Raw genomic sequence first — 115,343 nt, 5'->3', positions numbered from 1 at the left:
CACGGCCTGGCGCGGGTCGCGGCGGCCACGCCGCTGGTGGTGACCGCGGAACCGGCCCGCAACGCCGAGGCGACCGTCGCGCTGGCCCGCCGGGCGGACGCCGACGGCGTCGACGTCGTCGTCTACCCCGAACTCGGGCTGTCGTCGTACGCGCTCGACGACCTGCACCTGCAGGACGCGCTGCTCGACGCGGTCGAGCAGGCCGTCGACACGGTGTGCCGGGCCAGCGCCGAGCTCGGGCCGCTGCTGCTGGTCGGAGCGCCGCTGCGCCACCGCGGGCGGCTCTACAACACGGCGCTGGCGATCTCGCGGGGGCGGATCCTCGGCGTGGTGCCCAAGACGTTCCTGCCGAACTACCGCGAGTACTACGAGAAGCGCTGGTTCGCCTCGGGCGCCGGCGTCACCGGGGAGGAGATCACCGTCGCGGGGCGGACGGTCCCGTTCGGCACGGACCTGATCTTCGAGGCGACGGACCTGGCCGACCTCGTCGTCGGCATCGAGATCTGCGAGGACTACTGGGCGCCGATCCCGCCGTCGTCGTACGCGGCGATGGCCGGCGCAACGCTGCTGGCGAACCTGTCGGCGTCGAACATCGTCGTCGGCAAGGCCGCCGACCGCGCGCACCTGTCCGCCGCCCAGTCGGCGCGGGCGCTCGCCGCCTACGTCTACTCGGCGGCGGGGACCGGCGAGAGCACCACCGACCTGGCCTGGGACGGGCAGGGCACGATCCACGAGCTCGGGGATCTGCTCGCCGAGTCCGAACGCTTCGCCGACACCCCCCAGCTCCTCGTCGCCGACGTCGACCTCGCCCGGGTGCGCCAGGAGCGGATGCGCACCGGGACGTTCCACGACAGCGCCGCCGTCGCCGGCCGGCCCGAGCAGCGGTTCCGCACGGTCCGCTTCGACCACCGCCCGCACCGCCGCGACGTCGGGCTGCGCCGTCACCAGCGGCGCTTCCCGTTCGTCCCCGACACGGCCGAGCGGCTCGACCTCGACTGCTACGAGGCGTTCAACATCCAGGTCCACGGCCTGGCCCGGCGGTATCGGGCGACCGGCGGCGGACGGATGGTCATCGGCGTCTCCGGCGGCCTCGACTCGACGCACGCACTGATCGTCGCGGCGAAGGCCTGCGACCGGCTCGGGGTGCCGCGCACGACGATCCTCGGCTACACCCTGCCGGGCTTCGCGACCTCGGCGGAGACGAAGGCGAACGCGTGGGCGCTGATGCGCGCGCTCGGCGTCGAGGCGGCGGAGATCGACATCCGCCCCGCCGCCCGCCAGCTGCTCGCCGACCTGGGCCATCCCGCCGCCGAGGGCGCCGCCGACTACGACGTCACCTACGAGAACGTGCAGGCCGGGCTGCGCACCGACTACCTGTTCCGGCTGGCCAACCACCACGGCGGGTTCGTCGTCGGCACCGGGGACCTCAGCGAGCTGGCACTGGGCTGGTGCACGTACGGCGTCGGCGACCAGATGAGCCACTACGCCGTCAACGCCGGCGTGCCCAAGACCCTGATCCAGTACCTCATCCGGTGGGCGGTGAGCCACGACCAGTTCGACGCCGACACCGGCAAGCTGCTGACCGCGGTCCTCGACACCGAGATCTCCCCCGAGCTGGTCCCCGCCGACGCCGAGACCGGCGCGATGCAGAGCACCCAGGACCNCATCGGCCCCTACGAGCTGCACGACTTCTTCCTGTACCACCTGCTGCGCCACGGCCTGGCGCCGTCGAAGATCGCCTTCCTGGCCTGGCACGCCTGGCGCGACGCGCTGACCGACGGCTGGCCGGCCGGTTTCCCCGACGACGAGCGGCACGCCTACGAGCTGCCGACGATCGTGCGCTGGCTGCGGGAGTTCCTGGGCCGCTTCATGGCGTCGCAGTTCAAGCGCTCGGCGCTGCCCAACGGCCCGAAGGTCTCCTACGGCGGCACGCTGTCGCCCCGCGGTGACTGGCGGGCCCCGTCCGACGCCAGCCCCGCCGCCTGGCTCGCCGAACTCGACCGCAACGGCCCGCATCGCTGACGCCCGCGCCGCGCTCGCCAGCCCACGGCGGCGGCGGGCCGGCGGCGGGCGGCGGGCGGCGGGCGGCGGGCGGCGGGCGGCGGGCGGCGGGCGGCGGGCGGCGGGCGGTCCTGCTTATCCGGAGGCTCTCGTGTCCGATTTATCCCTCTGGATAGGCAGGGGCAGGGTGGGCGAGCGGCGGGCGAAGAGGATGGCGAGGCCGGCGGCGGCGGACAGGCCGGCGGCGGCCAGGTAGGCGACGGTGAACGGGGCGGCGCGCACCGCGTCGCCGACGATCGCCGACAGCAGGCTCATCCCGATCACCGCGCCGATCTGGTTGGCGGTCTGCTGCAGCGAGGTGGCCAGGCCGAAGCTGTCGGCGGCGGCGGCGTTGCCGGTGATCACCAGCAGCGGCGGCTGGGCGTGCCCGAACGCCAGGCCGCTGACGATCAGACCGGCGATGACCACGGGGAGCTGGTCGTACTGGGTGCCGAGGGCGAGCACGGCCAGGGCGATCGTGTAGACCCCGCCGGCCACGCCCGCGAGCACCCGCGGCGGGATCCAGGCCCCCAGCCGGCTCGCCGACGGCGCGGCCAGCGCGATCGACAGGGTGCGGGTCATCGTCACCAGGGAGGTGGCCGCGACCGACAGCCCGAACACCCCCTCCAGCAGCAGCGGTGTGACCAGGAAGTTGCCCATGTGGGCGGCGCCGAGCAGGAACGAACTCGCCCCCGCGGCCCGGATGTCGCGCTCGACGAGCAGCACCGTCGGGATGACCGGCATGGCGGTGCGCCGCTCGACCACGACCAGCAGCCACAGCAGCAACGGGACGGCCGCGAGCAGGCCGATCACGATCGGCCGCAGCCCCCAGCCGGCGGCCCGGTTGACCCCGAAGGTCAGCGCGAACGTGGCCGCGCCGAGCACCAGCGCGCCGGTCTTGTCCAGCGTCAGGCTGCGGTTGCCGACGTCGACCGGCAGCACCTTCACCGCGGCGATCAGCGGGACCAGGGCGATCCCGGCCTGCATGACGAACAGCGGCCGCCACCCGATCGAGTCGATGACCAGCCCGCCGATCGCCAGCCCGCTGACCGACGCCCCCGACAGCACCCCCGACGCCCAGGCCGACGGCCGCACCCGCTCGTGCGGCGGGAACGCGTGGAACAGCATCGCGAACGACGCGGGGATCGTCGCGGCGCCCGCCACCTGCGCCAATGCACGGAAGGCGATGAGCGACACCGGGTCCCAGGCCACCGCGGTCGCCAGCGAGAACACCACGGNGAGCACGGAGCCGACGAGGAAGGTGCGCCGGTGCCCGCGGATGTCGCCGACCCGGCCGAGGATCGGCATCGCGACCGCCTGCGCGAGCAGCGAGCCGGTCACCGCCCAGGAGATGACGTCGACGTTGCTGTGCAGGTCGCCGGCCACCGTGCGGATCGACACGGACAGCACGGTCGCCGTGAACGTCGTCGCGAACATCCCCGCCAGGCACGTCAGCAGGATGAGCTGCCGATCCCGGCGCTCACCGTCCGACTCCGACGCTGAACCGGCCCCCGACCCGGTGCGGGCGACGCGGTTGCCCCTGCCGCCGCTGCCGGCGGCGGGCGTCCCTCCGGCGGACACAGGCCCTAAGTGCGCGTCCTCGGGAGGGTCCCCGGTGAGGTCCGCGGCCGGTGTCGCCGGCACGAACGACGGGGGCGACGGTGTGGCCCGCCCCGGGCCCTGGTCCTGCGCAACCACGCTGCTCCCCTCCAGGCCCGCGGGCCAAACCCTCCGATCGTCAACCGCGGTTGTGCCCGGACGCAACCAGTTGCCCGGCGCCGTCGCCGGGGCGACCGGCTCAGAGGACCACCGCGGACGACCACCGCGGACGACCACCGCGAGCGACCACCGCGAGCGACCACCGTGGCGGACGGCGCCGGATCAGAGGACGGTGCAGTTGGNGACCGCGGCGGCGGGGCGGCGCGGGCTCTGCGCGATCGTGCCGGGCGCGATGGTCGTCACCGTGGNGTCTGTCGGGTCGAACCGGCGGATGAGCACCGGTGCGCTGGTCGAGTCGCCGTACCGGTCGAAGCTGATGTAGCCGTTCGCACCGGCGCNGGCGAGATCGCCGCAGGTGAGGTTCAGGACCGCCTTGATGTTCGCGCGGAGCTGGCCGGGCGGCGGGGTGTTGAGCTCGGCGGCGCCGATGGCCCATGCCAGCACCGACAGGGCGTCGAAGGCGACGATCGTGTGCCCGGAGATGAGCCGCTGCGGGGTGTCGCGCACCTGCGTCGCCCACTGCCGGGGCACGGTGCCGTCCGCGCCGGTCTGCTCCGAGTAGGACGGCGGGATGTCGCCGGGCTGGGCAAGGCCGAAGTCGGCGAAGTAGAAGGTGTGGCGACCCAGGGCGCCCGCCGCGATCTCCCCCGGGTCGGTCTCCAGCTCCATCGCGTCGTCTCCGGAGATGATCGGCAGACGCGGGTCCGCCCGGCCGCAGGCGGACCCGGTCAACGCCCCCAGCAGGGTGTTCACGCTGGTGGTCCGGCCGGTGTAGATGATCAAATTCGGCGGCTGCGGGCCGGTGCAGCGCTCGCTGAGGTCATGGCCGAGCACGCCCACCACGGTGGGGCCGCCGTCCGCGGCGCTGGCCGCCTCCGCCCGCGCAGTCTCGGGAAAGGACACGCGGACGGCCGGCGCGGCGCGCGGCACTCGACCCAGCTCCGTTCTGATGTCCTCGGCGAGGTTGTCGCTGTAGTGGTCGGGGTTGGCGTCCTTCGGGCCGTTACCCGCCCCGGCGGAGACGATCAACGGTCGGATGGGCTGGTCGCCGCGCTCCTCCCGCTTCATGATCTCGGGGATCGCCCTCGCGATGACCTCCGCCTCCCGGTGGTTGGTCGGCCCGACCCGGAAGTACCAGTCGAACGCGCGGCGGGTCTGCCCGGGTGGCCCGACGGGCCGGGTGAAGCCGTCGTCGGAGGCCGTGGACGACACGATGGGGATACCGGTGGTACCGCTGAGCAACGCCACCGCCTGACGGGCGGCGGAGGTGCTCTGGAACAGGCCCAGGAGCCCGGCGAGGCCGGGATCGGCGCGGGCCACCTCGTCGATGTGCCGGGCGACGGTGAGCGCGCCGTCGGAGTGCCAGCCGACGTTGGCGACGAGCAGCCGGATCCGGGACCGGGAACGGGCGCCCGGGGCATCCGCGGCGGCGTTGGTCGCCGCCTGCGCGAGCTGGGCCCCGAGCAGCTCGTTCAGTCCCCCCTGCCCGACGGTCGTCGGCGAGTCGGCCTGTCCGCCGCCCGGCGGGGGGTGCCTCCCGGTCAGCGGCGCCGCGACCACCACCGTGTACACGCCGCCCTTGCCGGCGAGCGCGGCGTTCTGCCGGCCGATCGTGGTCAGCAGCGCGGCGAGATCCGGCGAGGTCGAGTCGAAGGTGTACGCCCCGTCGCTGAACCCGATGCACTGCTCGTCGAAGGATCCCACCCAGGTGGCCGCGGCCGGCAGCGCCGTCAGCGGGTCGGGCGCCCGGCAGGCGTGCGACGATCTCGGGCGGCCCAGCCCCGCGCCGAGGACCGCCCCGGCGGCGACGGCGCCGGCGAGGACCGCCGCGCCAAGCACGTATGGCAACGTTCCCCGCCGGCGGAACCGGCGCCCCGCGTCATCAGCACCGGCAGCACCGGCCGCACCGGCCGTATCCCTGCCAGCCGCATCCGTGTCCGCCGCACCTGTGCCGGCCTGGTCGGTAGCGGCGGTCAGGCCGGTCAGGTCCGGGGGCTGCGGGGCGGTCCCGGACGTGACCGGCGACCTGTCTGCGATCCGCTTGGCGACAAGCGCGGCATCGACTGCGCCATTGTCGACCAGCTGGGACAGTGCGAGCGTGACCTGGGCTTCCAGGTGGTCCGCGGTGCGGAAGAAGCCGACAATCACGTCGGCGTTTCGCAGCCGCTCCCGGAATGCATCGACCGGCCCGAGATCCCTGTCGGTGAACTTGCGCGGAATGGGAGTGTCCTCGTCCAGCAGGAACAGCAGCCNGGGAATCTTCTTCTCGACCGCCGTGCGGAACTCCAGTTCCGTGTACGAGACGGCCGTCTGACCTGGCGGGACGACGGCGTCCGTCGAGTCCGTCGAGTCCGGTTTCGGCTGGCCGACGCCGGGGACGTTCGCCGGCGCGGCGGCGCCGCGCGGATCGCCGGCCACCAGCGAGCCGTACCGCAGGCCGATGACCCCGATGTACACGTCGCACTCGCGGACCTTCTCCTCGCAGAAGGACGCCGGCACCTTGCTGACGACGGGGAAGTCGTCCATCGAAATGGCGGTGTGCCCACTGCGACGCACGGCGTCCAACGCCGCCCGCACGAAGGCCNGGTCAGTCGGATACTTGTTCATGTCCGACGTGTGGCTGACGAACACCCGCAGTCTGGCGCGCAACCCTTTCCCCCGAACGTCGTGGGAAGTACCTGACCGGACAGTACCTAATGTGCGTCCGGAAACTACCTGGTACGGACCGGACGCCGGCCGCGCCGGGCAGGCCGGACGGGGGCCGGCGTTACCGTCACGAGATGAGCCGCAACGTAGCCCTTCGCCCGCGCTACCCGCTGCGAACCGCGCGGCTCCTGCTGCGCCCGTCCACCCCGGACGACGCCGACGCGATGCTGGCGTACAAGGCGCGGCCCGACGTGGTGCACTGGGTGCCCCACGGCGTGCTCGACCGCGCCGGCGTGCTGGACCGCATCGAACGGTCCCGCGGCGAGCTCGACGACGAGGGGCAGACCCTGGGTCTGGCCGTGATCGAGGCCGACTCCGGCACGCTCGTCGGCGACGTGCTGCTGACGTGGACGAGCCGCGAGCACGGCGGCGGCGAGGTCGGCTACATCTTCGACCCCGCGGTCGCCGGCCGCGGCTACGCCACCGAGGCCGCCCGCGAGCTGCTGCGGCTGGGTTTCGACGAGCTCGGCCTGCACCGCATCGTCGCGCGCATCTACGCGCGCAACGGCGCCTCCGCCCGCGTCCTGCAGCGACTCGGACTGNGCCGCGAGGCGTACTTCGTCCGCAACGAGCTCCTGCGCGGCGAGTGGACCGACGAGATCGTTTACGCCCTGCTCGCCGACGAGTGGGCCGCCCGTCGCTGTCGTTGACCGGCGGACTGCCGTCGGTCGGCGACGCCCCTGCGGCAGGACGGACTCACGCGGCAGGACAGACTCACGCGGCGGTGAAGGCCATGATGTAGGTGCCCGGATGGGTGGCGCCCGACTGGTCGAGGACCGGGCCGCCGTCCCAGCGCAGCTCGACCGCGGTGGTCGTGTCCGGCGGGGTGACGAGGACGCGCGCGGGGAGGAACGCGCCGCTGTCGCCGGGCTCGGTGGTCAGGTAGGTCAGATTCGCCCGGGCGTCGGCGCCGGGCGGCAGGTCGATCCGGCCGGGTCGGACGAGCGGCGATCGCACGACGTCGTAGGCCGATCCGTCGCGGGCGACGAACCGCACCCCGGGATAGCCGGTCACGGCGCAGCGCCGCGGCGACCGGTTCGTCACCACCAGCGGACGCTGATGCTGCCCGCCGGCCGCGGCGTCCGCCGCACCGAGCGCGACGGTCAGGTCCCCCGCCTCGCACCGCGGGACCGCCGACGTGCCGCTCCCGGCGGCCACCGCCGGCGATGAGGGTGTTGCCGAGGACAGCCGCACCTTCGCCGCCGACGCCGCCGGGACCGCCGACGCGGACGTCGGAGACGTCGCGGAGGTCGGGAGCGGGCTCGTGCCGGTGGCGACGGTGGAGCCACCACAGCCGGCGGCGGTCAGCAGGGCGGCCAGCGCGATGGCCACCAGGCCCGGACGCCCCCCGGGTTCGCCACGCATGTCGTACCTCCGCACTCGCCAGTCCGAACTTCGTCGACGACGGCCAGGTGATCAGCACCGTGGACGCCGGCCGGCCGGCTCGTGCCCGCCGCTACCTTGTCGATGGCGCGGCAGCCCGCCTACCGGACCGAACTATCCCACCGACACACGCCAGCCACCCGCCCGGTNACGGCTCGGGACGGGACGGGACGGGACGGGACGACTGGTCGTCGCGCAGGACCTCCAGGGTGAGGCGCACGGTTGCCCGCGGCTCCGCAGGTGAAGCCGGAGGATTCCGGTNCTCCTTGGCAGACCGGGGATCCGGCATCTCACACCGCGGATCAAGCGTGCGCCAAGGGTTCCTCCGCTCCAGAGGGAACTCACCATGCGGCCATGGACGATCGCGTCACTCCATCCGCACCTCATTCTGCCGGAAGACGAACGATCACCTTAAAGTCAAGCTTGCGGTCTTCCTGTCCGCCGCAGCAGGAAGGTCCACGCTCGGCCTGACCGCCGAACAAGTGAACATATAACGGCCGCACATCAGTTAGAGTGGCCACCGAAGCGACGACAGGACGGCGCATCGGCCGGGAGGNTCGCGGAAGGAGGGTCTGATGCCATCGGTGTTCGCGGGTAGCCGGAAGACACGGAGTATGACTGANCGGGTCACGCTGGTGATTGGGCTGACCCACCAGGAGGCGGTGGAGCTGGGAGTCGAGGAAGCCGACACCGAGCACGTGCTTCTCGGGCTTCTGCGTGAAGGTCACGGGGTCGCGGGGGTCNCCTTGCGGGCCCTGGGTCTCTCGTATGAATCGGTGCGTACGCGGTTCGACCGGAACCCGGGTAGCCCCCATTCACCGTCACGTGAGGTGACGCCCTTCACTCCCCGAGTCAAGGAGGCATTTCGGTTGGCAGCAGCGGAGTCGCAACGAGCTGGTAGCGACCGAATCGAAACCGAACATCTGCTGCTCGCGCTCGCAACCGTGCCACACGGAGTAGCCGCCGACATCCTCGCCGGAGCGGGAGTAGACGAGGGTGCGCTGCGTGCCGAGATCGACCGTATTCTCACGACAGATCCCCCCGGAAGACTGCCCGACCTCGACGATGTGAACCAGGAGATCTCTCGCCTGGAGGACGCAGCCGCGGTCGCGCTCCGAGCGGACGATCTGGATTTGTTTCGAGAACTGACAGAGACGAGGAACTCGGTGGTCGAGCAGATGTTCGACCGTGTCGAACGTTGGCGCGCGAACCTTGACGCATACGCTGTACTCGAACTGGTCGAAGAGCAGCAGCGGCTGCGCGCCGAGGTGCAGAATCTCCGCGTACTGCTTGCCGAAGAAGAATCGGAACCACCTGGCCACAGTTAACCCTGCCGAGTTCGAACCCGACGGGAAACGTATCTTCTCGAGGCCGCAGGACCTGACGGCCCGGTGGCCTCGCGGGTGCGTCGGCCCACTCGGGTCGGCGACGCTTCCAGACGGGCACTCGGGCTGTGTCTCGGCGCTGCGCCGGGTCTTTCGCGCCACCAGCACATTCTTGGCCCTCGAATACCTGAAGTCGGTCATCACGGTGACCATCTGCCGCCATGGGCGTTGAACCGACGGTGCCTCTGTCGATGCGGGATGTCCATCTTCCCGACGAGTGGAACGTGTCTTCGACGGCTTCCACTTCTTCCCCGGCCGGAAGCAGAGGCGGGCCATCGACGATTATCCGAGAGGTCTCCTCACCATGATGTCGAACCTGCGCATGCGGTGCTGGCCGATGCTCGCAGCGCTGATCATCATGGCTCNCCAGGTGCCCTGCGGTACTGGTGCCGACCGCCTGTGGAAGAAGACACGCGATGGGGGCGCGTGGCGTTTCATCAACGACCGCTCTGGCAAGCTGATGAGCGTACCCGGATCGTCCACCACACGCGGGCTNCAGCTCCACCAGTGGGCGGACGGGGGCCACGGCGATCAGCGTTGGACGATCCTTCCCCGGGTCTGACCGGTCATCCTGCCGAGGTCCGAACCGGCACCGCGGCGATGGTCCCCGGGCGAGCTCGCCTGCCAGGCCCGGCCTGGCGGCGGCGGGTCGGCTGGGTGCGCAGGGACTCGTCGAACAGGACGCGGCGGTGGCGGCCCTGGCGCTTGGCGGCGTACATGGCGATGTCGGCGGCGTGCAGGATCTCGCGGGGGTCGGTCAGCCCGGGGCCGGACACGGCGACGCCGACGCTGGAGGTGACCCGCGGACCGCCGCCGGGCGCACGCACGGCGGCGGTCTCGACGATGCGGTCGGCGATGCCGGTGACGGCCTCCACCGAGGTGATTCCCGCGCAGAGCACGGCGAACTCGTCGCCGGCGAGGCGGGCGACGGTGTCGCCGGGACGCACCGCCCGCCGCAACCGCGCCGCCACCTCGCGCAGCACCCAGTCGCCCGCCTGGTGGCCCGCAGAGTCGTTGACCGCCTTGAAGCCGTCGAGATCGACAAAGAGCAGGCCTACCCGATCCCGCCACCCGTCGGCCTCGGCGCGGGCGAGGGCCCGGCCGAGCTGGTCGAGGAACGACACCCGGTTCGGCAGGCCGGTGAGCCCGTCGCGCAGCGCGCGGCGCCGCGCCCGCGCCGCCCGCGCCCGCGCCGCCTCGTGGACGCGCGCCGAGACGACAGCCGTCGAGATCTGACCGGCGACCAGGGAGACGAAGTCACGGTAGCCGCCGTCGAGCGGGAGCCGGTCGCTCAGGCCGGACAGCAACAGGCCGATCGGGTGGCCGTCGCGGCCGTTGGCAAACGGCACCGCCAGCGCCGACCTCGACGGCGGCGAGCCCGATGACGGCGAGGCGGCCGCGAGCACCACCCGGCACCGCGACGCCACCTGGTCCACGATCCGCGCCTGCCCCGACGTCAGCGCCTGGGTCGCCTCGGGGACGGGTCCGCCCGGCGCGAGCGCGGCGCACAGGTCCGCGGCCGCGTCCTCGCCGGCCAGGCCCGACCAGCTCATCAGCCGCGGCGGCAGGCGGGGGCGCCGCTGGTCGCGCAGCAGGATGAGGCAGTACGGCAGGTCGTCGCGCCAACGCCCCGCCACCGCGGCGGCGCGGGTGCACACCGAGCGCTGGTCGCCGCGGAGCGAGGCGACGGCGGCGAGATCGCGCAGGCAGGCGAGGCGACGGGTGTCGATCATCTGCCGGGTCGTCTCCTGCGCGGTCGTCAACGCGCCGACGATCCGCCCGCCGCGTTCGGCGTCACGCACCGGGCCGAAGGAGAAGGTGAAGTAGGTCTCCTCCAGGTAGCCGTGCCGGAACATCAGCAGCCGCTGGTCCTGGGACCAGGTGGCGCCGCCGCCGGACATCACCTGGTCGAGCAGCGGCCGCATGAAGTCCCAGATCTCGGGCCAGACGTCGCGGAACGGCCGGCCGAGGGCATCGGGATGCTTGCGGCCCAGAATGGGAATGGTGGCGTCGTTGTAGAGGTAGGCCAGCTCCGGCCCCCAGGTGACCACCATCGAGAAGCGGGACTCCAGGCACAGNCCGACGCAGGTGCGCAGGCTGGTGCTCCACGTCCCGGGCGGGCCGAGGGACGTGGCCTCCCAGTCCTTGGCCGCCATCAGCCGGCCCATCTCCCCGCCGGACGCGAACGCCGCACCCAGCCCGCCGTCACGCCCCGAGACAGCGTCGACCGAATGNGGAACCCGGGCCGCACCCGCTCGCGTCCTCGACCTCGTTGCCGTCCGACCCCTCCCCTCACCGACCGGTCCCCTCGCCCCGATATAGCCCTCGCCCCCGGCGGCAAACCCAGCCCCGATCCGCCGAGGGCCGGCCCGCGCCGGGGAGGACGGCGCGGCCGCTCGGCGTCAGTTGCTGCCAGAGATTCCCGCTCCGCGGACGGGCGTGGCAGGTAGCGGACGGATCGTGAGCCTCCTGCCACGCATAGTCTGGCAGTTGGCCGCCTGGGTGGCTCCGTCCGGTCGGACGCTGCGCAGCCACCCGCTGGCACGGCGCAGATCTGGGCACGGGGGGATCGATGGGTGCTGTCACGATGCTGCCGAAAGGCGCGAACGCCGTTGTGCCCACCGTGGCGGTCCGGGCGGTGGTGCGTTCCGACTCGGCCCTGCCGCTCGACGTCTGCGCGGTGCTGCTGACCAGCACCGGATCGGTTCGTTCAGACGATGACTTCGTCTTCTTCAACCAGCCGCGGCATCGCAGCGGGGCCGTCGACGTCNCCGCCGACGTGGACGGTGGGACGCTGACCGTGGCGCTCCCGGCGGTCGAACCGGACATCGCCACGGTCGTGCTCGCCGGTTCGGTCGACGTCGGCACGTTCGCCGGCCTCGGCGGGCTGCTCATCCAGGTCGTCGACGACGCGGGCAGGCTCGTCGCGGGGTTCCGCCCGGACTCGACCGAGCCGGTCACCACGATGGTCTTCGGCGAGCTGTACCGGCGCGGATCCGGCTGGAAGTTCCGCACCGTCGGTCAGGGGTGGAGCAGCGGGCTCGCGGGGCTCGCCCGCAGCTACGGCATCTCCGTCGACGAGCCCGACGGACGCGACGAGTCCCCGCAACGGACGGCCCGGCCGGCCGGGCCACCGGTGCCCGCCCCGGCTCCCGACCCGGGACCGGCGCGGCCCGCGGACTGGTACCCCGACCCAGATGCGGCCGGACGGTTGCGCTGGTGGGACGGCGCGGCCTGGACGACGCACAGCCGGCCGCCGATGGTCGACACCGCGACGGCATGCGGCCGCTGCGGAGCCCAGAAGCGCCGCCGCCCGTTCGCCGGCCGCCCGGCGCCGTGCGCCGCCTGCGACGAGGAGATCCGCCGCCTGCTGTGGGACTGGCAGCACAAGGTCACCCAGGTGGTGAGCGCCACCCCCGGTGCCCCCGGTGCACCGGGCCCGGCGGCCCTGGAGGCGCTGTGGGCGGAGCTGCGGTTCCATGCCGTGCCGCGGGCTGCGGGCGAGGCGGTCTTCCGCTCGGCCGGGCTCGGCCATCTCCAGCGGATCGTGACGTTCGCCTTCGGCGACGGGATCATCGAGGACAGCGAGGTCGCGTTCTTCGAGAACGAGGCGCGCCGGCTGGGCCTGCACGACCCGGCCGTCGAGGAGATGCGCTGCTGGCTGCGCCGCGGGCTGGAGCTCTCCCGGATCCGCGGCGGCCAGCTCCCCCGGGTGCACTCCACCACGCTGCACCTCGAGCTCGACGAGTTCGTCCACCTGGACGTCGCCGCGGTCCAGGTCCGCCAGCTCGCCAGCGGTCCCCGCGAGACACCGGGACGGCTCGTCGCGAGCAGCCGCAAGCTGCGCTTCCTCGGCCGCACCGGCGCCGGCAACGAGATCGCCTGGCAGAAGATCGTCGAGGTGACGGCGGGCCACGGCTGCGTCGACATCGCCGCGACGACGAGCCGGGGCGGCGGCAGCTACCGGGTCGACGATCCGGAGTACGTCGCCGCGGTGCTGTCCGGCGCGCTACGGGTCGCCCGGCGCCTGGTGATCGCCCCCGGGGCGCGCGACAGCCGCGCGATCCCCCAGCCGGTCAAGGCCGAGGTCTGGCAGCGCGACGGTGGCGCCTGCGTCCAGTGCCAGGCCACCGAGTACCTGGAGTTCGACCACGTCATCCCGCACAGCCGCGGTGGCGCGACGAGCCTGAACAACCTGCAACTGCTGTGCCGCCGCTGCAATCAGGAAAAAGGCGCCCGCATCTGACCACCGGGCCGTGACCGGCAACGGCCGGCGCACCGTTACGAACCGGAAATCGCTCCTGGTGCCGCCGGCCGTGAGCTCTCTTCGTGGGTGGATCCGAACTACGGATGCCCGGTTCCCCGTCGTGCCCTTTCGACGACCTCCTCGGCGGTGAGCGGGCTGGCGGGATGGTAGCTCAGGCACTGAGGCGTCTGCGTGAGCACGAAGGACATCCCGTCACTGGTGACGAAGAACTGCCCACGTTCCAGCCGACCGATCCGGTCCACGTTANCCCCCTTCGCGCGAGCCATCTCCCGGGCAGCGCTGACATGGGCGGGGCTGTTCAGCTTGCCGAAGAACTGGGTGGTCGCGTTTCCGACGATGCGGCTGTGTACGCCCTTCGGCGCCTGGGTGGCGAAGACCAGGCCGAGTCCGTACTTGCGGGCCTGGGCGGCGAGGGTCAGCGTGCTCGTCAGAGCCGGCGGCCGGCCGCCGGGCGGCGCCAACGTCTGCGCCTCGTCGATCACGTACAGGCCGCCGAGGGGCTTGTCGGTGGCTGGGTGCCGTCTGATCCAGGTGAACAACGCGGTCTGGAGCTGGCTGACGAATCCGGCCCGCTGCAGGTCGTCGCCCAACCCGACCATGCTGATCACCGAGACTCGGGCCCGTTTGCCGGGCGCGGGGGTGAGCAGCACACCCGGATCGGCGGTCTCTCCGACCCCGGCGAACTGTCGGTCGTTGACCATCGCCGCGTCCAGTGCGTCGGCGATGTCGACGGCGGTCTGTTCCGCCTTGTTCTGCTTACTCACGTCCAGCGGAAGGTCGCGCAGGAGCGCGATAAGCGCCGGCAGGCCGCCACCCGGCTGCGCGCCGCCCTGCCGGCCAAAGTGGCGCAGGGCCGCCGTCAGCACGGCCCGGATCTTCCCGGCCCGTGTCGTGGACCCGTCCGCGCCGACACGAGGAGCCAGCTCGCCGACCGCGAGATCGATCGCGGCCTCGAAGGCATCCGGATCGTCCCGTACCGCGGCGAAGTCCGGCAACGGCTGGAAGGCGAGCGGCCGGCCGCGGGTCAGCCCGGGCGTCCACACCACCACGTCCGTGGTCTGCAGGTACTCGTCCGCCCGAGCCGCATCGCCCNCTTCCCAGCCGTCCGGCGGACTCGGCCACCGATCCCCGAGCCGGGCGAGATCGTTGTTGGGATCGAGGACGATGGACGAGACACCCCGTAGCGCACACTCCTCCACCAGTCTGCGTAGCAGTACCGTTTTCCCCGATCCGCTTCCGGCGAACACAACAGCGTGTTTGCGCAGCGTCGCCAGCTCGATCTCGACCGCCGTCTGCTCCCGCAGTGCGACGCCCACGCGCATCGCGGTGGATCGGGTGGAGTCGGTGGACCGGGACGGGACGGAGTCGACCAGGTCGTCAGGCTCGACCGGTCCGTCGTCGCCGTGCCGCGTCACGGGGTCGCTGGGGGGCTCGGCCGTCGTCGCCGCATCGCCCGGCGAGGGATCGCGGCCGGGCCCGCCGTCCGCGGCGGACGGCGTCCCCGGGACGCCGCGGAACACCTCGGCGACGAGCTCCGTCCCGGAAGCCGGACGGCGAGCCGTCAGCCAGTCGTCGAGGTCGGGGTGGCGTTCGGTCAGCATCGTCTGGAGTGCCGAGAAGACCCGCACGTCGTCGGCGGACAGCGGCACAGATCGGCCGCCGCTGTCGATCAGCATCTGGCGCTGGAGTTCGTTCTTCTGCCCGCCTGGCCAGCCATGGTTACGCAGCACGATCAGGGTCCGGTGCGACACCAGCGGACCGATACCGGNCGCGCTACAGGCGTGGCGCAACGCGGCGACGGTGGATCGGGGATCGGTGGCCGCGATGGCCCGGAACGCCCAGTGCTCCTGCTCCTCGGTGTTCCCGTCGAGCAGGCGGCGAAGCCGGGCATGCACATCGGCGCGACGGCCGGACGGGGGATCGACCGAGAGAGCCCGGCCCCCGTCCCCGAGCTCTCTGACCCAGGCGATCAGCCCGGCTGTCAGCAGCGGGGGGACGACGATGTTCTCCAGGCGGTGGTCGTAGACGGTCCGGACGTCGGCCCGCGCGCACAGCTCGGCGAACCTCGCGTCCAGCGACGCAAAGCTGGACAGGTCATCCTTCCCGGGCTGGACCTGCCGCGGCTCCGGCTGCTCGGTGGGGGACGCCCCGCCGTCCCCCACCGATGCGTCCTCGAAGGTGAGCAGTTCGTGGACGGCTTCGGCGCGCAGGCACGCGTCGAGATGGGCGCTGATCCGCTGCAGCAGCACCCGTGGGGTGTGACCGGGTGCCGTGTCGAACGCGTCCGGCGATATCGGCCACGTGGCGTGCGGCGGCGCGAAGCCGACGTCGGCGAAGCACGGAGCAAATCGACGTTCGACCAGGCGGTGGGCGGTGGCGGAGTCGGAGATGGTGTTGAGGACCGGCGCGGTGGTGAACCGGTCCTGGACCGTCTCCACCGCCTGCTCCCGGACACGACGCCAGGATGTGGGCAGACAGGCGATCAGGCACAGGGTGCGGCGGGTCACCTGACGCAACGCCATCAGACCACCGGCGGTCTGCTCGATGAGGGCCGCCGCGGCCGTCTGCGCCGTCGGCGACCCGGCCGGCTGCCCTTCGCCGCTCTGGTCAGGGCCGTTCGCCGACACGGCCTTCGCGGTGTGCTCGATGAACGAGTCGATCTGGTCGACGGCGATCACGCTCGGACCGGTGACCGCCAGGATCCGGCTCAGCTCCGTGACGATGTCCTGCGGGCCCTTGAGCCGTCTGCTCATCCCCCAGGAGTCCCGGTATCGGTATTCCGCCTCCGGTGTGGCCAGGAGGAAGTTGTTTCCTATCGTCACCGCTGCCGACTCCGGCGAGCCGTAGAGCACGAGCGCCCGAAGGGTGTCCGAGCAGACGGTCACGAGCTGCCGGTGCCGGCGCCGCAGACCGTCGAGCAGGGCGTCCAGGTGCACCCGGGTGCACGCGACGTCGCCGGCGATCGCCGCCGTCGTCGGCTCGTCCAGGACCGCTTCGGCGGCGAGCCGTCGCAACAGCTCGGAGAGCTGTGTGGGCGGACCGATCGCCGCCGCTCCCCCGGCCGGGACGACGTCCGACTGCTCGCGCCCCAGGTCCTCCACCATCGCCCTCGCCGTCAGCGGCCAGAATTCGCCGACGACGGAGAAATCGATCAGGAAGAAGTAGCCGCCGCGGCTGTGGACCTGTTGGCGGACCCAGCCGAGAAAATGCGTCTTCCCTGCCCCGCCCTCGCCTTCGACGACCACTCCGACAGGGCTGCCCACGGACTCCGCCGCCGCCGCTTCGAGCCCGTCCAGGACGCAGCGTTCCGCGTCGCGGTGCAGGCCTTCGACGTGGTAGCGGGGCGAGACCCAGACGTGCTCCGACATCGGCGCCCAGTTCAGTCCGGATCGCAGTGTCCGAAGAACCCGGCGCTGCCCGTCGTTCATCTGCCGGGCGGTCATCGCGCCGAGATCGACAACAGGTGCTTGTACTTCCCACCGATCCGGATGGCCGCGTCCCGGTCGGCCTCGGTCAACGATCGCTGGTCGGCCTCGGGCACGATGTGCACGTCCGGACTGCGTTCCATCGTCTGTAGGGTTGCGTCAACCGCTCCGCGAGACAGGCCGGACAGCCGCCCGCGTACGGCGGTGAGCTGCACCCAGTCCCCGGGGGTGGCGGCCAGCAGCCAGTACGCATCCCGGATCCGGGTCTCCAGGTCCGCGACTGCCGGTACCGACCCGCCCTCGATCGCAGCGGCCTCGCCGGTCGGCCCGAACTGNGGAATCGCCTCCAGGCTCACGAAGTCGGCAAGGCTGAGATCGGCCCGGTCGAGAAATCGACGGATCACCGGGAGGACCAGATAGAACGCCCGTCCCAGCGGCTGGGTCCGCGCGGGGGCAGCCGCGGAAAGCTCCTCGTCGCACCATCTCCACCCGGCCTCGGTCAGCTCGTGGTGGAGCAGGCGCCCCTTTTTCACACTGGTCACCAGGCCGAGCTCGTTGACCCGCCGGCGTGGTTCGCCCTCGAGCGGGAGAGCGCCGCGCTCCCGCAGCTCGGCGTTGGACGCCGCACCCCCCAACGCCATCAGGGCGAGGAGTCGTGATTTCTCCGGGGTACCAAGGTCAGGCACTGCCATCGCGTTCTCCTCGACTCTGTCTTCCGTGCCAGGACTTTGTCTNCCGTTCCAGCCGGTCGTTCGGTTGCGATCCCCGACTGTTCGCTTTCACGGCAGCACTGTGAGACCGCCGGGGCCGGCGACCAGTTCCAGGCGCCCCGCCACGGTCGCGAGTTCGCCCTCGGCGCGCACGCGGCTGCCGTCGCGGTGGGCCGCTATGGCCAGGTCGTACGCGGGGCCTTCGGCCAGCCGCACCCACAGCTGTCTCTTATACACATCCGCACGCGGCTGCCGTCGCGGTGGGCCGCTATGGCCAGGTCGTACGCGGGGCCTTCGGCCAGCCGCACCCACAGGGACCGCTGACTGTCGCTGCCTCGGCCCATCACCACCTCGCCCCGCACCTGCACGCGGAACCGGTCGTCCCGGCCGTCATCGAAGAGAGCTCCGATCACACCGGTGACCGCGGCCGAGCCGGTCAGACGCAGTCCCCGTAGATGATTCGCCGCCCGCTTCAGGACGCCCCTGAGATCAGGCGGAAACGCCACCGCCCGCGCCGCGTCCGGTGCCGCAACCCCACGCCCCCAGCGGAAACCGATCTCGAATGGTCGGCTCTCGGCGGCGTCGGCTACCTGGGCCAGGGCAACGCACAGGTTGGCCGACACTCCGGCGGTGACGGTCGCGTCGAAGACCGCCAGGTCGGCGGTGGACCGTGCCGTGCTCGCCGCGTCCCGAGCACTGAGCAGCGCGTCCTGGGCGAGCGTCAGCACCCGACGACCGAAGGGTTCCGCAAGCGGCACGACTCCCGGCGAATCTGCCTCCGCCGAGTTAGATGGACGTCCGAGCGGGACACGGACCGTCAATGCCTCCTCGGCCGCGGGAAAGGGGGCAAGCAGCACCTGAGTCAGCAGGGCACGCACCTCGCGCGGAAAGGGGCCCGCAAATGCGATGTGCGGGCCGGCGAGGGCTGCCCGGGCGGCCGCACCGAGCAGGTCCCGGGCCCCGCTCAGCAAGGTCAGCCCGGTGAGGAGGCCAAGGGCGGCGTCGCCATCCCGGGCCGGAAGGCGGTACCACTGAAGGTCGGTCATCGGGGTCGCGATGTCGGCGGCGACTGCGTCTCGGGGCCGACCCTCGACCGAGGCCAGGACCGCCAGCAACTCCCTGAACCGTGGCTCGGCGTCACCCATGCCGTCGCGGCCGGGTACGAGCACCTCGTGTTGACCATCGTGGGCCCAGATCGATGCGCCCCGCCACGCGCCCGGCTGCCGCGACCATCCGGCGGCGGCGAGATAGCTGAGGATGTCGCGGACCGTCGGCGTCGCGGTCACGACGCCTGAAGGCAGCGGGGGTTATCCGGGGCCGCACAGGCATGCACGAGTCTGCGCAGAGACGNCACGGTCAGCACGTTGCCCACGGGGACACGGATCCGGGGGCCACGCCGGCGGNCCGGCTCGCGCAGCGGGGTTGCGCCGTCGAAGCCATGAAAGTAGGCGAGCCGCCGCAGCAACAAACCGTCGGTGTCAATTCTTGTGTATGAGTCGGAATCCGGAGGCACGATGACGATGACCAGGAAACGGGGCACGACGAACGGGCCGTCGACCAACTTGTTGTACNNGGCCGCATCCAAACCGTCATACACGAGCTCGCCACCGGACACCTGTGGTTTCGACCAAGACTTCACCTGCACTTCGACCGTCGGCGAAGACACCAGGCCGGACCGCCCAGGATAACGAAAGNCCAGGTCGACCCCGTCGAGATCTGGTTCGGGCCGATAGATGAGGAGCCCGGCNGCGGCCGCGAGNGCACGAACGTAGTTCTCGGCGAACGTGCCCTGATGATTCCAGCGGTCCAGCACATCCGCCTCCCCCGAACCGATGGCTGCTGGCGGGAAGCAGCTTACATCGCTGTCCGATCAGACCACCGGCGAACGGAGGACCTTACGGATCCGTGCGACGACCGGTGACAGGTAAACGACTGATTCCATCGCGGCATCTTCGCGTCGGCCNGGTATCTGTGCTGGTCAGCCTGCTCGAAACGGGGAGAACCCAGGTCGTCAGCCGGCCAAGACAATCAGCGGCCGAACACAGAGCGTAACAGACCCGGGTCCGCCACCGACTCGTCGGGGAAGGGCGTCAGCGCATCATCAGGGTGCCGCCGTCGACGGGGAAGATCTGGCCGGTCATGAAGCGGGCGCCGTCGCTGGCGAGGAAGGCGAGGACGGGGACGAAGTCGCGCTGGACGTCGCCGAGCTTCCCGCCGATCGGGATGCTGCGCTGCAGGGTGGCGTCGTGCGCGGCGAGCTGCTCGGCGGTCATCGAGGCGCGGGTCCGCTCGTACATCGGCGTCACGATCGCGGGGGCGACCGCGTTCACGGTGATGCCGTGGCTGGCCCACTCGACGGCCACGGTGCGGGTCCAGGCGACGACGGCACCCTTGCTGGCGGCGTAGGCGGCCTTGTTCGGGTAGCCGAGCACGCCGGCGGCGGAGGCGAAGTTGATGATCTGGCCGCCGTGCTCGCGCAGGTGGGTGAACGCGGCCTGGTTGGTCAGCAGGGTACCGGTGGCGTTGACGGCGAGGATCTTGTTCCAGTGGTCGACGGTGAGCTCGGCGGCGGGCGCGGCGGGGGCGATGCCGGCGGCGTGGATGAGGACGTCCAGGCCGCCGAGGTGCGCGACCGCCTTCGCGAAGGCGGTGTCGACCGAGTCGGGGTCGGTGACGTCGCAGGGGACGAAGCGGGCGCCGGCCTGCGCGGCGATCCGCTCGCCGGGATCGACGGTGATGTCGAGGGAGACGACCTGNGCGCCGAGACCGGGCAGCGACTGCACGAGCCCCGCACCCATGCCGCTGGCCCCGCCCGTGATCACGATGCGCCGCGCGTCAAGCCTGACCGCTGCCATGAAGCCGCCTCCCGCGTCCGTCCACACCGGTAGTCCGGTCACGCGGCCGCCTGGTCCGACGCACGGCCAGCCAGCGACGCATCCCGGACGTTTCCCCTGGACGCTACTCCGCGCACCGTTACGCCCGCACGCGTCGGACACTCCCGCAACACGGGAGGAACGCCTTCCGGACGGCCGATCAGCGGGTCAGCAGTTCAGGTGGATCAGCGGCCCTCGCGCCCGCCGGCGGCCAGGTGGGCGAAGTAGTGGGCGAACATCTTCGTGCCGCCGGCGGCCTGGATCCAGTCGTAGTGCTCGTTCGGCGCGTGGTAGCCGTGGCTGGGCAGGCTGAGGCCGAGCAGGACCACGGGGGCCTTCAGGTACTGGTCCATGGTGAGCACGGCTCCGATCGAGCCGCCCTCGCGGACGAACGCCGGGGTCACGCCGAAGGCGTACTCGACGGCGGCGCGGGCGGCGTCGGCGTGCGGGCCGGTGCGGGGTCCGAGGTAGGCGGGCATCGCCGCCTCGAGCTCGATGCGGGCGTCCGGGTGGCGGCGCTGGATGAAGTCGCGGACCAGGTCGAACACGGCGCGGGGGTCCTGGTGGGGGACGATGCGGCAGCTCAGCTTGACGCCGGCGCGCGGCGGGATGACGGTCTTCACCCCCGGGCCGGTGTAGCCGCCGGTGAAGCCGTGCACCTCGAACGTCGGCTCGCCCATGATCTTCGCGAGCACGGAGCGGACGTCGGTGGTGCGCATCGAGGTCAGGCCGTGCATCGCCATGAAGGTGGCGACGTCGAAGCCGGACGCGACGAAGCTGTCGATCTCGGCGTCGGTCACCGGCGCGGCGGCGTCGGCGAAGCCGGGGATCAGCACCCGCCCGGTCGCCGGGTCGAGGCACTCCGCCACGATCTGGGCGAGTTCGGCCAGCGGGTTGCGGGCCGGGCCGCCGGTGAGGCCGGAGTGGGTGTCGTTGGTACCGGTCTCGATGCTCACCTCGAAGGTGACCAGGCCGCGCAGGCCGTAGTCGATGGCCGGCCGGCCGGCGGCGATCCAGACCGTGTCCGAGACGAGGNCGGAGTCGGTGGCCAGCCGCGGCAGCTCCTGGCGGACGAAGGTCTCGAAGTGGGGGCTGCCGATCTCCTCCTCCAGCTCCCAGACGAAGGCGATGTTGACCGNNAGGTCCTGGACGATGGCGTACTGAGCGGCCTGCAGCGCGGTGAGCGCGGGGCCCTTGTCGTCGGTGCTGCCGCGCCCGGCGTAGCGATCCCCGGAGATGGTGAGGCGGAACGGCTCGGTGTCCCACTGCGCCGGGTCGGCGGGCTGGACGTCGAGGTGGTTGTAGATCGTGACGGTGGGGCAGTCGGAACCGGCGCGGTACTCGCCGTGGACGACGGGATTGCCGGGTGTGGGCACGATCCGCGCGTCGAGGCCGGCGTCGCTCAGCAGCGTGGCGGCGAGGTCGGCCGTGCGCCCGATGTCGGGCTGGTGGGCGGGATCGGCGCTGACGCCGGCAATCCCGACGAGGCGGGTGAGCCGGTCCTCGAACTCGGGGCGGCGGGCGGCGAGGTAGTCGTCGAGCTGAGCGAGAGCGTCGGCCACGACGTGCATCGTACGGACAGGTCCTGGCACGGGTTGATGGGCGCGGGCGGGGCACGGGAACAGGATGCGAGTCGCCATCGTCGGAGCATCCGGCAACATCGGTTATCACCTGGTCCGCGAGCTGGCCACCGACCCGCGGGTCGACGAGGTCGTCGCGATCGCCCGCCGCCCGCCGCCCGGCCCCCCGTCCGCCGAACCCTCTTCCGCCGGTAGGCCGCGGNCCAAGGTGCGCTGGCTGGCGCTCGACGTGGCGCGCCCCGGGGCCTTCGGCGAGCTGGAGAAGGCGTTCCGCGGCTGTGCGTCGGTCGTGCACCTGGCCTGGCTGATCCAGCCCGAGCGGGCGACGGTCGTCACGGAGGCCACGAACGTCGCGGGGAGCGAACGGGTGTTCGCGGCGGCGCTGGCCACNGGGGTGCCGGCGCTGGTGTACGCGTCGTCCGTCGGTNCCTACCGCCCCCGGGAGTCCCCCCGGCCGGTCGACGAGAACTGGCCGACCACGGGGATCGAGACGTCGCCGTACAGCGTCCAGAAGGTCGCCGTGGAACGGCTGCTGGACAGCCTCGAGGCCGATCATCCGGGGATCCGGGTGTCCCGGCTGCGCCCGGCGATCGTGCTGTCCGCCGCCGCCGCGCAGTCGCAGGCCCGGTACTTCCTCGGCCCGCTGGCGCCGCCGGGCCTGCTGCGCCGTCTCGGCGCCGGCGAGGGGCGGCTGCCGGTCGTGCCGGCCGTGCGCGGACTGATGTTCCAGGTGGTCCACTCCCGCGACGCCGCCGTCGCCTTCGCGTCCGCCGCCCTCAGCCCGACGGCCCGCGGCGCCTACAACGTCGCCGCGGACCCGCCGGTCACGCCGCGGACGCTGCCCGACATGCTCGGCGCGCGCGGGATCCCGCTGCCGCCCGCGCTGCTGCGCGCCGCGGTCGGTGCCGCCTACCGGGCCCGGCTGGCGCCGGTGAGCCCCGGCTGGATCGACCTCGCCCGCGGCGCTCCGATCATGGACACCGGGCGGGCCCGCCGGGAGCTGGGCTGGGCCCCCGTCCTGTCCACGAGCACGGTCCTGCGCGACTGGCTCGTCGGCGCCGGCTCGGGCCGGGGTGAGCAGACCCCGGTCCTGCGCGGCGCGGCCGGCTGGCTCGACCATGCCCGCGGCGCGCGGCGCGCCCTGTCCGGCCGCAGCGGTGGGCGGATCTGAGCCCCGCGTCGCCTGGGCGCCCTACCTGCGGCGCAGGGCGTCGCGGGCCCGGTCGACCAGCGACGCGAACGGGCCGACCGCCCACTGCGCGAGGGGGGAGCCCACCGTGCTCGGGTGGGGGTGGGTCGGCGCCAGGCTCTGGACCGCGCGCAGCTGCCGGCCGAGCTTGCGCCGTTCGTCCCGGCTGGTGGCCCCCCGCACGGCCGGGAACTCCTCGAGCTCCTCGCGCTCGGCGTGCTCGGACACCGCCTGCTCGAGTGCCGCGAGCTGCCGGGCGAAGTCCGGGCCGGTGATGTCCAGCTTCTCGAGGGCGGCCAGCACCTTCGCCGCCTGCTTCTCCTCGTGGTTACGGGCCCGCACCACGTCGGGGCCGGCCGACCTGCGCGACACCGGCCGCAGGACCATCTCCTCGCCCGTCTCGTGCGTGGCGAGCAGCGCCCGCAGCTCGTCGAACGCCTTCCTGCGGGGCTCGCCACGCTGCACCCCGACCGCCGCGAACAGGTCGCGGATCCGCGCGTGCTGCGCAAGTAGGAGTCCCACGACGTCGTCCTCGGGCAGCGTCGCCGCCTGCGCGCGTTCCCGCTCCGCCAGATTGCTCGCCATGCCAGGTCTCCTTCTCGCTTCGGGATGAGCCGATCGTTGCCGTCCGATGCGGACGCCGGTCGCTGTGCACGCCGTCCGGGATGAACCGGGGACATCCGGCTGGCCGCCGGCCCGCGACCAGGCCGGCCCGCGACCATGCCGGCCCGCGACCATGCCGGCCCGCGACCATGCCGGCCCGCGACCATGCCGGCCCGCGACCATGGTGGCCCCCGCAGCCGGCCCGGCCTGGGCCGACGGGTCAGCGCTACCCGATCCCGCGGGCACAACACGCCTGGGGTGAGCTGGGTGTGGGCAGCGCGTCGCCGCCGTCGCCGGTCCGCTCCCGCGTCGCGCCTCGGTCACACTGCGACGCGGCCGTCAGATTCCCTCGCGCCAACGGTTGGCGGCCGCCCCTTGCGCGGCTCCTAGAAATGTGACGTACTTGTCAGAAGATCGGGACTTCTCCACGGAGCGGATCGGCCGTTGTCCCCTAGGAGGATCACATGCTGCCCGCCAACGCCCAGATCGTCTCGGTAGACGATCACGTGATCGAGCACCCGCGCGTCTGGCTCGATCGCATGCCCGCGAAGTACCAGGACGTCTGCCCGCGCATCGAACGCGCCGAGGACGGCAACGACTGGTGGATCTACGAGGGCCGCCGGGCCGGCAACTTCGCCCTCAACGCGGTGGCCGGCAAGAGCCCGAAGGACTTCGGGCTCGACCCCCGCAGCTATGACGACATGTTACCGGGCTGCTACCGCATCGCCGACCGCATCCGGGACATGGACGAGGAAGGCATTCACGCCCAGCTCTGCTTCCCGAACTTCGCCGGTTTCGCCGGNAGCGTGCTCGCCGCCTCGCAGGACCTGGCGCTGGCCACCGAGACCGTCCGGGCCTACAACGACTTCATCCTCGACGAGTGGTGCGCCGCCGCGCCCGACCGGCAGATCCCGCTGATGATGGTGCCCTACTGGGACGTCGAGGCCGCCGCCGCCGAGATCCGGCGGACCGCCGCGCTGGGCGCGCGCAGCATCACCTTCCCCGAACTGCCCGACCGCCTCGGCCTGCCGTCCTGGCACACCACCCACTGGGACCCGGTGCTCGCCGCCGCCAGCGAGACCGGCCTGCCGATCTGCCTGCACTTCGGCTCCGGCGGGTCGCCGCAGTGCTCCCCCGAGGCGGCCACGACCAACTTCACCGTCGCGATCTCGCTGTTCGCCCTGAACTCCATGTCGGCGACGTCCGAGCTGCTGCTCTCCCCCGTCTTCCACCGGTTCCCGCAAATCAAGATCGCGCTGTCCGAGGGCGGCATCGGCTGGATGCCCTACATGCTCGAGCGGATCGACTACGTGTGGGAGCGTCACCGCTGGTACAACGACGTCAACACCGAGGTGCGGCCCAGCGAGCTGTTCCGCGACCACATCTACGGGTGCTTCATCGTCGACGAGGCCGGCATCGAGNCACGCCACCGCATCGGCGTCGACAACATCATGTTCGAGAGCGACTACCCGCACTCCGACAGCAACTGGCCGAACACCCGCAAGCTGCTCGCCGAGGCGCTGATCAACGTCCCCGACGACGAGGCCCTGCGGATGGTCGAGACGAACGCGCGGACGCTCTACAACTTCCCCCGCACGTCCTGAGGTCCCCGCACGACGCCGCCTGACGGTTCGCTCGTACCACTCCGAGGCGTGGGACCGGCCACAGCCCACCGGTTCGCCTACCGGTCCCACGTCCGGACGCCCTGGCCACGGCCCTGCCGTCGGCGGCGTGAAGGACGTCCCATCGCGACGGTCCGAGGGCCGGACGTATCCCGGATGTCTGTCCGCGCGGCGAGCGCCATCGGCTTGCGACTCCGCCCGTCGGTGACGGCAACGCGCGCGCCGCGCCCGGTGAACGCGCGCTGCCGGCCCGGCGGCCGATCCCTCCCGCGCGGTTCGCGGCACCAGGAGAAAAGGCGAACCGATGAGCCAGAAAATGTTCAGCACGCAGGAGATCGACGAGTTCGTCGAGGCGTTCCGGGCCAACGGCGGCCGACCCGCCGGCAAGTACACGGGAGCCACCCTGCTCCTGCTGGTCACCGGCGCGGAGGCCGACGGGACGCCCCACGTCAGCCCGCTGAACTTCTACGCCGACGCCGACCGGTACTTCGTCTACGCCGTCAACCCGGGCGTCGACGAGGACCCGCGCTGGCTGCACGACCTGCGCGCGAACCCGCAGGCCACCATCGAGGTCGAGGGCCGGCGGCTGCAGGTCACCGCCACGGAGGTGCACGGCGAGAAGCGCGACGAGATGTACGCCCGGCAGGCCGCCCGCTACCCGCAGTTCACCGAGTTGCAGGCGGCCGTGAGCCGCCTCATCCCCGTCGTCGAGCTCCTGCCCACCGGTTCCTGATCATCCCGTCACGTCCCCACCCGCGCGCCGGGGGCCCCCGGCCGCGTCTACAGGTTCAGGGCGAGCAGGACGGCCCCGACAAGCAGCACGGCCAGCGACAGGGCGTAGCGAGCGACGAACTGCCAGCTTCGGGCGGTGTGCCCCGAGGCGCCGGTGATCGAGCGCAGCTCGACGTACGGGCCGGGCGCGCGCAGGAACCAGCCGGTGACCAGCACCTCCTGGTCCACGAAGGCGTCGGCCCCGGTCAGCCCGAAGAAGGTCCGCGCGCCGGGAAACGGCTGCAGGTAGACGATCGGCACGATGCCGCTGTCGTCGGCGAGGACGAAGTCCGGGGAGGCGACGTAGCCGCCCCGACCGACGATCCGGCCGCGCAGGCTGACGGGCACCGCGCCGACCGGGCCCGCGTCGAGGCGTTCGAGCAGGCTCGCGGCCTCGTCCACCGGCTCGGGCGCGCCCAGCGGGCTGCGCAGCGCCGCGCGGACGACGAGCAGCACCCCGGCGGCGGCCACCAGCACCGCGACCGTCCGCGGGCCGCCGACGTCCAGGTGGTGCTGGGCGACGGTGAGGGCGGCGACCAGGCACGCCCAGCCACCGAGGTGCAGGGGAAGTTCCACCAGGAACCGGCCACGGGCCGCCGTCCGCTCCCCCGGCCGGGCCGCCGCGGCCGCGCGCACCGCCCCCCAGCGGGTCGGGGCGCCCGGCAGGCCGCTGCGTTCGAGCGCCGCGATGCGGTGCACGACGAGCGGATGGGTGGCGAACAGTTCCCCCCAGCGCGCCCACGGACTGGTGTTCTCCCACCGCATCGCCGCGGCGATGCGCTCGGGCGGCACTCCCGGGCCGAGCAGCCCGGCGGCGGGCAGGCCACCCGGGCCGGCGATCCCCAACGCGCCGGTCGAGCGGATCCGGGCCGCCCGGCGGGCGAGGCGGCGGGCCTGACGGTTCTCGTCGTCGGCGCGCAGCGCGGCGATCCGCGCGGCCCGCTCACGGCCCACCTCGTCGATGCCGTAGGCGATGCGGACCAGCGCCGAGCACAGCGCGTCGCCGTCGCCGGTGGCGCGGCAGGAGGCGTGGTCGGCGCCGAACTCGCGGGCCCGGGCGAAGCCGAGCAGCGCGAGCTGCGCGGCGAGGTAGGCGGCGAAGGCGAGCAGCCGGTTGAGGTCGTTGCCGCCCGGCCGGTCGGCGGCGCGCCCACCGGCCGTCGCGAAGTAGAGGACCGCCGGGATGAGGCTGGCCGCGGTCATCACGGCCACGTCCCGGTGCGCGACGTGGCCGAGTTCGTGCGCCACGACCGCCTCGACCTCGCGCTCGTCGAGCCGGTCCAGCAGCCCACGGGAGATCCACACCCGGCTGTCGCGGCGGCTGCGGCCGAAGGTGAACGCGTTCGGTTCGCCGTCCTCGACGATGCCGAGCCGGACCAGGGGCAGGCCGCCCGCCCGGCACTGGCGCGCGACGATCGCGGCCACCGGCTCGTCGCTGCGGTACCCGTCGGCCGTGCGGACGAGCTCCGTCGCCGGGACGAGCCAGGCGATGACCCACGGCGCGACCAGGTACTGGACGGCGACGACGGCCACCCCGCCCGTCACCGCCCAGGCGAACGGCACCGGCGACAGGACCGCCACCAGCCAGCAGGCGAGGGCCAGCACGCCGCCCAGAACGCAGAGCACGGCGATCAGCCGGCGCCGAACATGACCGTGCACGAGACGTTCCCCACCCATCCCCCGAGAACGGCCGAACGGCCGAAACAGGAATCCAATAGTAGAAGGCCAGAATATTCGTTGCACGCCGTTTCACCCGCGCAGCGCCGGCCGGGGCGTCGCGCTCACACGGTCCTCACACGGGCCGCGTGATGTTCTTCGGACGGCCCATGTCCCCCGTCCGGAAAGAGCACTCGATGCGGTCGAAGTCCCACCGCCTGATCCGCGGCCGTGAGCCCCTCGCGCCCAAGGTCCCCGAGATCACGGCCCTGTTCTGGGTTATCAAGATCCTCACCACCGGGATGGGTGAGGCCACCGCGGACTTCCTCGCCGGGGTGAACCTGGTGCTGGCGGCGGCGATCGGCCTGCTCGGTTTCGTCGCGGCACTCTGGCTGCAGTTCCGGTCGCGGCGCTACCAGGCGCCGGTCTACTGGTTCGCCGTGGTGATGCTGGCCGTGTTCGGCACCATGGCCGCCGACGGGCCGCCGTTCGGCCACATCGGCACGACCATCTTCTACGCCGTCGTGCTGGCCGTGGTGTTCCGCCGGTGGCACCGCAGCGAGGGGACGCTGTCCATCCACAGCATCGTCACCCGCCGCCGGGAGACCTACTACTGGTGCACCGTGCTCGCGACCTTCGCGCTCGGCACCGCCCTCGGGGATCTGACGGCGAGCACGCTGCACCTCGGCTTCCTGCCCTCCGGCATCATGTTCGCGGTGATCATCGCCCTGCCGGCGATCGCCTGGTGGCGGTTCGGGCTGGGCGAGGTCGCCGCGTTCTGGCTGGCCTACATCGTCACCCGCCCGCTCGGCGCCTCGTTCGCCGACTGGCTCGGCAAGCCGCACGACCGCACCGGGGTCGGCCTCGGCGACGGGGTCGTCAGCGCGATCGCCACCGTCCTGATCGTCGCGCTCGTCGCCTACGTCACCGTCACCCGCCGCGACATCCAGCGCCAGCAGATCCCTCCCGCGGCCATCCCGCAGCNCACCCATCCGGACGACTCCCCGCAGGACCGCGCGCTGCGGCGGTAGCGCGGCCCGGGTGCCGCGTCCCCGAGAGATCTTTGGCCGGATGCTCGCAGCGTGCGGTGGGTGTGGTGGTCCGGCTACATGCTCTTCACATCCACGATCCCTACGCTGGGCGCATGACAAGGCACTTTAAGCAACATCTCGGGTCCCCGCGTGGTGGAGCGCGCCTCGGTGCATCCTGAAGATCCGGCGCCGGCGCCACCCGCCGAGGTGGCCGGCGCCCCGCCCACCGAGGTCCCCGGGCAGCGGCGCCGGCCGGGCGCCGCCGCCCGGGCCCTGCCGGCGGCCAGCAAGATCCCCCGGGTCACCCTCCTGTTCTGGATCACGAAGATCGTCGCGACGACCCTGGGCGAGACCGGCGGCGATCTGCTGGCCCAGACGATGAAGGTCGGCTACGCCGCCAGCTCGGTCCTGTTCATCGCGCTGTTCCTCGTCAGCCTGACGGTCCAGGTCCGCGCCGACCGCCTCCATCCCGGGCTCTACTGGACGGTCATCCTCGCGACCAGCATGGNCGGGACCACCATGTCGGACTTCGCCAACCGGACCCTCGGCCTCGGCTATCCGCGGGGCGCGGCGATTCTGCTCGGGCTGCTCCTGCTGTTGTTCGCGGCCTGGTGGCGCTCCGGACACACCTTCGACATCACCCGGCCCGTCACCTTCCGGGTCGAACTGCTGTACTGGACCGCCATTCTGCTGTCGAACACGCTGGGAACCTCACTGGGCGATTTCCTGTCCGACAGTTCGGGCCTCGGTTATGCCGGCGGAGNGGCACTGATCTGGTCCCTGCTGGCGGTCATCGCGGTCGCCTGGTACAGNCGCCGCCTCCCGACCACGCTGCTGTTCTGGTCGGCCTTCGTGCTGACTCGCCCGATGGGCGCGACCCTGGGCGATCTGCTCACCAAGCCGACGGCCAGGGGCGGCCTCGCCTACGGCACCTCGGGTGCCTCGGCGATCCTGTTCGGCGTGCTCGTCCTGCTGGTCGTCCACGGATACCGCCGGCAGGCCCGCACCGCCGCGCGGTGAAACGGGCTGGCCGCCTGGTCGGCCGGGCAGGCGGGCAGAAATGGCCGCTCACACGGCCTTCACATCGTCGTCCCGGCAGGGTGGGTGACGGCGGGCCGGTGATCATCGATGCCTCTCCCGCCGCCGTTGTGTCGCCGCCCGGGTGAGAGGGACCTGTCGTGTCCAGCGATATCGCGCTGAATATTCTCGATCCGTCGTCGATCGTGTCCTCCGTCGGAGTGTTCGGCCTGATGGTCGTCATCTTCGCGGAGACCGGTCTGTTCGTGGGATTCTTCCTGCCGGGTGATTCGCTGCTGTTTCTCGCCGGGGCCTTCTGCGCCGGCGACGCCGCCGCGTCAGGACCTCACCTGCACCTGCCCGCGGTGCTGCTCGGCGCCTGCGTCGCGGCGGTCGCCGGGGCGCAGACCGGCTATCTGATCGGACGGCGGGCCGGCCCGCGGCTGTTCGAGCGGCCNAACTCCCGGTTCTTCCGCCAGGAATACGTCGAGCGGGCCCGCGGGGTGCTCGACAGGTACGGGTTCGGCAAGGCCGTCGTGCTCGCCCGGTTCGTGCCGGTCGTCCGCACGTTCCTGAATCCGCTGGCCGGCGTCGTGCGGATGCCGGTGCGGGTGTTCACGACGTTCAACCTGATCGGCGGGGTGCNGTGGGCCNCCGGGGTGACACTGCTCGGCTACGCGCTGGGCCGGACCATTCCCATCGAGCGCTACATGATCCCGATCTCGCTGCTGATCGTGCTGGTCTCGGCCATCCCGGTGCTGCGCGAGTACCGCGCCCATCGCCGGGCGCGCCCCGGGCAGGCACCCGGGGGGGTCACATCGTCCTCACACGACCAGTGATCTAGCATGCTCCCGGTCAGGCTCCGCCCGCCCGCGGCGGCGAGCCCGGGNCAGTGCCGAATCCGCAGACCCGTGCCGCATCCCGAGCCGGCACCGCCCGAGCAGCGCGTCCCGGGCCGGGCGCCGCATCCCGGGCGAGTACCGCATCCGAGACCATCAAGGACAGCCATCACGTGAGCGCGATCAGCGTCGGACAGGCCATCATCCTCGGCGTCGTCGAGGGGCTGACCGAGTTCCTCCCGATCTCCTCCACCGGCCACCTGAAGATCGCCGAGGGGCTGATGGACATCCAGGTGGACGACAAGGCGGTCGTCGGCTTCACCGCCGTCATCCAGGTCGGCGCGATCGCGGCCGTCCTCGTCTACTTCTTCGCCGACATCCGCCGCTTCGTCACCGCCTGGGGCCGTGGCCTGGCCAATCCCGCGGCGCGGACGAACCACGACTACACGTTCACCTGGTGGGTCATCTACGCGACGATCCCCGTCGTCCTCGTCGGGCTCGCCGCCAAGCCCCTCATCGACGGCCCACTCGCCTCCCTGTGGGTCGTCGCCGCCTCGCTGCTCGCCGGCAGCGCGCTGATGTGGTTCGCCGACCAGTACGGCCGGCACAAGCGCGGCGAGGACGACCTCTCCCTGCCCGACGCCATGATCGTCGGTACCTCGCAGATCCTCGCCCTGCTCTTCCCGGGCTTCTCCCGCTCCGGCGCGACGATCTCCACCGGTCTCATCCGCGACCTCGACCGCGTCGCCGCCACCCGGCTGTCGTTCTTCCTTTCCATTCCGGCCCTGACCGGCGCCGGCCTGTACGAGCTGAAGGACGCCGTCGGCGGCGGCGTCTCGGCCGCGCCGCTCGCGGTGGGCACGGTGGTGTCCTTCTTCGTCGCGTACGCCTCCATCGCGTGGCTGCTCAAGTTCGTCGCCCGGCACAACNTCAACGNCTTCATCATCTACCGCGTCGCCGTCGCCGTCCTGCTCGCCGGCCTGCTCGCCGGGGGCGCGATCAACGCCTGACCGCCCGACCACCTGATCACCAGGCCACCTGCCGTGACGGCTTCCTGCCGTCACGGCTTGTTTCTTTCCAGACCTGCTTCTGTCACCGCTTCTCGCCGGGCCGCCGGGGTGTGGCCGCGGGGACGATCGGGCACATGTTCCCGCGGTGCACACATTGTCCCTGCTGCCGAGACGGGTGAGGCGACGTGGCGGAATCACGCTCCAACATCGAGCGCATGCGAACCTTCGTCGAACAAGTACAGGGTCAGGNCCGAGCGGACCTTGTCGAGGAATTTGTGCACGCCGACTTCCGCAATCACACGGCGAGCCCGGGGCAGAGTCCCGGCCGGGACGGGGTACGGGTGGCCACCGAGGCGCTGCATGCGGCCTTCTCGGACTTCCAGGTCGAGCTCCTGCACTGCATCGGTGCGGACGACGTCGTCTCCNCCCACAAGGTGTTCCGTGGTCGGCACACCGGGGAGTGGTTCGGCGTTCCCGCCTCCGGCCGGCCGGTCGAGTTCGCCATCATGGATATCACCCGGTACCGGGACGGGCTCATGGTCGAACACTGGGCCGTCGCCGACGCGCTGACGCTGCTGCACCAGACCGGGGCTCTCGGGTAGCCGCAGCCCCTCGACGACACCTGCCGTCGTCGCCTTCTTCGCCATGTCCGCCGGTTCCCCGCCCGAGCGCGGCGGGGCGGGGCGGGGCGGATCGAAACCTCACCGGCGTGGACAGCTGGGCATGCCTCGAGTTCGGGGGTCCGGCCGGGAGGCGCCGTAATGGCCGTCGCGCCACCGTCCCACCGGTGTTTCCCGTGCCCTCAACCACCTTTCTACACGACGTAGAAGGTGGGCCGCGCAACAATTCACGCCCCAGAGTCAACCCAAGGTGATTATCGCCACGATCCAAGTGTCGGCCGGCGGTGGAAAATCAATCGCAGAGGCCGGCCACAGCGCGTACCCGGACTCCGGAAACGCACCGGGGTCCCCCAGAACGAAGTAGGTGAGTGGAGACGGATCGTGACCACCGACGGCGCCCGAACCGGGCCTGCCGGCGAGCCGGACCGCCTCGGGCCGGACCGCACGCTGCCACGGCGTCCCCCGTCTGACCCTGCCCGGTGCCCACCCGGACGCCACCCCGACGCCGCCTGGACGCCGCCCGGACGCCGCCCGGCAGCAGCCGCAGCGCAGGCCGTGTCGCAGCCCCGGGACAGGACGCGGCACAGGAGCAGGACGCGCCGGCGCTTCGTCGGGCCACGCCCCGCAGCGAGGCCGAGGTGAGACCGGCAGCGCGAGGCCCGCACGTCGCCGCAGGGAGCCCTCGGTGCGCCCACCCGGGCCGCCTGCGCCCCGGACAGCGCCGGTCTGGGACAGCCCTGACCTGGGATCGCCCTGACCTGGGACCGCCCTGACCTGGGGCAGCGTAGACCTGGGCAACGCAGACCCGGGCACGGCAGCCACCCCCCGTCCACCACCCAGTCCCGAAGGTGGCCCATGACCGTCCTCGACGACAGCACCGCACCCGGCCTCGTCGGGCCCCCGCACTCCCACGGCCCGCGCCGTGACCCCGCGCCGTTACTGCCCGATCCCGAGCCGGTGCGCATCCTCGGCACCCCGGCGGCCAGGACGTTCGACGCCGAGGTGCAGCGTGAGCTGTACCGCCGGATCGTCCTCGGTCGCCGCTTCAACCAGCAGGCCACGACGCTGACCCGCCAGGGCCGGCTCGCCGTGTACCCCGCGTCCACCGGCCAGGAGGCCTGCCAGGTCACCGCCGCCATGGTGCTGCGCGACGTGGACTGGCTGTTCCCGAGCTACCGCGACACCCTCGCGGTGGTCGCCCGGGGCGTGCGGCCGCTGGACGCGCTGACGCTGATGCGCGGGCACGCCCACAGCGGCTACGACCCGTACTCCCACCGGATCGCGCCGCTGTCGACACCGCTGGCCACCCAGGCCCCCCACGCGGTCGGCCTGGCCCACGCCGCCCGCCTGCGCGCGGCGACGGATCCCGCCGCCGCGGAGAACCTCGTCGCACTCGCCCNCGTCGGCGACGGCGGCACCAGCGAGGGTGACTTCCACGAGGCGCTGAACTTCGCCGGGGTGCTGGGCGCGCCCGTGGTGTTCCTGGTCCAGAACAACGGCTACGCGATCTCCGTGCCGCTGGCCAGCCAGTCCGCGGCGCCGTCGCTCGCCCACAAGGCGGTCGGCTACGGCATCGCCGGCCGCCTCGTCGACGGCAACGACGCGCTGGCGATGCACAGCGTGCTGTCCGCGGCGGTCGACCACGCCCGGTCGGGCCGCGGGCCGGTGCTCGTCGAGGCGGTCACCTACCGGCTGGACGCGCACACCAACGCCGACGACGCGACCCGCTACCGCAGCGCGGCCGAGGTCGACGCCTGGCGGGCACGCGACCCGTTGACGCTGCTGGAGGGGCATCTGCGCGCCGCGGGGCTGCTCGACGACGCGGGCGTGGCCGCCGCCGCGCAGGCGGCCGAGGACCTCGCCGTCGAGATCCGCGCCCAGTTCGACAACCCGCCGGATCCCGACCCGGACTCCCTGTTCGCCCACGTCTACGCGCAGCCGACCAGCCAGCTGCGCGAGCAGGCCGCCGAGCTCGCGGCACGCCTCGACGCCGACGCCGACGNCGCCGGAGCGGTCGCGGACGGGGACGGGGAGCAGGCCCGATGAGCACGACGATGGTCGCGGCCCTCAACGCGGCGCTGCGCGACTCGCTGCGCGAGGACGCCAGCGTCCACGTGCTCGGCGAGGACGTCGGCACGCTCGGCGGCGTGTTCCGGGTCACCGACGGGCTGGCCGCCGAGTTCGGGGCGCAGCNNTGCCTGGACACCCCGCTGGCCGAGGCGGGCATCCTCGGCACCGCCGTCGGCATGGCGATGTACGGGCTGCGGCCGGTCGTGGAGATGCAGTTCGACGCCTTCGCCTACCCGGCGTTCGAGCAGGTCGTCTCGCACGTGGCGAAGATGCGCAACCGCACCGGCGGGCGGATGGGCCTGCCGATCACGATCCGGGTGCCCTACGGCGGGGGCGTCGGCGGGGTGGAGCATCACAGCGACTCCAGCGAGGCGTACTACGCGCACACCCCCGGCCTGCACGTCGTCACCCCCGCCACCGTCGCCGACAGCTACGGGCTGCTGCGTTCGGCGATCGCCTCGGACGACCCCGTGGTCTTCCTGGAGCCGAAGCGGCTCTACTGGTCGGCGGCGGACTTCTCGCCGGCCGAGGTCTCGACCGCCCAGGTGCCACCGATCGGACGGGCGATGGTGCGCCGGCCGGGCACCTCGGCGACCCTGCTGACCTACGGCCCGTCGCTGCCCGTCTGCCTGGAGGCGGCGGCCGCCGCCCGGTCGGAGGGCTGGGACCTCGGGGTCGTCGACCTGCGCTCGCTGGTGCCGTTCGACGACGAGACGGTCTGCGCGGCGGTGCGCGCGACCGGCCGCGCCGTCGTCGTCCACGAGGCGGCGGGTTTCGCCGGAGTCGGCGCGGAGATCGCCGCCCGGGTCACCGAGCGGTGCTTCCACCACCTTGCCGCCCCCGTGCTGCGGGTGACCGGCTACGACATCCCCTACCCCCCGCCCATGCTCGAAAAGCACCATCTGCCCAGCGTCGACCGCATCCTCGACGCCGTCGCCCGACTCCAGTGGGAGCAGTGAGCCCGTGGCCGCGGTACGCGCCTTCGCCCTTCCCGACCTCGGTGAGGGGCTGACCTCCGCCGAGGTGGTCCGCTGGTTCGTCGACGTCGGGGACGTCATCACCGTCGACCAGCCCGTAGCCGAGGTGGAGACCGCCAAGGCCGTCGTCGAGGTGCCCTGCCCCTACGCCGGCGTCGTCACCTCGCTGGCCGGCCCCGCCGGCACCGGCGTCCCGGTCGGCGCGGCGCTGATCACCGTGGCCGTCGACGACTCGGCGACGGCCCCCTCGGCCCCGGGTTCCACCGCCAGCTCCGGATCGGGCTCCGGTCCGAGGTCCGGGTCCGGGTCCGGGTCGGGATCCGGGTCGGGATCGGGGTCGGGAAACATCCTCGTCGGCTACGGCGTCAGCACCGAGCCGGTCCGGCCCCGCCGCCGGCGGGTCGGCACCATCCCGACGCCGCGCCCGGCGATGCCCTCCGGACCGTCGCGATCATCCGGGCGGCCCGGATCGGCCGGATCGGCCGGGTCCGTGGGATCTGGCGGGTCCGCGGGGGTGGCCGGCTCGGCCGAGCCCTCGGGATCGGCCGCGCGGACCGCGGTCGCGGTCGTGTCCCCCCTCGTGCGTCGCCTCGCCCGCGACCACGGCGTCGACCTGCAGGTGGTGACCGGCAGCGGCCCGGGCGGGTTGATCATGCGCCGCGATGTCGAGGCCGCCGTCGAAGGCACGCCGGCCCCCGCGCCGCAGCCCGCCGAGTCCGACGCCACCATCGTCCCCCTCGACGCGATCGGGCGGCGGGCCGCGGAGACGTTCACCCGCAGCCGCAGCGAGGTGCCCGACGCCACCTGCTGGGTCGACGCCGACGCCACCGGCCTGCTCGCCGCCCGCGACACCCTCAACGCCGGCGGCGCCGAACCGCGGATCGGGCTGTTCGCGCTCCTCGCCCGCGTCTGCGTCGCGGCGCTGCTGCGCGCGCCCGAGCTGAACTCGTCCGTCGTCACCGACTCCGACGGCCGCGCCACCGGCGTGCGTCGCCACGGCGGCGTCCATCTGGGGTTCGCCGCGCAGACCCCGCGCGGGCTGGCCGTGCCCGTGGTGCACCACGCCGAGGACATGACGACGGCTCGGCTGTCCGCCGAGCTCACCCGGCTGACCGCGGCCGCCCGCGGGGGCCGGCTCACCCCGGCCGAGCTGACGGGCGGCACGTTCACGCTGAACAACTACGGCGTCTTCGGCGTCGACGGGTCCACGCCGATCATCGCTCACCCACAGGTGGCGATGCTCGGGGTCGGCCGGATCGTCCCCCGTCCGTGGGCGGTGGACGGCGCGCTGGCCGTACGCAGCGTCGTGCAGCTGTCGTTCACCTTCGACCACCGGGTGTGCGACGGCGCGACCGCCGGGGCGTTCCTGCGCTTCGTCGCCGACACCGTCGAGGACCCCACCGCGCTGCTGCGCCACCTCTGACCCCCGTCCGCTGCGCATCCCTGCCAGCCGCATCCCTGCCAGCCGCATCCCTGCCAGGCGCATCCCTGCCAGGCGCATCCCTGCCAGCCACGCAGCATCCGACCTTCCACGCAGCGCCCGACGACGGGTGCTGCCCGATCCGGTCCCAGGAGGTCTGACTTGCCTGCCCAGGCCCGCTACACCTACCTCGGCCCCGAGGGGACCTTCAGCGAGGCCGCGCTCCAGACGCTGCCGGAGGCGGCGACCGGCGAGCTGGTTCCCTCCGCCTCCGTGACGGCGGCGCTGGACGCGGTACGCAGCGGCGACGCGGCCGGCGCGCTGGTGCCGATCGAGAACTCCGTCGAGGGCGCCGTGACCACCACCCTCGACGANCTCGCCACCGGCAGCCCCCTGATGATCTACCGCGAGGTGCTGCTGCCGATCAGCTTCGCCCTGCTCGTGCGGCCGGGCACCACCCTGGAGGACGTCAAGACGGTCACCGGCCATCCGGTCGCCCAGGCCCAGGTGCGCCGCTGGCTCGCGGCGAACCTGCCGCACGCCGAGTGGGAGTCGGCCGCGTCCAACGCCGAAGGGGCGCGCCTGGTCCGCGACGGGCGCTTCGACTGCGCCTTCGCCGGGGAGTTCGCCGGCCGCCTCTACGGCCTGGAGGCGCTGGTGACGGACATCAACGACGCCGCCGACGCCACGACCCGCTTCGTCCTGCTCGGCCGTCCCGGCCGCATCGCCGCGCCCACCCGGGCGGACAAGACGTCCGCGGTGGCATGGCTGGCCGAGAACCACCCCGGCGCGCTGCTGGAGCTGCTCCAGCAGTGGGCCGTGCGCGGGGTCAACCTGATGCGGATCGAGTCCCGCCCCACCGGCGAGGGCCTCGGCCAGTACTGCTTCTCCCTCGACGCGGAGGGTCATGCCAGCGACCGCCGGGTCGGCGAGGCCCTGATGGGGCTGTACCGGATCTGCCCGAAGGTGCGCTTCCTCGGGTCCTATCCGCGGGCCGACGGTCTGGCGCCGTCCGTGCGCTCGCAGGAGTCGGACCGCGAGTTCACCGCGGCGGCCGACTGGCTCACCCGCTGCCTGGACGGCCACGGCGACGAACGGGAACCGTGACCGTCCGCGCAGGGGCGCCCGATGCGGCCACCGCACCGGCCGGAACGGGCCTGTCCGCCCCGGCCGCACCCTGCCCGGGCGGGCCCGCGCGCGGGACGCCCGGCGCCGTCGCGCGGGGCTCGCGGACGCTCGGCGCCCCCGCACCGGGCGGTGGGCGCATCGCCCGATCCGGCCACCCCACCGGCCGGCCGGACCGGCGCGGCGGGCCGTCGCGGCGGTGTTCGTCCCGGGCCACGGGACCGCATCCGCGGCGGTCACCGAATCCGCGGCGGCCAGCGAATCCCCGACGGCCGTAGTCTGCTTGTGAGCCGGACACGGAGCATGTCGCCGGTCCGGCCGGGCACGAGGAGACGTCACCGCGCCGTCGGGCGGGGCGCACGACCGGGAGCGAGGATGCGGTGAAGGTCGTGGCGATCGCCAGCTACAAGGGCGGGGTGGGCAAGACGACGCTCACCGCGAACATCGGCGCCGCCATCGCCCGGCTGGGCCGCCGCGTCCTGCTGATCGACCTCGACCCGCAGGCGAACCTCACCTTCTCCTTCTACCAGCCGGAGGTCTGGCGCACCGAGCTCGCCGAGAACCGCAGGACCGTGAAGGCCTGGTTCGAGTCGTGGCGGCCGGAGACCCTCCCGCCGCCGCTGGCCGGCTACGTGACGACCCCGCCGGTCGCCGCCACCGCCGTCGCCGAGCGCGGCGGCACACTCGACCTGCTCGCCTCGCACCTGTCCCTCGGCGACATCGAGATGAACCTCGCCGCCCACCTGGGCGGGGCGCAGGCACACCGGTCCACCCGCCACTACTTCGACGTCTACCAGCGCCTCGCCACCGGCCTGGCCTCCCCCGGGATGAGCGACTACGACCTGGTCCTCATCGACTGCCCACCGCACTTCGGGGTGATGACCCGCGCCGCGATCGCCGCCTGCGACCACGTGCTCATCCCGGCCCGGCCCGACAACTTCTCCGCGCTGGGCATCGAGCACCTGCTGGGCAAGCTGCGCCGCTACGTCTGGGAGTACAACCGGGTCGCCGACCTGCAGTCCGGCGTGCATCCCGCGGCGAAACGCCTGGAGCCGCGGGTGCTCGGCGTCGTGCTCATGATGGTCCAGTACTACCGCGGCCAGCCGACCAGTTTCCTGCGGCCCCACATCCACCAGGCCGCCAGCCTCGGGGTTCCCCTGTTCGAGTCGATGGTCCGGCTGAGCACCCGCAGCTTCGCCGGCTCGGCCGAGACCGAACTGCCGGCCGTGCTCAGTCCCGACGTGCCCGGCGACGTCGTCGGGGAGCTGGTCGACGTGGTCGAGGAGTTCCTGCGCCGCCTCGCCGCCGATGCCCGCGCGACCGCCTGAGCCCCGCTGCCCCACCGTCGGCCGGTCCGCCATCGCAGACGTCACCCGAGCCTGACGGGGAGGGTCTACCCGTGTCCGGCCGCCAGCAGCTGCGGTCAGGCGAGGGCGAGGGTGGTGAGGATGTCCGGGGAGAACGCCTCGGGGCCGAGCGCCCAGGGGCCCGCGTGGACGGCGCCGAGCNCGGCGCCNAGGTCCGGGCGCTCGCGCAGCAGCTTCGTCATCCGCCGGCGCTTCGCCGCCCGCTCGGGCATGCCGAACGCGGACAGCAGATCGGTCAGCGCGGTGGCGAAGCGCAGCCGTGCCATCCGCTCGCCGCGTTCCTCGGCGTAGCCGCGCAGCGTCTGCGGGGTCCAGGTGGGGGTGTCGAGCAGGGCCTCGGCGAGCACCCGGGTGTCGCGCAGGGTGATGCTCAGCCCCTGGGCGGTGACCGGGTTGCTCCAACCGGCGGCGTCGCCGAGCAGCGCGATCCCGGGGAGCAGCGGGTTGTCGGTCCAGGCGTCGGTCATGGGGAAGGTCGCGCACGGCCCGGCCGGGGTGGCGTCGGCGAGCGCGTCGGGGCACGGCAGCGCCGGTGAGCGGTACGCCGCCAGGAAGCGGGCCACCCGTTCGGGCCCGTTGAACCGTTCGGGGTCGGTCGCGGACCGGGCGATGTAGAGCCGGATCAGGTCGGCGCCGCGGGGCACGACGACGTACTGGTTGCGCCCGTCGACGCCGAGCGTCGTCTCGGCGCGGTCCCACGNGCCGCCGTCGTCGACGAGCAGCCCGGTGAGCATCACCCGCGGGGTGGTCACCGTGATCGGGATGCCGAGTGCCGTGCGGGTCGCGGAGTTCTTGCCGTCGGCGACGACGACGAACCGGGCGCGCACGGTGTGGTGCGCCCCGTCCAGCTCGTAGGTGACCGACGGCGCCGGGCCCGGTTCCACCGTGGACCGCCCGACGCCGCGCACGACGGTCGCGCCGGCCTTGGCCGCGGCGGTGGCGAGCGCCTCGCGCAGCTCCGGATGGCCCACGCCGATGATCCCCGGGGCGCCGGGCACGGTCGTGGACAGGTCCATCGCGGCGCTGCGGGCGCGTTCGACGGTCAGCATCTCGTCGTAGGGCACCATCCGGCTGATCACCGACGCGCCCTCGGTGCCGAGCACCGTGTCGCCGAGGCCCAGCTCGACGGCCTCGCGAAAGCCCCACGGCGCGATCGCCTCGCCGCGGATCTGGTCGCGGTAGACGCGCTCGCGCTCCAGCACCGTGACGCCCAGACCCGCCGTGGCCAGGCGGGCGGCGAGCGCGCAGCCGCCCACCCCGCCCCCGATGACGACGACGTCGTTGTCTAGGTCGCCGTCGATGTCGCTGCGCATTTCGGCCTCCCTCAGGTCGTGACCGCAGTGATTTACTATGGCATAATGAAGCCTCGGGCGGTCCGGAGATTCGGGGCGGGAGGCGGTCGGTGGCACGCAGGCGTGGCGGGACGCAGCCGGCGCCGCTGACCCAGCGCGACGTGCTCGACGCCGCACTACGGGTGGTGGAGCGCGGCGGCCTCGACCGGCTGACCGTGCGCGCCGTCGCCGACGAGCTCGGCGTCACCCCGCCCGCGGTGCACTACCACCTGCGCGGCGGCGAGGATCTGGCCGACCGGGTCGTCGAGGCGGTCGCCGCCGACATCCGCATCGAGCTCGATCCGGCCGCGCCCTGGGTGGACCAGTACGTCGGGCTCGTCACCGCGATGGACGAGGCGTTCCGTCGCTACCCGGGCACCGGGATGCGGGCGCTGACGGCGTCGCTGCCCTCCGCCGCGGCCGGCCGGCTCACCGGCACGGCGCTGTCGATCCTGCGCGCCGCGGGCCTGCCGGAGCCCGCGGCGGTCGAGCTGTTCACCGCCACCTACCTGCTGTTCACCGGCTGGCTCGCGGCCCGCGGGCTGGTGGCGGCCGGCGGCACGCATCCGAGCCTGGCCGCCGCCGGCGTCAGCGGGCCGGGCCTGGACGACCTCTCGACGCTCGAACGCGCCCTGCGCCGCGTGNTGGCGACGGTACCGGCGGCCGCGCCGCCCGTCGCCGACCCGATCGACCCGAACCCGATCGACCCGAACCCGATCGGCCCGAACCCGATCGACTCGGCGGGCCCGGCGCGGCCCGCCCTCACGGAGGAGACACGACCATGAGCGACACCACCGTCATCGACGACTACTTCGCCGGCTGGAACAAGCAGGACACCGACGCGATCCTGGCCACCCTGACCCCGGACGTCGTGCTGGAGGACGTCCCGACCGGCCACGGCGCCGCCGGCACCGACGAGGCCCGGGCGTTCATCGACAACGCCCTGAGCCAGACGGCGGGCACCACCTACGACGTCGTCACCACCCTGTCCGACGGAGCCACCTACGCCATCGAGTGGGTCATGCAGCCGGCCGGCATCCGCGGGTCCTCCTTCGGCTCGCTGCGCGAGGGCCGGATCGCCGTCAACCGCGACTACTGGAGCCTGCCCCGCAAGTCCGCCTGAGCCGCCCGGTCGGGCCGCGTCGCCGGTCAGGCCGCGTCGCCGGTCAGGCCGTGGGCCCGGTCAGCCGACCACGGCGGGAGCCAGCGCCGCCGTGGTCAGGCGCCGCGGGCTGCCGCCGCCGTCGGCGGGCACGGCCCACAGGTCGCTGCCGTAGTCGCCGGGCAGGGCATAGGCGAGGGTGCGGGCGTCGAGCCAGAGCGCCTGGTCGTCGACGTTGCGCTGCTCGGCCAGCGCGGTCTCGCGCATGGTCCGCAGGTCCAGGACGGTCAGCCGCCACGGCGCGTCGACGGGCAGGCTCGCCACCCGCTTCTTGAACGCCAGCCGGGTGCCGTCCGGGGACAGTGACGGGCATTCGACGTTCGCCCGCAGGGTGGTGACCGTCCGGGCGGCGACGTCGCCGCGGACCAGGTAGGTCTGCCCGCCGGTGGCGAGCGTGGCGTAGAAGTGGGTGTCGTCGGCGAACGTCACCCCCCAGTAGTTCGCGTCGGGGCTGCGGTAGGTCCGGCCGTCCCGGACGATCCGGTAGTCCTCCAGGGTGTCGTCCAGCCGCCAGGTGCGGGTGTCGAGGATGGACGTGCGGGTGGAGAACGCGGTGCCCGCGTAGGAGTCGCCGCTGACGAACACGGTCCAGGCTGCCATGCGTCCGCTCGGCGAGACCCGGGCGCGGGTGGGGATGCCGCCGAGCGGATAGTCGCGCCGCTCGCGCAGGTCCGCGCCGAGCACCACCGCCCGGTAGCTCTCCCCCACCACGCCCGGCACTCGGCGCAGGCAGATGCCGGTGCCGCCGGCGGCGTGGAACCGCAGGCAACGCACGCCGGAAGCGGTGCGGGGCCCGGCCGGGTCCGCGGCCGGCACGGACACCAGCTCGTCGCGGTGCGGACCCCACGCCGTCGAGCGGAACACCAGCCGCTCCCCCGCCGTCGCGCTCGCCGCCCCGCTCGCCGGCGCGGTGGTGCCCGCGCCGGCCGCAGCGGTGAGCACGACCCGCCCGGGCCGGATCACGGGCCCGCCGGCCTGTTGGTCGTCACGTCGCGCGGCGCGCCCGGAGGCGTGCACCACGGCCGCGGTGGCGACCCCGGCGAGCACCACGACGACCGCGACGAGCACGGCGAGACGAGCCCGGATGCTCACCAGGCCTCCTGCCCGGACCGCGGCGCCGCCGGTGCAGGAGGCGGCGCCGCCCGCCCGGGACGCAGCGCGACGGCGGCGGCGGTGCAGGCCGCGAGTGCCACGGTGGCGGCGGCCAGGGCGCTACGGTCACCCCAGGCCGTCCAGGCGGCGCCGAACAGCAGCGAGCAGGCGAAACGCGCGCCCACCTGCCCCGTCTGGACCAGGGCCAGTCCGCTGGAGCGCAGCCCTGCCGGAACCGACCCGGCCGCGGCGGCCATGAGCACCCCGTCGGTCGCCGCATAGAAGGCGCCGTGCAGGACGAGCACGACGACGCCCACCGCCGTGCCCCCCACCGCCCTGCCTCCCGCCACCGTGCCTCCCACCGACGCGAGCAGGAGGCCGTACGCCGCGAGCAGGCCACCGTGCCCGGCGAGAAAGACGCGCCAGCGGCCGAACCGGTCGGCTGCGCGTCCCAGCGGGACCGCCAGCAGCAGGAACGACGCGGACGTGCCCAGNGGCAGCAGCGGAAACCACGCGCCCGACAGGTTCAGGTCGCGTTGCAGAATCAGATACAGGAACGAGTCGCTGACGGTGGCGAGGCCCAGCAGCAACGCGCACAGGGCGAGCCGGCGCAGCGCGCGGTCACCGAGCAGCCTCACGGCGGCGCGCAGGGACACAACCGCCTGTTCGCCCCGCCCGCTCTCCGTCTCCCCGCTCTCCGTCGGCCCACTCCCCGTCGGCCCACTCCCGGCGCGCTCACTCCCGGCCGGCTCGGGTTGGGTCACGCGACCGGGTACGAACAGCAGCAGGACGACGACCCCGGTCGCCGCGACGCAGAAGCTGACGGTGAACACCGCGTCGAACCCGTCCGCGGCCGCGTGCATCACGACGACCGCGACGACCGGGCCCAGCAGGGCACCGGCGGTGTCCATCGCCCGATGCACGCCGAAGGAACGGCCCTGGGCCTCGGGCGGGGCGGCCAGCGAGATCATCGCGTCCCGCGGGGCCGTGCGCAGCCCCTTGCCGGTGCGGTCCACCGCGAGGACGGCGCCGATCCCCGCCAGGCTGTGCGCGATCAGCAGCGCCGGCTTGCACAGCGCGGACAGCCCGTAGCCGAGGGCCGCCATCGCCTTGTGGCGCCGGCCGCGGTCGGCGAGGTGGCCGCCGACGAGGCGGACCAACGCGCTGGCGCCGTTGTAGATGCCGTCGAGCAGGCCGAAGCCGAGCGGGGACAGGCCCAGCCCGGTCACCAGGTACAGCGGCAGCACGGCGGTGACCATCTCGGCGGAGACGTCGGTGATGAGGCTGACCGCGCCGAGGACCAGCACGGTGGCGGGCACGGCCCGCCGCGCGAGGTGCGATGGTGGGCGGCCCGCCGGCTCGGGGGATGCAAGTTCCGGGGATGCCAGTTCCGGGGATGCCGGCGCCCGGGTCGCCGGCGGCGGGGCCGGCAGGCCCGGGGTCGCCCCCGGGCCTGCCGGTCTGGTGCGGGTGTCCGCGACGTACACCGGCCGTTAGCTCCAGATGCCGGTGATGTCCGACGCGCTCGACGCGTTGCCGGCGTGCGTCGTCAGNCCGCCGAGGTCCTCCAGGGTGCGCAGCAGGTTGTAGTGGTTGTAGGTCGTCGACGTGCTGCTGCCCGCGGTGACGTGCTGGCCGTAGAACACCGTGGGGATGCGGTTGCCGCTCTGCGAGTTGTCCTCGTCGAAGGTCACCACGAGNACGCTGTTGTGGGTCTTCGCCCAGGTGGCGTAGGCGCCGAGGTTGTTCTGCAGCCAGGTGTCGCCCGTGGNGACCGAGCAGTCGTGCATGTCGTTGCACAGGTTCGGGATGACGAACGAGACCTTCGGCAGCGTCGAGTAGTTCGTCGGGAACTGGGCGAAGGTGTGCGCGGTGNTCGTCGGCACGTTACTGAAGGCGAACCACGGGTTGTGCTTGCGGGCGTACTTGGTGGCGCTGTTCGTGCAGACCGTCGACCCGGCCGACGGCAGGCCCTCGTTGTAGCTGCCGAACGTCTTGCCGGCGGCGATGAGTTCGGAGCCGAGGTTGGCGGCGCTNCTGAATCCCGGGGTGTAGCAGGCGTCGTCGGTGATGCCCTGGGTGCCGCCGGAGAACAGCGCGACGTAGTTGGGCTGGCTGGGATGGGTCAGGGCGTAGGACGCGGTGAGGTTCGCGCCGCCGCTCTTCAGCGAGTTGATGTAGGGCGCACTCGACGATCCGATGACCTGCGAGTAGCCGTGGTTCTCGAGCATCACGACGACGACGTGGTCNGGCGCGGGCAGACCCGCGGCCTGGGNGGGGGCGGCAGCCCACACTCCGAACACGGCGGCCGCCAGGCTGGCCGCGCCGAGGGAGCCCAGCGCCAGGCGCGAACGCCGGACACGGGTGAGAACGGACAAGGTGAGACCTCCGGCAGTTACGAAGGAATCAGCGCGGGCCCTCGCTGAAGATCCAGGTCAGGTTAGGGGGTCCACGGACCGTGGTCAGTACTGCGCAGAGGAAGAAGAGTTAAACAGGCGGGCACGCTGCGACATCCCCGCGTCACCCGTTCATAACCTGGCTCGGAGTTGCCTGGGCCGAGGTAGGCCGATCGATTCGGACAAAGATCTCCAAAAAAATACCATCACTACGGACGAACTATTTCCGGAAACCAGGTGTCGGCTACTTGGCCAAGGCGGACGACCGGACGGGCCGGGAGCGGTGAACCAGGATGTTGCCGCGGCCGGAGAGGGCGTGGATCTCGACGGTCTCGTCGGACGGTTCCGGGCGGTCGACGGCGGCGATCTCGCTGCGCACGGTGCCGTCACCCGAGCGGAGGTCGAGCAGGGCGGTCGTGCCCTCCCGCACGCCGATGTCGAGCCGGCCGGATCCGGTCACCAGCGCCACCGCGCCACGCACGACCTCACCGAGACGGATGTCGGCCGAGCCGGTCCGGGCGTCGACGCTCGCCAGCGCCCGGTCGACACTGATGGCCCCGGCGGCGGTGGCGAGCCGCACGTCGTCCGCCGCCTCGCCGAGGGCGATCACGCCGCTCGCCGCCTGGACCAGCACCGGGCCGTCGAGCCGCTGGATCCGGACCGCGCCGTTCGCGGTCCTGACCTCGGCATGCCCCCGGCAGCGGCCCACGCTGACGTCCCCGTCGGCGGTGCGCAGCCGCAGGTCGGCGGCCTCGTCGAGGTCGATGCCGCCGCGGGCGGTCTGGACCGTGCAGTCACCCAGACGGCCCGTGGCCACGACACCCGTCCCCGCGCTCGCGTCAAGGCGCGAGCCGGCGGGCAGGTCGACCGTCACCTCGACCGCCTCGCCGGTCCCGAACAGCGAACGCAGGCGCCTCCTGGGCGCCCGGATCGTCAGCCGGCCGTCGGAGTACTCGACGGTGGTCTCCCGGGCGNCCTGCACGTCGGCGTCGTGGGCCGCCTCGGCCGGGCGCACCTCCACNACGGTGTCGGCGCGATCGCCCGCCCGGACTCGCAGGCTCCCGACGCCCAACTCGACGACGGCGAGGATCGGTTCGGGGGTGTCGAAACTCGGCATGGTGCAGCTCCTTCTCCAGTGATCGGCCGGGAGTGATCGGCCGGGAGTGATCGGCCTTCGTTGATCGGCCCTGTGTCGTCGACCCGACCCCATGCGATCGGCCGGGCCCCGTGACTGGCTAGCGGACCCATCCGCGGTACCGGCGCCCGTGCTGGTCGGCACCCGGCAGCCCGGGGCGTGCGGCTCCGGCGCCGGGGTCGAGCGCGGCGCCGACGGCGCGCACGAGCCAGGCGTTGACGGACAACCCCTCACGCTCGGCCGCCTCGTCGATGCGCGGCCTGAGGTGCTCCGGGACGCGCAAGGTGATCCGCGACGTCCGCCCCTCGTCACCCTCCCCCGCCGCCGGCCCGGTCCCGCCCGAACCGGTCCCCACCAGCCCAGCCCCGGTGGCCACCACCCCGGCGGACGGCGTGACGCCAAACGTGACGTCATCCTCGGCGCGCAGGACCGCCGGCGGCGGCGTCACCACNAAGTCGGCATCGCGGCCACGCAGCCGCACCTCGACCGACCCCGGCGCCAACTCACGGCTGATCTCGTCCGCCGCCGCCGACAACGCCTCCAGCAGGGCAAGCCTGGTGGCCGACTCCAACGGCCCGACGAGCCGCTCGGCCAGCGCACGCGCGTCCGCGCCCCCCACCTCCGCGGCGACGGCGAGCTCCCGGCGCAGCTCCTCCACATACGACCCAAGGTCCATGACGCCAGTATGACGTCATCTAGACGCCAATGGCAAGCCCCGATGACGCCATCAGCTGATGGCCCAGTCCACATCACCCTCTGCTCGCGGCCGGCGCGGGCAGCATCGGCGGCGGATCACCGCGCCGGTCGGGGGCCACTGCGACGGTGCGTCGGTCACGAACCAGTCACGCGGGACTTCGTCGTGCGGTCGGAGCCGTCCAGATCGAGGACTGCCGTTCGGCTGCTCACCGGCATGGGTGGCGANCATCAGGCACAACCGGTGTGGGAGTTGATGTCTCCTGCCCGGTACCCGGCATGGCTGGCAGCGGGCTGCCCGTGAGCCACGGGGCGACCGCGGTTCCGCGGNACCGCCCCACGGCACCTCGCCAGCCGACAGCGTGGCCGCCCACCGAGCTGCGCTGCAGGATCAACCGGCGGGGTGGAGGCGGATCTGGAGGGCGTCGACGCCGCGGACGGCGAGGTGGGGGCGGTAGGTCGGCTCGGCGACGATCTCCAGGCGGGCGACGCGGTCGAGCAGGGCGGTCAGCATGGTCTCGGCCTCCAGGCGGGCCAGCGGGGCACCGAGGCAGTAGTGCAGGCCGTGGCCGAAGCCGAGGTGGNGGGCCGCGGGGGNGGACGCCGAGGCGTAGCGGGTGAGGTCGNACCGGTCGGGGTCGGGGAAGGCCGCGGGGTCGCGGTGGGCGGCCCCGGCGACGAGGATGATGCCGTCCCCGGCGCGGAACGCCTGCCCGGCGAGGTCGGTGTCGGTGAGCGCGGTGCGTCCCGTCCACTGGACGGGCGGGTCGTGGCGCAGCGTCTCCTCGATCGCCGCCGGCACCAGCGTCCGATTCGCCTGCAGCGCCGCGTACTGGCCCGGGTCCCGGGCGAGGGCCAGCACGGCGTTCGCGACCAGGTTCACGGTCGTGTCGTAGCCGGCGACGAGCAGCAGGACGCAGATCTCGAGCAGCTCGTCCGCGCCGAGCCGGTCGCCCTGGTCCTGCACGGCGATCAGGTCACTGAGCAGGTCGTCCGCGGGTTCGGCGCGGCGGCGGGCGATGAGCGCGGTGAAGTAGTCGGCGAACGCCCGGGTGGCCTCGGTGCGCTGGGCCCGCTCGACCGGGTCGAGGACCTGGTCGGGGTCGAGTCCGCGGGTCAGCGCCGACGCCCAACCGCTGAAGACCTTCTCGTCGTGTGCCGGAACCCCGAGCAGCGAGCAGATGACCCGCAGCGGCAGCGGCCGGGTGAAGGCCTCGACGAGATCGACCTCGCCGCGGTCGACGGCCGCGGCGAGCAGCTCGCCCGCCAGCGCCTCGGCCATCGGGCGGAACCGGGCGATCCGCGCCGGGGTGAACGCCCGGCTGACCAGGCGACGCAGCCGGGTGTGCGTCGGCGGGTTCGCCCNCAGCATCGAGCGCAGGCCCTCGTCCTGATCCGTTACCGGACGAAACGCGCTGGTCTCCATCGGGACGTGGCCCCAGGCGGGATCCTGCAGGACGGCGACGCAGTCGGCGTGCCGGGTCAGCACGCCGATCCGGGCCGGGGACAGCCAGTGGCAGCGGGCCGACTCCCGCAACGTCCGGTAGAGCGGATAGGGATCGCTGCGCCACCGCGGATCGAAGATCTCGCGCGCGCCACCCGTCTGCGCCACGCCACCGACCTCTGCGAAACCACCGGTCTCCGCCACGTCACTGACCTCGGCCACACCATCGACGCTAGGCCGCGCAGACACGACTGCCGCACTCGATATCCGCTTCTTATCGACCGATGCGGAATTCCCGCCGCAGCTGAACCATGCGCGGCCACAACGGGTGGCCTCCGTGCGGTCGGNGCCGGCCATGACACCATTGTCGGGGGCCGGATCGTGGGATCCGGGTGGTCGGCACCGGATCGTCGGGGCCGGATCGGGGGACTGTGCCATGCCGGCATCTCGCCGTGCGCTGGTCACCGGGGTCGCCGCGATGACATTCGCTGCCCTCGCCGGCTGTGGAACCGGCCGTTCCGCGGCCGGTACCGGCGGGCCAGGCGCGCCAGGGCCGAGCCGTCCCGCGGCCGGCGCCGACGGGCCCGGGCCGCACGATCGGCCGCTTCCCCTGGAGGCCGGCCTCGCCGCGACGCCGGCCGGGGTGGGCCGCGCCGAGATCGTCGCCCGCTACGGCGGCCTGCGGCCGCGTGCCTGGGCACTGGACCTGCCCGGGACGATCACCCGGCTGCCCGGCGCCGGCAGGACGCTGGCGCTCACCCTCGACGCCTGCGGTGGGCCCGGTGGCAGCGGCTACGACCAGGGACTGATCACCACGTTGCGCCGGTACGGCGTTCCGGCCACCCTCTTCCTCAACTCCCGCTGGATCGCCGCGAACCGGCCCGCCTTCGCCGACCTCNCCGGCGACCCGCTGTTCGAGATCGGCAACCACGGCACCCTGCACCGGCCGCTGTCGGTGTCGGGCCGCTCGGCCTACGGCATCCCCGGCACCCGCGATGCCGGCCAGGTCTACGACGAGGTCGCCGGCAACCATGCCACGCTCACCGGCCTGCTCGGCCGACCGCCCCGACTGTTCCGTCCGGGTACGGCGTACAGCGACGACATCGCCGCCCGCATCGTCGGTGACCTCGGCGAGACGATCGTGTCGTTCACGGTGAACGGTGACGGTGGCGCCACCTACAGCGCGGCCCAGGTCCGCGCCAGCCTGCTGGCCGCCCCGCCCGGCTCGATCGTGATCGGGCACATGAACCATCCCGGCCGCGGCACCGGACCCGGCGCGGCGGCGGCCCTGCCCCGCCTGCTCGGCGCCGGCTTCCGCTTCGTCCATCTTCCGGCCGAGCTGGAAAGCCTGCGCGCCTGATACCCGCTCCTTATCGACCGATGAGAATTGCCCGGCCCGCGACAAAGAGCCCTTGACCGGCACCGACGCCGGACCCACGATGACGCCGCCACCTGCATTTCTCCGCGCGCATACCCGTGTTCCCGGTACCGCAGGTCCGAGGGACGGAAGGCGCATACGAAGGAGCGGGATTCATGACCACAGCGGAGATCGACGGCGACCGGGTCGACGCCCACCGTGTTGTCGACGCCCACGACGTGTTCGACACCGCCCACCGGATCGATCCCTACCCTCGGTACCGCCGGCTGCGCCAGGCTGGCAGCCCGACCCCCGTCCGCCTGGGCGACGCCGAGGTGACGCTGATGTCCCGGTTCTCGGACTGCGCCGCGGTGTTGCAGAGCCAGGCGTGGGGCCACGGCAACGTCGACCGGCTCAGCCCCTTCTGGGACCAGCAGGCGAGCCTGCCCGGGTCGTTCATCCGGATGGACCCGCCGGACCACCGGCGGCTGCGCACGCTGGTCAACAAGGCGTTCAGCGCCCGGATGGTCGCCGACCTCACGCCGATGATCACCAGCCTGGTCGACACGCTGGTGGACCGCGCGCTCGCCGCCGGCGGACTCGACGTGATCAGCGGCCTGTCCGCGCCGCTCGCCCAGGCGATGGTGGGTCAGCGGCTGCTCGGGGTGCCCGCGGCCGATGCCGAGATGCTGCGTTCCTGGGAGCTGGCCATCGCCCGCGGCACCGACCCCGACGCCCTGCTGTCCGCCGAGGACGCCGCCCGTCGCGACTCCGCCGGCGCGAACGTGGTCGCCTACCTTCAGGACCTCGTGGCGCGCCGCAAGGCGCACCCCGAAGACGACCTTCTCAGCCGGCTCGTCGCGGTGGAGGAGTCCGGCGAGGTGCTCACCGCCGCCGAGGTGCTCGGCATCTGCGTGCTGCTNCTCGTCGCCGGGATGGAGACGTCGATCAACCTGGTCGGCAACGGCATCCTCGCCCTGCTCGCCCACCCCGACCAGCTGGCGCTGCTGCGCGCCCGGCCCGAGCTGGCCCCGTCGGCGGTGGAGGAGATCCTGCGCTACGACACGCCGACCCAGTTCACGATGCGGGTCGCGCTNACCGACACCACCGTCGGCGAACGCCGCTTCCGCCGCGGGGACGGGGCGATCGTNCTGATGGGGTCGGCGGGCCGGGACACCGATGTGTTCGACGGCGGCGAACGCCTCGACGTCACCCGCTACGCCGAGCCCGGCCGCTCGCCGCGCCACCTCGGTTTCAGCCTCGGCCTGCACTACTGCCTGGGCGCGCCGCTGGCCCGGCTGGAGGCGACGACCGCGATCCGCACGCTGGTCGAGCGCGCGCCGGCGCTGTCGCTGGCCACCGACGAGCTGTCCTACCAGCCGAGCCTCATCCACCGTGGGCTGAGCTCGCTGCCCGTCGACCTCTCCCCCGCCGCGGCCTGAACCGGCGAAGGCCGGCGCCGCCCCCGGTCATGGGTCCCGAGGATGGCGCCGGCCTTCCGCGTATCGCGTATCCCGCCTGCCCGCGGAATGTGGAACTCAGGCGGCGTGGAAGCGCGTGGGGAGTTCGGCCAGGCCGCGGATGAGCATGTTCGGCTTGTACGGCGGCGTGTCGGTGAGCAGCTCCATGTCGGCGACCCGGTCCAGCACGCCGGCGAGCAGCAGCTCCATCTCGAGTAGTGCCAGCGGCGCGCCGAGGCAGTAGTGGTGGCCGAGGCTGAACGACAGGTGCCGGGCGATCGGCTTGGAGGTGTGGAAGCGGGTGACGTCGAGCCGCTCCGGGTCGTCGTACACCAGCGGGTCGCGGTTCGCGCACGCGATGAGCGCGACGATCCCCTCACCGGGGGCGAAGACCTCGCCGCCCACGACCAGCTCGCGCTTGGCGGCCCGGGTGTTCATGTGGATGGGCGAGTCGTAGCGCAGCAGCTCGTCGACCGCCGGCCCGATCAGCTCGGGGCGCTCCCGCAGCAGCGCGACCTGGTCGGGGTGGCGGATCAGGGCCATCATCCCGTTGCCGACGAGGTTGACCGTCGTCTCGTGGCCGGCGATGAGCAGCGTCACGCAGGTGCCCAGCAGCTCCTCCTCGGTGAGCCGGTCGCCCTGCTCCTCGACGGCGGCGAGCTGGGTGATCAGATCGTCGCCCGTCGCCTCCCGGCGCCGGCGGGAGACCAGGGCGCGGAAGTACGACAGGAACTCGGGGATGGCACGGTTGCGCTCGGCGAGCGCCTCCGGCGTCATCAGCACGTCGGGGTCGAAGGCCCGGGCCAGCGCCTGCGACCAGACCTGCACCAGCGGATGGTCCTCGGCCGGCACGCCGAGGATCTCGCAGACCACCGTCAGCGGCAGCGGGTAGGCGATGGTGGCGATGAGGTCGAACTCGCCCTGCCGCAGCGCGTTGTCGAGCAGCTCGTCGACGAGCGCGGCGATGCGGGGCCGCAGCGCCGCCACGGTCCGCGCGGTGAACGCCTTCGTCACCAGGCCGCGCAGCCGGGTGTGGTCCGGTGGCTCCATCCACAGGAACGACGCGGGGAACGCCTCGGNGGGGATGGTCGGGTGGAGCTGGTGGGGCTCGCGGTCGTGGCCCCACTCCTGGCTGCCCAGCACCGCCGCGCAGTCCGCGTAGCGGTTGGCGAGCTTGAGGTCGAACGGCCCGGTGTGCAGCGGTCCGGCGGCGCGCAGTTCGGTGTAGATGGAGTAGGGGTCGTGCCGGTTCGCGGGGTCGAACAGCTTCGCGAGCAGNCGGGNNCCCGNCTGCTCGGGGGACGACTCGTTCGGTGGGACGTAGGCCTCGGACGACGCGGGTTGGACGGTGACCATGCTGAGCTCCTTCTACGACTGCTCGTGGTGGGGGACGGCCAGGCGGTCACGGACAGTGGGCGCGGCGGGGGNGATCGCCCGCGGGGCGCCGGGAGCGAGCACCCGGGCGGCCAGCGCCGGGCGCAGCAGCGCGGTGGGCGGCTCGGCGAGGTGGACCACGCGCATGAGGGTCCGGGCGACGGCGGGATCGCGATGTGCGCGGCGCTGCGCGCGGGCCGCGTAGCTCCCGGTAACCCGGCCCCGCAGGGTGCGCCGGCCCGCCACCGCCGGGTAGCGCAGGTCCGACGAGGTCGCCATGTCCCACGCGACGTCGAGGACGGGGCCGACCGCGCGGTAGAAGCGGCCCGGCAGCCCGCGCAGACCCCCGCTCAGGCAGTCGCGCAGGACCAGCGCCTGCTGGGCGGCGACCGTCATGCCCTGCGCGTAGAGCGGGTTGAAGCTGCACAGTGCGTCGCCGATGACCACGATCCCGTCGGGTGGGCGGCGCACGGCCTCGAAGTGCCGCCNCACCGATTCCCGGAACCGGTAGGGCACGGCGTCGGTCAGGGGCGTCGCCGTGCCGATGAGGTCGGCGATGTCGGGGGCCGGCAGCCGCCGGGCGAACGCGCGGAACCCGTCGTCGTCGGTGGGGGGATGCTCGCCGAGCAGGCCCGCGAGGGTGACGATCCAGCGGTCGCCCTCGACGGCGGCCGCGCCCCCGCCGCGCAGGCCCGGGGTGGTGGAGATGATGACGCTGAGGTCGCCGCCGAGGTGCTCGGGGCGACGCTGGTAGATCCGCGAGGCGTAGCCGAGATCCACGGTGACGCGCGACGTCGGCGGCGCCGGGTGCCCGGCGGCGGCAAGCCAGTCCAGCGAACGGGAGTTGCGGCCGCTGGCGTCGACCACCAGGTCCGCGGCGAGCACCGTCGACGCGCCGTCGCCGGCGCCGGCACGGATCCGCACGCCGGTGACGGACTCATCCGCCCCGACGCCGACCAGCCCGATCACCGCGGTCCGCGGCAGCAGGCGGACGCCGGGCAGGGCCGCCGTGCGCCGGCGCAGCTCGCGTTCGAGCAGCGGCCGGCTCGCGAGCACCGACGTCAGCCCGGTGGAGACCGGCCCGACGCGGCGCCCCTGCAGGTACCAGCGCCCGCCGACCAGCGCCTCGCTCGTCGGCGCCCCGGCGGCGACGAGCCGCGTGACCAGGCCGGGGTGCAGCTCCTCGAGGATCTCCCGCCCACGGTCCATGAGCGCGTGCAGGTGCCCGGCCTGTGGCACCCCGCGGCGGGCACCGAGACCGGCGCCCAGACCGGTGCCCAGACCGGCACCGAGATCGCCCGTGTCGCCGGTGCCGGGCAGGTCGTCACGGTCGAGGACGCTGACCCGGTCGAAGGACTCGCTCAGGACCCGCGCGGCGAGCAGGCCGGCGATCCCCGCCCCGAGGACGACGGCATNCCCGGCGCGCGGTGTCGAGGTCGATCGGTCAGAGGTCAAGGGTCAGCCGCTCCGAACGCGCCCGCGAGACGCAGATCATCATCGTGGTGCCGGTGGCCTGCTCCTGCGCCGACAGCACCGAGTCCCGGTGGTCGACCTCGCCGTCGAGCACGGTCGTCTCGCAGCTCGCGCAGGTGCCCTCGCGGCACGAGGAGGGGACGTCGAGCCCGGCGCGGTCGAGCGCGTCGAGCACCGACTGGTCGGCCCGTACCCGCACCAGCCGTCCGGAGCCGGCCAGCAGTACGTCGAAGGCCCGCTGCTCGGCGTCGTCCGCGCCGTCCGTCGGGCGGGGGCGGAACCGCTCGATGTGCAGGCTGCCGACGCCGCGGGCGGCGAACGCCCGCTCGGTGGCCGCCAGCAACGGCTCCGGCCCGCAGCAGTACAGCCGCGAGTCGTCGGCGAGCTCGGCGACGATGTCCTCGACGGGCAGCAGGCCCTCGGTGTCCTCGGGCAGCACACGCACCCGCTCGGAGTGGCGGGCGAGTTCGGGCAGGAACGCCATCCGCCGCCGCGCCCGACCGCCGTAGTACAGCCGCCAGTCGGCGCCGCGGCGCTCCAGCTCGTGCAGCATCGGCAGCAGCGGCGTGATCCCGATGCCGCCGGCGACCAGCCGGTAGGACCCGCCGGCCACCAGCGGGAAATTGTTTCGCGGGGCGCCCACCTCGATTTCCGTGCCCGTCACGACCTGTTCATGGAAGTAGCGCGACCCGCCCCGGCTTTTCTCCTCCAGGAGCACCGCGATTCGCCATGACCGGGTATCGGACGGATCACCGCACAACGAGTACTGGCGGATCTCCCCTCCCGGTACCCGAATATCCACGTGGGCGCCCGGAGCCCAGGTGTCGAGAGCCTCTCCTTGCGGGTCCACCAGCACGACTACCAGCACGTTCTCTGCTGCCAGGGTCGCGGTGTCCACCCGCAGGACCGTCCAGCGAGATACCGAACTCACCGTCAAACCGTCGCATGCCAGGCATCGGGTGAACAGCGATCAATACAACGGCAATCACCCCATCGAAAACGTCGATGGCCGACGACCGAACGCGCGGGACACGGCAACAATGACCCCGCACGCANCACTTTTATACCGGTGGGAGCAACCGTGAGCGAGACAATCGTCAGGCCCTCCGAAGCATCGAGTCCGCCGGATCCCGTGCTGTTGGCGGAACGCACCGCGCGGTTCGTCCGCGACGTCGTCGTCCNCGTCGAACGCGAGATCGTCGTCGACGGCCGCCGGATGGACGACGCGCTGCGGCTGGAGCTGGTGGCGGCCGCCAAGGACGCCGGGGTGTTCGGCCCGCTGTCGCCCGTCGAGTACGGCGGCTTCGGCCTGGACTTCCGCGGGCAGGCGCACGTGCTCATCGCCGCGGGGGCGAGCCTCGTCGGGCCGCTGGCCCTGCACTGCTGGGCCCCGGACGACGGCAACATCCACCTGCTCGCCGACGCCACCACCCCGGCCCAGCGCGAGCGCTACCTGGCGCCGCTGGCCGCCGGCGAGGTGCGTTCGTCGATCGCGATGACCGAACCGGCGCCCGGCACCGGATCCGACCCGAGCATNCTGCGCACGCTGGCCACCCGGGTGCCCGGCGGCTGGTCGATCACGGGCGCCAAGCACCTCATCACCGGCGCGGACGGCGCCGCGTTCACGATCTGCGTCGCGCGCACCGACGCCGGCCCCACGATGTTCCTCGTCGACGCGGACAACCCGGGGATGCGGGTGGTGCGCCGGATGCCGACGCTGGACTTCACCAGCGCCCCCGGCGGCCACTGCGAGGTCGCCTTCGACGACTGCCGCGTCGACGACGACGCCGTGCTCGGCGAGGTCGGCCTGGGCCTGGAGTACGCCCAGGCCNGGCTGGCCCCGTCCCGGCTGACGTTCTGCATGAACTGGCTGGGCCTCGCGGTCCGCGCGCACGTGCTGGCCGCCGAACACGTGCTGGGCCGCCACTCCTTCGGCGCCCCGATCGCCGAGCACGGCATGGCGCAGGCCCTCGTCGCCGACAACGAGATCGACCTCGCCGCCGCCCGCGCCCTCGTCCACGCCACCGCCGCGACCCTGGACCTCCAGGGCGCGACCAGCTCGGCGGCCCGCCACGACGCCGCCATCGCGAAGACCTTCGTGTCCGAGGCGGTGTGGCGGGTGCTGGACCGGGCGGTGCAGCTCTTCGGCGGGCTCGGCGTCTGCGAGGACCACCTCGTCGCCCGCTTCCTCGTCGAGGCGCGCGCCTTCCGCATCTACGAGGGCCCCTCCGAGGTGCTGCGGGCCTCGGTGGCACGGCGGGTGTTCCGCCGCCTCGGCTAGTCCGGTCGATCTTGGTGTTCCGCGGAACCGCGCGTCGCGTCCCGGTCCGGGCTACGACTGTCCTGGCTACGACTGTCCTGGCTGCGACTGTCCTGGCTGCGATCGTCCTGGCTGCGACTGTCCTGGCTGCGAGCCGACTCTCGTGATCATGGTGTTCCGCGGAACCGCGTCAGGCGATCCGTGCCCATCAGCGGCATGTCCATCAGCGGTAGGAGACCCAGTGAGCAACCCGTCAGTTCTGAGCCCGGCAGCACCCGGATTCGCGGTCTTCGCCCAGCCGGGGAACGCCGTGGACTTCGCGCACATCCGGCGCATGGCGAACACGGTGGTGCCGTTCGGCGCGTTCGTCGGCGTCGAGGTGACGGAGGTCGACGCCGACCACGCGGTCGTGGAGATCCCCGACCGTCCCGAGCTGACCAACCAGTTCGGCACCGTGCACGCCGGCGCGCAGTTCCTCGCCGCGGACATCGCCGGGGCGTGCGCGTTCGTGGGGGCGACGGCGGCCCGGATCGCCGACGTGGAATGGCTCGTCGTACGCGACAGCTGGTCGTCGTTCCGCCGGCCCGCCCGGGGCCTGGTGCGCGCCGTGGGCACCGTCGACGAGCGCGCGGTGCGCCAGGTGCTCGCCGCCGGCCCCGGCGAGCGCGTCGACCTCGACGGCAAGGCGGTGCTGCACGACGCCGCCGGCGCGCTGGTCGCCACCTTCCGCTTCGCCTACGTCGCCGAACTCGCCGCCCCGGCCGGCGCCCCGGCCGCCCCGTGACCGGCCCGACGCCCGGGACGGCGCCCGGCCCGACAAGCGGCCCGGCAAGCGGCCCGGCAACCGGCCCGACAACCGGGACGACAACCGGCTCCGCGCCGCCGCGCCGCTCGGAGTTCTCGGCGTTGGAGGCGCTGCGGGTCGACAGCGTCGGGGGCGTGTCGTTCGTGCTGCGGGTGCTCCCCCACGCCGACCCGGACGCGCCGGTCGTGCTGATCCTGCCCGCGATGGCGCTCAAGGCGAAGTTCTACCTGCCGATCGCGCGGGCGCTGCACGCGGCGGGGCTGTCGGTGGTGACGANGGACCTGCGCGCCCAGGGCGAGTCGACGCCCGGCCTGCACGACCAGCCGACCTTCGGCTACCGCGAGCTCATCGAGGTCGACCTGCCGCGGGTGCTGGCCGCCGTGCGGACGCGGTTCCCCGGGTCGCGGCCGTACCTGTTCGGGCACAGCCTCGGCGGCCAGATCGCCCTGCTGCACGCCGCCGCCGCAGCGGCCGAGCAGCGCCACGGGACCGCCGACGGCGGGATCGCCGGTGTCTGCGTCATCGGCACCGGGACCGTGTACTGGAAGGCGTTCGGCTTCCGCCGGTGGGCGGAGGCGCTGTACTCGATCCAGACGATCGGCCTGGTCGCGCAGGTGCGTGGCTACTGGCCGGGCGGCATGCTCATCGGGGGCGCCATGCCCGGGCGGGTGATGACGGACTGGGCCCGCCACTCCCGCACCAGCCGCTACCGGCCGCACGGGACGACCCGTGACTACGACCGGCTGCTCGCCGAGCTCGACCTGCCGGTGCTGGCCATCTCCCTCGACGACGACCGGTTGGGACCGAAGTCGAACGTGGACTTCCTCTGCCGCCGCATGCCCAGAGCCCGGCTCGACCGCTGGCACATCACCGCCGCCGCCGGTGTCGCCCACCGCGATCACTTCGCCTGGACGAAGGATGCCGCCGTCATCGGCCCGGCGGTCGCGGCCTGGATCCGCGACCGCCGCCGACCCGAGTAGCCGGCCCGATCAGCCGAAAACCTCTCGCGCGATTGGAACCGCCAATCGGGGGCGGTCACCGACATATTCGTCGCGATCCGTTCACCAACGATTCACCGAGACCTGCTGAACTGCATCTGCCCGTCGACACGGAATTAATCGACACGTATACGGACCGGGTGCCGGGAATTCACCGGCCAGAGACAACCCGGTCCGGCACTGGTCCGGCCCCGGCGCGCGCAGGGACATAGAACAGCTTGTTTGGCAGATGCCGCCGGATCCGAGGGGGGAACCAGTGAGCCGCATTACCGTCGAAAACGTCACGCGCCGCTATGGTGACGTGCGGGCGGTCGACGGGGTGAGCCTCGACGTCGCCCACGGCGACTTCCTGGTCCTGCTCGGCCCCAGCGGCTGCGGGAAGTCGACGCTGCTGCGCATGATCGCAGGTCTGGTTCCGCCCAGCGACGGCCGGGTGCTCGTGGACGGCAACGACGTCACCGAGACCCCGGCCCGCGACCGCGACCTCGCGATGGTGTTCCAGAGCTACGCGCTTTACCCGCACCTGACCGTCGAGCGCAACATCGGGTTCCCGCTGCGCGCCCGTAAGCAGCGCAAGGCCGACATCCGTCGCCGCGTCGCCGAGGTCGCCGACATCCTCGACCTCGCCGCGCTGCTCGACCGCCGGCCGCGGGAGCTTTCCGGCGGCCAGCGCCAGCGGGTGGCGCTCGGCCGCGCCCTGGTCCGTGACCCCGGCGCCTTCCTGATGGACGAGCCGCTGTCGAACCTGGACGCCCAGCTGCGCACCGCGACCCGCACGGAGATCACCGAACTGCACCGCCGGCTCGGGCGGACGTTCGTCTACGTCACCCACGACCAGGTCGAGGCGATGACGATGGCGACGTCGGTCGCCGTGCTCAACCGCGGCCGCCTGGAGCAGCTCGGGACGCCGACCGAGGTGTACGACGCCCCGGCGTCGGCGTTCGTCGCCGGGTTCCTGGGCTCCCCGCCGATGAACCTGCTCGACGCCGAGATCGTCAGCCGCGACGGCCGGCTGCACGCGGTCGCCGCGGGCGTGGACGTTCCCCTGGGTCAGGGTGAGCCGGGCGACCAGGTGCAGCGACCCGCCATCCTCGGCGTCCGCCCGGAGCACCTGAGCCTGCGGCCGGCGTCGAGCGACGGCACGCCGCCCGAGGCCGGCGCCCCGAACGGCGCCGTCCCCGACAGCGCCGCCCCCGACAGCGCCGCCCCCGACAGCGCCGCCCCCGCGGCGGCGCTGCGCGGCACCGTACGCACGATCGAGAACCTCGGCAGCGAGGAGATCGCCCACTGCCGCGTCGGCGCGGCCGAGGTGGCCGTGCGGGCCCGCCGGCCGGCCGGCTTCACCGTCGGCCAGGCCGTCGTCCTCACCGTCCGCCCCGAGCACACCCACCTGTTCGACCGGGAGTCGGGACGCCGGCTCGTCTGGCAGCCGGACCGGGACGCCCAGATCCCGGCTGCCCGTGTCCCCGTCGCCACCTGACGTCACCCGTCTCGCACGCCACCGGCCCCGCGCATCGCCGGGCGCCCACCACAGCTCACCCGCTCGCACCGTCACCTCGCCGAGGAGCAGCACGTGAAAAGACCGTTCGCCCGGAGATCGTTCTCCCTGGTGGCCCTGTCGGCCGCCACCGCTCTGTCCGTCCTGGCCGCCTGCGGCTCGCCCGGCGGCGGTGGCGACGACGTGGCACCGAAGGCCACCAGCAAGATCCCCGAGCTCGGCAAGGACCAGAAGGTCTCCATCGTCTTCGAGAGCTACAACTTCGGTCAGGCCGGCGCCTGGACCGACACCTTCAACGAGCTGATCGGCAAGTTCGAGAAGGCGCACCCGAACATCCACGTCACCGCGCAGAAGCCGCAGGGTTCCAGCCCGAACCCGGCCACCGACACGGTGTCGAGCCTGCAGAGCCAGATCGCCGCCGGCTCGCCGCCGGACGTCGTCCAGCTCGGCTTCAGCGACCTCGACTTCGCCATCCACTCCCTGAAGGTGAAGTCGCTGGACGACCTCGTCGGCAAGGACGCCGTCCAGGCGAACTTCGACGGCGCCAAGTACCCGTACNCCAAGACCGCGCGGACCCTCGGTGACTGGGACGGCAAGACCTACGGCGTGCCGTTCGTCTTCTCCACCCCGGTGCTGTACTACAACGCCTCCATCTTCCAGCAGGCCGGGCTCGACCCGGCGAAGCCGCCGAAGACGTGGGACGAGGCGCGCGCGGACGCCAAGGCGATCGTCGACAAGACCGACCACGACGGTGTGTACCTCGACTGCCTCACGAAGATCGCCAAGGACTGGTGCTTCCAGAGCCTGGTGCGCTCCAACGGCGGACGGGTGATCTCGGAGAACCGCACCACCCTGACCTACGCGCAGCCCCCCGCCGTCCAGGCGGTCCAGATGGCCCAGGGCCTGGTCAAGGACGGTCTGACCCCCGTACTCGGCCAGAAGGAGGCCTACACGAGCTTCGCCGCCGGCAACGTCGGCATGATCCTGGAGACCAGCTCCGTCCAGGGCACGTTCGTCAAGGGCGCGAAGGGCAAGTGGGACCTGCGCGCCGCGGAGATGCCGAGCTTCGGGGCGAAGCCGACCGTCCCGACGAACTCCGGCGCGTCGCTGTTCGTGCNCTCCAACGACCCGGCCAAGCAGCGCGCCGGCTGGGAGCTGATCAAGTTCCTGACCAGCGAGGACGCCTACAAGACGATCTCCACCAAGATCGGCTACCTGCCGCTGCGGACCGGCCTCGTCGATGACCCGAACGGCCTCGCCGACTGGGCCAAGGCCAACCCGCTGGTCGTGCCGAACATCGCTCAGCTCGACCGGATGGAGCCGTGGATCTCGATTCCCGGCGTCAACTACATCCAGGTCCGTGACGGGATGATGGAGGCGGTCGAGAAGATCGTCTACCAGGGCGCGGATGCGCAGTCGACCCTGACCGCCGCCCAGAAGCAGGGCACGGCACTGCTACCGAAGGCGTAATCCGNTGACCACGACCGGACCGGCCGAGNTGACCCTGATCCAGGTGAGCGACACCCACCTGCTGCCAGCCGGCCAGCTGATGNACGACCGCGTGGACACCTTCGCCCTGCTGGAGACGGTCGCCGCGACGGTGGCGTCCTCGACCGGTCCGGTCGCTGGGATCCTGCTCACCGGCGACCTCGCCGACGACGGCTCCCCCGCCTCCTACCGGCGGCTGCGCCAGATCATCGACCCGCTGGCGGCCACGTTCGACGCGCCCGTCGTCTACGCGATGGGCAACCACGACGAGCGGCTGGNCTTCCGCGCCGAGCTGCTGGGCGGCGCCGGCGTGCCCGTCGGCCTCGACGGACAGGCCGGCGAGTGGTCGACCGACCATCCCTGCGACAGCGTTCACCTGGTCGACGGCCTGCGCCTGGTCGCTCTCGACTCCACCACGCCGGGCCGCCACGACGGCTGGCTCACCGACGCCCAGCTCGCCTGGCTGGCCGACGTGCTGGCCACCCCGGCGCCCCGCGGGACCCTGCTGATCGTCCACCACCCGCCGCTGCCCTCGCCGGTGCCGACCGTCCACCTGCTGCGGCTCGCCGCCGCCGAGCGGCTCGCCGACGTCGTCGCCGGCACCGACGTCCAGATGATCCTCAGCGGGCACGCCCACCACGCCGGCGCCGGCGCGCTCGCCGGCATCCCCGTCTGGGTCAGCCCCGCCCTCGCCTACGACACCGACCCGCTGCCGCCCGACGGTCGGCTGCGGGGCCTGCTCGGCGGCGGTTTCAGCCGGATCGACCTGATCGACGGCCAGTTCGTCGCCACCGCGATCCCGCTGTCTCCNGCCGGTCAGGTCTACGACAACGACCGGGCCGAGAGGCTGGAGTTCATCCGCAGCCTCACCCCGCAGTCCACCCCGGGCTGAGCGGGATGTTCGTCGAAGTCGCTCCCCCCACGCTGCCGGCGCCGATGGTGGCGCCGGCAGCGGCCGGGGGCCGGCGCCGGACCGCCCGGCGCCTGACCCGCCGCCTCGGCCGCGGCGTCGTGCCCTACCTGTACCTCGTCCCGGCGTTGGGCATGCTGATCGTCTGGATCTACCGCCCGTTGGTGGAGACGGCGAACTACTCGTTCTACTCCTGGAACCTGTCGCCGACGCAGCCCGCGACCCCGGTCGGCTGGCACAACTACCACCGCCTGTTCACCCTGCCCGAGCTGGGCGGATCAGTCTGGCGCACCCTGTTGATGATCATCGGCCTGCTGCCGTTCACGATCGTCATCCCGGTCGTGGTGGGGCTGCTCTCCCGCGAGGTGCGGGGCCGGGCGCGCAGCGTCTACCAGGCGCTGATCTTCCTGCCGTTCCTGGTCGCGCCGGTGGCGAGCNCCGCGGTCTGGCAGTGGCTGCTCAGCCCGCGCACCGGGGCGGTGAACCGGGCGACGGGCTCGTCGGTGAACTGGTTCCACGAACGGTGGCCCGCCCTGATCGCGATCACCGGCATCACCGGCTGGCACGTCCTCGGGTTCGCCGTGGTCGTGGTCGCCGCCGGCCTCGCCTCGATCAACGGCGACTACGCGGAGGCCNCCTCCGTCGACGGGGCGTCGCGCTGGCAGATCACCCGCTGGCTGACGCTGCCGCTGCTGTCCCCGACGCTGATGTTCCTGCTGCTGTCCANGGTGCTGCTGTTCGCGCCGCAGTGGACGTTCCCGCTGATCGACACCCTCACCCAGGGCGGTCCGGTCGACGCCACCACCAACGTCTACTACCTGCTCTGGGAGTACGGCATCCAGAGCTTCGACGCCGGCCTCGCCTCGGCGGCCGGAGTGGTGTTCTTCCTCGGGTTCGGGCTGGTGGCGGCGGTGCTGCTGTGGATCTCCGAGCGTGTCACCATCCACGACGACTGAGAGGGCGCCCGTGACACTCGCCACCGAACCGTCGGTGTCCGCGCCGGCGCCGCCCGAGGGCGCCGGCGGCGCCGGCGCGGGAGCCGGCGTTCCCGCGCCGGGCGGCGCGCCGGTGACCAACTTCGACGCTCCGCAGATGCCGGGGGGCCGATCGAGGACGCGCGTCGTCGTCGGTCATCTCACGCTGGCCCTGCTGGGCCTGGCCTGCGTGTTCCCGATCTACTGGCTGTACGCGACGTCGCTGCGGCGACCGAACGACGTCTACGAGGTCACCCCGCTGCCGTGGCCACTGTCCGTCGACAGCTACCGCACGGCGATCGACGAGGTCGACGTCCTGCGGCTGCTGGTCAACACCACCGTCGTCGCGGTGCTCACGGCGCTCGGCCAGCTCCTGACCAGCCTGCTCGCCGCCTACGCCTTCGCCGCCTGGAACTTCCCGCTCAAGCGGGTGCTCTACCTGGCGTTCGTCGGCAGCTGGCTGGTGCCGTTCCAGGTCGCCATGCTGCCGAACTACGTGCTGCTGCACCAGCTCGGGCTGCTGAACACGCTGTCCGGGGTGATCGTCCCGAACATCGTCTCCGGGCTCGGCGTGCTGCTGCTACGCCAGCACCTCGACAGCTTCCCCAAGGAGCTGCTGGAGGCCGCGCGGATGGACGGCCGGTCGTCCTGGTCGACGCTGTGGATGGTGGTCGTGCCGAACCTGCGCGCGGCCCTGGNGGCGTTGGGCATCCTGCTGCTCGTCAACTCCTGGAACGAGTACTTCTGGCCGGCGCTGGTCCTGCAGCGGCACAACGACGTGCTACAGCTCGGCATCCGCAGCTTCATGAGCGCCACCGAGGGCGACGACTGGGGCCCGCTGACCGCGACCGCCGGCCTGGCCTGCCTGCCCATCTTCGTGATCTACCTACTGCTGCAGCGCCACGTCGTCAGCGGCTTCGTCCGCTCCGGCCTGCGCTGAGGACCCGTGCCGCGCGGGGGCGGGAACCCGACTCCCACCCCGCGCGGCACGTCCACGTCCACGTCCGCCTTCGCGTCCGCCGTTCCCGGGGGCGGTTCCGCGGAACCGCGATCGCTGCAGGGGCTTCTGCCTCCGGAGCCCGGTCCTCACGACTTCCCCGCGATCAGGACGGGGGCGAGGCGAGCGATGGTGTGGTGCCAGNCGGACCGAGCGCCGTCCTGGGAGGATGGCGGCATGGAACGTGTGCAAGGCATCGGTGGCTACTTCCTGCGGGCCGTCGACCCGGCGGCCCTGAGCGCGTGGTACCGCGACTGNCTGGGCCTGGACGCCGACGACAACGGCCTGTGGCACCAGACGGCCGGGCCGACGGTGTTCGCGACGTTCGACGCCGACACCGACTACTTCGGGTCCCGCAACCAGCAGACCATGCTCAACTTCCGGGTCCGCGACCTGGACGCGATGCTCGCGCAGCTTCGCGCCAAGGGTGCCGACGTGGCCGCGCAGACGCAGGACATGGCGGGCGTCGGTCGCTTCGGCTGGGTCACCGACCCGGCGGGCAACCGGATCGAGCTGTGGCAGCCCACCTGACCACGTCGTCCTCACGCGGGCGGCGACGCGCGCTGGTGACCCACCGGGCTGTCGCCGTGAACCTCGCTCAGGCGCGGGCAGCACGCCCGTCACTCTGAGCCGACGCGGCGCTGTGAACCATGCCGCGCTGTGAACCATGCCCCGCAACGGATCACGCGACTCTGTGGATCATGATGGGTTTTCTGTCGGTGGCGGGTGGGACGATGGCCCGGTCCGATGATCGACGACACCCCTGGCCCGGTGATCATGATGATGGCAACAGCGGCAGCTCCTGCTCCGAAGTCCTCGACGTTCCCGCCCGTTCTGGAGGTGGACGTCGAGACGGCCCCGTTGGGGGAGGTGGAGGAGGTGATCTGCCGCTGGGCGGGGCGGATCGCGGCGGCGACCTGCGGTTGGCTGACGGCGTTGGCGGCGTTCGACCGGCGGGAGGGCTGGTCCGGGATCGGCATGGGGTCGTGCGCGCGCTGGCTGGCCTGGCGGTGCGGGATCGGTCTGCGGACCGCACGGGAGCATCTGGCCACCGCGCACGCGTTGGAGCGTCTCCCCGCCCTTCGTGCCGCGTTCGCCGCCGGCACGCTGTCGTACTCCAAGGTGCGGGCGGTGACCCGGGTCGCGGAGCCGGCGACCGAGCAGACCTGGTTGACCCACGCCCGTTTCTGCAGCGCGGGCCAGATCTCTCCCGAGGAGGGTGCCCGGCTGATCGCGGCACTGGACGCGGCCCGGGCAAGCCTCGAGGACACCACCCCTCCCCCTGCGGGCACCAGGACGAACGACGACGCGGCCGGCGGCGGTGGTGGTGCGGCAGGCGACAGGGCGGCAGGCGATGGCGAGGCGGACGGGGCCGGGGTGGAGGCACTGCCCGCGGACGGAGAGAGGGTGACCACGTCGCGGGACCGGCAGCGGGATGCCGATGCGCTGGTCGCCCTGGCCGAGGGCTTCCTCGATCGGCCCGCGCCCGGCCTGACGACTCCCGGCCACACCCTCACGGTGCACCTCACCACCCGCCCCGACAGCAACGCCCAGCCCGGCGTGGAGGGCGATGCCAGTGCCCCGGACGTGAACGACCGTGCTGCGGGCGACGCCGNCGGGCTGCCGGCGACACCACTGATCGGGATCGGAGCCTGGGCCGGGGTTGACGGNGGGATCGGACTGTCCCCGCAGGTCGTGCAACGGCTCGGCTGCGACGGGATGATCCGCGCATTGCTCACCGACCCCGACGGCAACCCCCTGCATCTCGGCCGCCGCCAGCGACACCCCGGCCCCCGACTCCGCGACGCCGTGTACGCCCGCGACCAGGGCCGCTGCCAGTACCCCGGCTGCGGACACACCCGCTGGCTCCAGACACACCATCTGACCGACTGGGTCGAGGGAGGCGACACCGACATCGACCGGCTACTCCTGCTCTGCACGGCCCACCACCACGCCATCCACGACGAGCACATCCACCTCGACCGCACCCCGGACGGCACCGTCACCGCCTGGATCCCCGACGGCCGCGCCCTCACCGACGGCCCACCCATCCTCCCCGGCCCCGAACCCGCCACCATGCTCGCCCGCGCCACCCGCCACGTCACCGCCACCGCCATCCACACCGAGGACGGCGGCCGACTCAGCCTCCTCGACTCCATCCACGCCCTCCTCAACCCCTGAGGAGCGAACCGCGGGGCCGGTTCCGCGGAACCGTGGAACCGAAGGGCCTCTGCACCACCGGTTCCGGCTAGGCCACTCGGGACTCGGCCGGGGCGAGAAGGGTCGCGGCGAGCGAGGTGTCGTGCTCGGCCGCGCGGAAGCGCGGGTGGTCGAGCGCGTCGGCGAGGAAACCCGCTGTCGTCGCCACGCCGGCGCCCACGACGCGGGTCTCGGCGAGCGCGCGCCGCATCCGGGCGATGGCGCCGTCGCGGTCCGGCGCCCAGACGACGACCTTGGCCAGCAGCGAGTCGTACAGCGGCGGGATCCGGTAGCCGGCCCTCAGGTGGGTGTCGACGCGGACGAACGGGCCGCCGGGCAGGTCCAGTTCGGTGACGAGCCCCGGGGTGGGGCGGAAGTCCCGGGTGGGATCCTCGGNGTTCACCCGGCACTCGATCGCCACGCCGCGGGCGGTGACGGCGGACTGGGTGTAGCCGAGCTCCTCGCCCGCCGCGACCCGGAGCTGCTCCGCGACCAGGTCGAGGCCGGTGACCATCTCGGTGACCGGATGCTCGACCTGCAGCCGGCAGTTGACCTCCATGAAGTAGTAGGCCCCGCGCGCCGGGTCGTAGAGGAACTCCACGGTGCCGGCGCCGACGTAGCCGGCGGCGAGCACCGCGCGCACCGCCGCCTCCCCCAGCTCGGCGACGCCGTCGGGGTCCACCCCGGGCGCCGGGGACTCCTCGACGAGCTTCTGGTGGCGCCGCTGCAGCGAGCAGTCGCGGGCACCCAGGTGGACGCCGTTGCCATAGCTGTCGCACAGCACCTGGATCTCGACGTGGCGGGCGGATTCGAGGTAGCGCTCCAGGTAGAGCCGGCCGTCGCCGAACACCGCCAGCGCCGCCGCCCGGGTCTCGGCGTAGGCGGCGGGCAGGTCCGCGCGGTCGTGGACGACGCGCATGCCACGACCGCCGCCGCCGGCGACGGCCTTGAGGATCAGCGGGTAGCCGATGTCGCCGGCGAGCGCGAGGGCGGCGTCCGGGCCGTCGAGGGCATCGCGGCTGCCCGGCAGCAGCGGCAGGCCGGCGTCGCGCATGATCCCTCGGGCGACGGCCTTGTCCCCCAGTCGGGCCATGACGTCGGCCGGCGGCCCGATGAAGACGATCCCCTCGTCCTCGCAGACCTCGGCGAACTCCGGGTTCTCCGACAGGAAGCCGTAGCCCGGATGGATGGCCTCGGCGCCGCGGGTCCGGGCGGCCTCCACCACTGCCGGGATGTTGAGGTAGCTGCGCTTCGCCGGACCGGGGCCGACCTGCACCGACTCGTCGGCCAGCCGGACGGCCGCGGAGTCCCGGTCGGCGGCCGAGTGCGCGACGATCGTGCGGATGCCGAGCTCGCGGCAGGTACGCACGACCCGCAGCGCGATCTCGCCCCGGTTGGCCACCAGCACGCTCGTGAACATCAACGGCTCCCGTTCGGGGCCTGGTCCAGCGGCGCGAGCAGGAACAGCGGCTGCCCGTGCTCGATGGCGGTGGCGTCCTCCACGAGGATCCGCAGGACCCGCCCGGCCCGCTCCGCCTCGATCGGGATCATCAGTTTCATCGCCTCGACGATCGCGACCTGCTGACCGGCCCGCACCGCGTCGCCCTCGGCGACGAACGGCGGCTTGCCGGGTTCCGGCGCGCGGTAGAACATGCCGACCGACGGGGAGCCCAGCGGGAACGTCCCGGCCTCCTCGGGCGCCGCCAGCTCACTGGGCTGCGCAGCCACGGCCGGGGCGGCGGGCACCGCCGCCTGGGCGGCAGGCACCGCCGCGGGTGCTGCCGGTGCCACGGGGGCGGAGGGCGCGGCCCAGCGGGTCCGCGCGGACGGGACCGGTGCTTCCACGAACCCCGCGCCCGTGCTCGTCCAGCCCATCTCGACGCTGACGTTGCCGGCCGACACGCGCACGTGGCTCGGCGCGACCCGTGCCCGCACGGCCAGCTCCAGCACGTGGGCGCCAAGCACCGCGACCACGGCGTCCACGGCCGGTGCGGGCACCCTGCCGTCGCCGTTGTCCAGGTCGACGTCGCCGGTCGTTCCCGTTACCTGGTCGATCGCCGTCGGGTCGATCGCCGTCGAGTCGGTCGTCATCGGGTGGCCTCCACGCTCCGGTCGGTCTGGGACTCGTGCGCGTCGTCGCTCGCTGCCGGTGCCGTCGCCGGTGCCGGAGTCGCGACGCCGAACTGGCGGAACCGGGCGCGTCGGCGCGTCACCAGGTTCATCTGGTCCAGCGGCAGCAGGTCGGCGAGCGCGCCGCGCAGCGCCTCCCGCAGGCGGGCGGCGGTTCCGGCCGGGTCGGCGTCGGCGCCGCCGTCGGGTTCGGGGATGACGCCGTCGACGACGCCGAGGCGCAGCAGCTCGCGGGCGTCGACCCGCAGGGCGGCGGCGGCGGTCGGCGCGGCCGCCGGGTTCTTCCAGAGGATTGCCGCGCAGCCCTCTGCGCTGATCACCGAGTAGACGGCGTTCGCGCACATCAGGACACGGTCGGCGAACGCCAGCGCGAGCGCGCCGCCGCTGCCGCCCTCGCCGGTGACGACGGCGACGACCGGCACGGGCAGACCGGCCATCAGCCGCAGGTTCTCGGCGATCGCGACGGCCTGGGCCTGCTCCTCCGCCTCGACGCCGGGGTAGGCACCGGCGGTGTCGATCAGGGTGATCACCGGCAGCCCGAGCTTGGCGGCCAGCCGCATCACCCGGGCGGACTTGCGGTAGCCGGCCGGGGTGGGCATCCCGAAGTTGCGGTAGCGCAGCTCGTCGGCGGTGTGACCCTTCTGGGTACCGAGGACGGCGACGGGCACCCCGTCGAGCCGGCCCAGGCCCGCGACCAGCGCCGGGCAGTCGGCCGACATCCGGTCGCCGCGCAGCTCGGTGAAGTCCTCAAGGATCATGGCGGCGTAGTCGAGGGTCGTCGGTCGGCCCAGCCGCCGGGCGGCGCGCACACTCTCCCAGGCGTCCCGCCGCGCGAGCTGCTCGGGGTCGGTGACGACCGCGCGGTCCGGGCGCCCCGCCTGGCGGGGGATGCCGTCGGCGCGCCGGCTGGACACCGACAGCAGCCGGGCCAGGTTCGCCCGCAGCTCGCGGCGGGGGCTGATGAGGTCGACGACGCCGTGGGTCAGCAGGAACTCGGCGGTCTGGAAGTCCTCGGGCAGGGTCTGGCGGATGGTCTGCTCGATCACCCGACGCCCGGCGAACCCGAGCCGCGCCCCCGGCTCGGCGATGATCACGTCGGCCAGCGTCGCGAAGGAGGCGGCCACGCCGCCGAAGGTCGGGTCGGTGATCAGCGAGACGGTCAGGATGCCGGCCTCGTCGAGCTGGCCGAGGGCCTGGCTGGTCTTGGCCATCTGCATCAGGGCGATCGCGCCCTCCTGCATCCGCGCCCCGCCGGAGGCGGTGACGGTCAGCAGGGGGGTGCGTTCGCGCAGGGCGAGCTCGGCCCCCCGGGTGAACACCTCGCCGACGGTGGCGCCGAGGCTGCCGCCGAGGAAGCGGAAGTCCATCACGACGACCACGACGGGGTTGCCGTCGATGGTGCCGCGCACGCACGCCGCCGCCTCGTCGAGACCGGTGCTCGCGCGGGCGTCGCGCAGCCGGTCGCGATAGGGGCGGGTGTCGGTGAACTCCAGCGGGTCGCCGTCGATCGCCGGCACGTCGACCGGCCGCGCCGAGTCGGCGTCGAGGAGCAGGTCGAGACGCTGCTGGATGGTCATCGGGGCGTGCCAGGAGCAGTCGGCGCAGACCCGCCCCTCGCGGGCGAACCGCCGCTCGTAGAGCATCGTGCCGCAGCCACCGCAGAGCAGCCAGGACGATCCCGGGCTCCGCCGGGGGGTGGGCTCGATCGCTGTGGCCGTGATCCCGGTGGCCTCGATCCCGGTGGCCTCGATCGCGGTGGCCTCGAGCGCTGTGGCCTCGAGCGTCATGATTGGCTGCCTCTCGTGACGGCTGGGTCGTTCTGCGGTGGGGCGGGCAGGTACGCCGCGGCGGCGGCGGGCAGGCGCAGCCCGGCCGCGCGCAGCGCCGCGACACGGTCGGCGTAGGCCGCCCCCCGCATCAGGTGACCGGCCAGGTCGGCGACCCGGCGGTTGCCCACCTGGGCCAGGTAGGTGCCGGCGACCCAGCCGTTGAAGGCGCCCATCGCCGGCCCGCACCACACCTGGTAGTCGGGGGCGCGCTCGGCGTCCCCGGCGATGCTCCATCCCGAGGAACGCCCCAGGTACCAGCGGAACACCAGCGCCATCCGTCGCCGGGGGTCGTCGGCGGCGCGGGTGATCTGGTCCGGGTCGCGTTCGGAGAAGTACCGCACGCAGTCCTGCCAGACGTCGTCGAGCGAGCGGCGGAACACCCGGGTCTCCAGGGTGGCCCGGACGTCGCCGGGCNGCGCGTCGACGCCGTCGTAGGTGCGGTAGAGCTCGTAGAGCTGACGCGCCCGGCCGGGGAACAGGGTGCCGCGGCGCAGCACCTGGACCTCCACGCCGAGCTCGAACATGTCCGCCGACGGCGCCATCACCGTGTCCGCGACGCCGGTCGCGGCCAGCAGCCGCTTCGTGGTGTCGGACTGGTCGGCCTCGACGGAGCTCTGGTTGATCGAGCCGGTGACGACGTAGGCGGCGCCGAGGGCGAACGCCGCCGCCGCGGCGGCCGGCGTGCCGATGCCCCCGGNCGCGCCGACCCGCACGGGCGCGGCGTAGCCCTGTTCGCGCCGGATCCGCTCGGCGAGCGCGAGCAGCTCCGGCAGCAGCACCAGCAGCGGCCGGCGGTCGGTGTGGCCGCCGGAGTCCGCCTCGGCGGTGAGGTCGTCGGCGAGCGGCACCTCGCGGGCGAGCTCGGCCTGCTCGGCGGTGACGTCGCCGGTCTCGACGAGCCGGCGGACCAGCTCGGGCGGCGCCGGGCGCAGGAACCGCTCGGCGACCTCGGCGCGCGACACCTTGCCGATCACCCGGTGGGCGGCCTCGACCCGGCCGGACCGGTCGCGGCGCAGGCCGGCGAGCCGGTAGCGGACGAGCTGCGCGGTGGGCTCGACGAACGCCGACGCCTCGACGCACCCCACCCGGTGCCGCAGGCAGGCGTCGACGATGGCCGCCTCCAGCGCCGCCTCGCTCGGGCTGTGGATGAGGTTGCAGGCGAAGGGGCTGGCGGGCGCGTCCCGGCCGATCGCGGCGAGCGCGGCGTCGACGCGGGCCGGCAGCACCCCGGCGGCGCCGAACGAGGCGAGGTAGCCCTCGCGGGCGAGCGCGGCGACCATGCTCGCCGAGGCGATGCCGTTGGCCATCGCCCCGGCCATGTAGGCGTAGCGGACGCCGTGGGCGCGGCGGAACTCCGGGTCGCCGAGCGCGTGCGCCGGACGCGGCCCGACGGCGGCGAGCACCTGGCCGCCGCCGGCCACGACNCGGCCCACCTGTGTCGCGTCGGTGCTCGTGCGGACCTGCTGGCCGTCGCGCAGGACGTAGCAGGCCAGGTCGAGGGCGAGCAGGTCGCGCTGCACCTGCGCCAGACCGTCGCCCGCGTCGGCCGGCGGCGGTGCCGCGTGCCGGCTCGCCTCGGTGGTCGTGGGCGTCACCATGAGGCGGCTCCGTCCGTGCGCAGTTCGACGGCGACGTCGATGAGTTCGTAGATGCGCAACCCCGGCTTCCAGACGCTCGCGTCGGCGGTGACGCGGACCCGGCCGGGGGCGCGTCGCACCTCCTTGAGGTGCACCTCCAGGCGGGTCTCCCCGTCCGTCGGCAGGAACTGCCCCCGGTACTTCCACGTGAACGGTGCGTCCACCGGCAGCACGAAGGCCGGGTCGACCAGGCCCTCGGCGTGCGGCGAGTCGAGCAGCCACTCCTGCATCGCCTGGATCACCGTCTCCACTCCGAGGGAGCCGGGGATGACCGGGTCGAGGTGGAAATGGCGGGCGAAGAACCAGTCGTTCGGGTCGATCGGGCGCACGGCGTGCAGGTAGCCCTGGCCGTAGCGGCCGCCGCCGTCGACGACGTCGAGGGTGTCCAGCAGGGCGAGGTGGTCACGGGCGACCAGGGGCGCGCCCGGGTCGGCGCGGCGGGCGGCGACGTCGAGGGNGCGGGTCGCCGGCCGCGGCGAGGTCGCCTCCAGCCAGGTCGGCACCGACCGGCCGGCGTCCAGGCCGGTCTGGTTGGCGAGTGCGGCGTCGCTGAAGTAGCCGAACATCGTCTCGCCCTCGTAGAACGGCTCGCCGTCGACGGACAGGGTGTAGGCGAAGCTCTGCAGCGACGAGCCGGGCATGTCGGTGGTGGACAGCAGCGTCGAGTGCTGGCGGATGGTGGCGTCGCGCAGGTCCACCTCGCGCAGCACGCGCGCGGTCCCGCCGAGGTTGCGCAGGCTCACCGAGGCCGCCGGGTCACCGAGCGTCGCCCCCAGGTAGTAGCCGATCATGAGCGCCGCCTGCAGCGACGTCTCCATGTAGACGCAGTTCGGCATCGAGGCGTTCGCCGTGTCGGCGAAGTACCAGGAGTCCGCGGGCGCGTCGTACTCGGTGACGTGCCAGGCGCCGCCGGCCAGCGACGCCGGATCGCCGCGGGTGCCGTGGACCTCCAGCACCCGGTCGACGAGCAGCAGGCCGCCCGACGGCAGCCGGGTGGCCTTGCGGCCGGTGTAGCCGGCGAACTCCGGGCCCAGAGCGATCTCCTGGTCGCCGCGGCAGAAGTGGGCCATGTGGAACTCGCTGAGCATCGCCCGGTCGCCGAAGCGGTTCTTGCGGCCGAGCCAGACCGGCGTCGTCCCGCCCGGCCCGGGTCCTACCGGTCGGCCGGCGCCCTCGCGCAGGCCGACGGTGACGTCGGTGACGCGGGCGAGCACCTGGTCGCCGCCGACCGCGCGGATCTCGGCGTCGGCGCGCAGCGCGGGCCGCGGCACCAGATCGACGTCGGTCACCTCGAGGACCAGTTCGAGCTCGCCCGAGCCGATGCCGCCCGGGTCGACCTGCAGGCCGGGTGCGGCGCCGTCGACGAAGTGGGCGTCGAGCAGAACCAGGTGCAGGCCGACGTACACCGCGAACAGGCGGGCGGCCTGAGCCGCGGCCTCGACCAGGCCCTCGCCGTGCGGCGCGGGGCCGACGAGCCGGGCGCGGACCAGGCCCCGCCCGGGGCGTCCGCCGCGCAGCTCGATCGCGTCGACGGCGGCCAGCAGCAGCCCGCCGTCGGCGGCGAGGCGCACCGAGCGGTCGTGGCCGTCCTGGTCGTAGGGCGGGCCGAGGACGTCGGCGATGGCGCCCCGGGCCAACCGGTCGAGGTCGGCGGCGCCCAACGTCCGCACGGCGCTGCGGGCCAACGGCTTGAACGACGCCTCGGTCGTCACCCGGGGCCACACCGGGGCCGGGGGCAGTCCGACGGGCACCGCTGGGACCGGCGGAAGGGCGCCGGCCGCCGGAAGGGCAGGGGCCGCCGGGAGGGCAGGGGCCGCCGGGAGGGCGGCGCGCCCGACCGGACGTGCCGGGCCGCCGTCGAGCCCGGCCAGCACGCGCAGCTGCAGGGCGGCCTGGGCCCGCAGGGCACTCGCATGCGCCGCGGCGGTCGTCGCCCGCAGGTGCCGGATCAGCTCGGTGGGGTTGGTCCTGGTGGGGTTGGTCTCGGTGGGGTTGATCTCGGTGGAGCTGGTGTCGGCGGGGGACGGGGCGGTCGGGGACGGAGGCGGGGAAGCGGGAACCGGGGCGGGTGCGGCGAAGGCCAGCGGGTCGAACGCTTCGCCGACGAAGTCGAGGCGCTGGGCCTGGTCGACCACGGTCATGACGGGACGTCCTCGTTGTCGGTCGGGGTGGGGTCCGCGGTCGGGGTGGGGTCCGCGACGGGGGTCTGCTGCCAGGCCTGGACGGCCTCGGCGAACTTTGCGGCCATGCCGGGCGTCGCGGCGACCGTGACGTCGGCGAACCGCACCAGGACGGCGCCGTCCGGGGTGCAGGCGGTGGCGGTCACGGTCGCCGTGCCACCGCCGGCGTCCACCCGCGCCCCGTCCAGTACGAGGACGAAGGGCGCGGCGTCGGGCAGGGGATGGAAGTACTCGGCGCGGCCGATACCCAGCGGCAGGCAGGCCTGGCCGAGCAGGGCCCTGCCGAGCACCGGCGGTCCCTGCAGGAGCACGTCGGCGAGGACCGGGCTGTGCAGCGCGCCCCCGAACGCGGCGCGCAGGTCCTGGTCGTCGTCGAGCTGGCATTCGAGGACCAGCCGGTCGGCGCCGCGGGCCAGCACCCGGCGCATGCCCTGCAGGCGCGGGGCGTGGAACTGGGTGCCCTCGGTGTAGATGGCCAGGGCGTCGGGCGGGCCCTCCCCCAGCCGGTAGCCGGGCCAGCCGGGTACCGCGGGGCCGGGTCGGACCGGACTCGGTTCGGCGGCGGCGAGCACGAACGTCGCCGCGTAGTGCGACACGGGCAGCCGGCCGGAGCCGTCGGCGCGGACCGCGACGCGGACCAGCAGCCGGCCCGCGTCACCCGGGACCGCGGGCTCCGCCTCGACCCGCGCGCCGTCGGGTGACGCGCCGTCGAACACGATGCCCTTGTGCACCGCGAAGTCGCGGACCTCGACGACGCGGCGGCCCGGGTGGGACCGTTCGACGATATTGATCATCCAGCCGAGGCCGAACGTCGCCGGGAGCACCCGATGCGCACCGATGCGGTGGGCGGCGATGACGGGGTGGTCGACGATCGGGGTGAGCGGCCGGCGGGCACGCACGGCCGGCCCGCCGGCCGCAGTCGGGTCCGCCAGGGAGCGGCCCGGCCCGACGAGCACGCACACCTCCCCGGCGCGGTCGGGGCGGAACGCGTCGGCGAAGGCGCGGGCACCCGCGTCGGGGGCCAGCAGCTCGACGCCGCGCGCCTGGAACAGCTCCCGCAGGGCGGGGGTCACCATGCCGCCGTCCCAGGCGCCCCAGTCGATGGCGGTGACGTGCCAGTCGGGACGGTCGTGGCGCATCGCCGCGGCCACCCGGCACAGGGCCTCGTTGGCGGCGGCGTAGTCGGCCTGGCCGGGATTGCCGTACAGCCCGGCGACGGAGGTGAACAGGATGAGGTGACGCAGCGGGGCGCCGTCGAGGGCGTCGAGCAGTGCCCGCAGCCCGGTCAGCTTCGGCGCGAACACCNGGGCCACGTCCGCTGCGGTCTTGGCGGGCAGCAGCGCGTCGGCGAGTACCCCCGCACCGTGCACCACCCCGGTGACCTGCCCGCGCACCTCGGCGAGGGCGGCGCGCAGGGCATCGGCGTCGGTCACGTCGACCGCCACGTACTCGGCGCGCCCGCCGGCGGCCGCGATCGCCGCCACCGTCGCGCGGATCTCGCGCTGGGCCAGCAGCCCCTGGTAGATGCGTTCCACCTCGCGTGGGGTGGGGCGGGTACCGTCCGCCCGCAGCCTGGCGATCACGGCGGTCTTGAGCCCGTCGTCGGCGACGCCGGCGGCCCAGTCGGGCTCGTCGGCCAGGGCCGACCGGCCGAGCAGCACGAAGCGGGCGGGGGCGCGCTCGGCGAGGGCGCGCACGCACAGCGCCGTGACGCCGCGGGCCCCACCGGAGACGATGAGGACGTCGTCCGCGCCGACGGTGACCATCTCCGCAGCACCATCGGAGGCGCCGTCGGTGGCGGTGCCGGAGGCGGTGGCGCCGAGGTTCGCGTCGGCCGGGTCGGCCGCCGCGAGGGGGTCGAACAGGCCGGGGACGACGGTCCGGCGCACCGAGGCGGCGTCGATGCCGACCTCGGGGGTGTCTCGGGCGACGTCGTGGAGCTCGGCGTCGAGCAGCTCGGCGACGGTCTCCCCGGCGAGGCCCGGCGCGATGTCGACGGCCCGGCAGAACAGCTCCGGAGTCTCGGCGGCGAGCGTCTTGACGACCCCGCCGACCCCGCCGAGCAGGGACGCGGCCGCGCCGGCCGTGCCATGGTGCCCCAGCCCGCCGTCGAGGCGGGTGAGGGTGACGAACGCGGCGCGGGAGCCGCCCGCGGCGGTCGCCGACAGCGACAGGTGGGCGTGCCGGGCGACCAGGACGGTCTCCGCGAGCACGGCCACGGAATGCTCCCAGTCGCCGCCGTCCCGGTCGGCGTCGTCCCGGTCGGCGTCGTCCCGGTCGGCGCGCGGGGTCAGGACCGTCAGGGCGAGATCTGTCCGCCCCTCGAACGCGGCGGCCAGGGTCCGCTCGACGTCGTCGGAGGTCGGCACGGCCGGGCCGCCGGGGGTGGCGGCGTCGAGGTCGGCCTCTCGCACGGTCCACCCCCGCGTCCGCAGGCCGTCGAGGATCGGTCCCGCACCCGGGTCGCCGCGATGGACGACGACGGCCACCGGGGACTCGGCGTACGGGCGGTCGAGCCGGTCGACTCCGGGCAGGGTCACCAGCCGAACGGTCCGGCGCGGCGCCCCGGCCGGCTCACCGGCTTTTGGGTCGACACCACCTGCCTCCGGGCCGCCGGACGCGGCTGGTGATCCGGATGATCCGGGCGGCGCGGCGGCGACGAAGTCGGCGATCTGGTCCAACGTCCGCAGCTCCGCAAGCTGCTCCGGACCCACCGTCGGCGACTGCGGGAACCGCTCCCGCAACGCCCCCAACACCTGCACCCGCTTGATCGAATCAACCCCGAGATCGGCCTCCAGATCCATCCCGGTATCGATCATGTCCGCCGCATAGCCCGTCTTCTCCGCCACCACCTCGACCAACGCACCCCGCACCGCCTCACGATCAAGGACGCCGGTGCCGGAAGCGTCCGGCGTGGCCGGCTGGGCCGGTATCGGGAGGGGCGCAGGAGCAGGGGCCGCAGTGGCGAGCGGCGACGGAGCATGGACCGGGGGCGCCGTGGGGATGGGCGCCGCGGCGATGGGGGCCGTGGGGAACGGGGCCGTGGGGATGGGGGCTGCAGCGATCGGGGCCACGGTCAGCGCCGCCCNGGTCGTCGGGAACTCGCGGGGAGCGACCGGTGCTGCGCTGGACGAGGCCGGGCTGAGTGAGGCCGGCAGGGCGGGTCGGGGTCCGCCGCCCTGCGCAGGGGCGCCGGGGTCGGCCGTCGCCAGTTCGAGCGCGGCGAGCTGAGCGAGCACCTCGTTGGCACGGGTGTGGGTCTGGCCGATGGCGACGCTCTGGCCGGCCACGGTGGCGACCGCGTCGGTGAACCGCTCGTCGGTCTGGCCGCGGCGCTGGTACTCCTGCAGCGCGCCGACGAGACGGTTGGCCACGTCGAGCTGGCTGTCCAGGTAGACGGCGTGCAGGCTGACCTGCTGAGCGAGGATGTCCGCACTGGCGGACAGGCCGGCTCCCCCGTCGGCCGGGAGGGGTCCCGGGTGATGGGCCGCCACCGGCTCGGGCAGGTAGCCGGCGCCGTTGCGGCCCGCGCCGCCGGTACCGGCGCCGTTGATCCCCGCGCCGTTGACTCCAGCGCCGTTCACGGGTGCGTGCTCGAGCGGGCCGGCGTCGGTCAGGCTGTGGTGCGCGCCGGCACCGTTCACGCCGGCACCATGAGTCCCGGCGCCGTTGATGCCGGCACCGTTGAGGCCGGCACCGTTGATGCCGGCACCGTCCACACCTGCGCCGTTCACCCCAGCGCCTGTCAGCTCGGCGCCGGTCGCGCCGGTGGGGACGTGTTCCACCGTGGTCACCTCGGACGTGGACTCGGCCCGGGGGGCGGGCAGGGCGGGCGCGGCGGGGGCGCCCGCGGCGGTGATGCGGTAGCCGTCGTCGAGGGCCGCGGCGTAGGCCGCCCGGCGCGCGGGCGGGGTGTACTCGGGCGCGGACAGGGTCACCGTCGGGCCCTTGGCGGGGATCGCCTCGAACGGGTCGGCCTGGTGGCGGTTGATGCCGGCGAGCTCGACGCCGAGCACGGCGAGCTGGACGGCGGCCTGCTTCAGCGCGACGTCGGAGTTGCCGAGAGGGCCGGCGTCGGTGGGGATCGCCACCACGTCGGCGTCGGGGAGGATCTGGCGGACGAGCCGGGTCAGCACCTGCTTCGGGCCGAACTCGACGAAGACGTCGCAGCCGGCGGCGTGCGCGGCGCGGACCGCGTCGACGAACTCCACCGGCTCGAGGAGCTGGCGGGCGAGCACGGCGGCGTTGGCGGCGGCGTCCGCGCCGTAGGTCGCGCCGCGGGTGTTGGAGTAGACGGCGGCGGCCGGCTCGCCGATCCCGACCGTGCTCAGCGCCGCGGCGAAGCGATCGACGGCGTGGGCGACGTAGCGGGTGTGGAAGGCGGCGGACACCGGCAGCGGGCGGGCGTCGAGGCCCTCGTCGGCGCAGCGGCGGACGAAGGCGGCGACCGCCTCGGTCGGCCCGCCGACGACGACCTGCTCCGGGGCGTTGTGGTTGCAGATGACGAGGTCGGGGTGCTCGGCCAGCATCGCCGTGACTCGGTCGCGGTCGGCGGGGACGGCGGCCATGGTGCCCCGGTCGCCGCCGGCGTCGCCCGCGGGGGGCGCCATGGCGAGGCCACGCTCGCGGGCGAGACGGAAGTAGCCGGCGGCGTCGAGGGCACCGGCGGCGTGCAGCGCGGTGAGCTCACCGAAGCTGTGGCCCAGGTAGCCGGCCGGTCGCAGGCCGAGGTCGCGCAGGTAGCGCAGCTGGCCGACCGAGAGCGCGCCGATCGCCGGCTGAGCGTGTTCGGTGGCGCGCAGGGCGGTCTCCTGCCCCTGGCGCAGCTCGGCCTCGAACACCGGCGGCGGGAACACGATCGGCGCGAGGCGCCGCTCGGCGCCGTCGAACGCGGCGTTGGCCTCGTCGAAGGCGGCGCCGACCGGCGGGACACCGATCGCGGCGTCGAGACCCATGTCGAGGTACTGGCTGCCCTGCCCGGCGAACAGGCCGGCCACGGTGACGCCTCGCCGGGCCGTGCGGCGGAAGTGCACGCCGCGGGGATGCGACCACTCGGTCGCGTCCGGGGCCCGCTCGAGCTGGGCGAGCGCCAGCGCGCGCAGCTCCTCGACGCCCTCGTCGTCGACGGCGACGAAGCCGACGCGGGCGGCGTCGGCCGGAATCGGCCCGTCGCCGCCGGGTGCGCCCGAGCGCAGCAGTTCCACCAGCGCGGCGACGTCCGGGGCGTGCCACAGGTGGGCGCGGGCCGTGCGGTGCAGCACCTGCACGNCCGAGCGGTCGCCCGAGTATTCCTCGAGGACCACGTGGAAGTTCGTCCCGCCGAAGCCCATCGCGGACGCCGCGGCCCGGCGCGCCGGGCGGTGCGGGTCGCGGATCCACGGCCGGTTCGCGACGTTGACGTAGAAGGGGGCGTCGGTGAAGTCGACGGCGCTGTTCGGCCGCTCGACGTTGATCGTCGGCGGCAGCACCTTGTGGTAGAGGCCGAGGGCGAGCTTGATCAGGCTGGCGGTGCCGGCGGCGCCCTTGGTGTGCCCGATCTGGGACTTGACGCTGCCCAGCGCCGCGTAGTTGCGCTCGTCACCGGCGTCGCGCAGCAGGCCGCCGAGCGCGGTGAGCTCCGTGCGGTCGCCGACCGCGGTGCCGGTGGCGTGGGCCTCGAACAGTTCCACCGACGCCGGCGAGCAGTCCGCGTCGTGGTAGGCACGGTCCAGCGCCACGCGCTGCCCCTCGGCGCGGGGAGCGTAGATGCTCTTGGACCGGCCGTCGCTGGACGAGCCGATCCCACGGATCACGGCGTAGATGCGGTTGCCGTCGCGACGGGCGTCGGCGAGGCGGCGCAGCGCCAGCATGCCGATGCCCTCGCCGAGCAGGGTGCCGTCGGCGTCGTCGGAGANGGGGCTGATCGTGCCGCTCTTGGACAGCGCCTGGACCTTCGAGAAGCACATGTAGATGAAGATCGTGTTCTCGGTGTCGACGCCGCCGGTGATCATCGTGTCGGCGCGGCCGTCGACCAGCTCCGCCACGGCGAGGCGGACCGCGGACAGCGACGCCGCGCAGGCCGCGTCGACCGTCGTGTTCATCCCACCGAGGCCGAGCCGGTTGGCGACCCGGCCGGCCACCACGTTCGCGAGCAGACCCGGGAAGGAGTTCTCCTCCCAGGGTGCGTAGGCCTCCACGTACTTGCGGCTGATCGCGTCGGCGTCGGCCTCGCTCAGCCCGCAGCTGCGCACCGCCGCGCGCAGCACCGGCGTGGACAGCCGGGCCGCGAGCGGGTGCATGAGCGGGACCGGGCCGGTCGTGCCGAGCACGACGCCGGTGCGGCCCGAGTCGTACCAGTCCGCGTCCACCCCCGCGGCGTCGCGGGCGCCGGCGTCGCGCAGCAGGTCACGGGCGACGCCGAGGCTGAGGGTCTGCATCGTGCTGGTGACCTCGAGCTGGTTCGGCGGCAGGCCGAACTCCAGCGGGCTGAACTCGACGTCCGGGATGAAGGCGCCGCGCCGCGAGTAGGTCTTGTCCGGCGAGGCGGGGTCGCTGTCGTAGTAGTCGTTCAGATCCCACCGCGAGGAGGGCACCTCGGTCGTGCAGTCCACGCCGTCGACGACGTTCTGCCAGTACTCGCGGTGGTTGCGGGCCATCGGGAACAGGCCCGACATGCCGACAATCGCGATCGGGGTCCGGGCGAGCCGACGGTCGTCGAAACCGTCGGGCTCGGACGGGCTCAGGGGGAGCGCTGGCTGGGTCACGATCTTCCCTTCTCTGCCGGGCGACGCCGGCGGGCGGTGCGGCTCAGGCAGNCGTCAGCCAGGACGTGCGCTCGACGAGGTCCGCCATCTGCTCGGCGAACAGGCGATGTCCCTCGGCGTTCGGGTGCAGGCCGTCGGGGCTCCACAGCCGCCGCCCGGCCCAGTCGGCGTGGACGGCGATGTCCAGGCGCAGCGTCCCGGTCGCCGCGCACACCTCGGCGAGGACGGTGTTCGCAAACACGAACCGTTCGCGCAGCAGGCCGCGGAACTCCTCCGGCAGCGGCAGGTTCGCGGGGATGTCGGGGTAGCTGGCGGTGAACACCGTGGTGTCCAGGCCCGCCAGCGACCGGAAGATCGTGTCGAGGTTGCGGGCGAACCGGTCGGGGTCGAAGTCCTGGACGAGGTCGTTGACGCCGACCACCACGCCGATCAGCGGCGACTTGCGGGCCAGGGCCGGGCGCAACTGCCGGTCGACGACCTGTTGCGTGGTCGTCTGGTAGGCGCCGAGGTTGCGGACCTCGCGGGCGGGCACGCCCATCCGGCGGGCGAACCGGCTGGCCCAGCCGATGTAGGAACCGTCGGCGGCGACGTCACCGCGACCCTCGACGAAGCTGTCGCCGAGGGCCGTGAACCTGACTGCGGGCATCTGCGGGCCCTTCCCTTTCGTGCCTTTCGTGGCGGTCGGCGCGCAGGTGGCGCGCGGCAGAACGGCGGCTGTCAGGATCGGGTGACAATCCTTCGGTCGGCCGGCATGTTGACGTCCTCGTAGAGCCGCTCGAGGTTCGCCGGGGCGAAGAACTCCTCGCCGGGAATTCCGCCGGCGATGAGGCCGAAGAACTTCGTCGTGTATTCCGGGCTCATGCTGGTGGCGCGGAACACGGAGTCGTAGTAGGGGGTGAGGCTGAGTTCCGCGAGGCTGCAGGTGAGTTCGAAGGTGCCGTTGCTCTCGGCGTCACGGATCTTCGTGTACTCCTCGACCGCCTCGTCGGTCGGGCGCGAACCGGAGAGGCCCTCGTGCAGCTTCTCGGCGAGCACCTCGGAGTACTTCAGCGCGTCGGTGATACCCCAGCCGGTGAACGGGTCCTTGTGGTATCCGGCGTCGCCGACGAGCGCCCAGCCGGGGCCGGCGGAACGGCGGTAGAAGTTGTCCGGGTAGGCCATGGCGCGGAAGTTCTCCGCCCGCTTTCCGTTGGCGCGCAGGTCCTCGCCGAGTTCGGGCACGACCTGGTCGATGATCTCGTGGAAGCTGCCCTCGACGTCCGCCCGGAACTCCCGCATCCGCTCCTTGCGGCGCATGACGGCGACGAGGTGCTGACCGTGGTGCGTCGGCCACGCGCCGAGCTGCTGCTGACCGAAGCCGGTGCGGTGCTGGAAGGTCCAGTCCAGCCCGTCGTAGTACGAGTAGTACACGAAGCACGCCGCGGGGACGGACCGGTAGATCTCGGCCCCGACCAGGCCCGCCACGGTGGAGTTGCGGCCGTCGGCACCGACGACGAACCGGGCGGTGAACTCGCGTTCCGGGCCGTCGCCGATCCGTCNGCGCACGCCGGCGGCGCGCCCGTCGGCGAAGATCACGTCGGTGACGGTGAAGCCCTCGACGACCTCGGCACCGGCCTTGCGCGCCTCGTCGACGAGGATCTCGTCGAGGATCGTCCGGCGCGGGGAATACACCTCGGTGATTCCGTCGATCGGGTCCGCGAAACCCTCGAGAAAGATGTCCGTGTAGGAGAACGTCAGGTGCCGCATCGCCGGCGGCTCGGTGGCGACGAGACGGTCCAGAATGCCCCAGTCCTGAAGTCGGGACAGACCGGCCTGATGAATGTAGTGCGTGGAGACGGTGTCACTCGGAAAAGTGGCGCGGTCCACCACGAGCACCTTGTGCCCGCGCCGGGCCAGCAGCATCGCCAGAGGCGATCCGGCGCAGCGTGCGCCCACCACGATGACGTCGTACATGGATTTGTCCTCCCGGTTGTAGGCCGCCGGCGGCCGCCCGGCGGCCGGCAGCGCAGCGTGCGGGCCGGCTACCTTGTCATGGTGCTGACAGGTCAGATCGCTGGTCAACGGACCGGCCGACATCTCATCGGCCGATAAGGCCACTCAATCGAGTGGTGCAGATCACTGGTAAAGAAAGGCGATCGCCTCGGTGAATTCCCGTTCGATGATCGCGCGGCGAAGCTTCATGGAAGGTGTGAGATGTCCGCGTTCGACGGTGAAGTCGCCGTCGAGCACGCGGAACTTTCGGATCGACTCGGCCCGGGAGACGAGGCTGTTGGCGTCGTCGACGGCGAGCTGGAGCTCGGCGAGCAGCCGGGGGTGCTCCCGCCAGTCCTGCCCACCGTCGAGCGGTACGCCGTTCGCCTCCGCCCAGACGGCCAGCGGCGCCGGATCCACGGTGATCAGCGCCGAGACGAACGGGCGGGCCTCCCCGACGACCATGCAGTTGCTGACCAGCCGGTGNAGCCGGACCCGGTCCTCCAGCGGCGTCGGCGCGACGTTCTTGCCGCTGTTGGTCACCAGGATCTCCTTGCGGCGCCCGGTGATGACCAGGTAGCCGTCGGGGTCGAGGTGGCCGACGTCGCCGGTGTGCAGCCAGCGGTCCTCTCCCGGCCCGGTGGCGTCGCGGCCGACGGCGCGCTCACCGGCCGACCAGTAGCCGGGCGAGACGTTGGCGCCCTGGACGAGCACCTCCCCGTCGTCGGCGATCGCGACCGTCGTTCCCGGGATCGGCCGTCCGACGGTCCCGCGCCGGTTGGTGGCCGGGGCGTTCACCGTGACCGCCGTGGCGGCCTCGGTCAGGCCGTAGCAGTTCAGCACGGTGACGCCCGCGCTGGCGAAGAACGCCGCGGTGGTGTCGTCGAGCGAGGCGCCGCCGCAGATCACCTGGGTCAGCCGACCGCCGAACGCCGCGGAGACGTCGTCGGAGGGCAGGTCCCGGACCCGCTTGCGGATCTTCTCCAGCGCGTACGGCACGAGGGCCAGGAACGTCGGGCGGATCCGCGTCATCGCTGGCAGCAGCTCGGGAATCCCGGGGAGCAGGACGGTGCGCGTCCCCGCGTAGAGGCAGGCGAACAAGATCGTCTGGCCGAACACGTGCGACAGCGGCAGGCACAGCGCCGTCGTGGCCTGCGCCGGGGCCAGCGTGCCGTCCTGGGCGCCGTCCTGGGCGCCCCGGGGTCCATCCTGGGGGGCGGTCCGGAACAGCTCGCCGGTCTGCTCCACCGTGCCCGCCGAGGAGGCGAACATGTTGCGGTGGGTGAGCATGCAGCCCTTCGGCAGGCCCGTGGTGCCACTGGTGTAGATGATCATTGCCAGGTCGTCGGCGCGGACCTTGCCGGACCGCTGGACGAACTCCTCGTCGAGCGCGGCGCGGCGCGCCCCGGCGTCGGCGTCGGCGTCGGCGTCGGCCGCAGCATCGGTCGAGCCCGCCGCCGCGGCCACCCAGTCGTCGACCTGCCCCAGGCGCCACGCCGGGCGGCGCAGCTCGGCGGCGCCGGCCTCGCTGACCTGCCGCACCTGCTCGTCGGTCTCGGCGAACGCCCACGCGGCGCCGGAATCGGTCAGGACGTGGCGGACCTGCACCTGCGAGGCCGTCGGGTACACGGGGACGATCACCGCGCCGACGCCGAGGGCGGCGACGCTCAGCAGCACCCAGTGGTAGCCGGTGCGCCCCATGACGGCGACCCGGTCGCCGTGCGCGACCCCGAGGGCCAGCAGCTCGGNCGCCACCGCCCGGGCCTGCTCGGCGAACTCGCCGCTGCTGATCTCGTGGATCGCCTCGCCGGGAAGGTCGGTACGGCCCAGCAGGGGCCGCTCGGGGTGCGCCTGGGCGCCCCGGTCGACCACGGACCAGAGGCCCTGGTCGTCCGGCAGGACGGGACCGCCGGCCGAGGTGGATTTCTGCACTCGTCATCACCTTTCCGCGTGGCGCGGACGCAGCCATCCGCACTCCTGAAGTGCGTTTCAGCTTTTCACGCCCGAGTCTCGGATTATTCCGAGAACGCGGCAAGGCGCTTTCCCTGAATGAACGGTCGGCCTTTCCTATCGCCTCACTCTTGATTCGGCACGTCCGTATGCTGGAACCTGGAACGGCCGGGCGGCCTCGATACAGTCGACAAAGATGTCCACCAGCGGCGCCGAGTTCGCCGCCCGCCAGACCACGTAGAGGTCCAGGGTGGGGACCGGGTCGTAGAGCTGGACGGCGGCCGGCCGCGGGCCCCCGACCGCGGAGCCGATGTGCAGCCCGCGCGACGCCGAGGCGAACCCGACCAGCGGTTTCACCGACACGACGATCGCTGTCGCACTCGGGTCGTCCACCTCGTGGGCGACCGACAGGGTGATGCCGCTGGCCTCGGCGGCCGCCTGGATCGCGTCGTACATCGCCGGGCTCTTCTCCCGGGCGAACAGGACGCACTGTTGGCGGGCAAGTTCCCCGAAGGGAATGCCACCGCGACCCGCCCACGTGTGCCCATGGCCGACGACCGCGACGAGCGGCACCCGGAAAAGCCGCCGGGAGCGGAACTCGGGCGAGGTCGGACGGCCGTAGACGATGGCGATGTCGAGATCGCCGGCGGNGAGCGCGGAAAGCTGTGGACCGGTGCGCTGCTCGACCAGCGTGACGCTGACGTCGGGGTAGTCGGCCGACATCTTCGTGAGTGCGGCCGGGACGACGTGCTGGCCGCCGGGNAAGTTGTACCCGACGCTCACCACCCCGGTCCGGCCGGCCGCGACCTCGCGGGCGGTGTGGGTGGCCTTGCGCATCTGCGAGATGATGGCCCGCGCCTCGGCCTCGAAGGCCTTTCCGGCGGCGGTGAGCCGGACATCATGGGACGTCCGGGCCACCAGCTCGACACCGAGACTTCGTTCCAGTCGTTGTAGTTGTTGACTCAGGGATGGCTGCGAAAGATGTAGTCGAGCGGCAGCGCGGCCGAAATGCAGCTCGTCCGCGATAGCAAGGAATGACACCAGGTGCCGCAACTCCATTGCCACCTCCACAGGGGCGTCGAGCGCAAGCCTAACGGTGCCAGATAACCTCTGGTGAACCGCACCTTCCCGCCGCACGTCACCGGAGTGTCGGACGCCTGACAAGCGGCGTGAGCCCCGTCACACCCGGCTGGGCGGCGCTGCGGGTCTCAGCCGTCGATCCGCACCGGCAGTTCGGCGATGCCCCGCACGACGAGGTTGGGACGGTAGGGCGGCGGGTCGACCAGCGGCGTCAGCCGGGGAGCGCGCCGCGCCAACGTCCGCAGCAGCAGCTCCATCTCCAGGCGCACCATCGGCGCGCCGATGCAGTAGTGGTGCCCGCGGCCGAAGGCGAGGTGGCGGGGCACCGCGGCGCCGCCCGCGTACCGGGCGAGGTCGAGCCGCTCGGGGTCGGCGTAGCGCCCGGCGTCGCGGTTCGCCGACGCGAGCAGGATGATCACCCCGTCGCCGGCGGCGAACTGCTCACCGAGCACCTCGACGTCGCGGGTGGCGACCCGGGTCGTGAGGTGCGAGGGGGTGCAGTAGCGCATCAGCTCGTCCACGGCCGGCGCCGCCAGATCCGGCCGCGCCCGCAGCGCCGCGTACTGGTCGGGGTGACGCATCAGCATCAGGAACGTGCTGGAGATCAGGCTCACCGTCGTCTCGTGGCCGGNGACGAGCAGTACCACCAGGGTCGAGAGCATCTCGTCGGCGGTCAGCCGATCGCCCTCCGCCTCCGCCAGGGCCAGCGCGCTGACAAGGTCGTCGGCCGGGTCGGCACGGCGGCGGGCGACGAGATCGGTGAAGTACTCCCGGAACGCCGCCGCGGACTCGCGCCGCAGGTCGATCTNGGCCTGGGACAGCAGGACGTCGGGGTCCAGGCCGCGGGCGAGCCCGAAGGACATCGACCGCACCGCCGCGTGGTCGGCCACCGGCACGCCCATCAGCTCGGCGATCATCGTCAGCGGCAGCGGGTAGGCGATCGCCTCGACCAGGTCGACCTCGCCCGCGGCGATCGCGGCGTCGACGAGCCCGCCCGCGACCTCGGTGACCCGCGCGCGCAGCGCCTCGATCCGCCGCGCGCTGAACGCCTTGCCGACGAGCCGGCGGATCCGGGTGTGGTCCGGCGGTTCCATCCACAGAAACGACGTCGGCAGGTCCGAGCCGTCGCTGTCGGGATGCATGATCGCGCCTTCCTCGGCGTGGCTCCACGCCGAGTCGGCCAGGATCGCCTCGACCTCCCGGTAGCGGGTCACCAGCCGCAGGCCCAGCGGGCCGGGNGCGAACGGGCCGGCCTCGCGCAGAACCTGGTAGTTCGGGAACGTGTCGTGATGCCAGGCGGGGTCGAAGATGTTCAGCGCCGCCTGGTCGACGGTGAGAGCCGCCGNCGGGGTCAGGGCCGTCGCGGGACCGGCGGCCAGGACGGAGGACGTGTCGGTGCCGAGGTCCACGGCGGGCTCCTGGAGTGGGGGCGGGCGGTTGGGCACCGCGCTACCGCGGCGCGGGGGTCGGGTCCGTCGCGCGGCAGGCCCGCACGAAGCTGGCCAGTTCGTCGACGCGGTCGGACGGCGCGTCCACCGCGCGGCGCACGACCCGGACGAGGTGCTCGTAGGCCTCGGTGTGGTCGTAGTGGGCGGTGTCGGCGATCCGCAGCGCCCAGCGCCAGTAGCCNCGCAGCGTGTCCGCCAGCGGCATCCGGAACTGCGCGATGGCCTCCCTGATCGGTTCGACGACGGCGTCGCCGTAGCGGCGCAGGTAGAGGTCGACCATGTCGGCCATGAACGTGAAGTGGCGGGCCTCGTCGCGGCTGAGTCGGCCCAGCACCTCGGCGAGCACCGGGTCGCCGACGACGGCCCGCAGGTTCTGGTAGTAGATCTGGGTGGCCTTCTCCTGCACGAGCGTGTAGGCGAACAGCGCGGCCGGATGCTCGTGGGGCAGCGCGAACTGCTTGCGCCCCTCCTCGGCGAGCTCGCGGCGCAGCGCCNCCGGCTGCGCGATGCCCGACTCCACCTGGTAGCGGAACAGGGCGCGGGCGTGGCTGTCCTCCTCCTGCGCCCAGCGCACCGTGAAGTGGTAGATCTCGCGGTTGAGCAGGAACGTCTCGACGTCGACGTCGCTGTCGAGCGGGAACCGGCTGCCGTAGAGGGCGAAGTAGCCCGGCAGGTGGTCCTCGATGAACGTGATGAACCGGACGGCGGAACGTTGCCCCTCGGTGAGCCGGTCGGCGTCGNCCGCCGCCCAGTCGAAGGCGGTCTCGACGTCCCACCGGCGGGTCACCGGGGAGGCGGTCATGAAGGCGGTGACCGCCCGGTCGAGGTCCTCGGCGGGCAGCCCGACCGACCGGGCCGGGATTGTCGGGATCGTCGTGGCGCTCGGGGTGGACGGCTCGGTCGTGGTCGTCATCGTTCCTCCGGTCAGCGTTCCTCCGGTCAGCGGGCGTTGCGGCAGACCAGCGCGTAGTGCTTGGTCGTGAAGCCCCATCCGGCGTTCGCGACCTCCAGGTAGCGGGTCAGCTCCGCCGCCGTGCCCGGGCGCAGGTCGTCGATCGCCGCCGCGCCGGCGGCGACGCGGGCCAGCCAGTCGTCGATCGTGCGGCGGTAGTCGTCGGTGAGGTCGTCGACGCTCGTCACCGAGAAGCCGGCGTCCTCGACGGCGCGGACGAGTTCCGACAGCGGCCGCATGTCGCCCCAGCCGAAGATGGAGTTGCGGACGAACTCGGTGCCGGCGCGGCGATCGAACTCGTCGCGCGCCGCGGCGTTGCGAAAGCAGCTCTCCGACACGTAGAAGTGGCCGCCGCGGCGCAGCATGGACCGGGCGCGACGCACCGCCCCGTCGACGTCGGGCATGTGGACGATCGAGCCGAGCATGGTGACCGCGTCGAACGAGCGCGCCGGGAGCTCGACGTCGGCGAACTTCCCGACACGGGTGGAGACGAGGTCGGTCAGGCCCAGCTCCGCGGCGCGGCCTGCGATGAACTCGTGCTGGCGTCCGGCCGGGCTGACCCCGGTGACCTCGGCGCGGTACTCCCGCGCCATGAACAGGATCAGCGACCCCCAGNCGCAGCCGACGTCGAGCAGCCGCTGCCCGGGGGCCAGCCGCAGCCGGTCGGCGACGAAGTGCAGCTTGGCGATCTGCGCCTCGGCGAGGGTGAGCCCGGGGCGCCGGTAGAGCCCGGAGGAGTACTTGCGCAGCGGGTCGAGGAAAAGCCCGAAGATCTCCGGGTCGAGGTCGTAGTGCTGGTTGGTCTCGCCCGCGGGCGTGGGCGCGGGCGTGGCGGCGGCGAGCTCGACGGAGGTGGTCATGCCGCCTTCACCTGCAGCGCCGTGCCGACGACCGCGGCCAGCTCGGAGACGGAAGAGACGGTGAAGACATCCTCGTCGTCCAGCTCGACGTCCCAGGTCTGCTCGACCCTGGCGACGACCCGCAGCAGCCGGACGGAGTCGGCGCCCTCGATGGCCCGCAGGTCGGTGTCGGCGGCAAGGGACTCGGCGGGCACGGCGAGCTCCCGGGCGACGATCTCGGTGATCTGCCGGAGGATGTCGGCGTCGGTGGTCACGGGGTCTCCTCAGCGGGGACGGGGACGTCCGCGGTGGCGGACGGCCCCGGGACGGTGGACAGCGCCGGAGCAGGGGACATCGCCGGAGCAGGGGACATCGCCGGAGCAGGGGACATCGCCGGAGCAGGGGACATCGCCGGAGCAGGGGACATCGCCTGGTGGAGGCGGTCGGCCTCGGAGTTGGTCAGGGCGATGCGGTCCCGGGCGGTGCCGAAGGGGACGTTGNGGTAGGTCGCGGACGCGGTGACGACCGGGACGCCGTCGGCGTCGACGATCTCCGCGGTCGCGCCGATCAGGGGCGAACCGGCGTCCGCGCCGGCGGTGAGGCGGGCCACGCAGGTGTAGCCGTGCCCGGTGGCGACCGGGGCGAGGTAGCGCATCCGCATGCTGACGGTGAAGGCCACCAGCCCGGTGCGCACGACGATGAGGTTGCCCATCGTCTCGTCGCAGACGACGCCGAGCAGCCCGCCGTGGACGACCCCCGGGTACGACTCGTAGCTGCGGCCGAGTTCGAAGACGGCCTGCAGGCCCTCGGGATGCTCGTCGAACTCCAGCGCGAGGCCGTGGGGGTTGTGCGGCGAGCAGCCGAAGCAGCGGTAGTCGGCCAGGACCGCCCAGGGCAGCTCGGGGGCGGTCATGCCAGCGCCTCGGCGAGGCGGCGGCGGACGCGGCCGTTGGTGCTCAGGTCCAGCCCGGTCAGGGCGGCGAAGGCCCGGCGGATGTTGTCCTGGAGCCGGTCGAGTTCGCCCTCGGTGGCGATGCCCGCGAGGAACAGGTCGAACGCGGTGTCGATGGTCTCGTGGTCGGCGACCTCGGCCAGNCCGCTCTTGAACACCCCGACCGGATGCTTGATCCGCGCCTCGGAGGTGTAGACGTACAGCGTCTCCAGCACCGAGGGCAGCTCGCCGGGATGCGCCGCCAGCCGCCTGCGCGCGTAGTGCAGGAACTCGCGGGCGTGTCCGGNCTCGTCCCGGCTGGCGCGCAGCATCAGCGAGCGCAGGACCGGCTCGTCGACCCAGGCCGCCACGGACCGGTAGACGTGGTTCACCGTCAACTCGGAGATGATGTTCGTGGCGAGCGTCGCGCTCGGCGTGGTGCCCGGCGCGTAGGGGGNGCGCATCGCCTCGACGGGGGCGGCGGGCATCGTCACGCCGACCGCGTCCAGCCAGGTCCGGAACGCGAAGTGGTGCTGCAGCTCCTCGTAGCCCCAGACGGCCACGAAGGTCGAGAAGTCGTAGTCGTCGAACTCGTTGAGGAAGCCGTGCTGGGCGGCGATCGAGTTCGCCTCCCCCATCACCGAGCTCTTGACCATCGTGACGTACTCGGGCCGCACGCGGTCGCGGTCGATGTCGTCGAACGGCAGCTCGGCGAGGGTCCAGCGCTTCTGCTCGTAGTGGCGGAAGACGTCGTAGCCGTGCATGGCGGGCCTACCTCCGTCGGGGATCACTGTCCGGGGATCACTGGCGGGCGAGGTCGCGGGCCTCGGCGCGGCGGAACTTCCCGCTCGAGGTCCGCGGGAGGGCGTCGGGGGCGACCAGGCGCACCGACACCTCGGCCAGTCCGAGCGCGGACCCGACGGCGACCCGCAGGTCGGCGGCCAGCCGCACCCGGTCGGCGGCGTCGTCGAGGGTGGTCTCGGCGATCACGGTCANCGACTCGACCCCGGCTCCGGACTCGTCGGTGTCGGCGGCGGCGACGGCGACGCACCGGCGGCGGTGCACCCCCGGGGCGTCGCGGACGAGGGCCTCGGCGTCCTCGGGGTAGTAGTTCACCCCTCGCACGATGATCATTTCTTTGCGCCGGCCGCTCACGTGGAGCTCGCCGGCGAGCAGGAAGCCCAGATCGCCGGTCGGCAGCCACCGTTCACCGGACGGGTCCGCCTCGATCGCCGTGGGCGTGCCCCCGGCGGTGAGGTAGCCGGCGGTGACCGCGTCGCCGGCGATCTCGATCTCCCCGACGGTGCCGTCGGCGACGGTGCGGCGCTCGTCGTCGACGATCCGCAGCCGCATCCCCCGCACCGGCCGCCCGACGCCGACCAGCCCGCGTGCCGCGGCGGCGCCCGCGGGCACCGGCACGGCGATGCCGTCGCGGGCCAGCCGGTCGCGGTCGACCCAGGTCGTCACCGGCGGCCGGCCCAGGGGCGGGAACGTGACGGCAAGGGTCGCCTCGGCCATCCCGTAGACGGGGAACATCGCCTCGGGGGCGAATCCGGCCGGGGCGAAGTGCGCGCCGAAGCGCGCCACCGTGACCGGACTCACCGGCTCCGCGCCGTTGAGGGCCACCCGCCAGCGGCGCAGGTCCAGGCCCGCGAGCTCGTCCGGGCCGAGCGCCGCCAGCAGGGCGTCGTAGCCGAAGTTCGGCGACGGGGCGACGGTGGCGCCGATCTCGGCGAACGCGCGCAGCCAGGACGCCGGGTCCTTGATGAACGTCGTCGGCGACCAGATCGTCATCGGCACCGCGGTGAGGATCGCGCTCAGCGCGCCGAACAGGCCCATGTCGTGGTAAAGCGGCAGCCAGGTGGCGCCGTGGTCGCCGTCGCCCAGCCCGATGCCGTCGACGATGGCCGCGGTGCCGTGCACGACGTTGCGGTGGGTCAGCACGACGCCCTTGGGCACGGCGGTGCTGCCCGAAGTGAACTGCACGATGGCCAGGTCGGACGGCGACACGGCCGGCAGCGCCACGCCGTCGCGGGCCGATCGGGTGAGCCCGGCGATGCCGTCGAACCGCAGCGCGCCCAGCACCGGCGCGAGCCGGCGGGTCAGGCCGTCGGCGCCCGCCCCGACCAGCACGCGGGAGACGCCGGCCGCGCTCGTCACGGCGGCGATCCGGGCGGCGTAGCCGGCGAGGTCACCCGCCGAGGTCGGCAGCGGCAGCGGGCAGGCGGCGGCGCCGGCCCGGCCGACGGCGATGACCGCGGTCACGAAGTCGGCGTTGTTGCGGCTGAACACCCCGATCCGTTCCCCGGGCGCCACACCGTCGGCGACCAGGGCACGGGCGAGCGCGGTCGTGCGGGCGGCGAGTTCGGCCAGGGTGAGCCGCTCGGCCGAGGAGGGGAAGCTCACGGCGACGTCGGGCCCGGTCGCCGCGGCCTCGTCGAGGGCGCCGGGCAGCGTCGTACCTCGCATAGATGCTCTCCCGTTCTGGGCAGGTGTCCGGTGCGGTTGCGGTGGCCGGACGTGGCCGCGCGAGGGCGGGAAAAACAGGCGGCCGGTAACGCTCCCCCGACCCGACCGGACGGCACGGAGCCTTTCTGCCGGACTTCCGACCCGCTCGATGCCGCCTCCGCAAGCCTGACAATCCGACGCCGGCGGGTCAACGAAACAACCGCCTCTCCAATCGATCCATCGCCGGGGACAATAAGCGCCGGTGAATCAACCGAAGGTTACCGCGAAAGGAATTCCGGGCCTCCGGTCGTCGCGGTTCACCGGATATTCCGGCAGGCGGCACCGCCAAGTCGACGCGAGTTCGGCCGTTGTTTGCCGCGGCGGCGACCCGGCGACACCGGTCCGCCGCTGCGGATATCGTGTCCCGACATTCGGCCCCGTCCACAACAGGGAGGTGCGGCCGTGGAGCACAACGGCGTCAGCGCGCAGGCCGAGGTCACCAAGCGCATCGACGACCTTCGCGTACTGCTGGAACACGGCCTCACGGAGGGGGTCGGCGTGGGCCACTCGCTGGGCGTGCGGATGCGAACCCTGGAGGTGGGGCGGACGGTCTGGACGCTGCAGCCGTCGCCGGCCGCGGCCAACGCGATGTTCACGGTGCACGGCGGCGTCATCGCGACGCTGATGGACACGGCGATGGGCAGCGCCGTGTACACGAGCCTGCCACCCGAGGTCTTCTACACGACGCTGGAACTGAAGGTGAACTTTGTGCGTTCGGTGAATCTCGACGCGGCGGCGCTGGAATGCGTCGGGCGGACGGTTCACGTGGGGCGCCGGACGGCGACCGCCGAGGCTCAGGTCACCAATTCCGCCGGCAAGCTCGTCGCGCACGGAAGCTGCACCTGCCTGCTGACCCCCGCGAGCTGAGAGCCGGTGGTGGGTGGCGTCGCCGGTCGCGGGGAGCCGGCGACGCCACCGCAGCGGCGGCGCGAACCACGCCGTCCGCGCCGACGGGTCAGGCCACGCTCGGTCCGACCGATGTGCGGATCATTCCCTTGGTACGCATGAGAACCTCGCCGAGATATCCGTCATGCGGAATTCCCGGGCGCAGCCAGGTGGTGGGATTGTCGCCGAGATAGAGATTGGTGATCGACGGTTCGTCGAGCAGGGCGTCGATCAGCTCGGCGCGGGTGGTCATCGCGGTGAGGACGAGCGAGTCGCGCAGCGGGGCGATCCCGTCCGCCGGCTGCCACGGCCCGACCCAGACGCAGGGGAAGGGCAGCTCGACGCCGAGCTGCGTGGCGCTGCTGGAATCGACCAGGTGCACGGCCGGGCGCAGCACCGCGCCGCCGGAGGCCAGCTCGTCGACGATGGTGTCGCCCCCGAGCAGCGGCCGGGCGTCCCCGGCGACCTTGTGCAGGTACTGGTCGACCTCGACCACCGACGCGGTCGGCTGCACCGTGAGGGTGGCGTCCGGATGGTCGGCCGGCAGGCTCGGGATCCGACCCAGCCGCTCGGCCAGCGCCCGGGCCAGCGGCTCCGGGTCGCCCTCGACGAGCACCGCGCTCGCGCACGTGCAGGCCGTACCGCCGAGGTGGCTGACCGAGGCGGCGATGATGTCGATCTTCTCCCGCCAGTCGACGTCCGCCGTGACGAGGATCTTCGAACGCCCGGGGCCCTGGGTGAGCACGGTGGGGATGGCGCTGTACTTGTCGACGACGTCCTGGCCGCCGTAGACGATCGCGTAGTCGGCCTCGGCGATGATCAGATCGGCGACGGCGTAGTCGCACGGCAGCAGTGTCACCGTCGCCGGTGGGAAGCCGGCCTGGCGCAGGGCCTCCACCAGCCGGAACGCGGTGTACGGCTCGCGGGCGGACGGGCGCACCACCACCTTGTAGCCCAGGGCGAGCGCCTCCGGCCACAGCCCGTGCACCGCCGGGGTGTTCCCGGCCGCGTGCACCGCGAACACCTCGCCGCGGCGCGCCCACACCGCCGAGCCCGCGCTGGTCCGCTCGTCACGCCAGTCGCCGACGGCGCCCCGCGGCATCGCCAGCTCCACCGTGTGACGCTGCGAGCGCAGGACGTCCACGATCCACTCGACCGACTGGCGGACCACCGCGCGCGGCACCCCCGAGGCGGTGGAGACCAGCTCCACGTACGCGTCCGGGCCGAACCCGCCGAGCGAGGCGGAGCCGAACAGCTCGGCCGCCGCGTCCAGGGCGTCGAGGCGTTGCGCGCCGGGCAGCACCCCGGCGGCGCGCATCGCCGCGATGGTGCGCCGCGCGTACAGCGACGGCACCTGGCTGATCTCGCCGATCTGCGCCCCGGACAGCGAGGTCAGCGGGCGGCGGTTACGGCTGCGGTAGGGCCCGGCGGGCCCCAGCGCGTCGAGGTGGATTCCCTCGCCCATCAGTAGACCCCTTCGATGACTGCATGATCGTCGAACGTGGCGACCGGTCCGACGTCGGCGACCGAACAGCCGAGCCAGCCCGGCGGCGGCTCGGCGGCGACGGCGTGATCGCGTTCGAGGTTGTTCGGGATGAGGGCGTACTTGGTCAGGTGGTTCATCACGACCTGCCCGCGGTCACCGAGGGCCACGTCCTGCCCGGTCGCGGGATCGACGACCCGGAAGACGATGTACGGGCTCGGCGGGTCGAACAGCGCGAGGCCGTCGAGGCCCTCCCCCGGCCGCTCCCGGGACATCCCGAGGATGGTGGTGCTGCCGTACAGGCCCTTGAGCGGGATGCCGGGGAAGACCTCCGTCTGAAAGATCTCCCGGGAGTCCGCGTCCATGTGGGCGCCGCTCCAGCAGATGAACCGGACGTTCTTGCGGATCAGCCCGACGAGGTCGTCGCGGCGCGCCATCCGTTCGAGCAGCGGGGGCGTGGTGATGAGGATGCCCACCGCCTGGGTGGTCAGAATGTGCGCGGCCTGGTCGACGATGTGCTCGGCGTAGGCGTCCGCCGCGCCGGGCCCGTCCCGCTCGATGAGCCGCTTGATCCACCGTGGGTCGAGGTCTACGGTGAACCGCAGACCGTCGTGGCGACGCGCGCGGCGCGCGGCGAACTCGCCGAACATGTGTGGGCCGCTGGGGGCGACCGCCANCACGTTCGCCGGCCCGACAGCGGCGTAGTGGTGTTCGTCCCANCCGAGCGCGAACTCCATCCAGCGGTCGAACATGACGAACCGCTTCGGCGACCCGGTGGTGCCGCCGCTCTCGTAGACACCGGCGATCACCCGGTCCTCGCCGGTGANGCCCCGTGGGATCAGGTCCTCGACGGGCACGTCCCGGAACTCGTCCACGACGTTCGGGAACAGGCGCAGATCGGCGAAGGTACGCACGTCGGCGATCGGGTCGAAGTCGAGGCTGNGCGCCCGGCGCAGCCAGAACGGGCTGCCCGTCGACGCGGTGAAGTGCCAGCGCATCAGGGCGGCGATGTACTCATCGGGATCCACGGCGGGATACGAGGCGGGATCCCCGGCGGGTAGGCCGGCCCGGGGAAGATCGAGGACGGGGGAACTCATGCGCAGCCTCCGCGGGCGCGTCGGATACCTCGGCGAGGCCATCGACCTCGGCGGGGCCATCGTCGCCCGCCCCCCGGCAGCCGCAGGGCCGGCCGGTACCCTCCCGATCGGGCAATAGGAACTTCCGCGCGTGCTGCGCGTGCTGCGCGTGTCCGGGAAGTGGTGCAGCTCCAGGCTTCGCCGGGCTCGCCACGGAGCTCGACCGCGACCGGAGCCCGTCGAGCACCTGGCGACGCTGCGCGCCGCGCTCGGTCGGGCGGAGCCGGACAGGTGAAAGCACCCGGGTCGCACATCGCCGCTGTCCCGTTCAGGCGAAGACGACGAGCCGGTCTGTTGATGTCCTTTCGACTCAGAAAGCTGGACAATTGATGTTCATCTGGCCCCGCCTGACCACTGGACCCGAACGTCTCATGTTGGAGAGCCTGCTTGACCGCAACCGGCAAGCACTCATCGACACCGCGCGAGGGCTGTCCGAGACCGACGCACGGCGGCGCCTGGTCGTCTCCCTGACCACACCGATCGGGCTGATCAAACACGCCGCCACCGCCGAGCGCATCTGGTTCCAACGCACCCTGCTCGGCCTGGACGAGTCCGCCTGCGACGGCTACGCCACCGGTGACGACGGCAGTTTCGTCGTCGCCGACGGCGAAACGCTGGCCGACGTGATCGCCGAGTTCGAGCGTGCCAGCGAGCGTTCCCGCGTGATCGCCGCGGACTTCGAGCTCGACGACACCAGGGCGCACCCCCGTGCCGGCGATGTNAGCCTGCGGTTTGTCTACCTGCTCCTGATCGAGGATTTCGCCCGTCACGCCGGCCATGGTGACATTCTCCGCGAACACATCACCGCCGCACGACAGGCGTGTGACAGGACAGCCGCCGTCAGTCCGGCCACCTGCCGGCGGCCGTGGCGCGTTGGAGGATCTCGGTGAAGGGCCGCGGGTCGAGGCCGGCCGCCGCGAGCCACGACTCGGAGTAGCAGGTGTCGGCGTACCGTTCCCCGCCGTCGCAGATCAGCGTGACCACGCTGCCGTGGCGGCCCGCGGACGCCAGCTCGCAGGCCAGCAGCACCGTGCCCCACAGGTTCGTCCCGGTCGACGCGCCTGCCCTGCGGCCGGTCAGCGTTTCCAGCAACCGCATGGCGGCGATGGACGCCGCGTCGGGGACAGCGATCATCCGGTCGATGACCGCGGGCAGGAAGCTCGGCTCCACGCGCGGGCGGCCGATCCCCTCGATGCGCGAGGTGCCCGCGAGGGGCCGGCCGTCCCCGCTCGACCAGAACCGGTGGAACACGGAGTTCTCCGGGTCGACGACGCACAGCCTGGTGTCGTGGCGGCGGTATCGGAGGTACCGCCCGATCGTGGCGCTGGTGCCCCCGGTGCCGGCTCCGACGACGATCCAGCGGGGAACCGGGTGGCGTTCGAGCGCCATCTGACTGAAGATCGACTCGGCGATGTTGTTGTTGCCGCGCCAGTCCGTCGCCCGTTCCGCGTAGGTGAACTGGTCCATGTAGTGCCCGTCCGCGGCCTCGGCGAGACGCCTGGCCTCCGAGTAGACCGACCCGGCGTCCTCGACGAGATGACATCGCCCCTGCTCGCGTTCGATCAGCGCGATCTTCTGGCCGTTCGTCAGGGCCGGCATCACCGCGATGAAGGGCAGCCCGAGCATGCGGGCGAAGTACGCCTCCGAGACCGCCGTGGAGCCCGACGACGCCTCGACGATCGTCGTACCCTCCCGGATCCAGCCGTTGCACAGCCCGTAGAGGAACAGCGACCGCCNGAGCCGGTGCTTCAGCGAGCCGGTCGGGTGGGAGGACTCGTCCTTCAGGTAGACGTCGACACCCCGGTCCGCCGGCCACAGGTTCAGCGGGATCAGGTGGGTGTCGGCGGACCGGTTGGCGTCGGCCTCGACCCTGCGGATGGCCTCGTCGGCCCACGCCCGGTCGGCGCTGCGCGGCGTGATGTTCATGTGTCCACCTCGCCTTCGCGTGGTTGACAGCGTGGTTGACAACGCGCTAGGCAGCGTGGTCGGCGGGGCCCTCGCATGGTCGGCCGGCACCGGCGGGACATCGAGGTGCGAACCCCGACGACCGCTCGTAGGGTCGGTTCCGTGCCTGCTGGTCCTGGTGCCGTCACCGCGCCCGAACGCTGTGTTCTGTTCGTNNACGCCCATCCGGATGACGAAGTGATCGCAACCGGGGCGACGATGNCCCACTACNCCGCCGATCGTGATACCCGGGTCGTCCTCGTCACCTGCACGCTGGGAGAGATGGGCGAGGTACTGATCCCCGAGCTGATCAATCTGCGGGCCGACCACGCGGACCAGCTCGGTGGGTACCGGATCGGTGAGCTGGAGCGGGCCTGCGCCGCGCTCGGGGTCACCGATCACCGCTTCCTCGGCGGCGCCGGCCGCTGGCGGGACAGCGGGATGATGTCCAGCCCCTCGAACGCGGATCCGCGATCCTTCTGGCGGGCTGACCTGACGGCGGCGTCCGAGGCGCTGGTACGGATCGTGCGGGAGGTCCGCCCGCAGGTGATGGTCACCTACGACGCGATCGGGGACTACGGGCATCCGGACCACATCCGCGCGCACGACGTGACCGTCCGGGCCTTCGACGATGCCGCCGACCCGGACTTCGCACCTCAGGCCGGCGAACCATGGCAGGTCTCGAAGCTGTACGAGACGGCGTTGTCGCGGGCCGCGGTCGATGCCGCGGTCGATCAGCTGTGGCGGTCCGATCTCGCGAAGACCGCACCCGAGGGGATCAGCATGCCCTCGGACATGCTCCTGTCGGTTCCTGACGCCAAGGTCACCACGAGGATCGAGGCCCCCGACTTCTTCGCCGCGAAGGTCGAGGCGATGCGGGCGCATCGCACCCAGATGACCGTCGACGGCTTCTTCTTCGCCCTGGTCAACGGGGACGGGCAGGCCGCCCGGGCCACCGAGCACTACGTGCTGGCCCGGGGCACACCGGGCCCCCCCGCTGCATCAGGTAAGGAGGACGATCTGTTCGCCGGGCTGGTCCCCTGACCGCGGCGCGGCCGCCCCGCCGCGTCGCGTCCCGGACCGCGCGCCGCCGCCACACTGAAGATCATGCTGTCGCCTCCCCCCGGCCAGCGCTTTCGTACCCGAGCACAGACCCCCGTACCGCTCGGCGGCCTACCGATCTCCACCCGACGAACGCGTTGCCCGCGGACCGGGGCCCGCGGGCAACGCGTTCCGCATCCTCGCCAACTATGGTCTGGCAGAATAGAGCTGCTTGTATCGCGCCCCCGCGTTGGGATTCAGATAGAAGCACCCGTTGCCGAGCGGTCGGTACAGGTTGGACCCGACGTTGCCCTGGTCACAGTTGTTGAAGTAGTACTCGTACGCGAATCCCTTGCCGGCATGGGCCACGAACCAGTCGTACATCCACTGGACGTAGTTGGNGTTGTCGCCGCCGCCGTTGTCACCGCTGCCGCTGACCACACCCCACTCTCCGACGCCGAAGAGTTTGTTGTGGGCCTGGGCGAAGTTGTACCAGTAGTTCAGCCCGCCGGGTGCATTGGCCTGGGCGTCGAACGCGGCCTTCGTCGTGGACGGCGGGTAGTGGTCGTAGGCGTCGAGGCCGACCCCGTCGACCCAGGCGTCACCGGGGTAGAGCTCCATCGGATTGTGGCTCGGCGGGTTCTGCGAGTAGTGGGCGTTGAGGCACCAGCAGATGGTGGGATCCGGCTCGGCCGTCGAGTTGATGGCGTCCGCGACATGCCGGAAGCAGTTGACGTAGTCGGTCGGGTTGGTGCCCGCCCACTGGTACCAGTCCCCGTTGCTCTCCCAGCCGAGCCGCAGGAAGGAGTTCTGCCGGCCGTAGGTGTTCAGGAAGGTGCCGAAGGTCCGCCAGTACGAGTCGTAGGCGCCGGTGGCGCAGGTTGCGTTACTGGCGCCGATGTTCTCCGGGAACGGCNGAATGGAGATGATCAGTCTTCCCGGCCAGGTGGCGAACGTACGCAACAGATCCGCCGGCTGGGTGACGTTCGTCCAGTTGTTCCGCGTCACATAGAGCAGGACGAAGTCGCAGGGGGTGCCGCGCCAGGTGCAGAACGCCTCGAGGTTCGACTGGTTCATGACCGGGTCGGGAAAGGTGCCGGACAGCCACGGCTTGCCCGAGCGGGGACCGGCGTAGATCGGGGGCGTGCTCGGCACGGACGTGGTGGTGATCTCGGCCCGGTCGAACCCGATGTTGTTCCCGCTGGACGCGGTGCTGCGATGGCCGTCGTTCGTGAACGTCAGGGTGTGCGCGCCGGCCGTCAGCAGGTTCGAGGTGTACAGCAGGGNCACGGAGGAAACCGGGGCGTACGTGTCGACGACGACCGGTTGGGCGCCGTCGATCCGGAACGTCCCGAACCCGTTGGCCGAACCCTTGACCCCGTAGACGTTGATCTNGGTGCCGGTGAACCGGACCGTGGCGACCGCATTGGCGACGCCGGTGTAGNACAGGCTGTTGTTGGGTGAGGTCACACAGCCGACGCAGGGCACCCAGCCGGTGGAGTAGGAGACCTGGTTGTTCCCGGTGCCGATGGCGGTGTCCTCGACGACGGTCGCCGTCGGGGCCGGTGGCGGTGGTGGGGGCGGCGCCGGGTCGGTGGTGACCTCGGCGCGGTCGAAGGCGACGTAGTAACCGTTGGACGCCGGGTTCCGCTCGTGGATGTTCGTGATCTGCACGGTGTGGGCGCCCNCCGAGAGTGGGCCCGTGCTGAACACCAGGCTGGCGGCGAGGGTCGTCGCGAAGGTGTCCANGACCGTCGGCGTCCTGCCGTCGACGCTGAAGGNGGCGTGCCCGCCGTCAGGCCCCTTGACGCCGAAGATGTTGGCCTGGGTTCCGGTGAACCGGACCGTGGCGATCGAGCCGTAGTTCGTGGAAGACCGATAGCTGCCGTTGAGGGTACTGGGCGCGCATCCGCTGCACTGGGTCCAGGTTCCCGTGTAGGAGACCTGGTTGTTCCCGGTGCCGACGGCGGTGTCCTCGATCGTGACCGTGGCGGCGCTCGCGGGCGTCGCCAGCGCCCACGTGCTCGCCGTGACGCTGGCCAGCGCCACGGCCGCCCAACCGAGCCGGCCGCGGAGCCTGGTGGTGCTCCGGCGCCGGCGTGGGGATCGCACTGAANGGTGCCGCGGCAGCTCGATCCGCACGCGGCTGGGTCCGGGTGGCCGCCCGTGCCGGCGGCGGGCCGTTGCGCCCCCGCGCGCACCGCGCCGGCGGCGTGGGTGGACCCGTCCATCACCGCCGCCGGGATTCTCCTGCGGTCGGGAACCAGTCCCGTCCGGCATGTCTTCCGCCTGCATTTTCTCGTCCCGTCCTGGGTCGCGGATATGTGACCTTGCGGTCGTCGATGAACTGTCATTTCCATCGACCGGGACAGACGTTAGATCCAAGGGTCAGTTCAACATGGTTATGCATTATTCTACGGAGATTCGACGCGCACTTCTCCGCACGGGTGAAGGCAGGCAACCCCTGGGTTGGTCCACTGGACCGGACGGAATGCACCCAGATGACGCTGTCACATCAGGGCTTGCGGGCGAGACCGCCGTATCCACTGACCTCGGCGTCGGCCACTCCTGCGAGCGTCGGGTCGTCCGGGCGCCAGCGCTGGGCGGCCACCACGCCCGGCTCGACGAGCTCCAGCCCGGCGAAGAACCGTTCCACCGCCGCCCGGCCGCGCATGGTCATCGACACGCCGCGCGCCCGGTAGGTCGCGGCCAGCTCTTCGGCGCCGGGATCGAAGTCTGCGGTGGCGTGCGAGAGCGCCAGGTAGCTGCCCGAGGGCAGCGCGTCGAGCAGCCTGGCGGCGATCCCGTACGGGTCGGCCTCGTCGGGGATGAAGTGGAAGACCGCGATCAGCGACAGCGCCACCGGGCGGGCCAGGTCGAGGGTGTCCCGCAGCTCGGTGGAGGCGAGAATCGCAGCCGGATCCCGCAGGTCCGCGTCGATGTAGGCGGTCCGACCCTGCGGGGTGCTGGCGAGCAGGGCGCGGGCGTGTGCCAGCACGATCGGGTCGTTGTCCGCGTAGACCACCCGCGCGTCCGGGACCGCCGCCTGCGCGATCTCGTGCAGGTTCGGGGACGTGGGGATGCCGGTGCCGATGTCGAGGAACTGCCTGATCCCCCGCTGCGCCGCGAGGAAGCGGGTCACCCGCCGCAGAAAGGCCCGGTTCTCCCGGGCGCCGGTCCGGGCCGTCGGGAAACCGATCAGTGCCTGCTCCGCGGCGGCGCGGTCCGCCGGGAAGTTGTCCTTCCCGCCCAGGAAGTAGTCATAGATACGGGCCGAATGCGGCTGATCGGTCTTCAGATCCACCGACGCCAGGTCGCCCTCGACCGCACTGTTCCACCACGGCCTGGGCTCCTCACGATCCTGCACGTCTCCCACGCCAGCCCCATGCCTCTCGTCCGCCGAGTCCTCGGTCCCCGCCGACCCGCTCCGAGCTGCCGCGGCAGGTCTGTAGCGGCAGAGCTGCCACAGTGGAGCGAACAGGTCGCACTGCGCATTATTCCCGACGAATCGGGCGCGAGTGTGGGGAGGTCCGCGTCTTGCGGTGACGAGGTCACGCGGTGGCGAGGTCACGCGGTGGTTAGGTCACGCGGTGGTTAGGTCACGCGGTGGTTAGGTCACGCGGTGGCGAGGTCCTTCAGGGGGATCGCGAGGTCGGTGAATCGCTCGGCGTCCACAACCGCGTCGGCGGCGATCAGGCGACGGGCGGCGACGGCGTCCATGGGGCGGTTCACGGTCGCGATCGCGGACAGGCGGCCGTCGGGCGCGAACCAGCCGACGGACCAGCCGGGCGCCCGCCTGGCCTCCGGAGCCGTGACGGCGCCGGGGTCCCCCCGCCACACCCGCGTGTCCCCCGCCCCCGCCAGCCCGACGACCTGCACCATCCGGCCGAACTGCTCCGACCAGAAGTAGGGCACCGGGTCGTAGACCGCCTCGCCGCCGAGCAGCGTGGCCGCGGCGACCGCGGGGCTGCCCTGCGCGCAGTCCCAGTGCTCCACCCGCAGCCGCCGGTCGTAGCGCCGCGACCACCACGCCGCGCAGTCCCCGACCACCACCACCGGCGGCCCGTCCGCGCTCCAGGAGGCGGCGAGATGCTCGTCGGCGACGACCCCCCGGTCCAGGACGAGGCCGGACTCGGCGAGCCAGGCGGTGTCCGGGCGCACGCCCACCCCGACGACGACCTCGTCGGCCGCCAGCACCTCACCGTCGCCGAGCACCAGCGCCTGCGGGCCGATCTCGCGCACCGACACCCCGAGGCGCAGGTCCACGCCCGCCTCGGCGTACCAGGGCACGGTCTGCCCGCCGACCTCGCCGCCGAGCGCCACCTGCAGCGGCGACGCGGCCGCCTCGATCACCGTCACCTCGGCGCCGATCTTCGCCGCGATCGTCGCGACCTCCGCGCCGATCCACCCCGCGCCGACGACGACCAGGCGGACGCCGGGCTTGAGCGCGTCGCGCAGCCCCCGCGCGTCGTCGATGGTGCGCAGCACCCGCTGCGGCCCGTCACCCGGCAGGGTCACCGGCGCGGCCCCGGTGGCGAGCACCAGCCCGTCGTAGGCGAGCGGGCCCGCGTCCGTCTCCACGGTCCCGGGGCGCAGCCCGGTGGCCCGCTGGCCGAGCCGGACCTCCACGCCGCCGAGGTCGAGCGGCAGGGTGGTCTCCTCGAGCCGACCCGACAGCACACCCTTGGACAGCGGTGGCCGGTCGTAGGGCGGGTGCTCCTCCGCGCCCAGCAGCACGATGCTCCCGGTGAACCCCTGCGCGCGCAGTTCCACCGCCGCCCGCCCGCCGGCGAGCCCCGCCCCCACGATGACGATCCTGTCCATGCAGCCAGAGCCCTCCACGACCGGGGCGGGCCAGCGCCCACCGACACGACACGCCTGCACCGGCACACCTCTGCGCCAGCCGCCGGACGCCCAGCACTCTAGTGGCACCCGGTGCCAGAGAAAAGGATGATCTCCGGCCGAACCGAGCGTCCCACGTGAACAGGCGTGTGACGGGCAAGGCTGACACAATCTGCNACCGGCGCCAGTGCCTGCACAGGGCGGGTGTCGTAGCCGAGTGTGAACGACGGGAGTCGCCGCGTGTCGAACAGCCCGAGCCTGCCCTCCGCCCAGCCCTGGCGGCCCGATGTCACGGAGTTGGACAGCTACGGTCCGTACGCCCGGCCGGCGCCGATGCCNATGCGCTGGGAGGAGATCACCGCCCCCTGGTTAGGTGCGATGCTGGCCAACCGCTACCCGGGCATCGAGGTGACCGACCTGCGGACCGTGGAGCTGCGCAACACCCACACCACGAAGGGGCGGGTCGCCGTCACCTACAACGAGGTCGGCCGGCGGGCGGGCCTGCCCGAGCACCTGTGCCTCAAGGCGAACTTCACCGGCCGCGCGAACCCCATGGACATCTGCCAGGTGGAGGCTCGCTTCTACCACGAACTGGTCGAGGGCAGCGCCATCCCGGCGCCGCGGTTCTACTACGCCGACTGGGATCCCGACGGCAGCGGCCAGGGGCTGGNGGTGCTGGAGGACCTCATCGAGCTCGGCGGCGAGTTCGGCAACAGCTACCAGCACATCGGCGTCGACGCGGTCGGCCGGGCGCTCGACGACATGGCCGTCCTGCACGGCAGCTACTGGGCGAGCCCCCGGCTCGACGCGGCGAGCTGGCTGCCCACCTCGATGGACACCCGCGGCGACTGCGACCAGGCCCGCATCATGTGGTGGCTGGTCGAGGAGAACCTCGGCCGCGACGTCTACATCGAACGGCTGNCGGCCTGGATGGTCGCCGACCCGCAGCGCTTCCTGNGCGCCTACGACCTGCTCAACCAGTACGCCCGCGAGCAGACCGGGCCGCGCACGATCGTGCACGGCGACGCCTACCTGGGCAACACCTACCTGCGCCCGGACGGCCACCGCATCTGGCTGGACTGGCAGATGGTCCGCAAGGGCCACGCCTGGCGCGACGTCAGCTACTTCATGGTCGGCGCGCTCACCGTCGACGAACGCCGCGCCCACGAGCGCGAGCTGCTGGTCCGCTACCGGGAGGCGCTGCTGGCCACGGGCGCGCGCGACGTCCCGTCCGCGGACGCGATCTGGGAGCAGTACCGCCGGTGGGCGATGTACGGGCTGCAGGCCTGGATGGGTACCAAGGACCACTGGGGGCAGGACAACCACACGATGATCGGACGTTTCTCCATCGCGACCGCCGACCTCGACACCCTGGCCCTGCTCGAGGCCCAGTAACGCGGAGCCCGGTCACGCGGGACTCGGTAACGCGGGGCCCGGTAAGACGGGGCCCGGCAAGACGACCTGGTCGTTAAATTGACTCCTTCCAGAAAAGGTGACACGATCGGTCCATGGCCACCGACCGGGCAACGACGTTGCGGGGGGCCGGCCTGCGCGTGACGGGGCCGCGTCTCGCGGTGCTGGACGTGCTCGCCGAGCATCCGCACGCGACGGCCGACGCGGTGGCCGAGCGGGTTCGCGCCCGGCTGGGCACGGTCTCGAAGCAGGCCATCTACGACGTGCTGACGGTGTTCGTGACCGCCGGTCTCGTCCGCCGCATCGAGCCCGCGGGCTCGCCGGCCCGCTTCGAGACCCGCACGGCCGACAACCATCACCATCTGGTTTGTCGCGTCTGCGGGCGGGTAGCCGATGTGGACTGCGTGACCGGCGCTCGCCCCTGCCNGGAGCCGGCCGACGACGCCGGGTTCGTGATCGAGGAGGCCGAGGTCGTGTTCTGGGGCGTGTGCCGCGACTGCAGACCAGGTGACAGCGGATCGGATGGTGTCCCTGCACGGTAAGGCGAGGAGGACGTTGTGACCACATACGAGACCCGTCCGACGACTGAGACCCGTCCGACGACGACCGACGCCGGAGTGCCCGTCGCCAGCGACGAACACTCGTTGACCGTCGGGCCGGACGGCCCACTGCTGCTGCAAGACCACTATCTGCTGGAGCAGATGGCGAACTTCAACCGGGAGCGCATCCCGGAGCGCCAGCCGCACGCCAAGGGCGGCGGCGCGTTCGGCGCCTTCGAGGTGACCAACGACGTCAGCGCCTTCACCCGGGCGGCGGTGTTCCAGCCGGGCGCCAGGACGGACGTACTCATCCGGTTCTCGACCGTGGCGGGCGAGCGGGNCTCCCCCGACACCTGGCGCGACCCGCGCGGCTTCGCGGTGAAATTCTACACCAGCGCGGGGAACCTCGACATCGTCGGCAACAACACGCCGGTGTTCTTCATCCGGGACCCGCTGAAGTTCCAGCACTTCATCCGCTCGCAGAAGCGGCGTGCCGACAACAACCTGCGCGACCACGACATGCAGTGGGACTTCTGGACGCTGNCGCCGGAATCCGCCCACCAGGTCACCTGGCTGATGGGCGACCGCGGCATCCCGCGCACGTGGCGGCACATGAACGGCTACTCGAGCCACACCTATATGTGGATCAATGCGGCCGGCGAGCAGTTCTGGGTGAAGTACCACTTCAAGACCGACCAGGGCATCGAGTTCTTCACCCAGGACGAGGCCGACCAGATGGCGGCGATCGACACCGACTACCACCAGCGTGACCTGTACGAGCACATCCGGGACGGGGAGTTCCCGAGCTGGACGCTGAANATGCAGATCATGCCGTTCGAGGACGCGAAGACCTACCGGTTCAACCCGTTCGACCTGACGAAGGTGTGGCCGCACGCCGACTACCCGCTGCACGAGGTCGGCCGCCTCACCCTCAACCGCAACGTCAGCGACTACCACACCGAGATGGAGCAGGCCGCCTTCGAGCCGAACAATCTCGTCGCCGGCACCGGGCTGTCTCCCGACAAGATGCTNCTGGCCCGCGGGTTCAGCTACGCCGACGCCCACCGCGCCCGCCTCGGGGTGAACTACAAGCAGATCCCGGTGAACTCGCCGAAGGTCCCCGTCCACAGCTATTCCAAGGACGGCGCGATGCGGGTGCAGAACGTCAGCGACCCGGTGTACGCGCCGAACTCCTACGGCGGCCCGGCGGCCCGGCCGGAGCTGACCGACGACGGCGGCCGCTGGCACGCCGACGGCGAGATGGTGCGCACCGCCTACACCCTGCGTCCCGACGACGACGACTGGGGCCAGGCCGGCACGATGGTCCGCGAGGTCCTCGACGACGCCGCCCGGGCCCGGCTGGTCGACAACATCGTCGGCCACCTGCTCAACGGGGTCAGCGAGCCGGTTCTCGAGCGCNCCTTCGAGTACTGGCGCAACGTCGACAAGGACCTCGGCGGCCGGATCGAGGCGGGCGTGCGGGCCAAGCAGCACCTGACCGACCCGAAGGCCGCGCAGCAGGCCAACCCCGCCCGGTCCGACGCGCAGGCCAAGGCCTGACGAGGGCCTGAGAGAGGGCACGCTACCCGGGCGGTGCCGGGTAGCGTGCCGACCATGCCTCTCGACGTGACGCCGCACCTGGACCCGGCCACCACCGCCATCGTGAACATGGAATGCCAGGAGAACCTCCTGGGCGACCGGCCCTTACTNCCCGGCCTCGCCGAGTCCGCTCGGCGCACCGGCCTGCTCGACAACCTGTCCGCGCTGTTCGACGCGGGCCGCAAGGTGGGCGTGCGGATCTACTACTGCACCGACGAACGGCGCCCCGACGGCTTNGGCTTCGCGCACAACACGTTCGTGAATCTGCGGTCGTCGTCGGCCGCCGGAACCACCGGGGGCCAGGGTCCGGTGATGCCCCAGATCGCGCCGCGCCCGGAGGATGTCGTGTTCCGCCGGGAACAGGGCCTCACCGGCTTCTTCGCCACCGGCCTCGACCAGTACCTGCGCAACACGAAGGTCTCCACCCTGATCGTCACCGGCGTCTCGTTGAACATCGCGGTTCTGGGCACCGCCATCGAGGCGATGAACCTCGGCTACACGGTCGTCGTCCCGCCGGACTGCATCGCGGGCGACCCGTACGAATACGCCGAACACGTCGTGCGCTACACCATGCGCAACATCGCCTTCGTCNTGCCCTCCCCCACCATCACCGCCGCCTGGCGCTGAGCCGCCCAGCCGAGGAGCCTGCGGCAAGGGTTGGTCCGGGCCCGGCCGGAGACACCTACCGCAGGACCGACCCGCGGCGGTGCCCCGAGTGAGGGAGGCGTGGCATGAGTGACGCCAGGACCGAGACCATCACCGGCGGTCGGGTGGCCGGGGCGCAGGCCGGCCCGGATCCACTCGGCATCTACCTGAACGACCACCTGGCCGGCTCCACCGCCGGGCTGCGGCTCGCCCGCCGCACGGCGACGGCCCATCGCGGAACACCCTCCGGCGACGCGCTGGCCCGGGTGGCCTCGGAGATCGCCGAGGACCGCGAGGCGCTGCTCGAGCTGATGNGCGCCCTCGGCGTCCCCGAACGGAAGTACAAGATCGCGGCCGGCTGGCTCGCCGAGGCGGCGGGCCGGTTGAAGTCCAACGGCCGGGTCGTGCGCCGCTCCGCGCTGAGCACGGTGGTCGAGTTGGAGACACTGCGGATCGGGATCGCGGGCAAGGCGGCCGCCTGGCGCACCCTGAGTGCCGTCGCCGACCGATACGACCCGCTCGACCAGGACCGTCTCGACGTGCTGCTCGAGNGGGCCCGCAGGCAGGCCGACGCACTCGACGACCTGCGGATCACCGCCGCCCGGGCCGTGTTCGGCGGCGCCGACCGGACCTGACCCGCAGGTGCGGCCGGCCCGCCGGACGGGCGTCAGGGCAAGACCCCGCGTTCTTCGGGGGCGGGGGTTGGGGCGGGGCTGGCCGGCAGCGCCCGGCGGAGGAGCCAGCGGACCAGCGGCGGGGTCAGCAGCACCACGAGGACGAGACGGAAGCTCTGAACGGTGGAGACCATACCGACGTCGACGTGGGCCACAGTGGCGGTGGCGAGCACCGCGTTGATGCCGCCCGGAGTGGTCGCCAGGTAGGACTCCAGGAACGGGATGCCGATCATCCTGGCCAGCGCCCAGGCCAGGCCCGCACAGCCCAGGCAGCGCCGGCGCCGGCAGCCCGAGGCGGCGCCCCGCGCGGGCTCCGAGCAGGCAGACTCCGGCGAGGAACGCCAGGCCAAGCAGTTGGCTGGATCCGTCGACCAGGTGCGCGTAGGCCGGGAAGGATCCCGGGCGCGGGCGTCCCACCGTCCCGTGGGAGACGGCGACGACGGCGGGTGCCGTCACCGCGACGAGCCCCACCCGCAGGTACTGGCTCAGGGCCACCAGGCGGCTGTCCGCCCGCAGCTCCTCGGCGCAGGCGACGATCGCGGCCGAACCACCCGGCATCATGCCGAGCGCCGCGTCGGTGACACTGCCCCGGCTCGTCCGGGTGAACAGCAGGGCCGCCAGCAGGCACAGCGCGATGGTGGCCAGCGTGACCGCCGTCAGGGGAAGCGCCGTACCCAGGACCGAGCGCAGCTCCGAGATGTTCAGATAGCTTCCCATCAGGACGCCGAGGACGGCCTGCGATCCGCGGATGGTCGGGGCCGGGAGATTCCGCCGGACCATCCCACCGAGCGCAAGAAAGGCCCCCACCAGCAGCGGGACGACGAGCTGTGGCGCGGGCACCCCCACGATTTCGCCCATCTCGCCGAGGAGATAGCAGCCCACCACGAGAAGAATCCAGGCGCCGCCATTTCCGTGGCGCCGTGGTGAAAAGAGATCTCCTTGCACCCGACCGAGGGTACGGGCGTCGGATGTGAAATCGATGAATGCAGAAAAGGGGGCCACCCGGACAGACCATCGCACCCCGCCACCTTGGGGCCAGAATACCTGGCCCCAAGGTCGGAGCGGGCGGATTCCGATGCTGGTCCGAGGCTGNGGCGTTCCCCTCACACGGTCTTCACACCCCCGGCGTGATGTTCTGCATCTCGTTCCATCCGTCGAGCTCGCGTCGAAGGAGAGGTGCGGGAGCGGTGCCCGGAGCCATCGCGGTGATCGAGGATGATCCGGCGCTGCGGCGCGTCCTCGTCCGCGGACTCGAGGCGGCGGACTTCCAGATCGTGTGGGCGGTCCACGACGGCGCCTCCGCCCTGGGCCGGGTCGCCGCCGTCGCGGCCAGGCCCGACGCCCTCGTGCTGGATCTGGGCCTGCCGGACATGGACGGGATGGACGTCGTCAGTGCCCTGCGCGACCGCGGTGTCGGGGCGCCAGTGCTGGTGCTGACAGCACGGGACGCGCTGCCCGACCGGCTGCGCTGCTTCGCCCNCGGGGCCGACGACTACCTGACCAAGCCGTTCGCGTTCGCCGAACTCGCCGCCCGACTGGACGTGCTGGTCCGCCGCCGCCGATCGGATGCGGGCACGGACACGGACACGGGCGCGGGCGCGATCGCCCTGGATCCGCTGCGGTTCCGCCTGGGCAGCGGCGGCACGGCCGTGCCCCTGAGCCCGACCGAATACCGCCTGCTGGCGACCCTGCTGGTGCGCCGCGGGGAGGTCGTCCGCCGGGAGACGCTGGTCTGTTCGGCCTGGCCGGCCGGCGCCATCGTGCGGGAGAACACGCTGGACTCGTACGTGACGAGGCTGCGGCGCGCGCTGCGGGTGGCGGCGGTCGACGCCCGGCTCGACACCGTCCGCGGGATCGGCTACCGGCTGCACTGACTCGCCGGCCGCCGGCCGCCGGCCGCCCGCCGCGCGCCGCGCGCCTCAGGCCTGCGTCGTCCTCCCCGGCAGGCCCTCGGGGGCGATCTCGTCCCGGCGCCGGACCGTGAGGTAGGCGACGAGTCCGACGATCGCGACGAGGAAGATCACCGTCGTCCCGACCGTGCCCAGACCGAGGCCGCCCTCGTCCCGCGGCTGGGACAGCAGGTCACCGGCGGAGGCTCCGAGCGGCCGGGTCAGCACGTAGGCGACCCAGAAGGTGGCCACGGCGTTCGCGGCGAGCGCGAAGCGGGCCGCCGCCACGGCGGCGATGGCTGCGGCGAAGACAAGCACGGAGACTCCGTAGCCCAGGTTCAGCTTCTCCGCGACCAGGTCACCCGCGGCGGTGCCAAGCGCGAACGTGAACAGGATCGCCAGCCAGTAGAAGCCCTCCCGGCGCGTGGTGAGGATGGTGTGGATCGACAACGTCCGCTCGACCGCGAACCACGCCGCGAACGTCGCGGCCAGCGCGACGGCGAACACGGCGGTGGTGACCTCCAGCGGCACGCCGGCGTTGTCGGTCAGGTTGTCGGTGATGAGCGTGCCGACCACGCTGATCAGCACGACCGCGAGCCAGTAGACCCAGGGAACGTAGCGCTCCTGCCGAAACTGGAAGAACAGCGCGACGACCAGCAGGGCGCCCATCACGTAGGTCGTGTTCGTCAGGCCCAGGCCGAGATTCGAGTTGAGGAAGTCCGCCGCGGTCTCACCGATGGTGGTGCAGAGGACCTTGATGATCCAGAAGAAGATCGTGACCTGGGGGACCTTGTTCAGCGTCGTCCGGCCCCAGGGTTGCGCCCGGCCAGTCACAGCAGTCATGTCGCGAGGCTCGCAGCCCGGACCTGACAATAACCTGACTGCGTCTGCGGGGACCCGACTGCGTGTGTGGGCGGGATTCCCGGCAGGTCCGGCCCGCGGCGGCGACCCTACAGGCCGAGGTCGCGGGCGATGAGCATCTTCTGTACCTCGCTGGTCCCCTCGCCGATCTCCAGAATCTTGGAGTCCCGCCAGTGCCGGGCGACCGGGTACTCGTTCATGAAGCCGTACCCGCCGAAAATCTGGGTCGCCTCCCGGGCGTTGGTGACGGCCGCCTCCGAGGAGAACAGCTTCGCCATCGCGGCCTGCTTCTTGAACGGCTGGCCGGCGAGCATCCGGGAGGCGGCGTCGTAGTAGGCCGCCCGCGCGACGTACGTCCGGGTCTCCATCTCCGCGATCTTGAAGGCGATGGCCTGGTTACGCCCGATCGGCGCGCCGAACGCCTCCCGCTCCTTGGCGTAGCGCGCGCTCTCGTCGACGCAGGCCTGGGCGAGCCCCACCGCCAGCGCCGAGATGGCGATGCGCCCCTCGTCGAGGATGCTCAGGAAGTTCGCGTACCCGCGGCCCCGCGCGCCGAGCAGGTTCTCCGCCGGCACCCGCACGTCGTCGAACGTCAACGGGTGGGTGTCGGAGGCGTGNCAGCCGACCTTCGAGTAGGCGGGTTGCGCGGTGAAGCCCGGGGTCGGCACCGGCACCAGGATCGTCGAGATCTCCTTGCGCCCGGCGGCGGTCTGCCCGGTCACCGCGGTCACCGTCACCAGCCGGGTGATGTCGGTGCCCGAGTTGGTGATGAACGCCTTCGACCCNTTGACGACCCACTCGTCGCCGTCGAGGCGAGCGGTCGTGCGGGTGCCGCCCGCGTCGCTGCCGGCGCCGGGTTCGGTCAGGCCGAACGCGCCCAGCGCCCGTCCCGACGTCAGCAGCGGCAGCCACTGCTCCTTCTGCGCGTCGGAGCCGAACCGGTACACCGGCATCGCACCCAGCCCGACGCCGGCCTCCAGGGTGATCGCCACCGACGAGTCCGCCCGTGCCAGCTCCTCGATCGCCAGGCACAGGGTGAAGTAGTCCGCGCCCTGCCCGCCGACGGACTCCGGGAACGGCAGGCCGAACAGCCCCATCTCCGCCATCTGCGCGACGACCTCGTAGGGGAAGGTCTTCGCCTCGTCGTGTACCGCCGCCGCCGGCGCCACGACCTCGCGGGCGAACTCCTCGACGAGCTTGCGCAGCGACTCCTGATCCTCGCTCAACCGGGTGTCGGGCATGGGTGACTCCTTCTGGATTCGACCGGGTTCAGGGTGCGACCGGGGTTGAGGGTGCGACCGGGGTGGAGAGTGCGACCGGGGCCGGGTCGACGACGGCGAGCACCGCGTCGAGGGTCACCTGCTCGCCGACGCCGACGAGGACGTCCTTGACCCTGCCTGCGACCGGGGCGCCGACGGTGTGCTCCATCTTCATCGCCTCCACGACGACCAGCGGCGCGCCGGCGGCCACCTCGTCGCCGGCGGCGGCGTGCACGGCGATGACGGTGCCGGGCATGGGGCTGCGGGCCTCGCCGCCGGCCTCGACGGCGGCCGCGGCCGAGCGGCGGCGGTGTTCGGAGACGGGCCACGCGGCGCCGTCGGCGCCCAGCCAGAGCGTGGCACCGTCGGCGACGACCCGCCACCGGCGGGTACGACCGGCCAGCGTCACCACCAGCTCACCCCCGGCCGCCAGGCGGCTGGCCCGCTCGCCCGCGGGCGCGTCGGCCCACTCCACCGCGGCCGGGATCGGCTCGCCGCCGTCGACGGCGACCAGCGCGTCCGCGGGGGTGCCGCGGACGCCGACCTCGACCGGTCCGGCGAGGCCGGCGGCCGTGATCGTCCAGTGCAGCGACGAGTGCTCGCCGGGCCGCCAGCCGCTGGGGACGTCCCAGGGATCGACGAACGGGGTGTCCGGCGTCAGCTCCAGCAGGCGGACCAGCGCGTACACGGCCGGGACGTCGGCCGCGCCCGGGGCGGCGGCGACGAGCGCGTCGAGGTCCCGTTCGATCAGCCCGGTGTCGAGCCGCCCGGCCCGGGTGTCCGGATGCTCGAGCAGGGCCCGCAGGAAGCCGACGTTGGTGGTCACGCCGAGCACGCAGGTGCGGGCCAGTGCCCGGTCGAGGCGGTCCAGCGCGGTGTCCCGGTCCGGCCCGTGGGCGATGATCTTCGCGAGCATCGGGTCGTAGGTGGATCCGACGGTGGCGCCGAGCCGCATTCCGGAGTCGACGCGGACGGCGGGCCCCGACGGCTCGTCCAGCCGCAGGACCTGCCCGCCGGTCGNCAGGAAGCCGCGGGCGGCGTCCTCCGCGTACACCCGGGCCTCCACCGCGTGACCGGTCAGCCGGATGTCGGCCTGGGTGTAGCCGAGTGGTTCCCCGGCGGCGATCCGGAGCTGTTCGGCGACGAGGTCGAGCCCGGTCACCAGCTCGGTGACCGGATGTTCGACCTGTAGGCGGGTGTTCATCTCCAGGAAGAAGAACTCCTCCGGGTTCGCCGCGGCGACGAGGAACTCGACCGTGCCCGCCCCGACGTAGCCGACCGAGGCGGCCGTGGCGACGGCCGCCGCACCCATCCGCTCCCGGGCCTGCGGGGTGAGCAGGACCGACGGCGCCTCCTCGATCACCTTCTGGTGACGCCGCTGCAGGCTGCACTCCCGCTCGCCGAGGTGCACGACGGTGCCGTGCGCGTCGGCGAGAACCTGCACCTCGATGTGGCGGGGCGTCTGCACGTACCGCTCGACGAACAGGGTGTCGTCGCCGAACGCCGCGGCGGCCTCCCGGCGCGCGCCGACGACCTCCGCGGCCAGCCGGGAGGCGTCGGTGACCACCCGCATGCCCTTGCCGCCACCGCCGGCGGACGGCTTGAGCAGCACCGGATAGCCGACCTGGTCGGCCGCGGCGAGCAGGTCGGCGTCGGTCATCGCCGGGTCGTCACGGCCCGGGACGACGGGTACCCCCGCCGCGGCGACCGCCCGCCGGGCGGTGATCTTGTCTCCCATCACCTCCACGGCCCGCGTGGGCGGCCCGATGAAGACGATCCCCGCCTCGGTGCAGGCGGCCGCGAACTCCGCGTTCTCTGACAGGAATCCGTACCCGGGATGGATGGCCTGCGCCCCGGTGGAGGTCGCCGCGGCCAGGACCGCGGGGATGTTCAGGTAGGACTCGCGGGCGGGCGCCGGCCCGATCCGCACGGCGACGTCGNCCTCCCGCACGTGGCGGGCGCCCGCGTCGGCGTCGGAGTAGACCNCCACCGACTCGATGCCCAGCTCGCGCAGGGTCCGGATCACCCGTACGGCGATCTCCCCGCGGTTGGCCACCAGCACTGTCGAGAACATGCTCGCCCTTCCTGTCGTCACCTCCGTCGCGATCACCCCCGTCGCCCTCACATCCGGAAGATGCCGTAGCCGGGCGGGTCCATCGGCGCGTTGGCCGCCACCGACAGCGCGAGCCCGAGCACCGTGCGGGTGTNGCGCGGGTCGATCACCCCGTCGTCCCACAGCCGGGCCGTCGAGTAGTAGGGGCTGCCCTGCACCTCGTAGCGTTCGCGGATCGGGGCGCGGAAGTCCTCCTCCGCCTCGGCCGGCCNGTCCTGCCCACGGGCGGCGTACTGCTCGCGGCGGACGGTGGCGAGCACCGCCGCGGCCTGCTCCCCACCCATCACTGAGATCCGCGCGTTCGGCCACATCCACAGAAACCGCGGCGAATACGCCCGCCCACACATCGAGTAGTTCCCCGCACCGAAACT

61 protein-coding genes and 114 pseudogenes (1 of these 175 running past the window's edge) are annotated in these 115,343 nt (G+C 72.8%); 85 read left to right on the top strand and 90 right to left on the bottom strand.

Annotation, left to right across the window (positions count from 1 at the left end):
• Together UK94_RS09645 and nadE are read left to right on the top strand one after the other, a co-directional pair.
• Positions 1-1,663, top strand: a pseudogene (locus tag UK94_RS09645) (NAD(+) synthase); its annotated part reaches 9 nt to the left of the window's first position; the annotation flags it as partial.
• A 1-nt stretch (position 1,664) separates the two neighbouring features.
• Positions 1,665-2,022, top strand: a pseudogene (gene nadE / locus UK94_RS45960) (NAD(+) synthase); the annotation flags it as partial.
• Positions 2,023-2,136: 114 nt separating this feature from the next.
• Here nadE and UK94_RS09640 read toward each other — a convergent pair.
• The 4 genes and pseudogenes from UK94_RS09640 to UK94_RS73300 all read right to left on the bottom strand — a co-directional run.
• Positions 2,137-3,278 (bottom strand): annotated as a pseudogene (locus tag UK94_RS09640) (MFS transporter); the annotation flags it as partial.
• A 1-nt stretch (position 3,279) separates the two neighbouring features.
• Positions 3,280-3,738, bottom strand: a 459-nt coding sequence (locus UK94_RS45955) for an MFS transporter (protein WP_235487221.1), incomplete at its 3' end; no start/stop codon positions are given.
• A gap of 2,274 nt (positions 3,739-6,012) precedes the next feature.
• A pseudogene (locus UK94_RS45950) lies at positions 6,013-6,343 on the bottom strand (DUF4062 domain-containing protein); the annotation flags it as partial.
• Between the two features lies 1 nt (position 6,344).
• A partial coding sequence (locus UK94_RS73300; RefSeq protein ID WP_268761282.1) for a hypothetical protein occupies positions 6,345-6,390 on the bottom strand: 46 nt, incomplete at its 3' end.
• 65 nt (positions 6,391-6,455) lie between these two features.
• Between UK94_RS73300 and UK94_RS09630 the strand changes: the two are divergent.
• Positions 6,456-7,007 (top strand): annotated as a pseudogene (locus UK94_RS09630) (GNAT family N-acetyltransferase); the annotation flags it as partial.
• A 172-nt stretch (positions 7,008-7,179) separates the two neighbouring features.
• Here UK94_RS09630 and UK94_RS09625 read toward each other — a convergent pair.
• A complete protein-coding gene (locus UK94_RS09625) occupies positions 7,180-7,830 on the bottom strand; it encodes a DUF4232 domain-containing protein (RefSeq protein WP_157734179.1) in 651 nt (216 codons plus the stop codon).
• 887 nt (positions 7,831-8,717) lie between these two features.
• Here UK94_RS09625 and UK94_RS45945 point away from each other — a divergent pair.
• Positions 8,718-9,176, top strand: coding sequence for a Clp protease N-terminal domain-containing protein (locus UK94_RS45945; protein ID WP_235487219.1), 459 nt, complete (start codon positions 8,718-8,720; stop codon positions 9,174-9,176).
• A 623-nt stretch (positions 9,177-9,799) separates the two neighbouring features.
• On the opposite strand, the gene UK94_RS09610 is transcribed toward UK94_RS45945, so the two are convergent.
• Entirely contained in the window at positions 9,800-10,786 is a 987-nt protein-coding gene (locus tag UK94_RS09610) for a GGDEF domain-containing protein (protein ID WP_313949470.1), read from the bottom strand.
• A gap of 1,019 nt (positions 10,787-11,805) precedes the next feature.
• On the opposite strand from UK94_RS09610, the pseudogene UK94_RS45940 reads away from it, so the two are divergent.
• A pseudogene (locus UK94_RS45940) lies at positions 11,806-12,003 on the top strand (TerD family protein); the annotation flags it as partial.
• Position 12,004: 1 nt separating this feature from the next.
• On the top strand, positions 12,005-13,479 hold a 1,475-nt coding region (locus UK94_RS09605), incomplete at its 5' end, for a TerD family protein (protein ID WP_235487217.1).
• 1,790 nt (positions 13,480-15,269) lie between these two features.
• On the opposite strand, the pseudogene UK94_RS45935 reads toward UK94_RS09605, so the two are convergent.
• From UK94_RS45935 to UK94_RS45920, 7 genes and pseudogenes are all read right to left on the bottom strand, one after another.
• Positions 15,270-16,943 (bottom strand): annotated as a pseudogene (locus tag UK94_RS45935) (hypothetical protein); the annotation flags it as partial.
• 868 nt (positions 16,944-17,811) lie between these two features.
• The gene (locus UK94_RS09590) at positions 17,812-18,921 is read right to left on the bottom strand and encodes a hypothetical protein (protein WP_055749528.1); all 1,110 of its coding nucleotides are present in this window, start codon (positions 18,919-18,921) and stop codon (positions 17,812-17,814) included.
• 804 nt (positions 18,922-19,725) lie between these two features.
• Positions 19,726-20,391, bottom strand: a pseudogene (locus UK94_RS09580) (SDR family oxidoreductase); the annotation flags it as partial.
• Between the two features lies 1 nt (position 20,392).
• Positions 20,393-20,490 (bottom strand): annotated as a pseudogene (locus UK94_RS73295) (short-chain dehydrogenase); the annotation flags it as partial.
• A 203-nt stretch (positions 20,491-20,693) separates the two neighbouring features.
• Positions 20,694-21,543: pseudogene (locus UK94_RS45930) on the bottom strand (M20/M25/M40 family metallo-hydrolase); the annotation flags it as partial.
• A 1-nt stretch (position 21,544) separates the two neighbouring features.
• A pseudogene (locus tag UK94_RS45925) lies at positions 21,545-21,646 on the bottom strand (hypothetical protein); the annotation flags it as partial.
• Between the two features lie 2 nt (positions 21,647-21,648).
• Positions 21,649-22,070 (bottom strand): M20/M25/M40 family metallo-hydrolase (locus tag UK94_RS45920; RefSeq protein ID WP_235487216.1); only part of this gene is annotated, 422 nt, incomplete at its 3' end.
• A gap of 64 nt (positions 22,071-22,134) precedes the next feature.
• Here UK94_RS45920 and UK94_RS45915 point away from each other — a divergent pair.
• The 3 pseudogenes from UK94_RS45915 to UK94_RS09570 form a co-directional block, all read left to right on the top strand.
• A pseudogene (locus tag UK94_RS45915) lies at positions 22,135-22,290 on the top strand (nucleoside-diphosphate sugar epimerase); the annotation flags it as partial.
• Between the two features lies 1 nt (position 22,291).
• A pseudogene (locus UK94_RS45910) lies at positions 22,292-22,478 on the top strand (nucleoside-diphosphate sugar epimerase); the annotation flags it as partial.
• Positions 22,479-22,516: 38 nt separating this feature from the next.
• Positions 22,517-23,259 (top strand): annotated as a pseudogene (locus tag UK94_RS09570) (nucleoside-diphosphate sugar epimerase); the annotation flags it as partial.
• A 21-nt stretch (positions 23,260-23,280) separates the two neighbouring features.
• Here UK94_RS09570 and UK94_RS09565 read toward each other — a convergent pair.
• Positions 23,281-23,862 (bottom strand): hemerythrin domain-containing protein, encoded by a 582-nt coding sequence (locus UK94_RS09565; protein WP_011604387.1) that lies wholly within the window; start codon positions 23,860-23,862, stop codon positions 23,281-23,283.
• A 482-nt stretch (positions 23,863-24,344) separates the two neighbouring features.
• Between UK94_RS09565 and UK94_RS75930 the strand changes: the two are divergent.
• From UK94_RS75930 to UK94_RS09555, 4 genes and pseudogenes are all read left to right on the top strand, one after another.
• Positions 24,345-24,682 (top strand): annotated as a pseudogene (locus UK94_RS75930) (amidohydrolase); the annotation flags it as partial.
• 1 nt (position 24,683) lies between these two features.
• Positions 24,684-25,301 (top strand): annotated as a pseudogene (locus UK94_RS45895) (amidohydrolase family protein); the annotation flags it as partial.
• A gap of 1 nt (position 25,302) precedes the next feature.
• The coding region (locus tag UK94_RS45890; RefSeq protein WP_235487214.1) for an amidohydrolase family protein at positions 25,303-25,484 on the top strand (182 nt) is incomplete at its 5' end.
• Positions 25,485-25,806: 322 nt separating this feature from the next.
• The gene (locus UK94_RS09555; protein ID WP_011604385.1) at positions 25,807-26,235 is read left to right on the top strand and encodes a nitroreductase/quinone reductase family protein; all 429 of its coding nucleotides are present in this window, start codon (positions 25,807-25,809) and stop codon (positions 26,233-26,235) included.
• Between the two features lie 47 nt (positions 26,236-26,282).
• On the opposite strand, the gene UK94_RS73285 is transcribed toward UK94_RS09555, so the two are convergent.
• Positions 26,283-27,932: a M48 family metalloprotease gene (locus tag UK94_RS73285; protein ID WP_268761267.1), complete on the bottom strand. Its 1,650-nt coding sequence runs from the start codon at positions 27,930-27,932 to the stop codon at positions 26,283-26,285.
• Between the two features lie 149 nt (positions 27,933-28,081).
• Between UK94_RS73285 and UK94_RS09545 the strand changes: the two are divergent.
• The 19 genes and pseudogenes from UK94_RS09545 to UK94_RS09500 all read left to right on the top strand — a co-directional run.
• A pseudogene (locus UK94_RS09545) lies at positions 28,082-28,913 on the top strand (hypothetical protein); the annotation flags it as partial.
• Positions 28,914-29,110: 197 nt separating this feature from the next.
• Positions 29,111-29,468, top strand: a pseudogene (locus tag UK94_RS45875) (hypothetical protein); the annotation flags it as partial.
• 1 nt (position 29,469) lies between these two features.
• Positions 29,470-29,723: pseudogene (locus tag UK94_RS45870) on the top strand (hypothetical protein); the annotation flags it as partial.
• Between the two features lies 1 nt (position 29,724).
• Positions 29,725-29,772: pseudogene (locus UK94_RS73280) on the top strand (hypothetical protein); the annotation flags it as partial.
• A 1-nt stretch (position 29,773) separates the two neighbouring features.
• A pseudogene (locus UK94_RS45865) lies at positions 29,774-29,980 on the top strand (hypothetical protein); the annotation flags it as partial.
• A gap of 230 nt (positions 29,981-30,210) precedes the next feature.
• Positions 30,211-30,434: pseudogene (locus UK94_RS45860) on the top strand (DedA family protein); the annotation flags it as partial.
• Position 30,435: 1 nt separating this feature from the next.
• A pseudogene (locus UK94_RS45855) lies at positions 30,436-30,622 on the top strand (VTT domain-containing protein); the annotation flags it as partial.
• Positions 30,623-30,989: 367 nt separating this feature from the next.
• A pseudogene (locus UK94_RS09530) lies at positions 30,990-31,745 on the top strand (undecaprenyl-diphosphate phosphatase); the annotation flags it as partial.
• An 8-nt stretch (positions 31,746-31,753) separates the two neighbouring features.
• Positions 31,754-31,826, top strand: a 73-nt coding sequence (locus tag UK94_RS73275; RefSeq protein ID WP_268761281.1) for a hypothetical protein, incomplete at its 5' end; no start/stop codon positions are given.
• 250 nt (positions 31,827-32,076) lie between these two features.
• Positions 32,077-32,251: pseudogene (locus UK94_RS45850) on the top strand (ester cyclase); the annotation flags it as partial.
• A gap of 1 nt (position 32,252) precedes the next feature.
• The coding region (locus UK94_RS45845; RefSeq protein WP_235487304.1) for an ester cyclase at positions 32,253-32,428 on the top strand (176 nt) is incomplete at its 5' end.
• An 873-nt stretch (positions 32,429-33,301) separates the two neighbouring features.
• Positions 33,302-33,845 (top strand): annotated as a pseudogene (locus UK94_RS45840) (thiamine pyrophosphate-dependent enzyme); the annotation flags it as partial.
• 1 nt (position 33,846) lies between these two features.
• A pseudogene (locus UK94_RS45835) lies at positions 33,847-34,448 on the top strand (thiamine pyrophosphate-dependent enzyme); the annotation flags it as partial.
• A gap of 40 nt (positions 34,449-34,488) precedes the next feature.
• Positions 34,489-34,639: pseudogene (locus UK94_RS45830) on the top strand (alpha-ketoacid dehydrogenase subunit beta); the annotation flags it as partial.
• A 2-nt stretch (positions 34,640-34,641) separates the two neighbouring features.
• On the top strand, positions 34,642-35,475 hold an 834-nt coding region (locus UK94_RS09515), incomplete at its 5' end, for a transketolase C-terminal domain-containing protein (RefSeq protein WP_235487212.1).
• Between the two features lie 4 nt (positions 35,476-35,479).
• Positions 35,480-36,916, top strand: coding sequence for a dihydrolipoamide acetyltransferase family protein (locus tag UK94_RS09510; RefSeq protein WP_055749518.1), 1,437 nt, complete (start codon positions 35,480-35,482; stop codon positions 36,914-36,916).
• A gap of 159 nt (positions 36,917-37,075) precedes the next feature.
• A pseudogene (locus UK94_RS45825) lies at positions 37,076-37,287 on the top strand (prephenate dehydratase domain-containing protein); the annotation flags it as partial.
• A gap of 1 nt (position 37,288) precedes the next feature.
• Positions 37,289-38,020: prephenate dehydratase domain-containing protein (locus tag UK94_RS09505; protein ID WP_235487210.1), on the top strand; the 732-nt coding region annotated here is incomplete at its 5' end.
• A gap of 398 nt (positions 38,021-38,418) precedes the next feature.
• Complete coding sequence (locus tag UK94_RS09500) at positions 38,419-39,366, top strand: ParA family protein (protein WP_011604373.1); 948 nt, start codon at positions 38,419-38,421, stop codon at positions 39,364-39,366.
• A 189-nt stretch (positions 39,367-39,555) separates the two neighbouring features.
• Here the strand turns inward: UK94_RS09500 and UK94_RS45820 are convergent.
• Positions 39,556-40,105, bottom strand: a pseudogene (locus tag UK94_RS45820) (FAD-dependent monooxygenase); the annotation flags it as partial.
• A 1-nt stretch (position 40,106) separates the two neighbouring features.
• A partial coding sequence (locus UK94_RS45815) for an FAD-dependent oxidoreductase (RefSeq protein WP_235487196.1) occupies positions 40,107-40,718 on the bottom strand: 612 nt, incomplete at its 3' end.
• A gap of 89 nt (positions 40,719-40,807) precedes the next feature.
• Between UK94_RS45815 and UK94_RS09490 the strand changes: the two are divergent.
• Together UK94_RS09490 and UK94_RS09485 are read left to right on the top strand one after the other, a co-directional pair.
• A pseudogene (locus tag UK94_RS09490) lies at positions 40,808-41,380 on the top strand (helix-turn-helix domain-containing protein); the annotation flags it as partial.
• Positions 41,381-41,517: 137 nt separating this feature from the next.
• Complete coding sequence (locus UK94_RS09485; protein ID WP_011604370.1) at positions 41,518-41,859, top strand: nuclear transport factor 2 family protein; 342 nt, start codon at positions 41,518-41,520, stop codon at positions 41,857-41,859.
• A 60-nt stretch (positions 41,860-41,919) separates the two neighbouring features.
• Here UK94_RS09485 and UK94_RS09480 read toward each other — a convergent pair whose 3' ends face one another.
• The 14 genes and pseudogenes from UK94_RS09480 to UK94_RS45750 form a co-directional block, all read right to left on the bottom strand.
• Positions 41,920-42,990 carry a PD40 domain-containing protein gene (locus tag UK94_RS09480; protein WP_011604369.1) on the bottom strand — a complete coding sequence of 357 codons (1,071 nt, stop codon included), beginning with the start codon at positions 42,988-42,990 and terminating at the stop codon, positions 41,920-41,922.
• 495 nt (positions 42,991-43,485) lie between these two features.
• On the bottom strand, positions 43,486-44,297 hold an 812-nt coding region (locus UK94_RS45810), incomplete at its 3' end, for an MFS transporter (RefSeq protein ID WP_268761280.1).
• A gap of 247 nt (positions 44,298-44,544) precedes the next feature.
• Positions 44,545-44,690 (bottom strand): annotated as a pseudogene (locus tag UK94_RS45805) (alkaline phosphatase family protein); the annotation flags it as partial.
• A gap of 1 nt (position 44,691) precedes the next feature.
• Positions 44,692-44,761, bottom strand: a pseudogene (locus tag UK94_RS45800) (hypothetical protein); the annotation flags it as partial.
• 1 nt (position 44,762) lies between these two features.
• Positions 44,763-44,865: pseudogene (locus UK94_RS45795) on the bottom strand (acid phosphatase); the annotation flags it as partial.
• Between the two features lies 1 nt (position 44,866).
• Positions 44,867-45,026, bottom strand: a pseudogene (locus UK94_RS45790) (acid phosphatase); the annotation flags it as partial.
• 1 nt (position 45,027) lies between these two features.
• A pseudogene (locus tag UK94_RS45785) lies at positions 45,028-45,221 on the bottom strand (acid phosphatase); the annotation flags it as partial.
• Positions 45,222-45,630: 409 nt separating this feature from the next.
• A pseudogene (locus UK94_RS09465) lies at positions 45,631-46,360 on the bottom strand (DUF4097 family beta strand repeat-containing protein); the annotation flags it as partial.
• Position 46,361: 1 nt separating this feature from the next.
• A partial coding sequence (locus UK94_RS45780; RefSeq protein ID WP_268761279.1) for a hypothetical protein occupies positions 46,362-46,407 on the bottom strand: 46 nt, incomplete at its 3' end.
• 1 nt (position 46,408) lies between these two features.
• Positions 46,409-46,503: pseudogene (locus tag UK94_RS73270) on the bottom strand (hypothetical protein); the annotation flags it as partial.
• A gap of 118 nt (positions 46,504-46,621) precedes the next feature.
• Positions 46,622-46,876: a YlcI/YnfO family protein gene (locus tag UK94_RS45775; RefSeq protein WP_235487298.1), complete on the bottom strand. Its 255-nt coding sequence runs from the start codon at positions 46,874-46,876 to the stop codon at positions 46,622-46,624.
• Between the two features lie 729 nt (positions 46,877-47,605).
• A pseudogene (locus UK94_RS45770) lies at positions 47,606-47,798 on the bottom strand (cytochrome P450); the annotation flags it as partial.
• A gap of 43 nt (positions 47,799-47,841) precedes the next feature.
• A pseudogene (locus tag UK94_RS45755) lies at positions 47,842-48,579 on the bottom strand (cytochrome P450); the annotation flags it as partial.
• Between the two features lies 1 nt (position 48,580).
• Positions 48,581-48,826, bottom strand: a pseudogene (locus UK94_RS45750) (cytochrome P450); the annotation flags it as partial.
• Positions 48,827-49,013: 187 nt separating this feature from the next.
• On the opposite strand from UK94_RS45750, the pseudogene UK94_RS45745 reads away from it, so the two are divergent.
• From UK94_RS45745 to UK94_RS45720, 6 genes and pseudogenes are all read left to right on the top strand, one after another.
• Positions 49,014-49,556 (top strand): annotated as a pseudogene (locus UK94_RS45745) (hypothetical protein); the annotation flags it as partial.
• Position 49,557: 1 nt separating this feature from the next.
• Positions 49,558-50,018, top strand: a pseudogene (locus UK94_RS45740) (polysaccharide deacetylase); the annotation flags it as partial.
• 173 nt (positions 50,019-50,191) lie between these two features.
• A pseudogene (locus UK94_RS75925) lies at positions 50,192-50,937 on the top strand (cytochrome P450); the annotation flags it as partial.
• 1 nt (position 50,938) lies between these two features.
• Positions 50,939-51,111: pseudogene (locus UK94_RS45730) on the top strand (cytochrome P450); the annotation flags it as partial.
• A 1-nt stretch (position 51,112) separates the two neighbouring features.
• A pseudogene (locus UK94_RS45725) lies at positions 51,113-51,165 on the top strand (hypothetical protein); the annotation flags it as partial.
• A gap of 1 nt (position 51,166) precedes the next feature.
• The coding region (locus tag UK94_RS45720) for a cytochrome P450 (RefSeq protein ID WP_235487195.1) at positions 51,167-51,457 on the top strand (291 nt) is incomplete at its 5' end.
• 96 nt (positions 51,458-51,553) lie between these two features.
• Here UK94_RS45720 and UK94_RS09440 read toward each other — a convergent pair.
• The 4 genes and pseudogenes from UK94_RS09440 to UK94_RS09430 all read right to left on the bottom strand — a co-directional run.
• Positions 51,554-52,554, bottom strand: a pseudogene (locus tag UK94_RS09440) (cytochrome P450); the annotation flags it as partial.
• A gap of 349 nt (positions 52,555-52,903) precedes the next feature.
• A pseudogene (locus UK94_RS45710) lies at positions 52,904-53,337 on the bottom strand (FAD-dependent oxidoreductase); the annotation flags it as partial.
• Between the two features lies 1 nt (position 53,338).
• A pseudogene (locus UK94_RS73265) lies at positions 53,339-54,058 on the bottom strand (FAD-dependent oxidoreductase); the annotation flags it as partial.
• A 235-nt stretch (positions 54,059-54,293) separates the two neighbouring features.
• Positions 54,294-55,253 (bottom strand): PDR/VanB family oxidoreductase, encoded by a 960-nt coding sequence (locus UK94_RS09430; protein ID WP_231861646.1) that lies wholly within the window; start codon positions 55,251-55,253, stop codon positions 54,294-54,296.
• A gap of 150 nt (positions 55,254-55,403) precedes the next feature.
• Between UK94_RS09430 and UK94_RS73260 the strand changes: the two are divergent.
• The 24 genes and pseudogenes from UK94_RS73260 to UK94_RS45620 form a co-directional block, all read left to right on the top strand.
• Positions 55,404-55,503 (top strand): annotated as a pseudogene (locus UK94_RS73260) (hypothetical protein); the annotation flags it as partial.
• Between the two features lies 1 nt (position 55,504).
• Positions 55,505-55,858 (top strand): annotated as a pseudogene (locus tag UK94_RS45705) (acyl-CoA dehydrogenase family protein); the annotation flags it as partial.
• A 1-nt stretch (position 55,859) separates the two neighbouring features.
• Positions 55,860-56,153: pseudogene (locus UK94_RS45700) on the top strand (acyl-CoA dehydrogenase family protein); the annotation flags it as partial.
• Between the two features lies 1 nt (position 56,154).
• On the top strand, positions 56,155-56,603 hold a 449-nt coding region (locus UK94_RS45695), incomplete at its 5' end, for an acyl-CoA dehydrogenase family protein (protein ID WP_268761266.1).
• A gap of 220 nt (positions 56,604-56,823) precedes the next feature.
• The gene (locus tag UK94_RS09420; protein WP_063822635.1) at positions 56,824-57,366 is read left to right on the top strand and encodes a PaaI family thioesterase; all 543 of its coding nucleotides are present in this window, start codon (positions 56,824-56,826) and stop codon (positions 57,364-57,366) included.
• A pseudogene (locus UK94_RS75920) lies at positions 57,363-57,663 on the top strand (alpha/beta hydrolase); the annotation flags it as partial. The gene UK94_RS09420 and the pseudogene UK94_RS75920, both read left to right, overlap by 4 nt.
• Before the next feature lies 1 nt (position 57,664).
• A partial coding sequence (locus tag UK94_RS09415; RefSeq protein ID WP_235487194.1) for an alpha/beta fold hydrolase occupies positions 57,665-58,367 on the top strand: 703 nt, incomplete at its 5' end.
• 274 nt (positions 58,368-58,641) lie between these two features.
• The gene (locus tag UK94_RS09410; protein ID WP_055749507.1) at positions 58,642-59,865 is read left to right on the top strand and encodes an ABC transporter ATP-binding protein; all 1,224 of its coding nucleotides are present in this window, start codon (positions 58,642-58,644) and stop codon (positions 59,863-59,865) included.
• 93 nt (positions 59,866-59,958) lie between these two features.
• Positions 59,959-60,441, top strand: a pseudogene (locus tag UK94_RS45685) (extracellular solute-binding protein); the annotation flags it as partial.
• A 1-nt stretch (position 60,442) separates the two neighbouring features.
• Positions 60,443-61,000 (top strand): annotated as a pseudogene (locus UK94_RS45680) (extracellular solute-binding protein); the annotation flags it as partial.
• A gap of 1 nt (position 61,001) precedes the next feature.
• Positions 61,002-61,353: pseudogene (locus UK94_RS45675) on the top strand (ABC transporter substrate-binding protein); the annotation flags it as partial.
• 83 nt (positions 61,354-61,436) lie between these two features.
• Positions 61,437-61,649: pseudogene (locus UK94_RS45670) on the top strand (metallophosphoesterase); the annotation flags it as partial.
• Position 61,650: 1 nt separating this feature from the next.
• A pseudogene (locus UK94_RS45665) lies at positions 61,651-62,181 on the top strand (metallophosphoesterase); the annotation flags it as partial.
• A gap of 87 nt (positions 62,182-62,268) precedes the next feature.
• Positions 62,269-62,718 (top strand): annotated as a pseudogene (locus UK94_RS45660) (sugar ABC transporter permease); the annotation flags it as partial.
• 1 nt (position 62,719) lies between these two features.
• Positions 62,720-62,916, top strand: a pseudogene (locus UK94_RS45655) (sugar ABC transporter permease); the annotation flags it as partial.
• Positions 62,917-62,946: 30 nt separating this feature from the next.
• Positions 62,947-63,007: pseudogene (locus tag UK94_RS45650) on the top strand (hypothetical protein); the annotation flags it as partial.
• A 1-nt stretch (position 63,008) separates the two neighbouring features.
• A pseudogene (locus UK94_RS45645) lies at positions 63,009-63,237 on the top strand (sugar ABC transporter permease); the annotation flags it as partial.
• A 136-nt stretch (positions 63,238-63,373) separates the two neighbouring features.
• A pseudogene (locus UK94_RS45640) lies at positions 63,374-63,953 on the top strand (carbohydrate ABC transporter permease); the annotation flags it as partial.
• Between the two features lies 1 nt (position 63,954).
• Positions 63,955-64,195 (top strand): annotated as a pseudogene (locus UK94_RS45635) (carbohydrate ABC transporter permease); the annotation flags it as partial.
• A gap of 234 nt (positions 64,196-64,429) precedes the next feature.
• A pseudogene (locus UK94_RS73255) lies at positions 64,430-64,509 on the top strand (VOC family protein); the annotation flags it as partial.
• A gap of 1 nt (position 64,510) precedes the next feature.
• A partial coding sequence (locus tag UK94_RS09385) for a VOC family protein (RefSeq protein WP_235487193.1) occupies positions 64,511-64,783 on the top strand: 273 nt, incomplete at its 5' end.
• Between the two features lie 216 nt (positions 64,784-64,999).
• Positions 65,000-65,867, top strand: a pseudogene (locus tag UK94_RS45630) (DUF222 domain-containing protein); the annotation flags it as partial.
• 1 nt (position 65,868) lies between these two features.
• Positions 65,869-65,922: pseudogene (locus UK94_RS45625) on the top strand (hypothetical protein); the annotation flags it as partial.
• A 1-nt stretch (position 65,923) separates the two neighbouring features.
• Positions 65,924-66,433, top strand: a 510-nt coding sequence (locus UK94_RS45620; RefSeq protein ID WP_235487192.1) for an HNH endonuclease signature motif containing protein, incomplete at its 5' end; no start/stop codon positions are given.
• A 67-nt stretch (positions 66,434-66,500) separates the two neighbouring features.
• On the opposite strand, the pseudogene UK94_RS45615 reads toward UK94_RS45620, so the two are convergent.
• The 37 genes and pseudogenes from UK94_RS45615 to UK94_RS09295 form a co-directional block, all read right to left on the bottom strand.
• Positions 66,501-66,847 (bottom strand): annotated as a pseudogene (locus UK94_RS45615) (acetyl-CoA carboxylase biotin carboxylase subunit); the annotation flags it as partial.
• A gap of 1 nt (position 66,848) precedes the next feature.
• The coding region (locus tag UK94_RS09375; RefSeq protein WP_235487189.1) for a biotin carboxylase N-terminal domain-containing protein at positions 66,849-67,871 on the bottom strand (1,023 nt) is incomplete at its 3' end.
• Positions 67,871-68,542 carry a biotin/lipoyl-containing protein gene (locus UK94_RS09370; RefSeq protein WP_055749501.1) on the bottom strand — a complete coding sequence of 224 codons (672 nt, stop codon included), beginning with the start codon at positions 68,540-68,542 and terminating at the stop codon, positions 67,871-67,873. The genes UK94_RS09375 and UK94_RS09370, both read right to left, overlap by 1 nt.
• A complete protein-coding gene (gene accD / locus UK94_RS09365) occupies positions 68,539-70,368 on the bottom strand; it encodes an acetyl-CoA carboxylase, carboxyltransferase subunit beta (protein WP_055749500.1) in 1,830 nt (609 codons plus the stop codon). The genes UK94_RS09370 and accD overlap by 4 nt, the downstream gene beginning before the upstream one ends.
• Positions 70,365-70,824: pseudogene (locus UK94_RS45610) on the bottom strand (2-nitropropane dioxygenase); the annotation flags it as partial. The pseudogene UK94_RS45610 and the gene accD, both read right to left, overlap by 4 nt.
• A 1-nt stretch (position 70,825) precedes the next feature.
• Positions 70,826-71,107 (bottom strand): annotated as a pseudogene (locus tag UK94_RS45605) (2-nitropropane dioxygenase); the annotation flags it as partial.
• Between the two features lies 1 nt (position 71,108).
• A pseudogene (locus UK94_RS45600) lies at positions 71,109-71,813 on the bottom strand (2-nitropropane dioxygenase); the annotation flags it as partial.
• A 188-nt stretch (positions 71,814-72,001) separates the two neighbouring features.
• Positions 72,002-72,504, bottom strand: a pseudogene (locus UK94_RS45595) (beta-ketoacyl synthase); the annotation flags it as partial.
• Position 72,505: 1 nt separating this feature from the next.
• Positions 72,506-74,188 (bottom strand): beta-ketoacyl synthase (locus UK94_RS09355; protein WP_235487187.1); only part of this gene is annotated, 1,683 nt, incomplete at its 3' end.
• Positions 74,185-75,532 (bottom strand): annotated as a pseudogene (locus UK94_RS45590) (polyketide synthase dehydratase domain-containing protein); the annotation flags it as partial. The pseudogene UK94_RS45590 and the gene UK94_RS09355, both read right to left, overlap by 4 nt.
• Position 75,533: 1 nt before the next feature.
• Positions 75,534-77,079, bottom strand: a 1,546-nt coding sequence (locus UK94_RS45585; RefSeq protein WP_268761278.1) for a KR domain-containing protein, incomplete at its 3' end; no start/stop codon positions are given.
• A gap of 237 nt (positions 77,080-77,316) precedes the next feature.
• Positions 77,317-79,224, bottom strand: a 1,908-nt coding sequence (locus UK94_RS45580) for an acyltransferase domain-containing protein (protein ID WP_268761277.1), incomplete at its 3' end; no start/stop codon positions are given.
• A 272-nt stretch (positions 79,225-79,496) separates the two neighbouring features.
• Positions 79,497-80,120, bottom strand: a pseudogene (locus tag UK94_RS45575) (6-deoxyerythronolide-B synthase); the annotation flags it as partial.
• A gap of 1 nt (position 80,121) precedes the next feature.
• The coding region (locus UK94_RS45570) for a beta-ketoacyl synthase N-terminal-like domain-containing protein (RefSeq protein WP_268761265.1) at positions 80,122-80,970 on the bottom strand (849 nt) is incomplete at its 3' end.
• 52 nt (positions 80,971-81,022) lie between these two features.
• On the bottom strand, positions 81,023-81,616 hold a 594-nt coding region (locus UK94_RS09345; RefSeq protein WP_235487185.1), incomplete at its 3' end, for an SGNH/GDSL hydrolase family protein.
• Positions 81,617-81,687: 71 nt separating this feature from the next.
• Positions 81,688-82,508: pseudogene (locus tag UK94_RS09340) on the bottom strand (FAD-dependent monooxygenase); the annotation flags it as partial.
• Position 82,509: 1 nt separating this feature from the next.
• On the bottom strand, positions 82,510-82,923 hold a 414-nt coding region (locus UK94_RS45565), incomplete at its 3' end, for an FAD-dependent monooxygenase (protein WP_235487183.1).
• 505 nt (positions 82,924-83,428) lie between these two features.
• A pseudogene (locus tag UK94_RS09335) lies at positions 83,429-84,689 on the bottom strand (AMP-binding protein); the annotation flags it as partial.
• A gap of 1 nt (position 84,690) precedes the next feature.
• Positions 84,691-84,873, bottom strand: a pseudogene (locus tag UK94_RS45555) (long-chain fatty acid--CoA ligase); the annotation flags it as partial.
• A 135-nt stretch (positions 84,874-85,008) separates the two neighbouring features.
• A pseudogene (locus UK94_RS45550) lies at positions 85,009-85,541 on the bottom strand (LysR family substrate-binding domain-containing protein); the annotation flags it as partial.
• Between the two features lies 1 nt (position 85,542).
• Positions 85,543-85,653 (bottom strand): annotated as a pseudogene (locus UK94_RS45545) (LysR family transcriptional regulator); the annotation flags it as partial.
• Between the two features lies 1 nt (position 85,654).
• Positions 85,655-85,950, bottom strand: a 296-nt coding sequence (locus UK94_RS45540) for a LysR family transcriptional regulator (RefSeq protein ID WP_235487182.1), incomplete at its 3' end; no start/stop codon positions are given.
• Between the two features lie 149 nt (positions 85,951-86,099).
• Positions 86,100-86,602 (bottom strand): annotated as a pseudogene (locus UK94_RS45535) (cytochrome P450); the annotation flags it as partial.
• Position 86,603: 1 nt separating this feature from the next.
• A pseudogene (locus tag UK94_RS73250) lies at positions 86,604-86,771 on the bottom strand (cytochrome P450); the annotation flags it as partial.
• A 649-nt stretch (positions 86,772-87,420) separates the two neighbouring features.
• A pseudogene (locus tag UK94_RS45525) lies at positions 87,421-87,600 on the bottom strand (acyl-ACP desaturase); the annotation flags it as partial.
• Between the two features lies 1 nt (position 87,601).
• Positions 87,602-87,913 (bottom strand): annotated as a pseudogene (locus UK94_RS45520) (acyl-ACP desaturase); the annotation flags it as partial.
• A gap of 1 nt (position 87,914) precedes the next feature.
• A pseudogene (locus tag UK94_RS45515) lies at positions 87,915-88,159 on the bottom strand (acyl-ACP desaturase); the annotation flags it as partial.
• A gap of 1 nt (position 88,160) precedes the next feature.
• Positions 88,161-88,332: pseudogene (locus UK94_RS45510) on the bottom strand (acyl-ACP desaturase); the annotation flags it as partial.
• Positions 88,333-88,358: 26 nt separating this feature from the next.
• Positions 88,359-88,986 (bottom strand): annotated as a pseudogene (locus tag UK94_RS09315) (class I SAM-dependent methyltransferase); the annotation flags it as partial.
• Between the two features lies 1 nt (position 88,987).
• Positions 88,988-89,231: class I SAM-dependent methyltransferase (locus UK94_RS45505; protein WP_235487180.1), on the bottom strand; the 244-nt coding region annotated here is incomplete at its 3' end.
• Positions 89,228-89,485: an acyl carrier protein gene (locus UK94_RS09310; RefSeq protein ID WP_011604334.1), complete on the bottom strand. Its 258-nt coding sequence runs from the start codon at positions 89,483-89,485 to the stop codon at positions 89,228-89,230. The genes UK94_RS45505 and UK94_RS09310, both read right to left, overlap by 4 nt.
• A gap of 226 nt (positions 89,486-89,711) precedes the next feature.
• A partial coding sequence (locus tag UK94_RS73245; protein WP_268761264.1) for a PaaI family thioesterase occupies positions 89,712-90,123 on the bottom strand: 412 nt, incomplete at its 3' end.
• Positions 90,120-90,305, bottom strand: a pseudogene (locus tag UK94_RS45495) (ferritin-like domain-containing protein); the annotation flags it as partial. The pseudogene UK94_RS45495 and the gene UK94_RS73245, both read right to left, overlap by 4 nt.
• 1 nt (position 90,306) lies before the next feature.
• Positions 90,307-90,448 (bottom strand): annotated as a pseudogene (locus UK94_RS45490) (ferritin-like domain-containing protein); the annotation flags it as partial.
• Position 90,449: 1 nt separating this feature from the next.
• Positions 90,450-90,598: pseudogene (locus tag UK94_RS45485) on the bottom strand (ferritin-like domain-containing protein); the annotation flags it as partial.
• 1 nt (position 90,599) lies between these two features.
• Positions 90,600-90,905: pseudogene (locus UK94_RS45480) on the bottom strand (ferritin-like domain-containing protein); the annotation flags it as partial.
• 232 nt (positions 90,906-91,137) lie between these two features.
• Positions 91,138-92,610, bottom strand: a 1,473-nt coding sequence (locus UK94_RS09295) for an AMP-binding protein (protein ID WP_235487178.1), incomplete at its 3' end; no start/stop codon positions are given.
• 441 nt (positions 92,611-93,051) lie between these two features.
• Between UK94_RS09295 and UK94_RS09290 the strand changes: the two genes are divergently transcribed.
• Complete coding sequence (locus tag UK94_RS09290) at positions 93,052-93,516, top strand: PaaI family thioesterase (RefSeq protein ID WP_011604330.1); 465 nt, start codon at positions 93,052-93,054, stop codon at positions 93,514-93,516.
• An 88-nt stretch (positions 93,517-93,604) separates the two neighbouring features.
• Here the strand turns inward: UK94_RS09290 and UK94_RS09285 are convergent, their stop codons facing one another.
• Positions 93,605-94,999 carry an aldehyde dehydrogenase family protein gene (locus UK94_RS09285; protein WP_011604329.1) on the bottom strand — a complete coding sequence of 465 codons (1,395 nt, stop codon included), beginning with the start codon at positions 94,997-94,999 and terminating at the stop codon, positions 93,605-93,607.
• Positions 95,000-96,482: 1,483 nt separating this feature from the next.
• On the opposite strand from UK94_RS09285, the pseudogene UK94_RS45470 reads away from it, so the two are divergent.
• Together UK94_RS45470 and UK94_RS45465 are read left to right on the top strand one after the other, a co-directional pair.
• Positions 96,483-96,874, top strand: a pseudogene (locus UK94_RS45470) (DUF664 domain-containing protein); the annotation flags it as partial.
• 1 nt (position 96,875) lies between these two features.
• Positions 96,876-97,043: DUF664 domain-containing protein (locus UK94_RS45465; RefSeq protein WP_235487290.1), on the top strand; the 168-nt coding region annotated here is incomplete at its 5' end.
• Here UK94_RS45465 and UK94_RS09270 read toward each other — a convergent pair.
• Positions 96,994-97,889 (bottom strand): annotated as a pseudogene (locus UK94_RS09270) (PLP-dependent cysteine synthase family protein); the annotation flags it as partial. The gene UK94_RS45465 and the pseudogene UK94_RS09270 sit on opposite strands and share 50 nt — an antisense overlap.
• Before the next feature lies 1 nt (position 97,890).
• Positions 97,891-98,079, bottom strand: a pseudogene (locus UK94_RS45460) (PLP-dependent cysteine synthase family protein); the annotation flags it as partial.
• 196 nt (positions 98,080-98,275) lie between these two features.
• Between UK94_RS45460 and UK94_RS73240 the strand changes: the two are divergent.
• Positions 98,276-98,319, top strand: a 44-nt coding sequence (locus tag UK94_RS73240; protein WP_268761276.1) for a hypothetical protein, incomplete at both ends; no start/stop codon positions are given.
• A gap of 10 nt (positions 98,320-98,329) precedes the next feature.
• Positions 98,330-99,141: N-acetyl-1-D-myo-inositol-2-amino-2-deoxy-alpha-D-glucopyranoside deacetylase (gene mshB, locus UK94_RS09265; RefSeq protein WP_235487176.1), on the top strand; the 812-nt coding region annotated here is incomplete at its 5' end.
• A 399-nt stretch (positions 99,142-99,540) separates the two neighbouring features.
• Here mshB and UK94_RS45455 read toward each other — a convergent pair.
• The 4 genes and pseudogenes from UK94_RS45455 to UK94_RS09250 form a co-directional block, all read right to left on the bottom strand.
• A partial coding sequence (locus UK94_RS45455) for a glycosyl hydrolase (protein WP_268761275.1) occupies positions 99,541-99,939 on the bottom strand: 399 nt, incomplete at its 3' end.
• A gap of 981 nt (positions 99,940-100,920) precedes the next feature.
• Positions 100,921-101,187 (bottom strand): annotated as a pseudogene (locus tag UK94_RS45450) (endoglucanase); the annotation flags it as partial.
• A gap of 466 nt (positions 101,188-101,653) precedes the next feature.
• Complete coding sequence (locus tag UK94_RS09255; RefSeq protein ID WP_055749611.1) at positions 101,654-102,505, bottom strand: SAM-dependent methyltransferase; 852 nt, start codon at positions 102,503-102,505, stop codon at positions 101,654-101,656.
• Between the two features lie 248 nt (positions 102,506-102,753).
• Positions 102,754-103,962 carry an FAD-dependent oxidoreductase gene (locus UK94_RS09250; RefSeq protein WP_041939296.1) on the bottom strand — a complete coding sequence of 403 codons (1,209 nt, stop codon included), beginning with the start codon at positions 103,960-103,962 and terminating at the stop codon, positions 102,754-102,756.
• A gap of 357 nt (positions 103,963-104,319) precedes the next feature.
• Between UK94_RS09250 and UK94_RS75915 the strand changes: the two are divergent.
• The 16 genes and pseudogenes from UK94_RS75915 to UK94_RS73225 form a co-directional block, all read left to right on the top strand.
• Positions 104,320-104,650: pseudogene (locus UK94_RS75915) on the top strand (aminoglycoside phosphotransferase); the annotation flags it as partial.
• Between the two features lies 1 nt (position 104,651).
• Positions 104,652-104,901, top strand: a pseudogene (locus tag UK94_RS45440) (aminoglycoside phosphotransferase); the annotation flags it as partial.
• A 37-nt stretch (positions 104,902-104,938) separates the two neighbouring features.
• A partial coding sequence (locus UK94_RS45430; protein WP_235487173.1) for a phosphotransferase occupies positions 104,939-105,375 on the top strand: 437 nt, incomplete at its 5' end.
• Between the two features lie 113 nt (positions 105,376-105,488).
• A pseudogene (locus UK94_RS09240) lies at positions 105,489-105,819 on the top strand (Fur family transcriptional regulator); the annotation flags it as partial.
• A gap of 1 nt (position 105,820) precedes the next feature.
• Positions 105,821-105,935 (top strand): annotated as a pseudogene (locus tag UK94_RS45425) (transcriptional repressor); the annotation flags it as partial.
• 15 nt (positions 105,936-105,950) lie between these two features.
• A pseudogene (locus UK94_RS45420) lies at positions 105,951-106,272 on the top strand (catalase); the annotation flags it as partial.
• A gap of 1 nt (position 106,273) precedes the next feature.
• Positions 106,274-106,475: pseudogene (locus tag UK94_RS45415) on the top strand (catalase); the annotation flags it as partial.
• A 1-nt stretch (position 106,476) separates the two neighbouring features.
• Positions 106,477-106,750 (top strand): annotated as a pseudogene (locus UK94_RS45410) (catalase); the annotation flags it as partial.
• A 1-nt stretch (position 106,751) separates the two neighbouring features.
• Positions 106,752-106,963, top strand: a pseudogene (locus tag UK94_RS45405) (catalase); the annotation flags it as partial.
• A 1-nt stretch (position 106,964) separates the two neighbouring features.
• Positions 106,965-107,351, top strand: a pseudogene (locus tag UK94_RS45400) (catalase); the annotation flags it as partial.
• 1 nt (position 107,352) lies between these two features.
• The coding region (locus UK94_RS73235; protein ID WP_268761274.1) for a hypothetical protein at positions 107,353-107,492 on the top strand (140 nt) is incomplete at its 5' end.
• A 54-nt stretch (positions 107,493-107,546) separates the two neighbouring features.
• Positions 107,547-107,641 (top strand): annotated as a pseudogene (locus UK94_RS73230) (cysteine hydrolase); the annotation flags it as partial.
• 1 nt (position 107,642) lies between these two features.
• Positions 107,643-107,767: pseudogene (locus UK94_RS45395) on the top strand (cysteine hydrolase); the annotation flags it as partial.
• A 1-nt stretch (position 107,768) separates the two neighbouring features.
• Positions 107,769-108,122: pseudogene (locus UK94_RS45390) on the top strand (isochorismatase family cysteine hydrolase); the annotation flags it as partial.
• Between the two features lie 1,858 nt (positions 108,123-109,980).
• Positions 109,981-110,329: pseudogene (locus UK94_RS45385) on the top strand (response regulator); the annotation flags it as partial.
• Between the two features lies 1 nt (position 110,330).
• Positions 110,331-110,724, top strand: a 394-nt coding sequence (locus UK94_RS73225) for a response regulator transcription factor (RefSeq protein ID WP_268761263.1), incomplete at its 5' end; no start/stop codon positions are given.
• Positions 110,725-110,769: 45 nt separating this feature from the next.
• Here UK94_RS73225 and UK94_RS09205 read toward each other — a convergent pair.
• The 11 genes and pseudogenes from UK94_RS09205 to UK94_RS45335 form a co-directional block, all read right to left on the bottom strand.
• On the bottom strand, positions 110,770-111,582 hold the full coding sequence (locus UK94_RS09205; protein WP_050997117.1) for a hypothetical protein: 813 nt from the start codon (positions 111,580-111,582) through the stop codon (positions 110,770-110,772).
• A 107-nt stretch (positions 111,583-111,689) separates the two neighbouring features.
• Positions 111,690-112,217, bottom strand: a pseudogene (locus UK94_RS45375) (acyl-CoA dehydrogenase family protein); the annotation flags it as partial.
• A 1-nt stretch (position 112,218) separates the two neighbouring features.
• Positions 112,219-112,385: pseudogene (locus UK94_RS45370) on the bottom strand (acyl-CoA dehydrogenase); the annotation flags it as partial.
• 1 nt (position 112,386) lies between these two features.
• Positions 112,387-112,841: acyl-CoA dehydrogenase family protein (locus tag UK94_RS45365; RefSeq protein ID WP_235487170.1), on the bottom strand; the 455-nt coding region annotated here is incomplete at its 3' end.
• Positions 112,842-112,869: 28 nt separating this feature from the next.
• A pseudogene (locus tag UK94_RS45360) lies at positions 112,870-113,879 on the bottom strand (biotin/lipoyl-containing protein); the annotation flags it as partial.
• 1 nt (position 113,880) lies between these two features.
• A pseudogene (locus UK94_RS45355) lies at positions 113,881-114,799 on the bottom strand (biotin carboxylase N-terminal domain-containing protein); the annotation flags it as partial.
• A gap of 1 nt (position 114,800) precedes the next feature.
• A pseudogene (locus tag UK94_RS45350) lies at positions 114,801-114,844 on the bottom strand (hypothetical protein); the annotation flags it as partial.
• 1 nt (position 114,845) lies between these two features.
• Positions 114,846-114,933 (bottom strand): biotin carboxylase N-terminal domain-containing protein (locus UK94_RS45345; RefSeq protein WP_235487286.1); only part of this gene is annotated, 88 nt, incomplete at its 3' end.
• 47 nt (positions 114,934-114,980) lie between these two features.
• Positions 114,981-115,066 (bottom strand): annotated as a pseudogene (locus UK94_RS73220) (hypothetical protein); the annotation flags it as partial.
• Position 115,067: 1 nt separating this feature from the next.
• Positions 115,068-115,183, bottom strand: a pseudogene (locus UK94_RS45340) (hypothetical protein); the annotation flags it as partial.
• Between the two features lies 1 nt (position 115,184).
• Positions 115,185-115,343 (bottom strand): carboxyl transferase domain-containing protein (locus tag UK94_RS45335; RefSeq protein WP_235487283.1); only part of this gene is annotated, 159 nt, incomplete at both ends.

Source organism: Frankia sp. AvcI1 (genome assembly GCF_001420875.1).
Lineage (GTDB): Bacteria > Actinomycetota > Actinomycetes > Frankiales > Frankiaceae > Frankia > Frankia alni.
This window is presented reverse-complemented; position numbering and strand designations above follow the sequence as displayed.

Coding starts and splice junctions, on each gene's coding strand:
- UK94_RS09625 (WP_157734179.1), bottom strand. CDS start 7,830: ATGCGTGGCGAACCCGGGGGGCGTCCGGGCCTGGTGGCCATCGCGCTG.
- UK94_RS09610 (WP_313949470.1), bottom strand. CDS start 10,786: ATGAGCTGGTCGGGCCTGGCCGGCGAGGACGCGGCCGCGGACCTGTGC.
- UK94_RS09565 (WP_011604387.1), bottom strand. CDS start 23,862: ATGGCGAGCAATCTGGCGGAGCGGGAACGCGCGCAGGCGGCGACGCTG.
- UK94_RS09555 (WP_011604385.1), top strand. CDS start 25,807: ATGAGCCAGAAAATGTTCAGCACGCAGGAGATCGACGAGTTCGTCGAG.
- UK94_RS09485 (WP_011604370.1), top strand. CDS start 41,518: ATGAGCGACACCACCGTCATCGACGACTACTTCGCCGGCTGGAACAAG.
- UK94_RS09370 (WP_055749501.1), bottom strand. CDS start 68,542: ATGACGACCGACTCGACGGCGATCGACCCGACGGCGATCGACCAGGTA.
- accD (WP_055749500.1), bottom strand. CDS start 70,368: ATGACGCTCGAGGCCACAGCGCTCGAGGCCACCGCGATCGAGGCCACC.
- UK94_RS09285 (WP_011604329.1), bottom strand. CDS start 94,999: ATGGGCGAGGGAATCCACCTCGACGCGCTGGGGCCCGCCGGGCCCTAC.
- UK94_RS09250 (WP_041939296.1), bottom strand. CDS start 103,962: ATGGACAGGATCGTCATCGTGGGGGCGGGGCTCGCCGGCGGGCGGGCG.
- UK94_RS09205 (WP_050997117.1), bottom strand. CDS start 111,582: ATGACTGCTGTGACTGGCCGGGCGCAACCCTGGGGCCGGACGACGCTG.